This is a genomic window from Candidatus Margulisiibacteriota bacterium (genome assembly GCA_041650855.1).
In the GTDB taxonomy this organism is placed as follows: domain Bacteria; phylum Margulisbacteria; class WOR-1; order O2-12-FULL-45-9; family XYB2-FULL-48-7; genus JALOPZ01.
The window spans coordinates 444174-559516 of record JBAZKJ010000002.1 but is presented as its reverse complement, the minus strand read 5'-3'; the positions used below and the strand labels follow the sequence as shown (position 1 = coordinate 559516).

98 protein-coding genes (2 of these 98 cut by a window edge) are annotated in these 115343 nt (G+C 59.6%); 47 read left to right on the top strand and 51 right to left on the bottom strand.

Annotated elements, in window-relative coordinates; all coding sequences use genetic code 11:
- The 5 genes in view from WC529_07535 to WC529_07515 are tightly spaced (at most 4 nt apart) and all read left to right on the top strand, a layout consistent with a single transcriptional unit that may run on beyond the window.
- Nucleotides 1-179: the end of an S-layer homology domain-containing protein gene (locus WC529_07535; GenBank protein ID MFA5114128.1), read on the top strand. It extends 1666 nt beyond the left edge of the window; only the last 179 of its 1845 coding nucleotides appear in the window; its start codon lies beyond the left edge, outside the window; the stop codon is at nt 177-179.
- Nucleotides 173-970: an NAD(P)H-hydrate dehydratase gene (locus WC529_07530; protein ID MFA5114127.1), complete on the top strand. Its 798-nt coding sequence runs from the start codon at nt 173-175 to the stop codon at nt 968-970. The genes WC529_07535 and WC529_07530 overlap by 7 nt, the downstream gene beginning before the upstream one ends.
- The gene (locus tag WC529_07525; protein ID MFA5114126.1) at nt 948-1727 is read left to right on the top strand and encodes an ABC transporter permease; all 780 of its coding nucleotides are present in this window, start codon (nt 948-950) and stop codon (nt 1725-1727) included. The genes WC529_07530 and WC529_07525 overlap by 23 nt, the downstream gene beginning before the upstream one ends.
- Nucleotides 1724-2449, top strand: a complete 726-nt coding sequence (locus WC529_07520; protein MFA5114125.1) for an ABC transporter ATP-binding protein — start codon at nt 1724-1726, stop codon at nt 2447-2449. The genes WC529_07525 and WC529_07520 overlap by 4 nt, the downstream gene beginning before the upstream one ends.
- Before the next feature lie 4 nt (nt 2450-2453).
- Complete coding sequence (locus tag WC529_07515) at nt 2454-3575, top strand: MlaD family protein (GenBank protein ID MFA5114124.1); 1122 nt, start codon at nt 2454-2456, stop codon at nt 3573-3575.
- 3 nt (nt 3576-3578) lie between these two features.
- Here the strand turns inward: WC529_07515 and WC529_07510 are convergent, their stop codons facing one another.
- A complete protein-coding gene (locus WC529_07510) occupies nt 3579-4784 on the bottom strand; it encodes a hypothetical protein (GenBank protein ID MFA5114123.1) in 1206 nt (401 codons plus the stop codon).
- Between the two features lie 67 nt (nt 4785-4851).
- Here WC529_07510 and WC529_07505 point away from each other — a divergent pair, with 67 nt between their 5' ends.
- Genes WC529_07505 through WC529_07465 form a run of 9 tightly spaced genes read left to right on the top strand, consistent with a single transcriptional unit; the run spans nt 4852 to nt 19910 of the window.
- On the top strand, nt 4852-6192 hold the full coding sequence (locus WC529_07505) for a hypothetical protein (GenBank protein MFA5114122.1): 1341 nt from the start codon (nt 4852-4854) through the stop codon (nt 6190-6192).
- Between the two features lie 23 nt (nt 6193-6215).
- Complete coding sequence (locus WC529_07500) at nt 6216-8069, top strand: S-layer homology domain-containing protein (GenBank protein MFA5114121.1); 1854 nt, start codon at nt 6216-6218, stop codon at nt 8067-8069.
- 31 nt (nt 8070-8100) lie between these two features.
- Complete coding sequence (locus WC529_07495) at nt 8101-10401, top strand: hypothetical protein (GenBank protein ID MFA5114120.1); 2301 nt, start codon at nt 8101-8103, stop codon at nt 10399-10401.
- A 37-nt stretch (nt 10402-10438) separates the two neighbouring features.
- Entirely contained in the window at nt 10439-11572 is a 1134-nt protein-coding gene (locus WC529_07490; GenBank protein ID MFA5114119.1) for a hypothetical protein, read from the top strand.
- Between the two features lie 15 nt (nt 11573-11587).
- Entirely contained in the window at nt 11588-12658 is a 1071-nt protein-coding gene (locus WC529_07485) for a hypothetical protein (protein ID MFA5114118.1), read from the top strand.
- Between the two features lie 42 nt (nt 12659-12700).
- Nucleotides 12701-14005 (top strand): hypothetical protein, encoded by a 1305-nt coding sequence (locus WC529_07480; protein ID MFA5114117.1) that lies wholly within the window; start codon nt 12701-12703, stop codon nt 14003-14005.
- A 15-nt stretch (nt 14006-14020) separates the two neighbouring features.
- The gene (locus WC529_07475; GenBank protein ID MFA5114116.1) at nt 14021-15169 is read left to right on the top strand and encodes a hypothetical protein; all 1149 of its coding nucleotides are present in this window, start codon (nt 14021-14023) and stop codon (nt 15167-15169) included.
- A gap of 11 nt (nt 15170-15180) precedes the next feature.
- A complete protein-coding gene (locus tag WC529_07470; protein ID MFA5114115.1) occupies nt 15181-16353 on the top strand; it encodes a carboxypeptidase-like regulatory domain-containing protein in 1173 nt (390 codons plus the stop codon).
- Nucleotides 16354-16382: 29 nt separating this feature from the next.
- On the top strand, nt 16383-19910 hold the full coding sequence (locus WC529_07465; GenBank protein ID MFA5114114.1) for a hypothetical protein: 3528 nt from the start codon (nt 16383-16385) through the stop codon (nt 19908-19910).
- Here WC529_07465 and WC529_07460 read toward each other — a convergent pair.
- Complete coding sequence (locus WC529_07460) at nt 19881-21878, bottom strand: S-layer homology domain-containing protein (protein MFA5114113.1); 1998 nt, start codon at nt 21876-21878, stop codon at nt 19881-19883. The two genes, WC529_07465 and WC529_07460, sit on opposite strands and share 30 nt — an antisense overlap.
- A gap of 117 nt (nt 21879-21995) precedes the next feature.
- On the opposite strand from WC529_07460, the gene WC529_07455 reads away from it, so the two are divergent.
- From WC529_07455 to mltG, 10 genes are all read left to right on the top strand, one after another.
- A complete protein-coding gene (locus tag WC529_07455; GenBank protein ID MFA5114112.1) occupies nt 21996-22142 on the top strand; it encodes a DUF5679 domain-containing protein in 147 nt (48 codons plus the stop codon).
- Nucleotides 22143-22218: 76 nt separating this feature from the next.
- Complete coding sequence (locus tag WC529_07450; GenBank protein MFA5114111.1) at nt 22219-25695, top strand: DNA polymerase III subunit alpha; 3477 nt, start codon at nt 22219-22221, stop codon at nt 25693-25695.
- Nucleotides 25670-25990, top strand: a complete 321-nt coding sequence (gene hisI / locus WC529_07445) for a phosphoribosyl-AMP cyclohydrolase (GenBank protein ID MFA5114110.1) — start codon at nt 25670-25672, stop codon at nt 25988-25990. The genes WC529_07450 and hisI overlap by 26 nt, the downstream gene beginning before the upstream one ends.
- The gene (gene uvrA / locus WC529_07440; protein ID MFA5114109.1) at nt 25990-28806 is read left to right on the top strand and encodes an excinuclease ABC subunit UvrA; all 2817 of its coding nucleotides are present in this window, start codon (nt 25990-25992) and stop codon (nt 28804-28806) included. The genes hisI and uvrA overlap by 1 nt, the downstream gene beginning before the upstream one ends.
- A gap of 145 nt (nt 28807-28951) precedes the next feature.
- Entirely contained in the window at nt 28952-30289 is a 1338-nt protein-coding gene (gene dnaB / locus WC529_07435) for a replicative DNA helicase (GenBank protein ID MFA5114108.1), read from the top strand.
- Nucleotides 30273-31769 (top strand): hypothetical protein, encoded by a 1497-nt coding sequence (locus tag WC529_07430; protein ID MFA5114107.1) that lies wholly within the window; start codon nt 30273-30275, stop codon nt 31767-31769. The genes dnaB and WC529_07430 overlap by 17 nt, the downstream gene beginning before the upstream one ends.
- Nucleotides 31770-31775: 6 nt before the next feature.
- Nucleotides 31776-32390, top strand: a complete 615-nt coding sequence (tmk, locus tag WC529_07425; GenBank protein ID MFA5114106.1) for a dTMP kinase — start codon at nt 31776-31778, stop codon at nt 32388-32390.
- Nucleotides 32371-35046: an alanine--tRNA ligase gene (gene alaS / locus WC529_07420; protein MFA5114105.1), complete on the top strand. Its 2676-nt coding sequence runs from the start codon at nt 32371-32373 to the stop codon at nt 35044-35046. Before tmk ends, alaS begins: the two co-directional genes overlap by 20 nt.
- The gene (gene ruvX, locus WC529_07415) at nt 35043-35450 is read left to right on the top strand and encodes a Holliday junction resolvase RuvX (protein MFA5114104.1); all 408 of its coding nucleotides are present in this window, start codon (nt 35043-35045) and stop codon (nt 35448-35450) included. The genes alaS and ruvX overlap by 4 nt, the downstream gene beginning before the upstream one ends.
- Nucleotides 35447-36439 carry an endolytic transglycosylase MltG gene (gene mltG, locus WC529_07410; GenBank protein ID MFA5114103.1) on the top strand — a complete coding sequence of 331 codons (993 nt, stop codon included), beginning with the start codon at nt 35447-35449 and terminating at the stop codon, nt 36437-36439. Before ruvX ends, mltG begins: the two co-directional genes overlap by 4 nt.
- On the opposite strand, the gene WC529_07405 is transcribed toward mltG, so the two are convergent.
- From WC529_07405 to WC529_07390, 4 genes are read right to left on the bottom strand one after another with little or no spacing between them, the layout of a single operon-like run.
- Nucleotides 36436-37308: a hypothetical protein gene (locus WC529_07405; protein MFA5114102.1), complete on the bottom strand. Its 873-nt coding sequence runs from the start codon at nt 37306-37308 to the stop codon at nt 36436-36438. The genes mltG and WC529_07405 overlap by 4 nt on opposite strands.
- 54 nt (nt 37309-37362) lie before the next feature.
- Complete coding sequence (guaA, locus tag WC529_07400; protein MFA5114101.1) at nt 37363-38916, bottom strand: glutamine-hydrolyzing GMP synthase; 1554 nt, start codon at nt 38914-38916, stop codon at nt 37363-37365.
- Entirely contained in the window at nt 38916-40076 is a 1161-nt protein-coding gene (locus tag WC529_07395) for a GuaB3 family IMP dehydrogenase-related protein (protein MFA5114100.1), read from the bottom strand. Before WC529_07395 ends, guaA begins: the two co-directional genes overlap by 1 nt.
- Nucleotides 40077-40376: a YgiT-type zinc finger protein gene (locus tag WC529_07390; GenBank protein MFA5114099.1), complete on the bottom strand. Its 300-nt coding sequence runs from the start codon at nt 40374-40376 to the stop codon at nt 40077-40079. It lies immediately after the preceding gene.
- Between the two features lie 88 nt (nt 40377-40464).
- Between WC529_07390 and glyA the strand changes: the two genes are divergently transcribed.
- The 5 genes from glyA to WC529_07365 are packed head-to-tail and all read left to right on the top strand — an operon-like array spanning nt 40465 to nt 45957.
- Nucleotides 40465-41712 carry a serine hydroxymethyltransferase gene (gene glyA, locus WC529_07385; protein MFA5114098.1) on the top strand — a complete coding sequence of 416 codons (1248 nt, stop codon included), beginning with the start codon at nt 40465-40467 and terminating at the stop codon, nt 41710-41712.
- A gap of 16 nt (nt 41713-41728) precedes the next feature.
- Nucleotides 41729-42409 carry a cell division ATP-binding protein FtsE gene (ftsE, locus tag WC529_07380; GenBank protein ID MFA5114097.1) on the top strand — a complete coding sequence of 227 codons (681 nt, stop codon included), beginning with the start codon at nt 41729-41731 and terminating at the stop codon, nt 42407-42409.
- On the top strand, nt 42402-43289 hold the full coding sequence (gene ftsX, locus WC529_07375; protein ID MFA5114096.1) for a permease-like cell division protein FtsX: 888 nt from the start codon (nt 42402-42404) through the stop codon (nt 43287-43289). Before ftsE ends, ftsX begins: the two co-directional genes overlap by 8 nt.
- An 11-nt stretch (nt 43290-43300) precedes the next feature.
- Nucleotides 43301-44644, top strand: coding sequence for a peptidylprolyl isomerase (locus WC529_07370; protein ID MFA5114095.1), 1344 nt, complete (start codon nt 43301-43303; stop codon nt 44642-44644).
- Nucleotides 44645-44646: 2 nt separating this feature from the next.
- The gene (locus WC529_07365) at nt 44647-45957 is read left to right on the top strand and encodes a hypothetical protein (GenBank protein MFA5114094.1); all 1311 of its coding nucleotides are present in this window, start codon (nt 44647-44649) and stop codon (nt 45955-45957) included.
- Nucleotide 45958: 1 nt separating this feature from the next.
- Here the strand turns inward: WC529_07365 and WC529_07360 are convergent, their stop codons facing one another.
- Both WC529_07360 and WC529_07355 read right to left on the bottom strand, forming a co-directional pair.
- Complete coding sequence (locus tag WC529_07360; protein MFA5114093.1) at nt 45959-47347, bottom strand: phosphoglucomutase/phosphomannomutase family protein; 1389 nt, start codon at nt 47345-47347, stop codon at nt 45959-45961.
- Nucleotides 47344-49383 carry a penicillin-binding protein 1A gene (locus tag WC529_07355; protein MFA5114092.1) on the bottom strand — a complete coding sequence of 680 codons (2040 nt, stop codon included), beginning with the start codon at nt 49381-49383 and terminating at the stop codon, nt 47344-47346. Before WC529_07355 ends, WC529_07360 begins: the two co-directional genes overlap by 4 nt.
- A 68-nt stretch (nt 49384-49451) precedes the next feature.
- Here WC529_07355 and aroQ point away from each other — a divergent pair, with 68 nt between their 5' ends.
- From aroQ to folE, 7 genes are read left to right on the top strand one after another with little or no spacing between them, the layout of a single operon-like run.
- Nucleotides 49452-49892, top strand: coding sequence for a type II 3-dehydroquinate dehydratase (gene aroQ / locus WC529_07350; protein ID MFA5114091.1), 441 nt, complete (start codon nt 49452-49454; stop codon nt 49890-49892).
- Nucleotides 49889-50563: a M24 family metallopeptidase gene (locus WC529_07345; protein ID MFA5114090.1), complete on the top strand. Its 675-nt coding sequence runs from the start codon at nt 49889-49891 to the stop codon at nt 50561-50563. Before aroQ ends, WC529_07345 begins: the two co-directional genes overlap by 4 nt.
- A 4-nt stretch (nt 50564-50567) precedes the next feature.
- Nucleotides 50568-51239, top strand: coding sequence for a 2-C-methyl-D-erythritol 4-phosphate cytidylyltransferase (ispD, locus tag WC529_07340; GenBank protein ID MFA5114089.1), 672 nt, complete (start codon nt 50568-50570; stop codon nt 51237-51239).
- 1 nt (nt 51240) lies between these two features.
- Entirely contained in the window at nt 51241-51717 is a 477-nt protein-coding gene (locus WC529_07335; protein MFA5114088.1) for a divergent PAP2 family protein, read from the top strand.
- A complete protein-coding gene (dxs, locus tag WC529_07330; GenBank protein MFA5114087.1) occupies nt 51698-53575 on the top strand; it encodes a 1-deoxy-D-xylulose-5-phosphate synthase in 1878 nt (625 codons plus the stop codon). Before WC529_07335 ends, dxs begins: the two co-directional genes overlap by 20 nt.
- Nucleotides 53572-55125, top strand: coding sequence for a formate--tetrahydrofolate ligase (locus tag WC529_07325; protein MFA5114086.1), 1554 nt, complete (start codon nt 53572-53574; stop codon nt 55123-55125). The genes dxs and WC529_07325 overlap by 4 nt, the downstream gene beginning before the upstream one ends.
- Nucleotides 55125-55682 carry a GTP cyclohydrolase I FolE gene (gene folE / locus WC529_07320; protein ID MFA5114085.1) on the top strand — a complete coding sequence of 186 codons (558 nt, stop codon included), beginning with the start codon at nt 55125-55127 and terminating at the stop codon, nt 55680-55682. Before WC529_07325 ends, folE begins: the two co-directional genes overlap by 1 nt.
- Here the strand turns inward: folE and pgi are convergent.
- Both pgi and WC529_07310 read right to left on the bottom strand, forming a co-directional pair.
- The gene (gene pgi / locus WC529_07315) at nt 55675-57228 is read right to left on the bottom strand and encodes a glucose-6-phosphate isomerase (protein MFA5114084.1); all 1554 of its coding nucleotides are present in this window, start codon (nt 57226-57228) and stop codon (nt 55675-55677) included. The two genes, folE and pgi, sit on opposite strands and share 8 nt — an antisense overlap.
- Nucleotides 57229-57248: 20 nt before the next feature.
- Nucleotides 57249-58874 carry a phosphoglucomutase, alpha-D-glucose phosphate-specific gene (locus WC529_07310; GenBank protein ID MFA5114083.1) on the bottom strand — a complete coding sequence of 542 codons (1626 nt, stop codon included), beginning with the start codon at nt 58872-58874 and terminating at the stop codon, nt 57249-57251.
- Between the two features lie 26 nt (nt 58875-58900).
- On the opposite strand from WC529_07310, the gene WC529_07305 reads away from it, so the two are divergent.
- From WC529_07305 to WC529_07265, 9 genes are all read left to right on the top strand, one after another.
- The gene (locus tag WC529_07305; protein MFA5114082.1) at nt 58901-59632 is read left to right on the top strand and encodes a WecB/TagA/CpsF family glycosyltransferase; all 732 of its coding nucleotides are present in this window, start codon (nt 58901-58903) and stop codon (nt 59630-59632) included.
- Between the two features lie 114 nt (nt 59633-59746).
- On the top strand, nt 59747-61282 hold the full coding sequence (locus WC529_07300) for a hypothetical protein (protein ID MFA5114081.1): 1536 nt from the start codon (nt 59747-59749) through the stop codon (nt 61280-61282).
- A gap of 18 nt (nt 61283-61300) precedes the next feature.
- Nucleotides 61301-62191 carry a phosphoribosylaminoimidazolesuccinocarboxamide synthase gene (locus tag WC529_07295; GenBank protein ID MFA5114080.1) on the top strand — a complete coding sequence of 297 codons (891 nt, stop codon included), beginning with the start codon at nt 61301-61303 and terminating at the stop codon, nt 62189-62191.
- A gap of 12 nt (nt 62192-62203) precedes the next feature.
- Nucleotides 62204-62782, top strand: a complete 579-nt coding sequence (locus tag WC529_07290; protein MFA5114079.1) for a hypothetical protein — start codon at nt 62204-62206, stop codon at nt 62780-62782.
- Nucleotides 62763-63830: a flavodoxin-dependent (E)-4-hydroxy-3-methylbut-2-enyl-diphosphate synthase gene (gene ispG / locus WC529_07285; protein MFA5114078.1), complete on the top strand. Its 1068-nt coding sequence runs from the start codon at nt 62763-62765 to the stop codon at nt 63828-63830. Before WC529_07290 ends, ispG begins: the two co-directional genes overlap by 20 nt.
- 16 nt (nt 63831-63846) lie before the next feature.
- Nucleotides 63847-65139, top strand: a complete 1293-nt coding sequence (purB, locus tag WC529_07280; protein ID MFA5114077.1) for an adenylosuccinate lyase — start codon at nt 63847-63849, stop codon at nt 65137-65139.
- Entirely contained in the window at nt 65139-65363 is a 225-nt protein-coding gene (gene purS / locus WC529_07275) for a phosphoribosylformylglycinamidine synthase subunit PurS (GenBank protein ID MFA5114076.1), read from the top strand. The genes purB and purS overlap by 1 nt, the downstream gene beginning before the upstream one ends.
- A complete protein-coding gene (gene purQ / locus WC529_07270; GenBank protein MFA5114075.1) occupies nt 65364-66020 on the top strand; it encodes a phosphoribosylformylglycinamidine synthase subunit PurQ in 657 nt (218 codons plus the stop codon).
- 94 nt (nt 66021-66114) lie between these two features.
- Nucleotides 66115-67878, top strand: coding sequence for a LysM domain-containing protein (locus WC529_07265; protein MFA5114074.1), 1764 nt, complete (start codon nt 66115-66117; stop codon nt 67876-67878).
- On the opposite strand, the gene WC529_07260 is transcribed toward WC529_07265, so the two are convergent.
- Entirely contained in the window at nt 67861-68370 is a 510-nt protein-coding gene (locus WC529_07260; protein MFA5114073.1) for a hypothetical protein, read from the bottom strand. The two genes, WC529_07265 and WC529_07260, sit on opposite strands and share 18 nt — an antisense overlap.
- A gap of 289 nt (nt 68371-68659) precedes the next feature.
- On the opposite strand from WC529_07260, the gene WC529_07255 reads away from it, so the two are divergent.
- A complete protein-coding gene (locus WC529_07255) occupies nt 68660-69469 on the top strand; it encodes a hypothetical protein (protein MFA5114072.1) in 810 nt (269 codons plus the stop codon).
- Here WC529_07255 and WC529_07250 read toward each other — a convergent pair.
- The 25 genes from WC529_07250 to WC529_07130 are packed head-to-tail and all read right to left on the bottom strand — an operon-like array spanning nt 69466 to nt 95866.
- Complete coding sequence (locus tag WC529_07250) at nt 69466-70221, bottom strand: 7-carboxy-7-deazaguanine synthase QueE (protein MFA5114071.1); 756 nt, start codon at nt 70219-70221, stop codon at nt 69466-69468. The two genes, WC529_07255 and WC529_07250, sit on opposite strands and share 4 nt — an antisense overlap.
- Nucleotides 70200-72110 carry an FkbM family methyltransferase gene (locus tag WC529_07245; protein ID MFA5114070.1) on the bottom strand — a complete coding sequence of 637 codons (1911 nt, stop codon included), beginning with the start codon at nt 72108-72110 and terminating at the stop codon, nt 70200-70202. Before WC529_07245 ends, WC529_07250 begins: the two co-directional genes overlap by 22 nt.
- Nucleotides 72103-74259, bottom strand: a complete 2157-nt coding sequence (locus tag WC529_07240; protein ID MFA5114069.1) for a glycosyltransferase — start codon at nt 74257-74259, stop codon at nt 72103-72105. The genes WC529_07245 and WC529_07240 overlap by 8 nt, the downstream gene beginning before the upstream one ends.
- The gene (locus WC529_07235) at nt 74256-75356 is read right to left on the bottom strand and encodes a hypothetical protein (protein ID MFA5114068.1); all 1101 of its coding nucleotides are present in this window, start codon (nt 75354-75356) and stop codon (nt 74256-74258) included. Before WC529_07235 ends, WC529_07240 begins: the two co-directional genes overlap by 4 nt.
- A complete protein-coding gene (locus tag WC529_07230; protein ID MFA5114067.1) occupies nt 75353-76261 on the bottom strand; it encodes a glycosyltransferase in 909 nt (302 codons plus the stop codon). Before WC529_07230 ends, WC529_07235 begins: the two co-directional genes overlap by 4 nt.
- A 17-nt stretch (nt 76262-76278) precedes the next feature.
- Nucleotides 76279-77373, bottom strand: a complete 1095-nt coding sequence (locus tag WC529_07225; GenBank protein ID MFA5114066.1) for a glycosyltransferase family 4 protein — start codon at nt 77371-77373, stop codon at nt 76279-76281.
- A complete protein-coding gene (locus WC529_07220; GenBank protein MFA5114065.1) occupies nt 77334-78464 on the bottom strand; it encodes a DegT/DnrJ/EryC1/StrS family aminotransferase in 1131 nt (376 codons plus the stop codon). The genes WC529_07225 and WC529_07220 overlap by 40 nt, the downstream gene beginning before the upstream one ends.
- On the bottom strand, nt 78454-79749 hold the full coding sequence (locus tag WC529_07215; protein ID MFA5114064.1) for an ABC transporter ATP-binding protein: 1296 nt from the start codon (nt 79747-79749) through the stop codon (nt 78454-78456). The genes WC529_07220 and WC529_07215 overlap by 11 nt, the downstream gene beginning before the upstream one ends.
- Entirely contained in the window at nt 79750-80577 is an 828-nt protein-coding gene (locus WC529_07210) for an ABC transporter permease (GenBank protein MFA5114063.1), read from the bottom strand. It abuts the gene before it with no gap.
- The gene (locus tag WC529_07205; protein MFA5114062.1) at nt 80570-81310 is read right to left on the bottom strand and encodes a sulfotransferase domain-containing protein; all 741 of its coding nucleotides are present in this window, start codon (nt 81308-81310) and stop codon (nt 80570-80572) included. The genes WC529_07210 and WC529_07205 overlap by 8 nt, the downstream gene beginning before the upstream one ends.
- Entirely contained in the window at nt 81307-82404 is a 1098-nt protein-coding gene (locus tag WC529_07200; protein ID MFA5114061.1) for a hypothetical protein, read from the bottom strand. The genes WC529_07205 and WC529_07200 overlap by 4 nt, the downstream gene beginning before the upstream one ends.
- Nucleotides 82405-82413: 9 nt before the next feature.
- Complete coding sequence (locus WC529_07195) at nt 82414-83226, bottom strand: sulfotransferase family 2 domain-containing protein (GenBank protein ID MFA5114060.1); 813 nt, start codon at nt 83224-83226, stop codon at nt 82414-82416.
- Between the two features lie 6 nt (nt 83227-83232).
- Complete coding sequence (locus tag WC529_07190) at nt 83233-84291, bottom strand: MraY family glycosyltransferase (GenBank protein ID MFA5114059.1); 1059 nt, start codon at nt 84289-84291, stop codon at nt 83233-83235.
- 41 nt (nt 84292-84332) lie between these two features.
- A complete protein-coding gene (locus WC529_07185; protein ID MFA5114058.1) occupies nt 84333-85187 on the bottom strand; it encodes an FkbM family methyltransferase in 855 nt (284 codons plus the stop codon).
- Complete coding sequence (locus WC529_07180; GenBank protein MFA5114057.1) at nt 85187-85948, bottom strand: phosphate ABC transporter ATP-binding protein; 762 nt, start codon at nt 85946-85948, stop codon at nt 85187-85189. Before WC529_07180 ends, WC529_07185 begins: the two co-directional genes overlap by 1 nt.
- A gap of 9 nt (nt 85949-85957) precedes the next feature.
- Nucleotides 85958-86809, bottom strand: coding sequence for a phosphate ABC transporter permease PstA (gene pstA / locus WC529_07175; protein ID MFA5114056.1), 852 nt, complete (start codon nt 86807-86809; stop codon nt 85958-85960).
- Nucleotides 86809-87732, bottom strand: coding sequence for a phosphate ABC transporter permease subunit PstC (gene pstC / locus WC529_07170; protein MFA5114055.1), 924 nt, complete (start codon nt 87730-87732; stop codon nt 86809-86811). The genes pstA and pstC overlap by 1 nt, the downstream gene beginning before the upstream one ends.
- The gene (locus WC529_07165; GenBank protein ID MFA5114054.1) at nt 87714-88664 is read right to left on the bottom strand and encodes a substrate-binding domain-containing protein; all 951 of its coding nucleotides are present in this window, start codon (nt 88662-88664) and stop codon (nt 87714-87716) included. Before WC529_07165 ends, pstC begins: the two co-directional genes overlap by 19 nt.
- A 13-nt stretch (nt 88665-88677) precedes the next feature.
- Entirely contained in the window at nt 88678-89856 is a 1179-nt protein-coding gene (locus WC529_07160; protein MFA5114053.1) for a porin, read from the bottom strand.
- Between the two features lie 19 nt (nt 89857-89875).
- Nucleotides 89876-90277: an Rrf2 family transcriptional regulator gene (locus WC529_07155; GenBank protein ID MFA5114052.1), complete on the bottom strand. Its 402-nt coding sequence runs from the start codon at nt 90275-90277 to the stop codon at nt 89876-89878.
- Between the two features lie 57 nt (nt 90278-90334).
- Nucleotides 90335-92386 carry a glycoside hydrolase family 99-like domain-containing protein gene (locus WC529_07150; protein ID MFA5114051.1) on the bottom strand — a complete coding sequence of 684 codons (2052 nt, stop codon included), beginning with the start codon at nt 92384-92386 and terminating at the stop codon, nt 90335-90337.
- Entirely contained in the window at nt 92383-93342 is a 960-nt protein-coding gene (locus WC529_07145; protein MFA5114050.1) for a class I SAM-dependent methyltransferase, read from the bottom strand. Before WC529_07145 ends, WC529_07150 begins: the two co-directional genes overlap by 4 nt.
- 12 nt (nt 93343-93354) lie before the next feature.
- Complete coding sequence (locus tag WC529_07140; protein MFA5114049.1) at nt 93355-94362, bottom strand: radical SAM protein; 1008 nt, start codon at nt 94360-94362, stop codon at nt 93355-93357.
- A 1-nt stretch (nt 94363) separates the two neighbouring features.
- Nucleotides 94364-95011 carry a CmcI family methyltransferase gene (locus WC529_07135; GenBank protein MFA5114048.1) on the bottom strand — a complete coding sequence of 216 codons (648 nt, stop codon included), beginning with the start codon at nt 95009-95011 and terminating at the stop codon, nt 94364-94366.
- On the bottom strand, nt 95012-95866 hold the full coding sequence (locus WC529_07130) for a TylF/MycF/NovP-related O-methyltransferase (GenBank protein MFA5114047.1): 855 nt from the start codon (nt 95864-95866) through the stop codon (nt 95012-95014).
- A gap of 56 nt (nt 95867-95922) precedes the next feature.
- Here WC529_07130 and WC529_07125 point away from each other — a divergent pair, with 56 nt between their 5' ends.
- On the top strand, nt 95923-96768 hold the full coding sequence (locus WC529_07125; protein MFA5114046.1) for a sulfotransferase family 2 domain-containing protein: 846 nt from the start codon (nt 95923-95925) through the stop codon (nt 96766-96768).
- Here WC529_07125 and WC529_07120 read toward each other — a convergent pair.
- From WC529_07120 to WC529_07050, 15 genes are all read right to left on the bottom strand, one after another.
- Nucleotides 96734-101695 carry a glycoside hydrolase family 99-like domain-containing protein gene (locus tag WC529_07120; GenBank protein ID MFA5114045.1) on the bottom strand — a complete coding sequence of 1654 codons (4962 nt, stop codon included), beginning with the start codon at nt 101693-101695 and terminating at the stop codon, nt 96734-96736. The two genes, WC529_07125 and WC529_07120, sit on opposite strands and share 35 nt — an antisense overlap.
- The gene (locus tag WC529_07115; GenBank protein ID MFA5114044.1) at nt 101692-102444 is read right to left on the bottom strand and encodes a hypothetical protein; all 753 of its coding nucleotides are present in this window, start codon (nt 102442-102444) and stop codon (nt 101692-101694) included. The genes WC529_07120 and WC529_07115 overlap by 4 nt, the downstream gene beginning before the upstream one ends.
- Entirely contained in the window at nt 102441-103448 is a 1008-nt protein-coding gene (locus tag WC529_07110; GenBank protein ID MFA5114043.1) for a glycosyltransferase family 1 protein, read from the bottom strand. Before WC529_07110 ends, WC529_07115 begins: the two co-directional genes overlap by 4 nt.
- Entirely contained in the window at nt 103441-104358 is a 918-nt protein-coding gene (locus WC529_07105; GenBank protein MFA5114042.1) for a GSCFA domain-containing protein, read from the bottom strand. The genes WC529_07110 and WC529_07105 overlap by 8 nt, the downstream gene beginning before the upstream one ends.
- 67 nt (nt 104359-104425) lie before the next feature.
- Nucleotides 104426-105196, bottom strand: a complete 771-nt coding sequence (locus WC529_07100; GenBank protein ID MFA5114041.1) for a sulfotransferase — start codon at nt 105194-105196, stop codon at nt 104426-104428.
- Entirely contained in the window at nt 105193-105780 is a 588-nt protein-coding gene (cysC, locus tag WC529_07095; protein ID MFA5114040.1) for an adenylyl-sulfate kinase, read from the bottom strand. The genes WC529_07100 and cysC overlap by 4 nt, the downstream gene beginning before the upstream one ends.
- Complete coding sequence (locus WC529_07090) at nt 105777-107552, bottom strand: GTP-binding protein (GenBank protein MFA5114039.1); 1776 nt, start codon at nt 107550-107552, stop codon at nt 105777-105779. The genes cysC and WC529_07090 overlap by 4 nt, the downstream gene beginning before the upstream one ends.
- 26 nt (nt 107553-107578) lie before the next feature.
- Nucleotides 107579-108460: a sulfate adenylyltransferase subunit CysD gene (cysD, locus tag WC529_07085; GenBank protein ID MFA5114038.1), complete on the bottom strand. Its 882-nt coding sequence runs from the start codon at nt 108458-108460 to the stop codon at nt 107579-107581.
- A gap of 50 nt (nt 108461-108510) precedes the next feature.
- Nucleotides 108511-109974: a glycosyltransferase family 39 protein gene (locus WC529_07080; protein ID MFA5114037.1), complete on the bottom strand. Its 1464-nt coding sequence runs from the start codon at nt 109972-109974 to the stop codon at nt 108511-108513.
- Complete coding sequence (gene rffA, locus WC529_07075; GenBank protein MFA5114036.1) at nt 109974-111116, bottom strand: dTDP-4-amino-4,6-dideoxygalactose transaminase; 1143 nt, start codon at nt 111114-111116, stop codon at nt 109974-109976. Before rffA ends, WC529_07080 begins: the two co-directional genes overlap by 1 nt.
- Nucleotides 111113-111844, bottom strand: coding sequence for a class I SAM-dependent methyltransferase (locus WC529_07070; GenBank protein ID MFA5114035.1), 732 nt, complete (start codon nt 111842-111844; stop codon nt 111113-111115). Before WC529_07070 ends, rffA begins: the two co-directional genes overlap by 4 nt.
- On the bottom strand, nt 111841-112632 hold the full coding sequence (locus WC529_07065) for a hypothetical protein (GenBank protein ID MFA5114034.1): 792 nt from the start codon (nt 112630-112632) through the stop codon (nt 111841-111843). The genes WC529_07070 and WC529_07065 overlap by 4 nt, the downstream gene beginning before the upstream one ends.
- The gene (locus WC529_07060) at nt 112629-113321 is read right to left on the bottom strand and encodes a WbqC family protein (protein MFA5114033.1); all 693 of its coding nucleotides are present in this window, start codon (nt 113319-113321) and stop codon (nt 112629-112631) included. The genes WC529_07065 and WC529_07060 overlap by 4 nt, the downstream gene beginning before the upstream one ends.
- Nucleotides 113321-114253, bottom strand: coding sequence for a glycosyltransferase family 2 protein (locus tag WC529_07055; GenBank protein ID MFA5114032.1), 933 nt, complete (start codon nt 114251-114253; stop codon nt 113321-113323). Before WC529_07055 ends, WC529_07060 begins: the two co-directional genes overlap by 1 nt.
- A 17-nt stretch (nt 114254-114270) precedes the next feature.
- A protein-coding gene (locus WC529_07050) for a hypothetical protein (GenBank protein ID MFA5114031.1) crosses the window boundary here: on the bottom strand, nt 114271-115343 show its 3' portion. The gene runs 223 nt beyond the window's last position; the window shows 1073 of its 1296 coding nt (coding positions 224-1296); its start codon lies off the right edge, out of view; its stop codon occupies nt 114271-114273.

Sequence of the window (115343 nt, the reverse complement as noted above, 5' to 3'; positions counted from 1 at the left end):
TTAACGGCCGCTCCTGGGCTTATAACGAGATCGCCGCGGCCAAAGAGGCGGGCTGGCTGACCTTCCTCAGCGGTAAGAATTTTGAACCGAACCGCGCGATGACCCGCGCCGAGGTGGCCGAGGTCCTGGCCAGGACCTCGCAAATGGCCGCCCAGATCCGCACCCTTAACACATGGTAAAGCGTCTCCCCAAACGAAAACCGGATAGCCATAAAGGCGATTACGGCAAGGTCCTGGTCGTTGCCGGTTCGCGCGGGATGCTCGGCGCCGGCGTTCTAGCGGCGCGCGCCGCTTTGCGGACCGGTTCCGGGCTTGTTTACTGGGCCGTACCCGACGACCTTGTCAACTTTGCCAACACCATTACGCCCGAAGTCATTGTTGTTTCCCTTAATGAGTTGGCTAAGGTCCAGCCGGATTCGGTCGCGATTGGCCCCGGCATCGATCCACAGCAAGATATTAATAAATTAATTCATCAATTATTGACTTTAAATTCTAAATTAATAATTGACGCGACCGCTTTGCCAGCGTTAACCAAGAGCCCGGATTTGCTCAAGCCGTTCGCCAGCCAGGCTGTTATTACGCCGCATCCGGGCGAGATGGCCAAATTGCTTGGTCTGACGGTCGAGGCCGTTCAAGCGAACCGCCAAGGCATCGCCCTGCAGGCGGCGGTGAAGTTCGGCGCGGTCGTTGTCCTCAAGGGTAATCGGACCGTTATCGCCGAGCCGGCCGGGAAGTTCGCGATCAATAAAAACGGTAATCCGGGGATGGCGACCGCCGGCGCCGGCGATGTCCTGACCGGGATGATCGCCAGTCTGGCCGGGCAGGGCTTTTCCGCCTGGGACGCAGCCGTGACCGGCGTTTATTGGCACGGTTTAGCCGGCGACCAGGCCGCCAGGCTCTGCGGGGAGCAATCGCTTACCGCTTCTGATATCATAGCTAACATCCACCATGGTCTACAAAAGAGTCGCTGAAAACGTCGGGGATAAAACGATCCTCCTTTTTGAGGGGCTGGGCCGGGTCGTGATGCTTGCCCAAGAGACGATCCGGGGGATCCTGGCCGGGAAAACCCGACTTAAGCTGACGCTGGAGCAAATGGTCAAGATCGGCTACGAGTCGGTCCCGCTGGCGCTGGTCGCTTCCGGTTTTGTCGGCATGGTCTTTGCCATGCAGATCGCCACCGAGTTCGTCCGCTTCGGCGCCGGCAAGTTCGTCGGCGGGGTCATGGCGATCGCCATGGCGCGCGAGCTGGGACCGGCGCTGGTCGGCATCGTCATTGCGGCGCGGGTTTCCGCGGCCATTGCCGCCGAGCTCGGCACCATGCAAGTGACCGAGCAGATCGACGCGCTCAAGGCGCTCGGCAGCAACCCGGTCCGCTACCTCGTCATCCCGCGCTTTATCGCCAGCGCCCTGATGCTGCCTCTCCTGACGGTCGGCGCGATCGTCACCGGTTTTGTCGGCGGTTATTTTGTCGCTGTTCTGGTCGGCCACATCAATCCGGTGGAGTACCTGGAAACTGCCCGTTCGCTCCTCACGCTTTGGGATATTTTTGGCGGGCTGACCAAGACCTTTTTCTTCGGCATGGTGATCGCCGTCGTCGCCTGTTACAAGGGGTTGAACGCCGCCGGCGGCGCCAAGGGAGTGGGGGAAGCGACCACTTCGTCGGTCGTCACTTCGCTGATCAGCCTGTTCGTGCTCAACTATTTCCTTTCCATGGCGTTCTTTAAATGATCAAGCTAAACAAATTAAGTAAAAGTTTTTGCGACCATAAGGTGCTCGACGGGGTCGACCTGGAGATCCCCGACGGCCAGGCGCTGGCGGTGATCGGCCCGTCCGGCTGCGGCAAGAGCACCCTGCTCAAACTGCTGATCAGGCTGGAAGAACCGACCGGCGGCAGCGTTACCGTCAACGGCCGGGATATCGCCAAGCTCGACGAGGAGGGACTGATCGGCCTGCGGCAAAAGGTCGGCATGATCTTCCAGTACGGGGCGCTCTTCGATTCGCTCTCGGTCTACGAGAACGTGGCGTTCGCCCTGCGCGAACACGCCAAATTGCCCGAGCGGGAGATCGCCAGGGTCGTCAAGGAAAAACTGCGGCTGGTCGAAATGGAGGGGACGGAAAAGCTGATGCCGGAAGAGCTGTCCGGCGGGATGCAAAAAAGGGTCGGCATCGCCCGGGCGCTCGCTTTTAACCCGACGATCATCCTCTACGACGAGCCGACCACCGGGTTGGACCCCATCACCTCTGTTACGATCGAGAATTTGATGGTAAAATTGGCCCGTGAGCTGAAGGTTACCTCGGTGCTGGTCACGCACGTGATGCAAACGGTGCAGCGGGTCGCCAACCGGGTCGTCATGATGAACGAAGGTAAATTCATCGAGCTTGGTTCGCCCGCCGAGGCGGCCAGGTCGAACGAGCCGATCGTCAAACGTTTTATTACTGGAGGGGTCTAATAATATGGGTTTATCCACCGCGGCCAAGGTCGGGCTTGTCACCATCCTCGGTCTCAGTCTGCTGGCCGCCGTTGTCGCCTGGAAGACCGAGATCTTCATGATCGGCCAGGGGTACGAAGTGATCGCTTCGTTCGAGAACATCGAAGGGTTGACCATCGGCTCCGAGGTCCGCTTCCGCGGCTCCAAGATCGGCAAGGTGATGAAGATCGATCCGGGCCCGTACGACATTAAGATCTTCTCGGTCGTGGATAAAAGCATCAAGATCCCGGCCGATTCGGTCCTGCGGGTCTCTTACGACGGGATCGTCGGCGTGAAATATCTGGAGATCAAGCCGGGGACCTCCGAGGTGATGTACGTTAAAGGGGAGATTTTGCCCGGGACCCGCACTTCGGCGATCGTCGATTTCGTCGATATCGGTTCCAAGAACCTGGAAGAGACCAGGGCTATTCTGCAAGCCGTCCGCAAGATCATCGAGAACCCGGCGCTGCAGCATTCGTTCGTCAACGCGGTGGTAGTGGCCGACCGGACCGCGATCCAGCTGGAAGAGCTGACCAAGGAACTGCGGGCGACCAACAAGGGGATCCAGGATATCGTCGCCGATCCCAAGTTCCAGGCGAACGTCAAGGGGACGATCCACGAGACCGAGCGGACCCTCTCTTCCGCCAACGCCTTTTTCGCCAACATCGGCCGGGTCAACATGCGTGCTTCGGGCGGCGTTGATGTCGGCTCCACCGCGAACGCGGTCCGCGGCGACGTTGATATTATCCAGAGCGACCAGACCTATTACCGGCTCGGTTTCGGCGAAGGTCCGAGCCGGACGCCGGCGCTGCTCGACTTTTTGCTGACCAATAAATCGAACGATCGTTTTGGTTTCCGGCTCGGCGTGATCAACAGCCAGCTGGGCGGCGGGTTGGTCCTGTATCCGAACGCCAAGGGTAACATTCTGGCCGATATATACGATATCAACAACCCGCGGCCGAACAATCCGAAAGTCAGGCTGGGGTACGAACACGAAATGCAGGATTACATGGACCTGCTGCTGCAGGGGGACGACCTGCTTAACGCCGGGAGCCGCAACTATATGTTCGGCGTCCGCGTCAAGCCGCAGGGGCAGAGGCTGTTCTAGTCCTTATTTGTGTTTCAGGACCCAGCCGTTGCTGCCGCAGACGATCGAGCCGGTAAATGACGGCGCCCCCGGGATAAATACCCCTTCAAACGTCGCCGGAAAGCCGGTTAAACTGCGGGCCCAATTCACGCCGTTATCCGTGCTTTTGTAAATAACGCCTTGACTGGAGACCAGCAAGGCGGCATTTGTATCAAATAGCGCTTTATGAAAGTTTTCCGAGCCGCCCGGGCCCAAGTTGATCCAGCTCGAGCCGTCGTAATATTTGACATAACCGTTGTTCCCGGCCGCAACCATCGTATAAGGGTCCTGCAACTGAATGCCGTGGACAAAGCTGCCGGCTTCCGTGGAATCAAGGTAAGTTGCGCCTTGGTCCCCGCTCCAGAGGATCTTGCCGCCGGCGGTTACGACTTCCCAAGTTAAGTTGCTGGCCGCGTTAAAATCGACCAAGGCTTCGGTGGTATTGATGACCCGGAAATAATAAGCCCAGGCGGTAACCGTCGGATCGGTGCTTTGGAAGATTGAACCATCTTGATTGATTATGCCCAGGGTATTTCCCGGCATGCTAAAGCAGGCGATCAACGGTTCGGAGGTCGGATTATTGGTAAAGGCAGTTACCCAATTCGTGCCGCCATCGGTTGATTGTAAAATGACCGAGCTGTTCTTTCCGACAATAAACATGCCGGCATCGATGGAAGTCGCGGCGGTCAGGTGAGCGGTGCCGACTTTTTGCGCCGTCCAGTCGGTCGGTTCACCCGAGCTATTTTTCGTCAAATTGCCGGTCAGAACGAAAGAAACAGAGGCTGGATCGAATGTCCAGCCGGCCTGCCAGAATGTCATGCTCCAGAACCCGGCCGGGACCGAGCCGAAGGAGAAGTTCCCGGCTGGATCGGTCGTCGTGGTGCCAACGCCTTCGATCGTGACCAGCACGCCGGCGATCCCGTACCCCATGATATTGGCCGTTCCGTTGACCGTGTACGTCGCGACCGGGCCGGTAGTGGTCGTTGTTGTGGAAGTGGTAGGCGTGCCGGTAGTCGTTGGTCCGGTGCCGGTCGTCGTGGTCGTACCGGCGGCCGTGGTGGTCGTTGCGGCCGTTGTTGAGGTGGTAGCGGGCGTGGTGGTCGTGGTCGCGCGCTCGAGCGGGGCGCTCGAAGTGCAGCCGCTTAAGCCGACCAGCAAGACGAGGATAGCTAACGGAACAAAATATTTCATTTTTTCCCTCCGACGGCAATTGTAACATTGACTATTATAGTGTGCAATGATATTATTGCCTGCGAATATGAAGAAAACCGGCTTATTTCTAATGCTGGTTTCCGCGGTTGTCTTACTGACCACTGCCTCTTTTGCTGCGGTTAAACCGTTTCAGATCATCGATTCGGTCTCCCCATCGTCCATTATGACCGGTGAGAGCCATGAGCGGATCACGATCACCGGCCGCGATCTGCAACATGTCACGACCGTGGAGTTCACCCCGGCCGCGGGCCTGACGATCGACCCGGGGACGCTGACCGTCGTCTCCGACAGCCAGATAACTTTTGACCTGACCTGCGACGTTACGGCCGAGGCCGTCGCCCGCAACATCCGCGTTATCAAGAATGACGGCTCCAGCTACGAAGTGTTCGCCGGCCTGATGGTCGTCAACCTGGCGGTCACGCCGCCGGCGATCAGCGGCATGTCGCCGTCCGGCGCGAACGCCGGGGAAACAGTTTTTGCCACGATCGAAGGGGCCTTGTTCGATCCGGCGGCGGTAGTTTCCAACCTCAGCTCCAGCATCACCATTACTTCTTATGAAGTGGTCACTTCCGGCCGGATCACGGTCGGTTTTTCCGTCAGCTCGGCTGCTTCCGGCGGGGTGGCGCCTTTTGTCGTGACCAATCCCGATTCCGGTTATGCGACCTATAATTTCGCGGTCACCAACACCGATCCCGCTTTCGCGGTCGTCGGCGTTTTTCCGCCGATGCCCAGTTTCCCGCGGGACGCGAATAACGATATCACGGTCAGCAATTTCGCCCTCTACGTCACCGGCGTCAGCCAGGACGCCACCGTCAGCTTTTCCGACCCGAACGTCAAGTCCTCCCAAACCGTCGTTTCGCCGGAGGCGCTGATCCCGGGCACGACCCAGCGGGGGGTCATCTTCCTCGGCACGCTGACCATCGGCAAGGCGGCCACCGGCAGTTCGGTCCAGATCACGGTCAACAATCCGGACGGTACGACCGCCAGCACGAGTATTAACTTGATCGATAAGAACAGCTTTGCCGATTATATCGGCCTGATCCTGGCCGGGCCCAGCTTTTATACGCCGGAAGACGAGATCAAGGTCAACGCGATCATGAATAAATTGCCTTCCAGCCTCCAGTTCGTCATGGTCGGGCCGAGCTTCTCCCAAAAGACCGATTTTACCGTCCCGACCGGGGGAGGAACGGTCTTTGCCGCCGGCTCAGGCCCGGGCAAGGTCCGCTCGCTGACCGTTCACCCCCTGGCCGGCGAACAAGCGCGAATAACCATTAAGGTGCCGGCCCGCGATGACCTGGGTAAAGAACAGCTCGGCATGCTGATCGGCGCGATCAGGATTCCGGAAAACAACGAAATGAAAAAGCTGAGGATCGTTATCGCCAGATGAGAAAGGCCTTATTAGCCATAATAATGGTAGGCGCGCTGGTCGCGGGGATGGCGGCGGCCCAATTCCAGGCCGTCGACCCGTCGGATCGCTGCCTCAACGCCCGGGTGATCGGCCTCGGCCGGACTTTCGTCGGCCTGGCGGATGACGCTTCGGCGCTCTACATTAATCCGGCCGGGTTAGCCCGGACCAGGGATTGGCAGCTCGACACTTTATCCGGCAAGTTCCTGGAGGATTACAGCTACCTGTCGCTGGCCGGAGTTTATCCGACCCAGTACGGTAATTTTGCCCTGGGGCTCGGCGGCTATTCGATCGGCGGCGCTTATGCCACCAAGATGGTCGAAGGTTCCGACCCGAACGATCCGATCTACGAGATCGACATGTCCCAGCCGCAGATCAGCAACAGCAATTACGTTTATTCGCTCGCTTACGCGACCGGCCTGGAGCGCCTTTACAACAAGTTAGCCTGGGCGGACAAGGTCTCGCTCGGCGCCAATCTTAAGCTTTTTAACGTCGGACTGTCGGGCGACTCGATCAGCAACGGCAACGCGACCGGCACTCAGCTGGACCTGGGTTTGCTGGTAACGCCGCATAAAGCTTTGACGCTCGGCGCCGCCTTCCAGAACGTTCTGCCCGGGTCTCTGGGCGGTACGCTGAACTATGCCAGCGGCCACAAGGAAGGATTCCCTCATAACGTGAAGGTCGGCGGGGCGCTAAAATTGCTCGGCCAGCAAAATGCGCTTTATAAAACGGGCCAGGAAGTGATGCTGCTGGCCGACATGGATTACCAGATCCAGGTAGCCAAGACCTTGCCGCTCTACCACTTGGGCGTGGAATGGTCGCCGATCACGATGATCGCCATCCGTGCCGGGATCGACCAGGCGATCGAAGGGGACGGGACCGGCGCCAATATCCAAACGGTCAACAACCTGGCGGGCGGCGTCGGGGTCAAATACGGCGGTTTCCGCTTCGATTACGGTTACCACTCTTTTGTCACGCTGCCCGGCGTCTCCAATTCGTTCTTCTCGCTCAGCTATTCGCCGGTCAAATTGGTGGAGGAAACCGGCGAACGGCTTACCGTCCAGTCCGACAAGCTGATGACCTACGACGAGAAGTTGGCGGTCACCGGCGCGATCAAGGACCCGCGCATCCGGAGCCTGCTGGTCAGCGGCCGGCTCGCGAAGTTCGACCTGAAAGGGAACTTTAACCAGCCGATCGACCTGACCATCGGCAAAAATGCCCTCGTAGTGGAAGGGAAAGACGCGGCCGGCAAGCTGATCGACCAGAAAAAGGTCCGTGTCCTCCGGCTCCAGCCGTTCCCCGACGTCCCTGAAGGCTACTGGACGAGAGAAAAGATCTCCTTGTTGGCCATGCAGGGGGTACTGACCGGTTATCCCAACGGCACCTTCAAGCCCGAAGGGAATATTACCCGGGCGGAAATGGCTACATTATTAATGAAGTCGCGGGGCGCGAGCCTTGAATCGGCGGCCAATGCCGGCTTTAAGGACGTTCCCGTCAAGCATTGGGCGGCCAGATTCATCGCTCAGGCGGCGGAGCAGGGGATCGTCAAGGGTTACCCGGGCAACCTCTTTAAGCCGAACGGGAATATTACCCGGGCGGAAGGACTGGCGATGATCGCGCGGTTCGCCGGGATCTCGGAAGAGACCTACTCCAACATTTTCCCCGATCTGCCGGCGACCCACTGGTCGGCCGGCCTGGTGGAAGGCGCTTTCCGGGTCAACATCCTCGATTATCTCCAAGGGAAGAACTTGGAACCGAACAAGCTCCTCTCCCGCGCCGAAACGGTCGAGATGCTCTATCAAACGGATTACATGCAGTGGGTCTTGAAGAAGGATCTGCTGAATTGGGACTCCTACTAAGCTTCGTTATTCAATAAAGGGGGAAGATTCAATGAAAAAGATATTAGGGTTAATTATGGTTTTGGGTATTCTGGTGGCGGCGAGCGGTGTTGGGTGGGGGGTGGTGCCGAACAAGATCAGTTTTACCGGTAAGTTAACCGGGCTATCAGGCCCGCGGCAATTGACCTTCACTTTTTACGACGCGTTGACCGGCGGAAATCTCGTTGACACGGCCGATCATCCGGTTACGGTCACTCCTGATCCCACCAGCGGCATATTTTCCACTGAAATCGACACGGCTGGCACCGCCCTGGTATTTGACCGGCCTTACTGGGTGGAAATTAAGGTCGGCGAGACCGTCCTCTCCCCGCGCCAGGCGCTTAACACCGTGCCTTACGCCTTTCGGGCGGCGTTGGCGGACAGCGTTGTGGGCGGGAGCGGAGGTGGACAATGGTCTTCCTCCGGCAGCAACATATATTATTCCGGCGGTAATGTCGGAATAGGCTCAAACACTAATCCAACAGCCAGATTGCAAGTAGTTGGACCGACCAGCGGCGGTGGTTATGGGGTAACCGGGGCGGCCATGGGGAATATCGGGATCCTGGGCGAAGGAGTGGAGGTTGGCGCCGGCGTTGCCGGGGTAGGCGATAACGGCTACGGTGTTTACGGGCGCAGCACCAATAAGATCGGGGTATTCGGCGGCGGCGGCGCCGCCGGCGGTTCGTTCGAAAGCGTCAGCGGCTTCGGAGTATTTGCCAAAGGCCCCAAGAATTTCTTTTCCGGCAAGATCGGGATCGGGACCTTAAACCCCGAAGTTCCGCTTGACGTGATCGGCGGCGGTTACCTGAACGAGTACAGCAGCGCTTCTTACCCGTATCTGTCGTTCCGCCGCTATCGCGGTTACCCGACCAGCCCGAGCGCCGTGCAATACGGCGATGTCCTGGGCGGCATCTTCTTTTGGGGGTATGGCAACGGCTTAAGCCGTTCCGGCGCCAGCATCAGGGCGATCTCGACGGGAGCCCCTGTGTCTTATGCTCCCAGCTTGTTGTCTTTTTCTACTTCCAACGGGTCCGTGTTTGAAGAGCGGATGGTCATCAATGATGTCGGCAATATTGGTATCGGGACTGGAACCACCAATCCAACCAGCAAGTTACAGATTAAAGGAACGACCAATACGTCATATGTTTATCTGGGCGCCAACGAGGATATCTATCTGCGGCCGGGGAAAGACACCGGCAGCCTGATAATCGATCGGGGAAAAGTCGCGGTCGGGACGACGAGTCCAACCTCGCCGCTGCATGTTGTCGGCCCGACCAGCCTGAAATATGCCGCCAGGTTTGAAGGGGGGAGCGACGGCGCCTTATACGTCAACGGCAATTCCCATTTGTTCGGCAATGTCGGGATCGGCACGCCAGGTCCCTCCTCACCGCTGCATGTTGTCGGCTCAACGAGCTTGAAATACGCCGCCAGGCTGGAGGGGGGAAGCGATGGCTCCCTCTACGCGGATCGGATCGATGCCTATGCTACTTCCAGCTTGGGTATCGCTTTGAGAGCGAAAAGCTCGAAATGGCATGCCCTTTATTCTTATGCTGATGTTGTTGACGGCTTGGGTGGGGATGGGCTCAACGCGACCGCGCTCAAAGGCGCCGGGGTATATGGACAGACGCTTGGCTCTTACATAACAAAATCCGCTCATCGGCCTTCTACCGCGCACGACGGCAAAGCTGTCTATGCCCACGCTTCCGGCAATAGCGGCAACAAGATCCTGTATTACGGCAACCTGGATACGACGACGACCGGCTATAAGTACCTTGCCTGGCTGGAAACGAACGCCTCGGAAAAATTTACCGTTGACTCCAACGGGGGAGTCTGGAAAGCGGGCTCGGTCGCCGGCGGCGATTATCACGGCAAGTACGCCGACATCGCCGAATGGATCAAGGCCAGCGACAAGGCCCTGGAGCCGGGCGACGTCGTCGTGCTCGATCAAGCCAACGCCAAGAACATCAAGAAAAGCGCGCGGCCGGCCGACAAGCTGGTTGCCGGCATTATTTCGGAAAAACCGAGTTTTCTCGGCGGCTATCTTGACGAATTAATGGACAAGAACACTCCCGACGCGGAACAGCAAATGGCCGCCAAGGGGTACGTTAAGCTGGCGCTGGCCGGACAGGTCAAAACCAAGGTCTCGGCCGAGAACGGTCCGATCGAGATCGGCGACCTGCTGATTACTTCCGCTACGCCGGGCTGCGCCATGAAAGCGCCGGAAAATCCCCGGCTGGGAACGGTGTTGGGAAAGGCGCTCGAGCCGTTAAGCGCCGGGACCGGCAAGATTATCGTGCTGGTGACTTTGCAGTAATCGGGTTGCTCGAAAAGCCGAAAATGTAAATGGAATAATGAAAAAACTGTCCCTTATCTTTATTTTGCTCTGGCTGGCGACTTCCGCCGGCGGCGTTGATTTGAAGGCGGTCGTCCCCGGCGGGTCCGGGCAGCCGCAATCGGCCGACGGCCAGATCAAACTGATCGACTTTCAAGGCGAAGCGCCGGCTGGGAAAGCGACGGAGGGTAGTACGACGCTGATCATCGGCGGCGCGGCGCTGCTTGGCGCGGCCGGCCCGGCGCCGGAAGTCGAAGGCTGGGTGCCGCTCGCCATTAAACGGCAGGGGAAAGATCTGGAGATCAGCTGGAATAACGACCTATATCCCGCTCCGCGGCTCTTTGCCCTGGACAGCGCCACCGCCGGCGACTACCAGAACAATTACGACGACAGCAAGTGGTCCCTGGTCGCGGCTAACGGCGCCCTGGTCGCCGGAGTTACCGGTTATTCTTATTCACCCGGCAAATTGGTCCACCAAAACCAGGTCGGGACCGGTACGGCGGCCATGTATTACAAAGGGATCCAAGCCGGAGCAAGCCCGGCGGCCTATTTCTCGCAGGCGGGAGCGGTCGGCAAGATCAACGTTACGGTCGGGCTGGACTGGAACATGGTTTCGCCGACCGTTTTTGCCAATTCCTTGAACAAAACGCTCGGGACCGACTTCATCGCCGGCGACGAGCTTTACAACTGGGACAATTCGAGCCAGCAGGCCTTGTCCAAGGTCGCCGTTTTCGACGGGACCGCCTGGCAACTGGTCAATTCCGCCAGCTGGAACAATCTGGCCAACGGCGTCGGCTACGGCTTGAATATCCTCAACCTGCCTTCCGGCCAGACGACCCGGACCATCACCTTAGTTGGGAATGTCCGGCCGGACAATTTTGCCGCCGTGATCAATAAGGACTGGAACAAGATCGGCGCTCCTTTCCCGCACTATACGACACTGAACGGCAACTCGGGTTTTACCGCCGGCGTCAGCCAAAGCGGCGACGAGTTTTGGATGTGGGACCTGGCCAGTAAAGGGCTGACCAGGGTCAGCAAGTTCAACGGCAGCGTCTGGACGCCGGAATTCGTCCTGCGGCCGGGCGTCGGCTACGGTTACAACTATATGGGCAAGGAGACCGAGCCGCTGCCCTGGCAGATCAATAAGCAATAAGGAGGAAATGTTGACATGAACAAATTAAAACAAAAGGGGGTCTGGCTGCTGCTGGGTTGGTTGGCTGTCGCCGCTCTTTCGCCCGCCTGGGGCGCGCTGTACGCCGGCAACGTTTTTCTCAGCGCTACCGTCTTGAACGGCACGCAGATCGTCGGGGTTTTCACCGCCAAACCGCACCAGAACACGCTCGCGGCGGACGGGATTGCCACCGCGGTCGTTGCCGACAACCAGACCTATGCCGGCACCACCTACGCCAAAATGATCAGCATTGAAAAATGCCCGGCCGAAACCGCTTATATTCTGTTGAAGGGGGGAGGGATATACGCGGTCACCAGCGTTAAGCTGAAAGACTCATCGGCGCCCAACATTGTCCTGCCCAAGCCGGATTTTTACACGACCGGCGATCCGCAACCACCGGTCATCGGCGAGATCAAAAAGGGATTTGAAACGGCCAAAGTGCTTTCCCTGACCTATGATCCGGCTTACGACTATTCCGGCACCGGGATCGAGATCATCGGCAGCGGCAGCGGCGTGCTGAAACAGGGCAAGGTGGCGGAGTACTCGATGGGGGAGATGGTGAACGGCGTAACGCTGGAAAGCAGCAAGACCTACACCTTTAAGATCTGGGGGATCGTCAGCGGAGTGACGGAGAACCAGGCCAAGTCGAACGCCAAGGACTTCACCATGAACAGCGGCGGCGCGCAAAACGCCTCGACCGAGACCTATAAACTTTCCGCCGCCGGTTTTGGCTTGAACACCCTGGCGATCTCGTTCGACCGCGCTAAAGGGGAGGTCAAAGGGATCGGCGGGATGAGGGTCGCTACCCAGGGGACCGTCCTGACGGTAGAACGGGTGATCAAGGAGATCAACCGCCAGGCGGGCGGAAAACTGATCGTTAAGTCTGTCGGCTTTTACGATAACGCCCGCAAGGTCCAGGTCGGATTGTCCCGGGTCGATGCGGTGCTTACCGATTCGATCGCGGTCAACGACACGGCGCAGAACATCCTTGACCGCGACGTGACCGGACAGCCGCTGCAGATCGCGGTTACCGATGACCTGTGGTTCGAACTAACGGGGTATAAATAAGAACAAGTGCGACGTTTCCTGCTTATAATTTTAATAGCGTTGTTGGCCGGCGGAGCCGCCCTGGCGGACCAGCAGGCCCCCTTGTATCCCAACGCCTATTGGGTGACCGGTCTTCTCCGCCAGAGCTTGGCGCCCGCCGGGACCTACCGCGTGGTCGCTTGCCGCGACAAAGCGGCTGCCGCGGCGGCTTACGGTTATTGCGACGTCAGGGTAGGTTCGGAGAACACTTACGCCGTCAACCTGCTCGAAGATAACCGTTTTATGCCCGCCGTCGGGGAAAGCTATTATGTCGGCGTGGTCGGCAAGCCGGACGTTAACGGCGATATTTACGGCGTCAACTGGAAGGAATTTACCGTCGGACCGGCGAACAAGGGGTACGTGCCGTTCGACCTGACCTTGGTCAAAGGGCAGGGCATCGACGATCCGACCAAACCGCCGATCGGCCCGGACTCCGGCCTGATCAATCACGCGCAGATCGAGCGGGTTGCCGACAGCCCGGGCTCCGGGATCAGGTTGCAGTGGCTGTATTCCGACGCTCTAGCGGTCAAGCGGGCGGATATCTGGCGCCTGGCCGGGGCCGGAGAGACCTATTCCGCCAATAAGACCTGGCTCCTGGCCGCTGCCGATCTAAGCGCGACCGAGTGGATCGATAATTTTAAGGACGCGGCCAATAACGAGATCAAGGTCGGCAACAACATTAACGCGTACTATAGGATCATTCCCGCCGGGACAGTGCCCGGGCCCAGCTCGGCCGACCCGAAGATCTTCGATCCGCTTAATAACGAAAAGACCGTAGGCAAAGTTGATATCGTTTTAAAAGAGCAATACAACGCGATCACGGCCCCGTTCAAGCTGGACAATTATGCCTTGTCAGCCCTGATCGGCGAGCAATTGGCGGAAGGTGACCAGATCCATTACTGGAACGATCGCGACCAGACCTACAACATCATGACCAAAACGGCCAATTGGCCGTCTTACACTTTTAAGGAAGTCGAGGGCTTCTTTGTTTACCTGTCCGATCCGCAGAACAAAGGGCGCCGCGAATACCTGACCCTGGTCGGTTTCGTCGGCGGCTTCCCGGCCGGTTTCACCTGGCCGCTGGGCAAAGAGTACAATCTGCTCGGTTATCCGTATCCCGGCAGCGACCTGGCCAACACCCTCGGGTTCCGGCCGAACGAAGGCGACCAGTTCCACCAATGGAACTGGATCAGCCAGGGATTCACTTTAACTACCTATGTCGGCGGCCAGTGGAAGGATGAGGCGGTTACCGTCCTTGCTTTAGGCGAAGGGAAATTCTATTACGTTCCCCTGACCAGTCCGACTGATAAGTGGGAATTGAAATTCTAAGGAGGATGAGCGTTTATGCGTAAAATATGGCTGAAAAGGTCGGTGATCATGCTGCTCTTGCTGCCGCTCCTGGCGACGCAAACGTTGGCAGCCGGCATCGTGCTGAAGATCGCGGAGAACGGCTTGCAAGGCTGGACCGGCACGCTCAACCCCGATTACACCGGCGGGAACGCCGACGCTGCCAATATCGAATTCTTCAAGGGCTCTATCCCCGGACCGCTGGAAACCGGCGGCCGCTTCGCTCCCGCTTACACCTGGCTGCCGGGCGCCAAAACCCATCAATACGACGACACCGGCGTTAACGGCGGCAGCGTTTATATCCGCAGCTGGGACGGCCCGGCCCGGACCCAGGGAAGCTATTACGGTAAATCGGCGCCTTATGCCGCCGCGTCCGGCGCGCAGCCGGCTTTACAGTACCCCGTTGCCCCATTTAAGACCGACTTCCTGGCTGACAAGCCGAAGAACGCCCCGATCATCAATGCCGTTGCCGAAGCGAACAAGCGGATCGGGGAGACGCCGAACGTGGTGTTGAACCTGGCGGTCGACTACAGTTACAGTTTGGGCATGCCGAAGATCGAAGTGACCGGCTACGATCTTAAGTATTGGATAGCGCCTGAGACCGAGCCGGCCGACAATGACGCTAATCGGGTAGTTTCGCTCGGCGGCACGACCTTTAACCTGCCGGCCAATGACCCGGTGACCAATGCTCCGTTCAACAGCGGCACCTACTATTTTAAGGTCCGGGCCAAGAACTGGTTCGGTGCCGGTCCCTGGAGCGTTACCAAGGAATGGAAAACGCTGAGCGGCGCCGCAGGCGGCCCGAGCACCAAGACTTATGATTTTAACGTCGTCAGCGCCCTGGGCGTCAACACTTTTGCCGTTCCCTTTACCACTATTGCCACACCGGACGTCACGACCGTCAGGAAATTCGTCAGGCAACTGAACAACACGGCCGGCGGCAACGTGGTCGCGCTTTGCGGATACTGGGACAATACCGCCAAGGCCTTGAAAGGCGGGCCGGTCACTTACAAGAGCGCGACACTGAACGCCTTTGACGCTGAAACCGCCACTATGTTGGGCGGCCTCGGCAATATCGTCGCTGACCGTGCCTACCAGATATCGGTCACCCGGGACGTCAGTTTGTCCATTACCGGAACGAGGTAAAGAACCAGCTAATGCTAAAAAGGGTCATCTATCTTAGTTTGTTCGTCATGGCCACGGCGCTGGCAGCGGCTGCGCTGCCGCCGTACCCGGTCGATTACCCGCTGACCGGTAAAGTGACCGGTCCGACCGGCGTCGGTCTCGGCGGCCGGACGATCAGGCTGTATCGCGACCAAACCAAGGGAATAGCAACTACGCTTACCAATCCGGACGGCACTTTCCGGCTTAACGTGTTTGACGTCTGGCCCGACGGCATCAAGGTCGGCGACGATTATACCGTTGATTCGCCCGTCAAGGACGGGGCGGAGGGCAAGCCGCTGACCGGCAAATACGTTACCGGCTACGGCTACGATGCCTTGCCCGGCCCGCTGGTCTTAACGGTAACGGGGTCAGCGGCCCCACCGGCCGGTCCGGCGACGCCGGAAACGGGCGTTGTTCCGCTGCTGGAGCCGGCTCCGACCGTGAAACTCTATTTCGGCAACCGGGTCTACCAGCCCAACCTTTACTGGGTCAAGGAGAAAGGGGACAGGCCATTCATCGTTTCGCCCGATACCAACCTGAAAGTCGAGGCGGCGATCGAGCTCCCTTACACTTTGGCCAAGGATATCGAATCTTACAAGATCGTGGTCGACGAAGGGACCTCCGCGTCCCGCACGGTCACGCTTAATGCCGCTAACGTCGAGAAAAAGACCTATGCCTCTGGCACGACGGCGGATGAAGGCTACATTACTTCTATGAACCTAAAATATAAATTCGACGAGCCGCTGCTCGAGGGGAAACACGAGATCAGCGTGACCGTCCGGTCCAGCGGCCTGCGCGGTACCGCTGCCGTCAGCGCTCAGTCCGCGACCATTGAGGTCATGGGCGGGCCGCTCCGCGTTATCGGCATCCCGATCACTTTCCCGAGCCCGTACAGCATCATCAAGGACGGGACCGTCAGCATCCAGTACGAACTCTCCGCCAACGGCAACGTTACGGTTTACCTGACGTCGCCGACCGGCGAGATCGTCAAAAAATGGAACTGCGCCGCGGGAGCCGAAGGCGGCAGCGCCGGCGTTAATAAACTTACCTGGGACGGCCGGAGCGACCAGGGTTACCAGGCCGGCAACGCCATTTACCTCGGTTCGATCCTCTCGCGCGATGAGAATCGCTTGCTGGCCAAGTATAAACTGACGGTCGTGAACTAACGAAAGGTGAAGGGATGAAAAAAATATTATTGTGCCTGTTACTGATCGCCGCCGCGACGGCTGTGCTGGCCGCGACCGAAGAGGCCGGCCTGATCTGGTCGCTGCCCGGGACCAAACTCGCCCTGCCGGCGCTCTTTACCGACGGCGAGGGCGGTATCGTGCTTTTTTCCCACGATGTCGGCGCTTATGACTCGGTCAACAAGACGATCAGCAAGATCAGGGCCCAGGCCCGGCGGATAACGCCCACTGGTTCCCTGCAGTGGACGACGGTCCTTGGCACCAACGAAGCCAGCAGCTCGGTCGGCTGGGGGAGCGGTTTTTCCGCGCAGAAAAACGGCGCCCGCGCCGCCGATTATAATTACGTTTTTGGCGTCAACCAGATCAAGCCGATGTACACCGGCCGGGCCGGCGCCGTCACTTTTCGGAACACCAGCGCCGCGCCGGCCCGCGTGGCGCTCGACGACGGAGCGGGAGGCTTTTTCGCCACGATCGGCGGCACGGGGGTCCTATACGGCTTGAAGATCGACCAGACGGGAACGCTGACCACCACGATTAACCTGGTAGCAAAACCCGGAGTGGATATGACCGATGTCAGGGAAATGTCGCAGACCCCGACGCTGATCAAAACTTCCGACGGGGAATACGCCACGGTTTGGATAGAGGCGGCAACGTCAGAAGGCGGGATCGATCTCGACACTTCCTCGATCGTCTATATACAAAAAGTCGACAGCAGCGGGAACATGCGGTGGGGCGGCGGGACAACGAATACCGCTTTGCGGCTTACTCCCGCCGCGCTCCTGGTGACCGACCCCTTGGCAACCGGCGAAGCGAACGGAGAGATCCCGGTGATCGCCAGCGACGGGGCCGGCGGAGCCGTCGCTTTTTGGGTCCAGGACATGAGGAACTGGCAGACCCAGCGCAAGATCTGGGGGGCCCACATTCTCGCCAATGGCACTTTTGCGCCCGGCTGGGCGTCGATGGATATGCATGTTCCGAGCGGGACGATCGCCAATCTTTCCGCCATGTCGACGCGTGAATCGGACGGAAACAATTACTACTATATCGCTTTTAATACTTCGCCGACCACTTTGGAAGAATATTTTGTCATGCAAAAGTTCCAGGCGAACGGCTCGGCGGCCGCCGGTTGGCCTCCCGGCGGGATCCTGATGGATAATGAAGGACGCAGTACCGGTTATTTGGCTCCCGATGGCCGGGATGGCGCGTTGTTCTCGTATACCGCCCATCCGGACAGTTTGCCGGCGGGACTCAATTACGGCCGGGTGGCGCGCGTTACCAGCGGCGGCGGCCTGGCCTGGAAAGCTAACCTCACTACGGGCTTTGACTACCCCGCGCCGTTGACCTCGAAAGCGACCGCGGCCGAGATCATATACGTGTCCAGTACGCTTGAGGGCGCGCAATTTAGGGTGGTAGTTACTAAATTAAATCCGTTGGACGGCTCGTTCAACTGGCAAACAAAGATCGGTGCGCCGGGGATCGATTATTTCGGCTTGCCGGTAAGGGACGGAGCGGGCGGCGCCATCGTTACCTGGTGGAACAGGGATGCTCTTCCCGTTGGTGAAGCGGACATGCTGCCCAGAAGGATATATGCCCAGCGGATCAGCGGTTCGGGCGAGGTGTTGTGGCAAAACCAGGCGATGATCACCGTCGAATCCGGCGCCGCTGATAATGACTATTTTACGGCCGGCGTTAGCTGTCTTGGCACGGGGGAAGCGAATGTCCTGACCATGCCGCTGGTCGGGGTCACCGGATTGCTCGCCCGGGTCGGCGACCAGTCGGTTGACCAGCTGCTCTACAACGCGCAAAAGCTTGATGCTGCTTCCGGACGCAAGCTGTGGGGTTATGACGGAACGACTTTCCATGTCTTACCTACTTATGACACTGATAATATCGGTTCTCTGGCGGTGGGAGCCGATGACCGGGGCGGAGCGATCTTTACCTGGACCTATTCCAAAGAGGTATACGCCAGCTGGGTCGACGCCAACGGTTCGCCGGAAGCGGCCTTTTTGTCCGGCCCGGCCGTGGTGGCGGTCAAGACCGCCGCCACCAATAATACCTTCCCGCAGGTCCATTACACCGGCAGCGATACCGCCGTTATCCTGTGGGACCATAATAATAGCGGGCTAAAAACCTTCCGCGCGCGCACGCTGAGCCGGAGCGGGGCGCTGGGCGCCACCAACGTGCTGGCCAGCGGCCGCTCGGGGATGAACGTGACCAGGAATTCCTACCAGCTGGCCGACGGCCGGATCCTGGCGGTCGCCGACGATTTCCAGGTCAACAAGGGGAGGGGCCTCTTGATCAGCACCGCCGGCACGCTGCTTGGCAGTATAGAAGCCCCCGCCGGCCATGTGCTCTCCTCGGTCGCCCCGGCCGACGACAATACCGTGCTCTTCTCTTATTGCGCTTCCAGCGAAGCTTATAAATACGTCGGCGGACAGATCTACATCAATAAAGTCCCGGTCAGCAGCTGCGAAGGGGCGGCTTATCTTGTCGATCCGGCCACGGCCTGGCAAGTGCTGGGCCCGTCCGTGCCCCAAAGCGCTAACTTCGGCTATTCGCTTAACTACGACGGCAGCGGCGGCGCGATCGTGATCTTCATGGACCTGCGCGGCTTGTCGGCCGCCCAGGCCCAGCGTTTCAACGACCTTTACCTGGCCGACGGCTTGGACGGCATTTTATCGGCCGAAACGATGGCCATGCCGATCGCCGTTTACGGCCAGCGGCTGGACCGGAACGGCAACCGTCTTTGGGGGGAGAGCGGCGTCAAACTTTCCGACGGTTCCAAGGCGCAATTCTGGCCGGATAGCATCGCCAGTACCCCGAACGGAACGGCGATACTGGCTTATCTGAACATGGATACTTCTTATGACAAGGGACAGATCGGCGTTTTCGTCGAACCGCTGATCCCGGTCCGGAAGGTCGGCGCGATCGGCAGGAGCAACTTTTCCGTCGCGGCCGACGGCCTGGCGATCTCCTCCGCCGAACGGCGCGATTCATCGGCCAGCCCGGAAGTGATCGTGTCGCTGGCGAATCCGGGCGATATCGCCAGCCTCAAGGTCTACGTCAACAATGAGCTGAAGCTCAACAAGACGACCGGCCTGTCCGCCACCAATACCTTTACCCTCGACCTGTCGGTCAAAGGGACCTACGATATCAAGGTCCTGGTCACCGACCGGAACGGCAATGAATCGGTCATCAGTTTCACGCTGGAGTCGCCGGGCGCCGGCGTCATGGCGGTCGTCGGCACTCTGACCATCGCGCCCCTCCCTTATACGCCGACCGCCGGTGCGGCGACGATCAGCTATGTCCTGGCCAACGACGCCAGCGTCCGGCTGCTGGGGATGTCGCCGGTCGGCGGCGAACCGATCATCAACCGGACATTCCCGGCCGGGACCCAGGGAGGAATGGCTTCTTATAACGCGGTCAGCTGGGACGGCAAGGACCAAAGCGGTAATTATGTCGGCAACGGCATCTACCCGGTCAAGCTGTTGACCGCCGACGGCAAGGAATTAGGGAAGGCTTATATCGTTGTTAAGTAAGGTTTGCTTGACCGGCTTGGTCCGGTAAAGCATTTCCGCCACTTCGGCGCGGGTTAAGTTCCGGTTCGGCTCAAAATTCTGGCCGCTCAGGTAATTGAGTATCCCGCCTTCTTTGGCCGCCATCACGTCCAGCACCGACCAGTGCCGGCCCGGCAGGTCGGGGTAGGGCGCCTCGATCAGTTTGCCGCCGGCGATCGACAGGTCGGCAAAGCGGGCGATGATCGTCACCCCTTCGGCCCGCGAGATCTTCCCGTTCGGCTTAAATAAGTTGCCAGGATATCCTTTAGCCAGCCCAGCATTAACTGCCAAAGCGATGTATTTTGCCGCCCAGTGTTTCGAGTTTAGGTCTTTGAATTTCGGATTTGTTTCGGATTTAGTGTTTAGGATTTCGGGTTTTGCCTTGACCAGCAAAGAACATAACTCAGCCCTGGTAATATCCCCCTCGGGCTTGAATAGCCCGCCCGGATAGCCCGAAATAATGTTAAGCGTCGCCAGCGCCTCGATCGGCAGTTTCGCCCAATAGCCGGCTCCCACGTCGCTAAAACTGACCAGCCGGACGGCCCGCCAGCCGATCGTTTTCAGGTTATTCCCGGCCGCGTCCAACGCTTCCACGGAGAGACTGTTAGCGCCGAGCTTCAGGCTCAGTTCGGCGTCAAAATAATTATCCTCGTTGATCGGGATCCCCGCTTCCACGGTGCCGGCGATCCGGTCGATCACTTTCAGCAGGCGGCCGTTCTTCTCGTAGACCTTGACCGAGATCGGGTTGGTCCCGAGCATCAAGTTGACTTCCGGCGCCCCCTGATACGTGACAAATTGCCGCTTGGGCGCTGCCAGGCCGGGAATGACGATCCGGGCAACCGCCCGGTCCGTTACCAGTCCGCGCAGGTCGATCTTTTCGCCGTAAAGGATCGAGCCGCTTTCCGGGGTAATGATCTTGAGATAAGTCTTAACGACCGGCGGCTTGGGCTTGCCCACCCCGTAAGAGAGCGAGAAATAATTGGTGGCCGCCGAAGCGAGCCCGTAATAAGCGTGGTAAGCGTAATCAAAGCGGAACTCGTCAAAACTGAGGCCGACGCCGTAGGTCAGGTCGCCGCTCTCCGAACCGAGCCGGACGGCCAGTATTTCTTGCGGCGACCATTCCAGCCCGAGCCGGGTAGCGGCCGGATTGCTGCCGTGGGTCGGATAGAACTCGTAATCGAGGCCGAGCGCCAGCTCCTGGCCGCGCCAGCTGATCTGACCATTCTCACCCAGTAGTCCGTATTTTAGCCCCAGCCTGGCCAAGGCCGGGAGCGATTCCTGCACTCCGCTGCTCCATTTAACGCCGCCGCCGAGCGCGGTGGGGACGATATTCTGCAAGACCAGCGCGGTCGTTAGCTGCCTGGTCGGCTGATATAGCGCGCCGATGTCCAGGTCAAAACCGGAGGCGGTCAGCGGATTGATGCCGGAACCGGCCAGGTTCTGGGAATAAAGCTTGAGCGACGTTCCCAGCTTCAGGTCGCTGATGTTCCACTGGGGGAACTGGCATTGCTTGCCGTAAGAAAAAAGCAGCGCGGCATTGTTCCACTGGTAGCTGACCGTGCCGGAGGGCGAGGGGAAATACTTTTCTTCGCCGCCGATCACGATCACTTCGGGCGAGGGAGCGGTAAAAGAAAGCCCGCCGCCGGTATAGGCGACGCCGAAATTGCCGAAGCGGCTCGGGATAACGGTCGATAGCTGGGCGTAATCCATCTCGTTGGCGAATTTCCCCGACATTGAAGAGAGCTCCCACTTTTCCACCAGGGATAAGCCGGCCGGGTTGAGGAAAATGGCCGAGGGATCGTCGGCAAAGGCGGTAAAAACCTTCCCCATGCCGAGCGGCCGGGCGCCGACGCCGAGCCGGGTAGGATCGTTGGCGATCCGGACTTGGGCAAGAGCCAGGTTAGCCAGCAAGCAGAGGGCCAGACCAGCGCACAGTTGTTTTGCCTTCATCTTATGGGCAATCATAACATACGACGGTCACATTTCAACCGGCAAGTTAAGCTTGACAGCTCTAGGACGAGGGTGTACGATTTCATTCATCAATTCGTTTTGAGGGGAGGTGCAGGAATGGCGGAAGTCAAAGGTTATTGCGTTAAATGCAAAAAGAAGACCGAAATGAAGGACGCGAAAGCGGTCACTTTAAAGAATGGCCGCAAGGCGACAAAAGGTGAGTGCCCGAAGTGCGGGACCAAGATGTTCAGGATCGGTGGCTAATTAACTAGTTTTTTCAATACGTATTGAAAAGGGCCGCGTTGAGAGACGCGGCCTTTTTTGTTATAATTGACCCCTGATGCCGCACCGCAACAAGTTCGTTCACCTGCACTGCCACACCGAGTATAGCCTGCTGGACGGGGCTTGCCGCATCCTGGACCTGGTCAACCGGGCCAAGGAGCTCGGCATGCCGGCGCTGGCCGTGACCGACCACGGCAACATGTACGCCGCGGTCGAGTTCTACCTGGCGGCCAAACAGGCCGGGATCAAGCCGATCATCGGCTGCGAGATGTACCTGGCCCCGCGCTCCCGCCACGATAAGGAGACGAAAGAAGACCGCTCGCCCAACCACCTGACGCTCCTGGCCAAGAACGTGACCGGCTACAAGAACCTGATCAAGCTCGCCTCGCTCGCCTCGATCGAAGGCTTTTACTCCCGGCCGCGGATCGACCGGGAGCTGCTGGAGCAATACCACGAGGGGCTGGTCGCCATGTCCGGCTGCGCCGAGGGGGAGATCGGCCGCGCCCTGCGCCAGGGGGACGAGGCAAAAGCCAGGAAAGCGCTCCAGTTTTACCAGCGCCTGTGGGGCGACGATTTTTACCTGGAAGTGATGGAGCTGGGCCTCGACGAGTTCCGGGAACTGAAACCGCAGCTGATCGCCTTTGCCCGGGCCAACAAGGTCGAGATGGTCGCCACCAACGACGTCCACTGCGTCAAAAAAGAGGATATCTACCTGCAGGACGTCCTGGTCTGCATCCAGACCAACTCGTTCTTAGACGACGACAAACGGCTGAAGTTCAACACGCAGGACATCTACCTGAAGTCGTACGAAGAAATGGCGGCCAAGTTCGGCGACATCCCGGAGGCGCTGGCCAATACGCTGGTCGTCGCCGCTAAGTGCAATTTCGAGCTGGAGACCGGTGTGCTCCACCTGCCGAACTTCGCGGTCCCGGCCGGCGACACGCCCGATTCTTTCCTGGAAAAGCTTGTCTGGGACGGGGTCAAAAAGAAATACGGCACGCTGCTGCCGCCCGAAGTGATCGACCGGGTCAAATACGAGCTCTACACGATAGAGAAGATGGAGTACGCCTCCTATTTCCTGATCGTGCAGGACTTCATCAACTGGGCCAAATCGCAGGGGATCCAGGTCGGCCCGGGCCGCGGTTCCGCCGCCGGCAGCATCGTCTCCTACGCGCTCAGCATCACCAACATCGAACCGCTGAAATACGGCCTGATCTTTGAGCGCTTCCTCAACCTGGAGCGGATCTCGATGCCCGACATCGACGTCGACTTTTGTTTCGAGCGCCGGGGCGAAGTGATCGAGTACGTGACGAAAAAGTACGGCAAGGACCACGTCGCCCAGATCATCACGTTCGGGACGATGGCCGCCCGGGGGGCCATTCGCGACGTCGGCCGGGTCCAGCGCATGCCGCTGCCCGAAGTGGACCGGATCGCCAAGCTGGTCCCGTTCGGTCCCGATATCGACCTCGACAAGGCGCTGAGCAGCGTCAAGGAGCTGAAAGAGCTCTACGCCCGGGACGAAAAGGTCCGGCAGCTGATCGATACCGCCCGGGGAGTCGAGGGGATGGTCCGCCACGCTTCGGTCCACGCCGCCGGCGTCGTTATCTCCCAAGCTCCGCTGATGGAATACGCGCCGCTCCAGAAACTGGACGAGAACTCGGTCGTCACCCAGTACACGATGAACGACCTGGAAAAGATCGGCCTGCTCAAGATGGACTTCCTCGGCCTGCGCAACCTGACCATGATCGCCCACGCGGTCGAACTGCTGAAAAAAGGGCGGGGGATCGAGATCGACATCAACGCCCTGCCGATGGACGACTTAAATACCTACCGGCTCCTCTCCGCCGGCGAAACGATCGGCGTCTTCCAGCTGGAAAGCCGGGGGATGCGCGCCCTGATCAAGGACCTGAAGCCGTTCACCTTTGAGGAGATCATCGCCCTTTTGGCGCTCTACCGGCCGGGACCGCTGGAAAGCGGCATGGTCGAGGATTTCGTCAAACGGAAGCACAAAAAGGTGCCGATCAAGTACGAACTGCCGGAGCTGCAGCCGATCCTGCGCGAAACCTACGGCACGATCTTGTATCAAGAGCAGGTCATGGAGATCGCCTCCAAGGTCGCCGGTTATTCGCTGGGGCAGGCGGACGTGCTCCGTTCCGCCATGGGGAAGAAAAAGGTCAAGGAGATGGCCCAGCAGAAAGAGTTCTTTATCGAGGGGGCGGTTAAGCGCGGCGTCTCCAAGCACAAGGCGGCCGAGCTTTTTAACCTGTGCGAAAAATTCGCCGGTTACGGCTTCAATAAATCGCATTCGACCAGCTACGCCCTGATCTCGTACCAGACGGCGTTCCTCAAGGCGAACTACCCGGGCGAGTTCATGGCCGCCCTGTTGACCTCGGTCATGGGGAACACCGACAAGGTCCGCATGTACCTGGCGGAAGCGCAGCGGCTGAATTTAAAAATATTGCCGCCCGACGTCAACGAAAGCGAGCGGACGTTCACGGTGACCAAGGAGGGGATCCGCTTCGGCCTGACGGCGATCAAGAACGTCGGGACCGCGGCGATCGATTCGATCATCGCCTGCAAGACAAAAGACGGCCCGTTCCAGTCGTTCGAGGATTTTTACCGGCGGATCGACACCCACGCGGTCAACAAGAAGGTCGTCGAGAGTTTGATCAAGGCCGGGGCGTTCGATTCCTTCGCCCGGGGGCGGGCGTTCCTGCTGTCGAACTACGAGAAAATGATCGGCCAGGTAACTAAGGAGCTGAAAGAGCGGGCGAACGGCCAGGAAGCGCTGTTCACCATGGCGCCCCAGTCCCCGGTCCCTGGTTCCCAGTCCCTGGGTGAGACCAGCACGGAAATCCCCGAGTTCAGCCCGGACCAGCTCCTGCGCATGGAAAAAGAGCTGCTCGGCCTCTACATCTCTTCTCATCCGCTGGAGCGGCTGCGCGAATCGCTCGACGCCCAGACCAGCCAGGACGTCGCCGATATCGCCGAGATGAACGAGGGAGAACCGGTCAAGGTCGGCGGCCTGCTGGCCGACTGCAAACGGATCGTCACCAAGCGGGGCGACGCCATGCTGCTGGGGAACCTGGAAGACCTGACCGGGACGATCCCGCTGGTCGTTTTCCCCAAGGCCTACGAGAAATGCGCCCCGTTCCTCAACGACGACGAAGCGGTGATCGTCAAAGGAAAACTGAACCGCGATTTCCGGACCGAGGAACTGAACATCCAGGCGGAGACCGTCGAGCCGCTGGTCGAGCTGGAAAAGGTCCGCTCGCTCAAGGTCGAGCTGGTGGACTTGGCCGATAAAAAAGTGTTAGAGTTAATGAAGGATGCCCTGATCCTGCACCACGGCGGCGATCCGGTCTTTATCCGGATGGACGGCAAGAGCGTGGAGCTGAACCGGGCCCTCTGGGTCGACATCAATACCGACCTGATCCAGCAGCTGGAAAAACTGCTCGGCGCGGGGGCGGTCAACGTCGAATTCTCGGTGCAAAGAAAAGGAGCTTTAAATGGACCTGGCGAAGATAAAATTTGATGCCAACGGCCTCGTTCCGGTGATCGCGCAGGACTACAAGGACGGCGCGGTCCTGATGCTCGCCTACATGAACAAGGAATCGCTGCAAAAGACGCTCGACACCAAAGAAATGGTCTACTGGAGCCGCTCCCGCAAAGTCCTCTGGCACAAAGGGGACACTTCGGGCCACATCCAGAAAGTAAAAGAGCTCTACTACGACTGCGACGCCGACGCGCTGCTGGCCAAGATCGAGCAGGTCGGCGACATCGCCTGCCACACCGGCAACCGGAGCTGCTTTTTCAACAAAATGATCTGATGGAAGCCGACCGGATCGTTATCAAAGGGGCGCGCGAGCATAATCTCAAGGACGTAAGCCTGGAGCTGCCGCGCAACAAGTTCATCGTCTTCACCGGCTTGTCTGGCTCCGGCAAGTCGTCGCTCGCTTTTGACACCATCTACGCCGAGGGGCAGCGCCGCTACGTCGAGTCGCTTTCGGCCTACGCCCGGCAGTTCCTGGAGCAGATGCAGAAGCCGGACGTCGACAATATCGACGGTCTATCGCCGGCGATCTCGATCGACCAGAAAGCGCCCGCCCGCAACCCCCGGTCGACGGTCGGCACCGTCACCGAGATCTACGATTATCTCCGCCTCCTGTTCGCCAACATCGGCATCCCGTATTGTCCCAAGTGCGGCCGTAAGATCGAACGGCAAACCGTTCCCCAGATCGTCGACCTGATCGTCGGCTCGCTGGCGGGCAAGGCTATCCAGATCCTGGCGCCGGTCGTCCGCGGCCGGAAAGGGGAGTACAAACAGCTTTTCGAGGATATCACCAAGGACGGTTTTGTCCGGGTCCGCGTCGACAAGAAGCTTTACGAGATCGGCGAGGTCCCGGCGCTGAACAAGAAGGTCAAGCACGACATCGAGATCGTGGTCGATCGGCTTACCGCCTCGGCTACCAATCAGAAACGGCTGGCGGAATCGGTCGAGACCGCGCTGAAATACGGGAACGACCTGGTGATCGTCGCGCACGGCGAAGGGAAAAAAGCCAAAGACGAGCTCTATTCCCAGAAATTCGCTTGTCCCTATTGCGGCACCTCGCTGGACGAGATCACGCCGCGGATCTTTTCCTTCAACAGCCCGTACGGCGCCTGTCCCAAATGCTCCGGCCTGGGGAACAAGCTGGAGTTCGACCCCGACCTGATCATCCCCGACAAGAACCTGACCATTGCCGGCGGCGCGATCGCCCCGTGGGGGGAAGCCGCTTCCTATTACGTCCAGAAGCTGGCGGCCGTCGGCCAGGCGTACAAGTTCGACCTCGACACGCCGATCAATAAATTGAGCAAGGAACAGCTCAACGTCATCCTTTACGGGAGCAAAAAGCCGATCAAGTTCACTTACGAGATGGAGCGGGGGTACTGGGAACACGAGGGGGAATTCGAGGGGGTGGTCAATAACCTCCGCCGCCGCTATCTGGAGACCCGCTCGGAGAACGTCCGTTACCACCTTTACCGCTACATGAGCGCGATCCCCTGCCGCGATTGCGGCGGCCAGCGGCTGCGCCCGGAGAGTTTGGCGATCAAGATCGGCAACCGCTCGATCGCCGACGTCTCGGCTTACGCGATCAAGGCGGTCATGCGCTGGCTCGACGAGCTGGCATTGTCGGAGCGGGAGCAGACGATCGCCAAACAGATCGTCAAGGAGATCAGAGCTCGCCTCAAGTTCCTGATCGACGTCGGGCTCGATTACATCACCCTGAGCCGCGAATCGGCCACCCTGTCGGGCGGCGAAGCCCAGCGGACCCGGCTGGCGACCCAGGTCGGTTCCGGCCTGGTCGGCGTCCTGTACATCCTGGACGAGCCGTCGATCGGCCTCCACCAGCGCGACAACGGCCGCCTGATCGAGACGCTGGAGCGTCTCCGCGATCTGGGCAATACGATCATCGTCGTCGAGCATGACGAAGAGACGATGCGGCGCGCCGATTTCCTGGTCGACATCGGGCCGGGGGCGGGGCGCCACGGCGGCGAGATCGTGGCGACCGGGACGGTCGCCGATATCATCAAGGCTCCGCGCTCGATCACCGGCCACTACCTGTCCGGCCAGCAAAAGATCGCCGTTCCCCGGGAACGGAAAAAAGGGAACGGCCAGTGGCTGACGATCAAAGGGGCCAGGCACCATAATTTAAAAAATATCGATGTCCGGTTCCCGCTCGGCGTTTTTACGGCGGTGACCGGGGTCTCCGGCTCGGGCAAGAGCTCGCTGATCAACGACATCCTTTATAACGCCCTGGCCAAAAAGTTCTACCGGTCGCTGGAAAAAGCGGGAGAACACGACGCCATCACCGGCCTGGAAAATATCGACAAGGTCATTATTATCGACCAGACGCCGATCGGCCGGACGCCGCGCTCCAACCCGGCGACCTACACCGGGGTATTCGACCACATCCGCAACCTGTTCACCATGACGCAGGAAGCCCGGATGCGCGGTTACAAGACCGGGCGGTTCTCCTTTAACGTGAAAGGGGGGCGCTGCGAAGCGTGCGGCGGCGACGGCCTGGTCAAGATCGAGATGCATTTTCTCCCCGACGTCTACGTGCCGTGCGACGTCTGCAAAGGGAAACGGTATAACCGGGAAACGCTCGAGGTCCACTACAAGGGGAAGAGCATCTACGACGTGCTCGACATGACGGTGGAAGAGGCGCTCCAGCTCTTCGAGAACATCCCGCAGATCGAGCGCAAGCTAAGGTCGCTCTCCGACGTCGGCCTCAGCTACGTTAAGCTCGGCCAGTCGGCCACCACGCTCTCCGGCGGCGAAGCGCAGCGGATCAAGCTGGCCACGGAACTGGCTACCCGGTCGACCGGCCGGACCCTCTACCTGCTCGACGAGCCGACGACCGGCCTCCATTTTGACGATATCCGGAAGCTGCTGACCGTTTTGCACCGCCTGACGGCATCCGGCAACAGCGTCATCGTCATTGAGCATAACCTCGAGGTCATCAAGACCGCCGACCAGGTCATCGACCTGGGCCCCGAAGGCGGGGACGAGGGGGGGCGGATCGTCGCCGAGGGGACGCCGGAAGAGGTCGCCAAGGTGCCGCAAAGCTATACGGGCCGCTACCTGAAAAAGGTCTTATGACCACGTCTCAGGCTTTTCTGGTCCTAATCATTTGCATCATTGTCGTAGTCTTTATCTTGATCTATAAAGGCCAGTACAAGCCGCCTTCCTATCCCGGTTTCGGGCGTTGAAATCGTCACCCGAATAGAGTAAAATTAACATTCCAATGGCAGACGAGAAGATACCCCCACAAAATTTAGCCGCCGAGCAGTCCGTGATCGGCGCCATGCTTCTGGACAAGAACGCCGTCGTCCGCGTCCTGGAGCTGCTGGCTCCCGCCAGCTTCTACCGCGACGCCCACCGCTATATCTACGAAGCGATCATCGAGCTGTTCGACCGGGGCGAACCGGTCGACCTGGTCACCGTCACGGAAGGGCTCCGCAAGGCCGGCAAGCTGGACGCCGCCGGCGGCTCGGTCTACGTCACCGACCTGCTCAATTCGGTGCCGACCGCGGCCAACGCCGAGTACTACGCCAAGATCGTCGAAGAAAAAGCGCTGCTGCGCCGGCTGATCGAGTCGGGCACCGCCATGGTCGGCGAGGCCTTCAGTAATCCCGACGACGTCGACCAGGTCCTCGACCGGGCGGAAAAATCGATCTTCGACATCGCCCTGAAGCGCTCCCGGGAAGGGTTCCAGAAGATCGACTCGGTCATCAAGAAGGTGCTCGATAAGATCGACGCGCTCTACGGCAAGAAAGAGTCGATCACCGGCACGACGACCGGTTTCCCCGATCTCGACCAGCTGACCGCCGGTTTCCAGGCGTCCGACCTGATCATTATCGCCGCCCGTCCGTCGGTCGGTAAGACGGCGTTCGCTCTCAACATCGCCCAGGAGGTCGCGATCAAACACAAGATCCCGGTCGCGATCTTTTCCCTGGAAATGAGCAAGGAACAGTTGGCCCAGCGGATGCTCTGTTCCGAAGCCGAGGTCAACGCCCAGCAGCTCAAGACCGGCAGCCTCTCCGACACCGGCTGGAAAAAGCTCACCCGGGCGCTCGGCCGCCTCTCCGAGGCGCCGCTCTTTATCGACGACACCTCTTCGATGACCGCGACCGAGATCCGGGCCAAGGCCCGGCGGCTCAAGATCGAAAAGGGGCTCGGCCTGGTGATCGTCGACTACCTCCAGCTGATGCGCGGGCGCGAGCGGTCGGAGAATAGGGTCCAGGAGATCTCGGACATCGCGCGCTCGCTCAAGACGCTGGCCCGGGAGCTCGAGGTCCCGGTCGTCGCCCTGTCGCAGCTTTCCCGGGCGGTCGAACAGCGGCCGGACCGGATCCCGCGGCTGTCGGACCTGCGCGAATCGGGCGAGATCGAGCAGACCGCCGACCTGGTCATGATGATCCACCGCGAGGATTATTATAATCCGCAATCGGAGCGGGGGAATATCGCCGAGATCATCATCGCCAAGCAGCGCAACGGCCCGGTCGGGACCGTGGAGCTGGTCTTCCGCAAGGATATCGCCAAGTTCAGCAGCAAAGAAACCAGGTATGAAGAGGTCGCTTAGCGGGTTTTTCCTGCTGGTCCTGCTTGCCCCGGCTTTCGCCACCCTGCAGGAGCTGACCATCAATGCCGACACGGTCAACGTGGAAAAGGCCCGGCATCTGATCGAAGCGGCCGGGTCGGTCGAAGCGGTCTACAAAGATATCGTCCTGAACGCCGCCCACGTCGTTTACAACACCAGCGCCGAATCTTTTTACGCCGACCAGGGCTTCCGGCTTTATTACAACGGCATCACCTTCGAGGGGCAAACGCTCGACTACCGGCTGGTTTCCCGCGAGGGGACCGCGACCGACACCTTTTTCCATTACCAGAAGGTCGAGCTGGGCGGGCGCCGGCTCAAGCTGGACGCCGATCAGATCGAGATCAACGGGGCGAATTTTACCACCTGCGACCTGGAAGAGCCGCATTACCGGGTCACCGCTTCGGACATCCTGCTTTACCCGCGCTACGGCTGGCTGGTCGCCTACTGGGGTTATTTCTGGCTGGGGCGGGTGCCGGTCGTCCCGATGCCGACCTATATTTACGATTTTAACGCGGCCGACCGGGCGCAGAAAAACCTGCCGCCGTTCCCGGCGGTCGGCAGCGATCCGGACGACGGCACTTACATCAGCGAGACCTTGGCCTGGCACCTGCGCCGGGAGCTGTCCGGCACTTACACGCTCAGTTACGCCGCGAACAAAGGCTTGGGCGGCGGCGCCCAGGCCAATTACATCGTCAACGACCACAACACCGGTAACGTCCGGCTTTACGGCAACGTCAAGGACCGGTTGTTCGGCGGTTTGACCCATTATTACGTCTTCGGCGGCGAGGTCGGCGGCCAGAAAGCGGGACTGATCGACCTGTTCCCGCTGCCGCATTACCGGCAGTTCGAGCTGGAAACCGACCTTTCGTTCCGGGAAAGATTGAATTACCAGCGCGTCAGCTTCACCCCCGGCTTCGCGCTCCGTTCCCGGCGCGGCGAGGTCTGGCAAAAAGAGGCCAAATACGACCTGGAGCTGAAGAGCGCGCTGGTGGCGGAAGAGGGGAACACCCGTTTGACCGCCGGTGGCTATAATCTCCGGTTCTACGGCGATTTCCAGGAATTTCCGGTCGGCTATGTCACGCCGTCGCTCGTCTTGGACTCCACTTATTACGGCAACGGGACCCGCTGGGTCAAACCGCAGCTGGCGCTCGATATCGCCAAACGGTTCTCCCGCGACTTCTCCCTCTCCGGCACTTACAGCCATTATTTGACGGTCGACGGCACCAGCCCGTTCCTTTACGAGCTGTACCGCTTCCGGGGGGTCGACCGGCTCCAGTCGACCGTTACCTTCAAGAGCGGCGAGACCGGCGGCAAGCTCCACGCTTCCTACTTTCTTGACAACTGGTCGCCGGAAGATATAGACTATTCTTTCCTTTTCCGTCTGCATTGTTACGATCTGGAAGCGACCTATCGCTCAATGAGAGGAGAATTCCTGCTGTCGTTCAGTCTGGCGGCGCAGTAAAAAACCATGTTCATTACATTCGAAGGCCCGGAAGGTTGCGGCAAGTCGACCCATTCCACCAGGTTAAAAAGTTACCTGGAGGGGAAAGGGCGGCGCGTTTTGCTGACCAGGGAGCCGGGCGGCACCCAGGTCGGTAAAGCGATCCGCGCGCTGCTGCTCGATCCCGCCAGCATTTTGGACGACACGACCGAGATCTACCTGTTCGCCGCCGACCGCTCCGAACACGTCAGCAAGATCATCCTGCCGGCGCTGGCCGAGGGAAAAACCGTCATCTCCGACCGCTACGTCGATTCGACCGTCGCCTACCAGATCGGGGGGCGCCGCCTGCCGGAAGACCTGGTCCGCTACCTGAACATGGTCTCGTCCAAGGGGCTGATGCCGGCGCTGACGATCCTGCTCGACGTTTCGCCCGAGATCGGGATCAAGCGGGCCACCCAGAACCGCCAGGCGGACCGGTTCGAACAGGAGATCATCGATTTTCACGCGCGGGTGCGCGCCCAGTACCTGGCGCTCGCCGCCGCCGATCCGGACCGGATCAAGGTGATCAAGACCGACGACAAGGATATCGACCAGGTCCAGGCGCTGGTCCGGGAGTTAGTGGATGCAAAGCTCCGAGATTAGGGAAAAATACCTTAAATTTTTCGAAGCCAAGGGGCATAAAGTCCTGCCCGGCTCGTCGCTGGTCCCGGCCGATCCCACGGTCCTGCTGACGCTGGCCGGGATGCTGCAGTTCAAGCCGATCTTTCTGGGCCAGGAAAAGGCCCCGCAAAAACGAGTGACCACCGTGCAGAAGTGCATCCGGATGATCGACGTCGAACGGGTGGGGCAAACCCCGCGCCACCACACTTTTTTCGAGATGCTCGGGAACTTCTCCTTCGGCGATTACTTCAAGAAAGAGGCCATCCAGTTCGCCTGGGAGCTGCTGACCAAGGAATTCAAGGTGCCGGTCCTGAAGCTGAAGATCGCCGTCTTCGAAAAGGACGACGAAGCGTTCGAGATCTGGCGCAACGATATCGGCTTGCCCAAGGAGATCATCTTCCGGCTGGACGAGGAGAACAATTTCTGGTCGGCCGGGCCGACCGGCCCGTGCGGCCCCTGCTCGGAGATCTATTACGACACCGGCGAGGAGCACGGCTGCGGCAAGCCGACCTGCGCCCCCGGCTGCGATTGCGACCGCTTCTTGGAGATCTGGAACCTGGTCTTTATCCAGTATAACCGGAACGAAAAAGGGGAACTGCTCCCGCTCAAGCAGAAAGGGATCGACACCGGCATGGGGCTGGAGCGGATCGCCTCGGTCCTGCAGGGAGTGCCGGATAATTTTGAGACCGATCTCTTCGTCCCGCTGATCAAGCAGGTCGAGTCCCTGGCAACCGGCAGCAACCGGACCTCGGTCCGGATCATCGCCGACCACAGCCGGGCGATCACCCACCTGATCAGCGACGGCGTTTTCCCGGCGAACGGCGGACGCGGTTACGTGCTCCGCCGGTTGATCCGGCGGGCGGTTTCCCACGGCAAAAAGATCGGGATCGACCAACCGTTCCTGACCGACCTGGCCCGGACGGTGATCAGCGATATGAGCCAGGCGTATCCCCAGCTCAAGGAGAAAGAGGCCGTGATCTTTGCCACGATCAGGGAAGAAGAAGAAGGTTTCCGGGCGACCCTGGAAGCGGGGATGAAATGGTTCGCCGAACTGGCTGCCGCCAAAGAGATCAGCGGCGGCGCCGCGTTCAAGCTGCACGACACCTACGGTTTCCCGATCGAGCTGACGACCGAGCTGGCCAAAGAGCAGGGGATCAGCGTCGACCTGCCCGGGTTCGACCGGGAGATGGAAGCCCAGCGGGGCCGGGCCCGGCAAACCGGGCTGACCGAGCGGAAGATCGACCTGGCGGCGCTCGACCTGGCCCATCTTAACCAGACGAACTTCACCGGCTACGAAAAGCTGGCCGACGAAGGGAAGGTCCAGGCGGTCTTCCCGGCCAAGAACTTGGTCGTGCTCGACAAGAGCCCCTTCTACGGCGAGAGCGGCGGGCAGGTCGGCGATACCGGGCTGTTCGCCTGGAACGGGCGGGAAGCCCGGGTCACGAACACGCTGGTCTCGCCCAAAGGCGTACTCTTGCACCAGCTGGACGACGTCAGCGGCCTGAAAAAGGAACAAAAGGTCAAAACGACGCTCGACTGTTCCCGGCGCCTGGCCACCCAGGCCCACCACACGGCCACCCACCTCCTGCATAAAGCGCTCCGGGAAACGCTCGGCGAGCACGTCAAACAGGCCGGTTCCTACGTCGGCCCGGATAAGCTCCGTTTCGACTTCAACCACTTCCACGCGCTGACGCTCGAAGAGCTGCAGCGGGTCGAACTGCTGGTCAACCAGCGGATCGCGGACAAGCTGAAGGTGGAAGTGCTGAAAAAGTCGTACCCGGACGCGGTCAAGATGGGGGCGATGGCGCTGTTCGGCGAAAAGTACGGCGACAGCGTCCGGGTGCTGAAGATCGGCGACTACAGCCTGGAGCTCTGCGGCGGCACCCACGTCAAGAACACCGGCGAGATCACCTTTTTCAAGATCATGTCGGAAGGGGCGCTCGGCTCGGGCGTCCGCCGGATCGAAGCGATCGCCGGCCAGGCGGCCAAGGTTTACATTATTTTCCAGGCCAAGTCGCTCCGCGACCAGGTCGAAACGCTGATCAGGAAATACCGCGACCTGCAGCACGCAAAAGAAAAACTGGGCGGCAAAAAGAGCCTGGAGACCAACATCTTTGAGATCGAGGTCACCGAGCTCGAACGGCTCGGCAAGTGCGTGGACAACCACGATTCGGTCAACGTCGACAAGTTCCTCGAGCACTTGCGCGGCCGGGTCGACTGGCTGCAGGAGCGGGTCGCCAAAGCGGAGCGGGAGATCGCCGGGCTGAAGACCAGCCGGGCAACGGCCGCGGTGACCGAGTCGGCGGCCGACCTGCACGAGTTCGCCGGCCAAAAAGTCTACCTCGGCGCCCTGTCCGATGCGACCATGGACCAGCTCCGGGCGGTCGCCGACAAGGTGAAGGGATGGGAGAACATCGGTGCGGTGGTCGTCGCCGCCGGCGCTCCCAAGCCGGCCTATCATGTCTTTGTCGCCCAAGCGCTGATCGACAAAGGGATCACCGCCAAACAGATCGCCGCGACCCTGAACGCCGTGACCGGCGGCAAAGGGGGCGGCAAAGAGGACAAAGCCGAAGGCGGCGGCGGCGACCCGGCCAAGATCGCGGCCGGCCTTGAGGCGGTCAAAAAGTCGCTCGCATGAGGATCGTCGCCCTGGATTACGGCAGTAAACGGATCGGGGTGGCGGTTTCCGACCCGCTCGGTCTGATCGCCCAACCTATAGCCACGCTCGACCACGATCAAGCCATCCCCCAGCTGATAGAACTTCTCAAGCAGTTCGACCAGGTCGAGGAGATCGTGGTCGGCCTGCCGAAAAAACTCTCCGGCGAACTCGGCCCGGCGGCGGCCAACGTCCTTACCTTCGTCGAGGAGCTGAGGCGCGCTTTGCCGATCAAGATCGCTACCTATGATGAGCGGATGACCACGGCGGCGGCCGAAAAGACGCTGATCGCCGCCGGCCTGTCCCGAACCAAGCGGAAGCAGGTCATCGACCGGTCGGCCGCGGCCAATATCCTGCAAGATTACCTCGAACGGAGAAAGAAATGAAGAACTATTTCATCTGGGCGGTCATTATCATTTTCGTGTTGCTGATCTGGCCGGCGAACCCTTTTGATCTGTCGACCCGCCGGGCCACGGTCCCGGCCGGCGCTTCGGTCCGCGCGGTCGAAAAGCTTTTGCAGTCCAACGGGACCCTCCCCAGGCTGACCGCTTTCCGGGTGCTGATAAAATTGCTCGGCCTGTCGGGCCAGATCAAGGCCGGGGAATACTCTTTTTCGCCGTCCGATCCGCTCCCCCGGATCGTCACCCGGCTGGTCATCAACGAAACGGTGCCGGCCCCGATCCAGACGGTGACGTTTCCCGAAGGGACGTCGATCTACAAGATGGGGATACTGCTGCAAAAGGGCGGTTTCGCCGGTTGGGCGTCGTTCCAGGGGCTGGTCAACGAGGGGATCACCGCGCCGCTCCGGGAAAAATACTGGCATATCTTCAAATACGTTCCCTCCGAATCGCTGGAGGGCTATCTTTTTCCCGACACTTACCAGTTCTACCAGAGCGCTTCCGCCGAGGTCATGGCGGCGGTCATGGTCAAGCGGTTCGACGAGGTGGTGATGCCGTTCTGGGCTGGGGCGCGCAAAGACACCCCGCTGACGCTGCACGAAGCGCTGACGCTCGCCTCGATCATCGAAAAAGAGGCGCAACGGGCGAACGAACGGCCGGTCATCTCTGCGGTCTTCCATAACCGGTTGAAAGCGGGCATGCCGCTGGCCGCCGATCCGACCGTCAAATACGCGCTGGAACGGCCGAGCAAGCGGGTCTTTTACGAGCAGCTCGACGTCCGGTCGCCGTATAACACTTATAAGCGGAAGGGGTTACCGCCCGGGCCGATCTGTAATCCGGGGTTAGATTCACTAAAAGCGGCGGTCTATCCGGCTAAAACCAATTACTTTTTCTTTGTGGCTAAACCGGACGGCAGTCACCAGTTTTCCGTGGATTGGCAGGGGCATCAAAAAGCGCGGTTCAGGAGCAAACCTTAGCCGAACAGTTTATCCAGGAAGTCCTTGGCCTTGTCCGCGACTTTTTCCGCCTCGTAGAACGCCTCTTCCAGCTTATGCACCGCGGCTAAAGTGTCTTTAAAGGTCCCGCTGATCTTATCCTGCGGCAGGTAACGCTTGAGCGCGGCCAGCTGGAAACTGTAGGTCGGATTGCTCTTGGGGGCCATGGCCATGTAATAGCGGTGGCCGCCCGGCACGATATTGTCGTCCCAGAACTTGAGGAAATCCGCCTTGCTGCAGGTCTGGGTCGAACCGGTAGCCGGGTTATTGACGTATAAATGGGTCACTTCGCCGCGTTCGTCGGTCTTGTAGCCGGAGACGGTCATCCAGTGAGCGCGCTGCGCGTTGGCGATAAAGTTGCCCGGGGTAAAGATCTCGCTCCCTTTCTTGCCGCCGTTGATCCCCAGCACGACCGGCGGGATCCCCATGTCGAGCAGGGCGGTCAGGTCGGCGAGCGAACCGTTGTTCTCCTGCCGGACAGTCATCCCTTTTTTGTCGGCCGCTTCAATAAGCCGGTTCGGGCTGGAACCGACGGTGCAGGAGTCGAACTTGACCCCGCTGACCCCGTAATAACCGAGAGCCATGTTCAGGGAGGTCGGACCGCACGCGTTATGGCCTTGCAGCAGGCGGGGAACGGACAATTTGACCTCTTTTTTCAGCGAATAATCGATCAGCGTGCCGGCCGTTTTCAGCGGCTTGACCGCCGTTAACTCTTCCGTCGCTTTCCCCTGGATAACGCTCTTGAACGATTCGATAAAAGAGGACGAAACGCTGATCCCTTTTTGGGGCGTTACCGGTGAGAGCGTGCTCAGCGGTTCGGGACTGATCCGGCGGTAAGCGTTATTGATCATGCCGCTTATTTATCGGCCTGATCACGCGAAAACTTGCGTCTGTCTAGCGGCCGGTTATTCCCATTCGATGGTCGAGGGGGGCTTGCTGGAGATATCGTAGACTACCCGATTGACCTCGGGTGTTTCATTAACTATCCGGTTGGAGATCTTTTCCAGCAATTCGTAAGGCAAACGGGCCCAGTCGGCCGTCATCGCGTCGAGCGAGGTGACCGCCCGGATCGCGACCGTATTAAGGTAAGTCCGCTTGTCGCCCATCACGCCGACGGTGCGGATCGGCAGGAGGACGGCGAACGACTGCCAGATCTGCCGATAAAGACCGGCTTCTTTTATCTCCGAAACAACGATATCGTCGACCACCTGTAATATTTTGACCCGTTCCTCGGTCACTTCGCCGATGATCCTGATCGCCAGGCCGGGACCGGGGAACGGCTGGCGGGAAACGATATCTTCCGGCACGCCAAGCTCCTTGCCGAGGACGCGGACCTCGTCCTTAAAGAGGAGCCGGAGCGGCTCGATCAGTTTAAAACCCATCTTTTCCGGCAGTCCGCCGACGTTGTGGTGGGTCTTGATCTTCTTGGCGACCTTGCCGGTCGTCGTACCGGGAACGGCGCTCTCGATCACATCGGGATAGAGGGTCCCTTGAGCTAACCAGGGGATCTGGCCGAGCTTCTTGGCTTCTTCTTCGAACGTCCGGATAAAGTTCTCGCCGATGATCCTCCGTTTCTGTTCCGGATCAATGATCCCCTTGAGCTGGCCAAAGAACCTCTGGCCGGCGTTAATGTTGAGGAAATTCACCTTAAAGCGTTTGAGGAAGAGCTCATCGATCTTTTTCGCTTCGTTTTTCCGCATAAAACCCTGATCGATGAACATGCAGATCAGCTGGTCGCCGATCGCTTTGGAGATCAGGGCGGCAACGGTCGTCGAATCGACGCCGCCGGAAAGAGCCAGCAGGACCTTGTCCTTGCCGACCTTCTCGCGGATCTCCTTGACCTGCTCTTCGATGAAATTGGCCGTGGTCCAGGTCGGCTGGCAGCCGCAGATGATGTAAGCGAAGTTCTTGATGATCTCGATCCCTTTCGGGGTGTGGACGACTTCGGGATGGAACTGGACGCCGTAGATCTTTTTCTCCGGATCGCCGGCGGCGGCGTATTTGGTGTTATCGGTGTGAGCTAACTGTTTGAAGCCGGCCGGCAGGCCGACAACGGTATCGCCGTGGCTCATCCAGCACTGCAGCTGGCTGTCAAGACCGGCAAAGATGTTTGACTGGTCGTCGATCAAGAGATCGGCCTTGCCGTATTCCCGTTTCTGCCCCGGCTTAACTTCGCCGCCGAGCTCTTTCGCCATCAGCTGCATGCCGTAACAGATGCCGAGGACCGGAATGCCGGAGGTCCAGAGCTTTGGGTCGGCCTTAGGCGCGTCCTTTTCGTAAACGGAGGCGGGGCCGCCGGAAACGATGACCCCTTTGACGTTCCGCTTTTTCAGTTCTTCGACGGAGATATCGTGCGGGTAGACTTCGCAGTAGACGTTGCACTCCCTGACCCGGCGGGCGATCAACATCGAATATTGCGCGCCGAAATCGAGGACGACGATCAGGTCGTGCTGCGCCATTACTTGTACATTCCCAGCGACTGGGCTTTCTGGTAAACCTTCCCCTCGGTCATGATCGACGGGGCGATCACGACTTCCACCTGCTGCATCTCTTTTAACGTTGCCGCACCGAGCGTCCCCATCGAGGTCCGGAGGGCGCCGACAAAGTTCATCGAGCCGTCGTCGAACCGGGCCGGGCCGTGAATGATCTCTTTGAGCGGGCCGATCGTGCCGACCTTGATCCGGGAGCCGCGCGGCAGGGTCGGGGACGGGGTCGCCATCCCCCAGTGGAAACCACGGCCGGGCGCTTCGGTCGACTTGGCGATCGGCGAACCGATCATCACCGCGTCGGCGCCGCAGGCGATCGCCTTACAGATGTCGCCGCCCACCACCATGCCGCCGTCGGCAATGATGGGGACGTAAACGTTGTTCTCCTTGAAGTAAGAATCGCGGGCGGCCGCGCAATCGGAGATCGCCGTGGCCATCGGAATGCCGACGCCGAGCACGCCGCGCGAAGTGCAGGCGGCGCCCGGGCCGATGCCGACCAGGACGGCCGCGACGCCGGTCCCCATCAGCGTTAGGGCGACTTCGTAGGTGACGCAGTTGCCGACGATGACCGGGATCTTCATTTCCGTGCAGAACTTCTTGAGGTCGAGGACCTGGGAAGTTTTGGACTTATGCTTGGTCGAGAGAACGGTCGACTGGACGACGAAGATATCCGCTCCGGCGTCGCGGGCGATCGGGCCGAGCTCCAGCGCTTCCTGGGGGATCGACGAGACGGCGGCGAGGCCGCCGGCGGCCTTGATCTCCTTGATCCGCTTGACCACCAGCTCTTTTTTCGTCGGCTCCAGGTAAAGCTTTTGCATCAGCGGCACGTATTCTTCTTTCGGGACCGCGGCGATCTTCTCCAGCATCTTGTCCGCGTCCTCGTATTTCGCCCAAACGCCCTGTAAATTGAGGACCCCCAGACCGCCGAGCTTGCTCATGGCCACCGCGATCTTGGGGCTGACGACGCCGTCCATCGCCGAGGCGATGATCGGGATCTCGAACTTGCGCCCGCCGATCGTCACCGAAACGTCGGTATCCTCCGGGTTGATGGTGATGATCGAGGGACAGAGCGCGATCTCGTCGAAACCGTAAGCCCGCCGGGTCTTTTTGGCCTTGCCTAATTCGATATCCATTTACTTTTTCCTCGCTTTCTTGATCTTATTCTTGTCCTTGTTCTTGTCCTTGGCGGTCGCGATCATTTTTTCGAACTCGGCCATCAGCGGTTCCGGCACCCAGACCTCGCCGCACTCCTGGCAAACGTAGGCGGGGACCGATTCCATCATGTAGAGTTTGCCCCCCTGGTAATCTTCGAGGTTGACTTTTTCCAGCTCCAGCGGACCGCCGCACGCCTCACAAGCCTCCGGCTCTTCGCCCAAAAGCGACCGGTACTTTTCCAGGTCGTCGTCCTTTTTTTTCTGGTCGTTTTGCGTCATGACGGATTTGCGATTATACTATAATCCGCCCGGCTTGGCAAGAAAGCGCCGCGTGTGTTATACTTACGGCGGAAAGCGAGGAATAACCATGCATTTCAACATCGACAACGTCCGCCGCACCGACCCGGAGATCGCCGCCCTGCTGGATAAGGAGCTCGACCGCCAGCAGAACAACCTGGAAATGATCGCCTCCGAGAATTTTACCTCCCGCGCGGTGATGGAAGCGTGCGGCTCGGTCCTGACCAACAAATACGCCGAAGGTTATCCCGGCAAGCGCTATTACGGCGGCTGCGAGTTCGTCGACGTGTCCGAATCGATCGCCATCGACCGGGCCAAAAAGCTTTTTGGCGCCGACCACGCCAACGTCCAGCCGCATTCCGGCTCCCAGGCGAACTTCGCCGCCTACGTCTCCTGCGTCAAACCGGGCGACACGATCATGGGCCTCAACCTGTCGCACGGCGGGCATTTAACGCACGGGTCGCCGGTCAACGTCTCCGGCCTCTACTTTAATTTCGTCTCCTACGGCGTCCGCCAGGACACCGAAACGATGGATTTCGACCAGATCCGGTCGCTGGCCAGGGAAAATAAGCCCAAAATGATCGTCACCGGGGCGACCGCTTATCCCCGGACGATCGACTTCGCTAAGTTCCGCGAGATCTGCGACGAGGTCGGGGCGGTCCTGATGGTCGACATCGCCCACATCGCCGGGCTGGTCGCGGCCGGCATCCATCCGTCGCCGGTCCCGGTCGCGGAGATCGTCACTTCCACCACTCACAAGACCCTGCGCGGCCCGCGCGCCGGGTTGATCCTGTGCCAGGAAGCGTACGCCAAGCAGGTCGACAAAGCGGTGTTCCCCGGCATCCAGGGGGGACCGCTGGAGCACATCATCGCCGCCAAGGCGGTCTGCTTCAAGGAAGCGATGACACCAGAGTTCCGGCAATACCAGGTCCAGACGGTCAAGAACGCGCAGGCGCTGGCGGCGGGCCTGATCAAGAACGGCTTGCGGCTCGTTTCGGGCGGGACCGACAACCACCTGGTCCTGGTCGACTTGCGGCCGTTCAAGGTCACCGGCAAAGAAGCCCAGCCGGCGCTGGAAGCGGTCGGCATCACGGTGAACAAGAACACGATCCCGTTCGATCCGGAAAAACCGAGCGTGACCTCCGGCGTCCGGATCGGCACGCCGGCCCTGACGACGCGGGGGATGAAAGAGAGCGAAATGGCGCTGATCGCCGACCTGATCGCCCGGATCCTGCGCCACCCGGGCGACGAAAAGATCAAACTAGAGGTAAAGGAGCGGGTGCTGACGTTATGCCGGCAATTCCCCCTTTACCGGTAGAAAGACGAACTGATCAATGATCGAATTGACGAACGTTTTTAAAACTTACCACAGCGGGATCGAATCGCTGTACGACATCAATCTCCATATCGGCAAGGAAGAGTTCGTCTTCCTGGTCGGCTCGTCGGGGGCGGGGAAAACCACCCTGCTGAAGCTGGTCTACCGCGAGGAAAGGCCCACGGCCGGCAAGGTGGTCGTCGACCGGGTCAACGTCGCCGAGCTGGACGGCAACCAGGTCCCGTTCCTCCGCCGCAACATCGGCGTGGTCTTCCAGGACTTTAAGCTCCTCCCCAGGCGAACGGTCTTCGAGAACGTCGCCTTTGCCCTGCGCGTTACCGGCGCGCCGCGCTCAACCATCCGCCGCAAGGCGATGCAGGCGCTGGAGCTGGTCGGCATGCTCCGCCGGGTCAACTCTTTCCCCGACGAGCTCTCCGGCGGCGAAAAGCAGCGGGTCTGCATCGCCCGGGCGATCGTGAACAACCCGCCGATCCTTTTGGCCGACGAACCGACCGGCAACCTCGACCCGGCCACTTCCTGGGACATTTTGCAGCTCCTCGACAAGATCAACAAGCGGAACACGACCGTGGTGGTCGCCACGCACAACAAGAGCATCGTCGACGAGATGAAAAAGCGGGTCGTCGTGCTGGAGAACGGGCGGCTGATCCGCGACCAGCAGCTGGGGATGTACCATGTTTAGCAGCCTGGAGTTCTTTATCGTCGAAGCGTTCCGCTCGATCCGGCGGGGCGGCCTGATGACCTCCGTCGCGGTCGTCACGATCACCGTCTCCCTGACCATTTTCGGCACTTTCCTTCTCCTGATCCTCAACATGGGGAACATCGTCGGCGTCGTCTCTTCCCGGCTCGACCTGGTCGCTTATTCCCAAAAGGACCTCTCGCTCGACGAGGCGGCGGCCATTCAGGTCAAACTCTCCAAGCTGCCGGGCGTGGAGAAGGTCGATTTCACCTCCAAGACCGAGGCCTGGAACCGGTTCAAGGGCGATTTCGGCGGCAAGTTCGCCCTGGACGAAGTGATCCGCGAGAACCCGCTGCCGCACACCTTTGCCGTCCGCGTCCGCACCCCCGACCAGCTCCCCGACGTCGCCCGCACGGTCTCGAACCTGCCGGAGATCGACGAGGTCCGCTACAGCGGCCAGCTGATCAAGCAGATGCAATCGCTGGTCGGCGCGGTCCGCTTCGGCGGCCTCTCGCTGGTCATTCTCCTCTCGCTGGCCACTCTGCTGATCGTGGTCAACACGATCCGGTTGACCGTGCTGGCCCGCGAGACCGACATCTACATTATGAAACTGGTCGGCGCGACGAACAGTTTCGTCAAGTGGCCGTTCATGATCGAAGGGGTCATAATCGGCATCCTGGGCGGGCTGGCCGCTTTCCTGCTGCTGAAATTCTCCTACGATTCCACGGTCCTGCGCCTGTCGCAGGCGCTGCCGTTCCTGCCGCTCGTGACCGACCAGTTCCTGCTCGGGCTTATTTACACCGCCACGGTGATCGGCGGCATGTGCCTGGGGATCATCGGCGGCTACATTTCCGTCTCACGCGCGCTGAAGAACGAAGCATAGGAGGAAGTTAAATGTTAACCTGGTTAAGAAAGCACACAAAAACGATCATGATCGCCGTCGCGGTGGTGTTCGCCGGCTCGATGTTCTACGGCCTCGGTTTTTCCGGCCAGCAAGGCGGCTCGGGCGGGGGCGGCTCCAAAGGGATCGCCAAAGTTAACGGCCGGGAGATCGACCAGGTCCGCTACCAGGAACTGCTCAACCGGGTCGCCCAGAGCTTTGGCGGCGACATTTCCCCCTCCGACATGGCGATGATCGAGAACCTGACGCTGGGCCAGGCCATCGACTTCACTTTAATGGTGGAAGAAGCGCGGAAGAAGGTCAAGGTTTCCGGCTCCGAGATCGACGGCACGCTCGACCAGATCATGAAGCAGCAGCAGATCCCCTCGAAGCGGGAGCTGGAAGTCGCCCTGAAACGGCTCGGCCTGACGGTCGGCAAGTTCCGCGACCTGCTCCGCGACGACATCCTGCTCCAGAAATTCCAGCGGAAAATGCAGGAAGAGATCAAAGTGACGCCCGACGACCTGCGCGAGATCCGGGCCAGCCACATTTTGCTCAGCAACGAAGCGACCGCCAAGCTGGTCCTGGCCCAGCTCAAAGCGGGCGGCGATTTTGCCGCGCTGGCCAAAGCGTATTCGCGCGATCCCGGCTCGGCCGCCCAGGGGGGCGATCTCGGTTACTTCAAGACCGGCAGCATGCTCCCCGAGTTCGAGCGGGCCGTCCTGGCGCTTAAGCCGGGCGAGCTGAGCGGCATCGTGAAGACGCCGTTCGGCTACCACCTGATCAAGGTCGCCGATTCGCGGCTGCGGAAATTCTCCGTCCCCGACGCCCAGGTGGAGCAGCTCGTCCTGCGCGAAAAGCAGGAGAGCACGATGCGCCAGTGGTTCGGCAGCGTCAAGGCCAAGGCGAAGATCGAGGTCCTGAACCCGGCCCTGCGGGCGCACGATTACCGGTTCAAGGGGATGGCGCCGCTGGCCATAGCCGAATATAAAAAAGCGATCGCCCAGGACCCGGCCAATCCGTTCCTGCCGATCTACCTGGGGGACACTTACATGATGCTGGGGCGCAAGGACCTGGCGCTGGTCGAATACGAGAACGCGGTCAAAGTGCAGGGTGGTAATCCGGCACTATACCTGGTCTTAGGCAAGGCCTACGAAGCGGCCGGCGAGCGCAACCTGGCGGCAGAGCAGTACAAGAAAGCTTCGCTGGTCGCCGGCGACAGCCGCGACGTCCACGAGAAGCTGCTCAAGCTGTTCCAGCAGATGAAGCGCCCGGCGGAAGTCGCCCGGGAAAAAGCGGAGCTGCAGCGGATCGGCAAGAAAGAAGCGTTCGAGAAAGAACTGACCGGAGGTAAATAACCATGAACAAGCTGAGCGTTTTTGCGCTTTTGCTTATAATTATGGCCGTTATCTCCGCCGGCTGCGGCGGCGGAGGCGGAACACCGACCACCACAACCACCACTGCGGCCGTGACTACGACGACCACCGTCGCGACCACGACAACTACCGGCACTCCGGCCACTACGACCACTACTGCTGCCGGAACGACGACCACAACGGCGCCGGCCCCAACTACTACCACCACCACGGTCACGACCACTACCACGGCGGCGCCGACCACCACAACGACCGTGACCACCACCAGCACCACCGTAACGACGGCGGCTTTCACGATCATCGAGATCGATTCGATCAACGATGTCGGCAAATACACCAGTCTGGCGATCGACGGGAGCGGTTACGGGCATATCAGCTACTACGATGTGACGAACAGCGCTTTAAAATATGCGACAGACCTCGCCCTTTATCCCGGTTGGGGGGTAGAAACGGTCGCCAATTGGGGAACGATGGGGACCTATACCTCGATCGCCATCGATAACGACCAGAAGAACCGAATCAGCTGTTATCATGATACCGGCGTCAGAAATCGAACGGTTTGGGCAAGCGGTGAGGCGGGCAATTGGAGCGTGGCCACGGTTGAGGGGAGTAATAACACCGGCACGTATTCGAACATGGCAATCGATAGCGCCAATCGGCCGCACTGCGTTTATAAAGCCAACTTGGATGTCGGCCATCTTTGGGCTATCCCCGGCTGGATGTACGACACACCAACCGACGGAACGCCTGACAGCGGCAATGTCCTGGGCGGAATATCTTACCGGATAAAACTTGGGGCTCCCGATCGGCAGCATCTTTGTTACGTCAATTCTTCGAACCAACTGAAGTACACTTACGGCGATATCGACGACTCTTGGCTTGTCACTCCGATCCTGCTCAACGGCGGCGGGGCAGTCTACAGTGAAGACACCTCCCTGGCGGTTGACAACAACGGTAACGTCTACATTTCTTACGCGACCGCGACCGGGAAAATGATGGCAACGACCAACCTCTTCGGCGATTTTATCATTTCGACCGTCGAAGCGGGGAGCACTTTCACTTACAATTCGATCGCCGTAGCCAGTTCGAATGAAGTCTGCATCGCTTATTACGATTCGGTAGCCAAAGACCTGAAGTTCGCTCGCCGAAACTTTGACAGTTGGGACATAACTACGGTCGATTCAACGGGCGACGTCGGGCAATTCTGTTCGCTGGCGCTTAACGGCAGCAAAAAGGCCTGCATCAGCTATTACGACGCGACGAACGGGGACCTAAAGTACGCGGTCGAGCAGTAGTTTAACTGGCTAAAGCGAGCTGTTCGCCGGCGCCGAGGATCTGCTTCAGTTTGTCGGGGGTCCGGCCTTCGCAGTAGATCCGGAGCAGGGGTTCGGTGCCGGAAGCGCGGAAGAGGATCCAGCTCCCGTCCTCAAAATTGAACTTCAAGCCGTCCAGGTCCTCGATCTTCGTCACCTTTAAACCGCCGATCGCCTGGGGCGGCCGTTTCTTCAGCGCGACCACGGCCGTCTGCGCCTTGTCGGTGTGCAGGTCGATCCGGTCGTAATAGTAAAAGCCGTGCTCGGCCATCATCTCGTCCAGGATCTGCCCCAGGGTCTTCTTTTCGATCGCCATCAGCTCCAGCAGGGCCAACCCGGCCACCGTGCCGTCCCGCTCGGGGATAAAACCTTTCAGCGCCATGCCGCCGCTCTCTTCGCCGCCGAGCAGGATATCTTTTTCCAGGATCAATTTGGCGATGTACTTAAAACCGATCGGCGTCACCGTCAGCGGCAGGCAGTACGACTGGCACAGCTTGTCGATCAGGTTGGTCAGATTAAAGGTCTTCACCACTTCGCCGCTCCACTTCCGGTGCTTGACCAGGTGCCGCAGCAGGAGGCAAAAGATGTTGTGCGTGTTGATGAAGCGGCCGGTGGCGTCGATCGCCGCCAGGCGGTCCGCGTCGCCGTCGAGCACGATGCACACGGTCAGCTGGTCCGGATGCTGCAGCGCCGATTCCCGGACCAGGGAGAAAGATTCTTCCAGGTTGACGGGGAGCGGCTCGGGGTTGACCCCGCCGAACAGCGGATCGCGCCAGCCGCGGATCTCGGTAACCTTGATGCCGAGCTTTTGGAAGTTGCCGATCCCGCTGCCGTACATCGGATCGATCAGGATATTCAGGTTCGCCGCTTCGATCGCGGGCAAGTCCGCCAGCGTACTGACCTTTTTCAGGTAAGCGGGGTCGGGATCGAACAGGGTGATGTTCTTATCGGCAATGGTAAAGTATTGCGAGCTTTTCAGGTTCTGCTCCACCGCCCTGGTCGTTTCCGGAAAAGCGGAGCCGCCGAAACCTTCCTTGATCTTAAAGCCGTTCCATTCGGGCGGGTTGTGCGAAGCGGTGATCATGATGCCGGCGCCGAGGCCGAGGTTGTTGACCGTGAAAGAGAGCGTGGGCGAGGGGAGCGCATGCGCCATCAGCAAGGTCTTGAGGCCGGCGCCGGAACAGACCTCCGCCGCCGCCCGGGCAAAATCTTCCGACTGGAAACGATTGTCGTAGCCGACCGCGACCCCCTTGTCCGCCAACCCTTTCTCCTTGAGCAGGTCGACCAGCGCCTGGGTCACCAGCCGGAGGTTCTCGAAGGTGAACTCGTCGGCGATCCTGGCCCGCCAGCCGTCCGTGCCGAATTTGATCATTCGGTCGGCTCCTCGGCCGGTTCCTCGTCTTCGGTCGCTTCACCGGTCACCGGCTCGAGCTGGTCGCCCGGCTGGTGCAGGTCGCAGCTGCCGCCCGGCGCGTCTTTCTGCCAGAGCGTGGCGGCGCGGACCCGGTTAGGCGGGCAATTCGGCCCGGCCAGCTTGCCGCTGTCGAGGCAGAGCCGCACGGTAACTAACCCTTCCGGCTGCGGGAAATCGAGCACCGGCTGCCCGGCCAGGACGATCCGGTTATACGCCTGCCAGATCCGCGGGCAGATGGCGACCTCGGCGATCCCTTTCATCGGCGTATTGTTGTCGTTGCCGACCCAGACCCCGGTCACCAGCTGGGGGACGAACCCTTCGAACCAGGCGTCCTTGAAGTCCTGCGAAGTGCCGGTCTTGGCCGCCGCCGGCCGCTCGATCCGGCCGCGGACGCCGGTCCCCCGCGTCAGGACGCCTTTCATCATGTCGACCATGATCGCCGCCACGTTCTCGTCCAGCACGCGGCGCTCGATGTTCTTGTGGTTAAAAAGGGTCACGCCGTCGCGGTTCTCGATCTTGACGATGGCGGTCGGCTCGACCCGGATCCCGCCGTTGGCAAAAACGCCGAACGCCGAGGTCAGCTCCAGGATCGTCACTTCGGAAGCGCCGAGCGCCAGGGAGAGGCCCGGCTCCAACCGGCTTTTGATCCCCATTTTCTGGGCGACGTCGATCGCGCTCTGGATGCCGACCCGCTCCAGCAGCTTGATCGACGGGATATTGAGCGAACGCTCCAGCGCCTGCCGCATCGTGACCGCGCCGTGGAACTTCATATCAAAGTTGTTGGGCGACCAGGTGCCGCCCGGGTTCCAGCGGTTCGGCCAGACCTGGAAAGTGGTCTGGGTATCCTGCAAGATCTCGCCGGGCGAGATCCCTTGCTCGATCGCCGCGGTATAGACGAACGGCTTGAAAGAGGAACCGGGCGGGCGCTTGGCCTGCGTCACCCGGTTGAACTTGCTTTCGAAGAAATCGGCCCCGCCGACCAGCGCCTTAATGTAGCCGGTCCGCGGGTCGATGGAGACGAGCGCGGCCTGGGAAAAATTATACATCTTCCCTTCGGCGGAGATCGTCCGGGTGATGATCTCCTCGGCGGCCGCCTGCATCCGGCTGTCCAGCGAGGTGTAGACCTTGAGGCCGCCGTGGTAAACCAGCTCCTCGCCGTATTTATCCGTCAGCTCCTGCAGGACGTAGCTGATAAAGTAGGGGGCGATCTCCCCCAGGCTTTTCAGGTTTTTCGGCGAGAATTCGAGGCTGGCGATCGCCGCCAGCTTCCCTTCGCGCTCGTTGATCAGGCCGTGGTCGAGCATTTTATTGATCACGAAGATCTGGCGGAGCTTGGAACCCTTGAAATTGCGGTAAGGCGAGTAGAGCTCCGGCCCGCGGATCAGCCCGGCGATCATGGCCGATTCGGCCAGGTCGAGGTCCGCCGCGGTCTTGCCGAAATAAAGGTTGGCGGCCGATTCGATCCCGTACGCGTTGTGTCCCAGGTAAACCTGGTTCAGGTAGAGCTCCAGGATCTCTTCCTTGGTGTAGCGCCGCTCGATCTGCATGGCAATGAGCGCTTCCGCCAGCTTGCGGGTCAGCGTCTTCCTTTTATGTAAGAAGAGGTTCTTGGCCAGCTGCTGGGTGATGGTACTGCCCCCCTCCACGATCCGGCCGTAAGCGAAGTTCTTGATCCCGGCCCGGATGATCCCGTAAAAATCGAGCCCGTGGTGGCCGTAAAAGTTGGGGTCCTCGGTCGCGATCACCGCTTTCTGGAAGAACGGGGAGATCTTGGAGAGCGGCACCACCTGCCGGTTCTCTTCCTGGTGAAAGCGGGCCAGGACCTTGCCGTCGGCCGAAAAGAGGATGGTGCTTTCGCTCGGCAGGTAAGAATTAAGGACCTCGGTGTCCGGGAGCTGGACGATGATCTGCAGCGCCAGGCCGGCTAAAGCGGCCAGGACGATCAGAAAGATCAGCAGGAAGAATTTTTCCCGGCGGACCCGCTTTTTCGCCATGATTGAAAAATTATAGCATTTATGGTACATTTTGTCAGGCCTGCCTGTCGGTGGGCGGGGAGGCAAGTATGGCAACGAAAATCCTGATCATTCACGGGCCCAACCTGGCTCACTTGGGAGAGCGGGAAGTGGCCGTGTACGGCAATTTTACCCTGGCCGAGATCGACGAAAAACTCCGGGAACTGGCGAAAAACGAGGGTGTCGAACTGGACATCCGCCAGCTGGACGGGGAAGGGGAGATCGTCGAAGCGATCGGTAAGGCGCGCAAGGAGTGCCGGGCGCTGGTCATCAATCCGGGCGCTTACACCCATTACAGCGTGGCGATCCGCGACGCGATCGCCGGGGCCGGCCTGCCGACCGTCGAGGTCCACCTCTCCAACATCTACGCCCGCGAGGAATTCCGCCATAAATCGGTCATCGCGCCGGTCGCCGTCGGCCAGATCTCCGGTTTCGGCGTCAACAGCTACCTGCTCGGGTTAAAGGCCGCGCTCGCCTCCCTCAAGCAATGAAGCCCGCTCAGCGGCAGGCGATCAAGATAGCGTGCGCAGTCATGCGCGCGCTCCGGGTCAAGCCGGGGCAAACGGAGCGGCAGATCGCCGCCTGGATCACGCAGGAGCTGGCCGCCCGGGACGCCAAACCGTCGTTCCCGCTCATCGTCGCCGCCGGCCCGCGCTCTCTGGACCCCCACGCCCGGCCGACCAACCGGCGCCTGCGGGCCGGGGAGCAGGTGGTCGTCGACCTGGGAGCCAAATACCGGGGTTACTGCTCCGATCTCACCCGGACCTTCTTTATCGGCAAACCGACCGCCAAGTACGCGGCACTTTATGCTATGATAAAGGAGGCGCAGCGCCGGGCGATCAAGGCGGTCAAGGCCGGCGCTTATTGCCGGGAAGTCGATATCAGCGCCCGGGAGCATATTAAGCGCCTCTGTTTCCGTTCCTGCCGGATCAGCGAAAAGCTTTGCCCGGGCGATTGTTTCATCCACACGACCGGCCACGGGGTCGGCGTGAAGATCCACCAGCATCCGCGGATCTCGCTGAAGAGCCGGACCCGGCTCAAGGCGGGCATGGTCATCACGGTCGAACCGGGTATCTACCTGCCGGGCTGGGGCGGGATCAGGCTCGAGGACATGGTCCTGGTCACCAGGACCGGCTGTCAGCTTTTAACGAAAGGTTGTTAATAACATGAAAAACGTCGCGATCATCGTTGCCGGGGGGAAAGGGAAGCGGATGGGGGAGCCGAAACAGTTCCTGAAGCTGGGCGGTAAGCCGATGCTGGCCTGGACGGTCGACGTTTTCCAACGGACCAAGGCGATCAACGGCATTATCCTGGTCGTGGCCGAGGACCAGCTGCCGCTGGCTAAAAGGATCAAGGCCGACAAGATCATCGCCATCGTGCCGGGCGGCCGGGAAAGGCAGGATTCGGTCCGCAACGGACTGGCCGCCGTCCCCCAGGCAACCCAGATCGTGGTGATCCACGACGGAGCCAGGCCGGCCGTCACGCCCGACCTGATCAACAATACGCTCAAGGAGGTCCGGGATTGCGGCGCCGTGATCGTCGGCGTGCCGCTGAAGGACACCATTAAAAAGGTCCAGTACCACGGCCCCAAGATCATCGAGAGCGGCACGGTCGACCGGAGCGGCCTCTGGGCGGCGCAAACGCCGCAGACCTTCACGCTGCCGATCATCAAAAAGGCCTACGGCCAGCTCCGGGACAACGTGACCGACGACGCCATGGCGGTGGAGAAGCTCGGCATCAAGGTAAAAATGGTGATGGGGAGCTACGAGAACCTGAAGGTCACGACCCCGGAAGACCTCAGGATAATGGCCGTAATCTTGAAAGGAAGGAGCAAATAGCTTGTTTGACTTACTGGTCGCTTTTATACTCGCGCTGCTCGGCAATTTCACTTTCGTCGCCGTCACTATTTCCTGGTTCCTGGCCCAGTCGATCAAGGTCGTGATCTACTACTTTACCGAAGGGCACTGGAACTTCTGGCACTTTTTCGAGGCCGGCGGCATGCCTTCCGCCCATTCGGCCTCGGTCACTTCCCTGACGCTCGGGATCGGCCTGACGCAGGGGTGGAGCTCGCCGCTCTTTACCATTTCGCTGGTGTTCGCCCTGATCGTGATGTACGACGCGACCGGCGTCCGCCGGGCGGCCGGCAAGCAGGCCGAGATGCTGAACAAGATCATCGACGACATCTACGCCAACGGCAAGGTCCGGCTGGAAAAGCTCAAGGAGGTACTGGGCCACGATCCGATCGAGGTCTTCTGCGGCGCCGTCCTGGCCGTCGTCATTACCCTGATCACGCACTATGTCTACTTTACTCGATAAGATCAAACTGCCGGAAACGCTGCGCGAGCTCTCCACCAAACAGCTGGAGCAGGTCGCCGGGGAGATCCGCCAAAAGATCGTCGAGGTCACGTCCCGGACCGGCGGCCACGTCGCCTCCAGCCTGGGAGCGGTGGAGCTGACCGTCGCCCTGCACGCTTCTTTTGAAAGCCCGCGCGACAAATTCGTCTGGGACGTCGGCCACCAGGCCTACGCCCACAAGATCCTGACCGGCCGGCTCGCTTCCTTCGAGACCCTCCGCCAGGCCGGGGGGGTCTCCGGCTTCCCCAACCGGGCGGAAAGCCCCCACGACATCTTTACCGTCGGCCACGCGTCGACCTCCATCGCGCAGGCGCTCGGCCTGGTCAAGGCGCGCGACCTGGCGGGGGAAAAGCACGCGGTCGTCGCGGTGATCGGCGACGGCTCGCTGTCGGGCGGCCTGGCGTACGAAGCGATCAACAACGTCAACAACCTGGGGAGCAACATGATCGTGATCCTGAACGACAACGAAATGTCGATCAGCAAGAACGTCGGGGCGATCTCCAACTACCTGACGCAGGTCTCCACCAGCGGCGCCTATATCGAGCTGCGCAACCGGATCGAGAAACTGGTCAAAAAGATCCCGCGGGTCGGCATTTCGATGTTCGAAGCGGCCCGCAAGCTCAAGGACCGGACCAAGCATATCGTCGTCAGCTTTAAGGTCGACGTGATCTTCGAAGAGCTCGGTTTCAAGTATTTCGGCCCGATCGACGGGCATAATATCCCGTTGATCATGAGCACGCTCCACCACGCCCGCGAGGTACCCGGCCCGGTCATGGTCCACGTCCTGACCAAGAAGGGGAAGGGGTACCCGCCGGCCGAGAAAGACCCGACCCGGTTCCACGGCACCGGCCCGTTCGAGATCGGCTCCGGCAAGCCGCTGAGCGGCAACGGCAAGGTGACGTATACCCAGGCGTTCGGCAAGGCGCTCTACGACCTGGCCAAACAGGACAACAAGATCGTCGGCGTGACCGCCGCGATGCTCGACGGCACCGGCCTGGAGGAATTCGCCAACGCTTTTCCCAAACGCTTTTTTGACGTCGGGATCGCGGAAGAATACGCGGTCACTTTCGCCGGCGCGCTGGCCCGCGGCGGGTTCAAGCCGGTCGTCGCCATTTATTCCACCTTCCTGCAGCGCGCTTACGACGAGATCGTGCACGACGTCTGCCTGCAGAACCTGCCGGTCACTTTCGCCGTCGACCGGGGCGGGATCGTCGGCGAGGACGGCGCGACGCACAACGGGATCCTCGACCTGGCCTATCTCCGTTCGATCCCGAACATGACGGTCATGGCGCCGGGTGACGATGCGGAACTGGCGCCAATGCTCGGGTTTGCCGTTAACCATTCCGGCCCGATCTCCCTCCGCTACCCGCGGGGCTCGGCCCAGCTGATCGAGCGTAAATCGTCACCCGAGATCGCGCTCGGCAAGGGGGAGATCGTTTACCGGGCGCCGCTCCCCAGCTCCCAATCGCCGATCACCATCATTGCCGTCGGCTCCATGGTCGCGCCGGCGATCGAAGCGGCCAAACGTTTCGGCAACGGCCGGGTGATCAACGCCCGGTTCGTCAAACCGCTCGACCGGGAGCTGATCGTAAATAGTGCCAAAGATTCCGGCCTGCTCGTCACGGTCGAAGAGGGCGGCCTGGATGGCGGCTTCGGTTCGGCGGTCCTGGAACTGCTGGAACAGGAGCAGGTCAGCGTCAAAACGTTGCGGCTCGGCCTGCCGAGCGCTTTTATCGAGCACGGCCGGCGGGAAGACGTCCTGGCCAAATACGGGTTAACGGGCGAAGGGATCTACCAGCGGATCAAGGAAAAACTATGAAGACCGATATCGAGATCGCCCAGCAGGCGAAACTGAAGCTGATCGTCGACGTCGCCAAGCAAGCCGGGCTTAACCTGGCCGACGTCGAGCTGCACGGCTGCTACAAGGCCAAGATCAACCTCCAGGCCTTTAAGCACCTGGCCAAAGCCAAAGAGGGGAAGTTGGTCCTGGTCACCGCCATGACCCCGACGCCGCAAGGCGAGGGGAAGACGACCACCACGATCGGCCTGGCCCAGGCCCTGCCGAACTCCGTCGTCTGCATCCGCGAGCCTTCGCTCGGGCCGGTCATGGGGATGAAAGGGGGCGCGGCCGGCGGCGGCTACTCCCAGGTCCTGCCGATGGAGGATATCAATCTCCATCTGACTAGCGACATGCACATGGTCACCTCCGCCCATAATTTATTGACCGCCATGCTCTACAACCATATCCACCAGGGGAACGAGCTCGGCATTGATGAGAACCGGATCGTCTGGCGCCGGGTGATGGACATGAACGACCGCGCCCTGCGCGGCACGTTCGACATCACCGCCTCGTCCGAGGTCATGGCGATCCTCTGTTTAGCCAAAGACCTGGAAGACATGAAGGCCCGGCTCGGCCGGATCATCGTCGCCTACAACCGCCAGGGGAAACCGGTCACCGCCGCCGACTTGAAGGCGCAGGGGGCGATGGCGCTGCTGATGTTCGACGCGCTTAAACCGAACCTGGTCCAGACGATCGAAGGGGGCCCGGCCTTTATCCACGGCGGCCCGTTCGCCAATATCGCCCACGGCTGCAACACCCTGATCGCCACCCGGCTGGCGCTGAAGCTGGCCGATTACGTCATTACCGAGGCCGGGTTCGCCACCGACCTGGGAGCGGAAAAGTTCTTTGACATTAAATGCCGGGCGGCCGGCCTCCAGCCGTCGGCCGCCGTCCTGGTCGTCACCAAACAGGCGATCGAGCGGCACGGCTACGCCAACGTCGCCAAGCACGTCGGGAATTTACAGCTGTTCGGCGTCCCGGTCGTCATCGCGGTCAACCGCAAGGCGAACGACACCGACCAGGAGATCGCCGCGATCCTGGCGGAATGCGCGGGGCTCGGCGTGCCGGCCGAAGAATCCGACGTTTGGGCCAAGGGGGGCAAGGGGGGGAAAGCGCTGGCCAAAGCGGTCGCCCAGGCGGCTGCCGGCCCGTCCAGCTTCAAACCGCTTTACGACCTCGGTTTACCGCTCAAAGACAAGATCGAGCTGATCGCGACCAGGATCTACGGGGCGGACGGGGTCGACTACACGGCCAAAGCGCAGGCCGATCTCGCCTTGCTGGCCGAGAACGGCTTGAGCAACGTGCCGGTCTGCATCGCCAAAACGCAATATTCGCTCAGCGACAACCCGAAAGTCTACGGCCGGCCCCAGGGCTTTAGAATAACCATCCGCGAACTGAAACCGTCGGCCGGGGCGGGGTTCGTCGTCGCGCTCGCCGGCGACATCATGACGATGCCGGGCTTGCCCAAGCACCCCGCGGCCGAGAACATGGACGTCACGGCCGACGGCAAGATCACGGGGCTATTCTAATGATCAACCAAAAGAAAATAGAAAAAGCTGTCCGGGAAATCTTACAGGCTATAGGAGAAGATCCCGACAGAGAAGGCCTTAAGGAAACCCCTAAACGCGTGGCCGCCTTATATGCCGACCTCTTCTCCGGTCTGGCGGTCGATCCCGGCCGGGAACTGACGCTCTTCCAGCAGGGCGAGCACGAAGAGATGGTGATGTTAAAAGACATCCCGTTCTACTCGATCTGCGAACACCACCTCGTCCCGTTCGTCGGCCGGGCGCACGTCGTCTATATCCCGACCAAGGGGCGGATCACCGGCCTCTCCAAGCTGATCCGGGTCGTCGAAGGTTACGCCAAGCGGCCGCAGGTCCAGGAACGATTGACCAGCGAAGTGGCCGATTGTTTAATGGCTAAGCTGAAGCCGCAAGGCGTCCTGGTCGTGATCGAAGCGGAGCATCTCTGCATGTCGATGCGCGGGGTTAAAAAGCCGGGAACGAAAGCGGTCACCTCCGCCGTGCGCGGTATTTTTCAGCGGGATGCCAAGGCTCGCTCCGAGGCCCTGGCCCTGATCAAGTAGGCAGTTTCCCCTTTATAAAAGCCATCAGCAATTCAGCCGTCGACTGGTTCAAGCCCTGGACGTTGAGCCGGCCGGTCTGGCGCGCTTCCAGGATCCGGTTCCGGTGCTCAACCCCGAGCTTCTTCCCGAGTTCGACCCCGAACTGGTCGAAACTGTTGATCCCCCAGATAAAACCTTTGGCCGCCGCCCGGTGTTCGGTCCAGGCCAGCAGTAATCCGGCGGTGAACGGGGTCAATTCTGATAATAATAATGAACTGGACGGGCGGTTCCCCGGAAAGTTCTTCGGCAGGTAATCGTCTTTTTTCCCGAACGCCAAAGCGTCGGGTTGGGCAAAGAAGTTGGTCATCAGCTCTTCGTGATGGGTCACTGAGGTCGGTGACGCTTCGCCGAGGGGGTATTGCGGCTTGATAAAACCGATAAAGTCGCACGGGATGATCTGGGTCCCCTGGTGCAGCAGCTGGTAGAACGAGTGCTGGCCGTTCGTTCCCGGTTCGCCAAAGACTACCTCGCCGGTATCGTATCTGACCGGCTTCCCTTCGCTATCGACCAGCTTGCCGTTGCTCTCCATTTCGACCTGCTGGGTGTGGGCCGGCAGTCTGCCCAGGGACTGGAAGTAGGGGAGCAAGGCCCTCGTCTTGTAGCCCATAAAGTTGATGTTCCAGATATCGAGCACGGCGGAGAGGACCGGGATGTTCTCTTCGAACGCGGCGTGCAGGAAATGGGTATCCAGCCACCGGGCCCCGTCGAGTATTTTGGCAAAGTTATCGTAACCGAGATAAAGCGCGAGCGGCACGGCGCCGACCGCCGACGTGGCGCTGTAGCGCCCGCCGACCCAGTCCCAAAAACCGAACATGTTCGCCGGGTCGATCCCGAACGCCTTGACCTTGTCGGCCGCCGTGGAAACGGCGATAAAATGTTGCTTGATGACCTCGGGTGAAGCGCCGAGCGCTTTCCGCATCCAGGCCTTGGCCGTCTCCGCGTTCTTCATCGTCTCGGCGGTGGTGAAAGTCTTGGAAATGATGATCACCAGCGTATCTTTCGGGTCCAGTCCCGCCGTTTTCCGGGCGAAGTCGGTCCCATCGACGTTCGCCACAAAGCGCAGTTTCTTGCCGGGCAGGGCGTAAGGGGCGCACGCTTCGGCCAGGTATTCCGGGCCGAGATAAGAGCCGCCGATCCCGATCGCGACGAGATTGTTCAGCTTGTTCTGCGCGGCGAACGCCTTGACCTGCGCCAGGACCTCTTTGACCTCGGGGTAGCGGTCCGGATCGCGCAGGGCGACGTGGAGGACGGCGCGCCCTTCGGTGACGTTGATCTTCTCGCCCTTGAACATCGCCTTGATCTTGGACCGGAGGCCGGTCGCTTCGGCCAGGCGGAGCAGGAGAGTGACGGCGGTCTCATCCACCAGTTGGCGGGAATAATCGTAATAGAGGTGCGGGGTCTTGACGCAGCGGCGGGCGAACAGCCCTTTCAGGTCGGCCGCTAACCCTCTCCGGTGGCGGCAAAGCGCTTGATATTCGTCGGTCTGGTCGAAATTTGCTCCTGACATCAAGGAGCATTATAACAGACTTACGCTTTTTCCCCAAATATCAGCGCCGGCGCTTCCGCCTGGAGCCGGGCCAGCAGCGCTTCGCCGCTCCAGCTTTCCAGGTAGAGCTTCATTTTCGGCTCGGTGCCGGAGGGACGGATGGCGAACCAGGAACCGTCTTCCAGGATGACCTTAACGCCGCCCATCGGCGCGCCGTTGCCCGGCGCCTTGGTCAGGACGCTGACGATCTTCAGGCCGGCAACCTGGCCGGTGATCTTAGCGGGATCGAGCGCTTTGAGCGCCGCTTTCTGCTCGTCGGTGATCGGGCCGTCGACCCGTTTGTAGAGCGGGTTGCCGTATTGCTTGACCAGCACGTCGCGGTAGATCTGCGACGGGGTCTGGCCCGTCTTCGCCAGGATCTCGGCCGAGAGGAGGGCAAGAGCAAAACCGTCCTTATCGGTCGTCCAGGTCTGGCCGTCCAACTGCAGGAAAGATGCTCCGGCGCTCTCTTCGCCGCCGAACGCCAACCAGCCTTCGCTCAAACCGGGGACGAACCATTTGAAACCGACCGGCACTTCGTAGAGCTCTTTGCCGAGGCCGGCGACGACCCGATCGATCATGCTGCTGCTGACCAGCGTCTTGCCGACTTTCAGGTTGGCGGGCCAGTTCGGCCGGTTCTGCATCAGGTACCAGATGGCGACCGAGAGATAGTGGTTCGGGTTCATCAGGCCGTCGGGGGTGACGATCCCGTGCCGGTCGAAATCGGGATCGTTGCCGAAGGCGATAGCGAACTTGTCTTTCAGGCCGATCAGGCCGGCCATCGCGGCGGGGGAAGAACAATCCATCCGGATCGTCCCGTCGGAGTCGACCGTCATGAAGCCGAAGGTCGGGTCAACCTCTTTGTTGACGACGGTGATGTCCAGGCCGTACATTTTCGCGATCGGCTCCCAGTAGTGGACGCCGGAGCCGCCGAGCGGGTCGGCGCCGATCCGGACCTGGCCGGCCTTGATCGCCGCCATGTCAACGACCCGGCCCAGGTCGCCCGAGAACGCGCCGACAAAATCGCGCCGCTGCACCCGGCTGCTCGCTTCCGCGAACGACGTCATTTTGACCCGTTCGTTCTGGAAGGTGAGGTATTCGTTCGCTTTCCCCTCGATCACTTTGGTGACGTCGGTGTCGGCCGGGCCGCCGTGCGGCGGATTGTACTTGAAGCCGCCGTCGGTCGGGCCGTTGTGAGACGGCGTAATGACGATCCCGTCCGCCAGCTCGGCGCTGCCGGCCGCTTGGCGCCGGTTATGGTTGATGATCTGCCGGGAAATGACCGGGGTCGGCGAGAACTCGTCGTTAACGTTGCTGACCACTTTAACGTCATTGGCGACCAGGACCTCGAGCGCGGTCTTAAAGGCCGGGTAGGAGAGCGCGTGGGTGTCAAAACCGATGAAGAGCGGCCCGGTGATCTTCTGCGCTTTGCGGTAATCGCAGATCGCCTGGGTGATCGCCTGGATATGCTGCTCGTTGAACGAGCCGTTCAGCGACGTTCCCCGGTGGCCGGAGGTGCCGAACTCGACCCTTTTCCGCCACTTAACCGAGTAGTAAGCGGCAACAAGCTCTTTTATATCTACCAGAGTTTCTTTCGGCGCCTGTTTGCCGGGAATTCTTTCTGCCATAAAAATATTGTATACTATTTACCGTAATGGTTAAAGGGACAATGGCCATAGTTGATCTCGCCGGTATAAAAGTCGACAACGTCACGCTGGAGGAAGCGGCCGCCAGGGTAGAAATGCTGATCGCCACGAACAAGCCTCAGCTGATCGCTACGCCGAACCCGGAAATGATCGTCGCCTCCCAGACGGACGCGGAGCTCAAGGCGATCCTGAACGGTGCCGCCCTCCGCGTGCCGGACGGGATCAGCATGGTCGTCGTCGCCCGGATCCTCGGAACGCCTTTGCAAGAGCGGGTCAGCGGGATCGACCTGATGCTGAAGTTGGCCGAGATTAGCGCCGAAAAAGGGTACAAAGTCTTCCTAGCCGGCAGCGCTGCCGGTGTGGCCGACGAAGCAGCCCGGCAACTGAAAAAACGTTTTCCCAGCCTGCAGGTGGTCGGCACCTATCACGGTTATTTCGGCGGTGACGATTCGGAACTGCTCAAGCTGATCCTTGACGCGGGCCCCGATCTCCTCTTTGTCGGGCTGGGGGCGGGGCGGCAGGAAAAGTGGCTGGATCGTCACCTGGCGGAACTGAAGTGCGTCGGCATGGGGATTGGCGGCAGTCTCGACGTCATCTCCGGCCGGAAGAAAAGGGCCCCCCGCTGGACGCAAGTTTTGTACATTGAATGGTTATACCGTTTAGTGACCGAGCCGCAGCGCTGGAAAAGGCAGCTGGCCTTGCCGCAATTCCTCTATCTGACATTGCTGAAAAAATTGTAAAGGGCTAAGACTTAAGTGCAACGATATTTATGGAATAATCGCTTTAAGATTTTGGCCGGCGTTGTTTTCTCCGTAATTTGCCTGCGCTTTGTATTTCAGAGCAAGAGTTACTTTATGTTAAGCATGTCCGACGAGAGTTCTTACCTCTTCCTGGGGGTAAAGCTCCTCAGCCTGGGATTTCCGGCAGCCAGCTGGGGACCGCTCTATGCGCTCTGGTATTATCTCCTCTCTCTGTTCCAGCCGGCCCCGCTCGAACTGTATTTTTTGAGCGCCGCCCTGATCGCCGCCGGCCTGCCGATCGCGCTTTTCCTTTTGGCGCTTTCCCTGGACATCCCGCTGAGCGTGGCGCTGCTCATTGCGCTTGGGTTTCTGACCTCGATGTTCAATTTCCCGGTTTATCCAAAAGTCACCAACTTCGCCTTTATTTTTATTTGCCTGACACTGGTCGCGGCCAAACGCCTGCCGTCCGCGCTCGCGGCTTTTGCCGTGCTCGCTCTCGGCGCGCTGATCGCCGCGTATATCCGGCCCGAATACAGCCTGGCGCTGGTTATCTTTTTGGCGATCGTCCTGTTTCTGGTCATCGGTCGCTTAGCCAAACGGCAAAGGCTCGGCCGGATCGAAGCGCTGGCCCTGGCGCTGCTGTTTGTCTCGGGAGTTTTGTTTATTTTCCGGTTCGGGATCCCGATCGGCGACCGGAGTTTTGTCGCTTTTGGCCAGCACTTTCAGATAAATCACGCAAACTGGAAAAAAACCGGGCCGATCCCTTTCGGTGACTGGCAGAGCACCACCCGTCACTATTTCGGAAAGGCCGATTCGATCTGGACCGCCTGGCTTAACGCTCCCGGGGCAGTCGCCAAACATATTCAAACGAATGTCGTTAACACCCCGGTCAGGGCGATCCGCCCCTTTATTTACAACAGCTTACAGGCGCCGGCCCGGTACAATAAGCTGGTCCGCCGCCTCAACGCCTTGCTCTTGCTGGGGGTAACGATCTATGCCGTTTTAGGCCGCAGGCGATGGATGGCCAAGGCCGGGGTGAACTGGCGCGATAACCGAACGATCATCATCGGCCTGGCTGTATTCTCCCTACCGCCGCTGCTCTCCTGCCTGATAATTTATCCTAGGTTTCACTATCTTGTCCTTTTAAACTTACCTTTGGTCCTGATCATCGCCTTGTTTTTGACCGGAAAAACGGTCAATGAACAATGGGATACGGCTATCTGCGCTATCCTGTTGTGCCTGCTCCTCATCATTAATCCGGTGATAAGTAAACAGAGCGAATACGGGAGGAGGGCGCTGCGCAATAACAATATGTTGACCACGATGATCGCCGAAATGACTTCATTGGCCGGCGGCAGGGAGGCTAACTTCCTCGCGACAGGGCAATTTGACAGTTTTTTGGGGGCCAATCTGAAATATGTTGACGTCGACTCAAAGGAAGCGGTCTCTTTCCCTCTTTTTATCCGGGCAAGGAACATCAGGCTAATAGTGGTCAATTACAACCTGAAAAACAGTCAGGCTTATAAAAGCGATCCCAGCTTCAGCCGTTTCCTCGATCATCCCGAGCTTTTCGGTTTTAAAAGGCTAACGATCGAGAACAGTCGGGACTACATTTTGTACGATCAAGCCTTTCTCAAATCACGCAAATAATGATATAATCCCCAGTGAATGAGCGAAGTTTTACTGGAGATCGATCTGCCCGGGATCAAGCCCTTTAAAAAAGGGAAAGTCCGCAACGTCTTTGACCTGGGCGATTCCTTGCTTTTGGTCGCTTCCGACCGTATTTCCGCCTTCGACTCCGTCATGCCGAACGGGATACCGGACAAAGGGGCCATTCTGACCCAGATCTCGCTCTTTTGGTTCGACTTCACCCGGAACATCATCAAGAACCATATTATCGAGTCCGACGTCGATAAATACCCCCAGCAGCTCCTCCCGTTCAAGGATAAGCTGGCCAAGCGGTCGGTGATCGGCAAAAAGGCCGAACTGATCCCGGTCGAATGCGTCGTCCGCGGCTATCTCTCCGGCTCCGGCTGGAAAGACTACCAAAAGACGCAATCGATCTGCGGGATCAAGCTGCCGGCCGGGCTGAAAGAGTCGTCCCAGCTCCCCGAACCGATCTTTACCCCGACGACCAAGGCGGAGCAGGGGCACGACCTGAACATCACCTTCGAACAGGTCGTCGATCAGGTCGGTAAAGAGACCGCCAACACCATCAAAGAAAAAACGATCAAAGCTTATCAATCCTGCGCCGAATATGCCGACAAGAAGGGGATCATTATCGCCGACACCAAGTTCGAATTTGGCTTCCATGGCGGCGAGATCATCATTATCGACGAAATGCTGACCCCCGATTCGTCCCGCTTCTGGCCTAAGGACCTTTATAAAGTCGGCCGGTCGCAACCGAGCTACGACAAGCAGTTCCTGCGCGATTACCTGGAATCTATCGGCTGGGACAAGGAACCCCCGGCCCCGAAACTACCCGAGGAGGTGGTGCAAAAGACCAGGGAAAAGTATCTAGAGGCTTACAAGAAATTAACCGGGAAAGCGTCTCTCTAAAGGAGGACTCTCATGGATATCGGCAAATCATTCGTTGATTCGTGGAACATTTACATCAAGAATTTTATCGTCATCCTGCTGGCCAGCATCGTCTCCGCGATCCTCGGCTTTTTGATCGCGCCGACGGTCGGTTTGCAGTACATGTTCGTCAAGGCGAAAAGGGGAAGCGCCGTCGCGTTCAACGACGTCTTTGCTCCGTTCAGCCGTTTCTTCAGCGTTTTCTTCGGCGGCATCCTGATCGGCGTCATTTTCATGCTCTGTTTCGTCCCGGCCGCCGTCTGCTTCAATTACAACTGGGGCGCCCTGGGCGGGTTGCTGCTGGCGGCCGCGATCATCGGCGTTATTTATCTGGGCGTCTGCTGGCTTTTCTCCCTGCTGCTGATCTTTGATAAGGGGCTGTCGATCATGGACGGCTTAAAAACGAGCCGCGCCCTGGTCACCCAGAACGGCTGGTGGAAGCACTTCCTGCTGGTCATCCTGGTCGGGATCGTCGCCGGGATCGGCAACATGTTCTGGGGGATCGGCGCGATCTTGACCATCCCGCTGGGGACTGGAGCGATCGCGAACGCTTATGCTGACGAAGCGAAATAACACCAAAAAGATCAAGATCGGCAGGATTGAGATCGGCGGTGGCAACCCCATCGCCGTCCAATCTATGACCAAGACCAAGACGTCGGACATCGACGCCACGGTCAAGCAGATCAACGAGCTGGAAAAGGCCGGCTGCCAGATCGTACGGAGCGCCGTACCCGATCGGGAGTCGGCCCTGGCTCTCAAGGAGATCAAGCGGCAGATCAACCTGCCGCTGGTCGCCGACATCCATTTTAACCACGAGCACGCGATCATCGCGGCGGAATCGGGCGTCGATAAGCTCCGGATCAACCCGGGGAACATCGGCGACCCGGCCAAGGTCCGGGCGGTCGTCAAAGCGGCCAAGGACCACGGGATCCCGATCCGGGTCGGCGTCAACTCCGGTTCCCTGGAAAAGAATCTGAAAAAAAAATACCAGGGGCACGTGACCGCCGAAGCGCTGGTCAAAAGCGCGCTGAGCAATATCAAGATCCTGGAAGAGAACGATTTTCACGATATCGTCATTTCGCTCAAGGCGACCTCGGTCCCCATGACGATCCAGGCTTATCTGGAGATATCCAAAAAGACCTCTTATCCGCTCCACGTCGGCATTACCGAGGCCGGCATCCCGCGCACCGGCATGGTCCGTTCCGCCGCCGGGATCGGGGCGATCCTCTCCCAGGGGATCGGCGACACGATCCGCGTCTCGCTGACCGGCGACCCGCTGGAGGAGGTCCGCGTCGGCTACGAGATCCTCAAATCGATGGAATTGACCTACCACGGGGTAACGATCATCTCCTGTCCGACCTGCGGGCGGGCCGATATCGACGTGGTCAGCATCGCCAATGAGATCGAGGAGCGGACCCGGCAGATCAAGCAGCCGCTCAGCGTCGCCATTATGGGGTGCGAGGTCAACGGCCCGGGCGAGGCGGCCGACGCCGACGTCGGCCTGGCGGCCGGCATGGGGGTAGGGCTCATTTTCCGCGAGGGGCAGATCGTCCGTAAGGTGCCCGAAGCGGAGATGATCGAAGCGCTGATGGACGAGATCGAGTCGATGACCATTAGATAGGAAGGAAAAAAAACCGATGATCGAAAGGTATACGCTCCCCAAAATGCGGGAGATCTGGTCGGAAGAGAACAAGTTCCGGAAATGGCTGGAGGTGGAGATCGCGGCCTGCGAGGCATGGAGCTCGCTCGGCAAGATCCCGCGCGAGGCGCTCGCCAAGATCAAGCGCCGGGCCGCTTTTGACGTCAACCGGATCAACGAGATCGAGAAAGAGACCCAGCACGACCTGATCGCCTTTTTGACCTCGGTCGCCGAAAAGGTCGGGCGCGATTCGCGCTACATCCACCTGGGGCTGACGTCCTACGACATCGAAGACACCGCCCGCTCGATCCAGCTGCGCGAGGCCGCCGACTTGATCATCAAGGACGTCGACGAAGTGCTCAAGATCCTGAAGCGGCGGGCCAAGGAAGAGAAGAACACCGTCATGATGGGCCGGACGCACGGCGTCCACGCCGAGCCGATCACCTTCGGCCTCAAGCTCCTCGTCTGGGTAGCGGAGATGGAGCGGAACCGGGAACGGCTCCTGCACGCCCGCGACGTCATCGCGGTCGGCAAGCTCTCCGGCGCCGTCGGCACCTACGCCGCGGTCGACCCCCGCGTCGAAGAGTTCGTCTGCAAAAAACTGAAGCTGAAAGCGTCGCCGGCCTCGACCCAGGTGCTGCAGCGCGACCGCCACGCCGAATTCCTGACCACGCTGGCCGTGGTCGCCGCCACGCTGGAACAGTTCGCCACCGAGATCCGCGCTTTGCAGAAGACCGAGTTCTGGGAAGTGGAAGAGCCGTTCGGCAAGGGGCAAAAGGGCTCGTCCGCCATGCCGCACAAGAAGAACCCGATCACCTGCGAACGGATCGCCGGCCTGGCCCGGGTCGTCCGGGGGAACGCCCTGGCGGCGCTGGAGAACGTCGCCCTCTGGCACGAGCGCGACATCACCCATTCGTCGGTGGAACGGATCATTTTTCCCGACACCTGCCAGCTGGTCGACTATATGCTGCAGAAGTTCGCCTGGGTCATGGACGGGCTGGTCGTTTTTCCGCAGAACATGCGGCAGAACATCGACCGGAGCCGCGGGATCATCTTCTCGCAAAAGCTGATGCTAGCCCTGACGGAAAAAGGGCTGACCCGGGAAGAAGCTTACAAGGTGGTGCAAACGGTCGCCATGAAGTCGCGCAACACCGGCAAGCAGATGCGCGAGCTGATGCTGGAGGACCGGGACACGCTGAAAAAGCTTTCGCCGGAAGAGATCAACAAGATCTTCGACCTGCGCAACCATCTCAAGAACGTCGAGGTCATTTTCCGGAGGTTTGGGCTGTAATGGCAAAAATCAAGGTCTACGTCACGCCGAAACAGGGGGTCCTTGATCCGCAGGGGAAGACAGTCGAGTCCGCCCTCCACACGATGGGTTATAAGAACGTTAGCAACGTTCACATCGGTAAATACATCGAACTGGAAGCACCGGAAAAACAGATCGACGAAATGTGCAAAAAGTTGCTGGCAAACCCGATAATTGAAGATTACCGGTATGAGGTCGTCGATTAGATGAGATTCGGCGTCATTGTTTTCCCCGGGTCGAACTGCGACCACGACTGTTATAACGCCGTCAAGGACGTGCTGCAACAGCCGGTCGAGTATGTCTGGCACCAGGAGAAGAAGCTTGACCACCTGGATTGCGTCATCGTTCCCGGCGGGTTTTCCTACGGCGATTACCTCCGCTGCGGCGCTATCGCCCGTTTTTCCCCGGTCATGGAAGCGGTCAAAAAGCACGCGGAGAGGGGCGGTTTAGTGATCGGGATCTGCAACGGCTTCCAGATCCTGACCGAGGCCGGACTGCTGCCGGGCGCCCTGATCCGCAACCGGGACGTCCATTTCATCTGCCGGCACATCAATTTGCGGGTTGAGAATGATAAAACCCCTTTTACCCGGAAACTGAAAAAGGGGCAGATCCTGAATATCCCGATCGCCCACGGCGAAGGGAACTACCAGTGCGATAAAGCAACCCTGGCGGAGCTGAAGAAGAACAAGCAGATCGCTTTCACCTATTACGGCGAGAACCCGAACGGCTCGACCGCCAATATTGCCGGTATTACCAACAAAAAACACAATGTTTTGGGGATGATGCCGCACCCGGAACGGGCGGCGGAAGCGCTCCTCGGCTCAGCGGACGGCCTCGGCATTCTGCAGTCCATCCTTAAATAGCTTTTTTTCACAAGTTTTACCCCTTTTAATACGATAATATCTGTAAGGAGACCATCCAAGAATGGCAGGAGTCACAGTAACCAATAATACGTCCGTGGTCAACCAGGGAGCCCAGCTCCAGGGGACCAACGGTTTTGAACTGAACCGGGAAACCGGCACCATGACCTATACGGTCCGGGCCGGCGATACGCTCGGCAAGATCAGGGCGAGAGCGGTCGGGTTTGCCCGGGCTAACGGGCTGTCGCTCGCCGGCGGCCAGAGCGTCGGCCAGATCGCCCGGCAGAGCGGGATCGACAATGCCGACCGGATCCAGGTCGGCCAAACCATCACCATCAACACCGGCAGCGTCCAGTCGGAAACCGCGCCGGCGCCGGTTTGCGACAGCGCCCCGGCCGCCGCGGACCCGGCCGACACGGCCGTAGTGACCACCCAGAATACCGGACCGATCTACGATGACCCGTCCGCGTCATATAACCCGATCGTGGAAGCGACCGAACGGTACACCGGCCCGCTCGACGAAGCCAAACGCGCTTTTGCTGAACGGATATTCAATACCCTGCAGGCCAAAGGGGTCATTAGTCCTGACGCTAAGTTTTCAACCTGGTGGGGGATGGGCGGGGTAGGCAACGACATCACGGCGCTGATCTCGGACGGCGACCACGACGGGTTCCTGGAGGTCAATTCCGACAACCTGTTCCAAACGCTGCAGGGCGAGGGGCTGCTGCGGCAGGACAAGGCCAATTTCACCAACGCGCTTGCGACTATTGCCAACCGCTTTTTCGAAGACGCCGTCAGCGGCCAACAGGCGGTAGCGGGCACCAGTTCACCCGGTGATCCATCCACCATGAGCGCCCAGGAATTCGACACCTACGTTCAGAACACCTACCGGGGAAAATTGTGCGGCAACCCGGAACTGCAGGCGGCGTTTATCGCCGACCTGGAAGCGTTCATGGCGCACCACTTCGTCGGCTCGCATATCAACGTCAACGACCGCTACGTCTGGACCCCGCAGAATGACGGCCAGTTGTCCCGGGATGCGTCGGGTAAGGCCCGGGCAGACTGCGGCGTTTACGCCAACTCTTATTCCTATTACTTTCACGCGGCAGGACTGCAGACGGAATATTTCGGCACCAATCTCTACACGCCCGGCGGCGTTTCCGGCGGCCATCTCCAGGCGGTTGGCTATCTCCCGGGCGGCGGTTTCATGCTGATGAATAACAACGACCAGGCGGTGCTGTCTAACCAGAACTTTTCCAGCCGCAACGCCAAATCGCTGGTCCGGGGCGTTTTAACAAGTGACCCGGACAACGGCGGCTTTGGCCGGCAAACCCAGATCTACGGCATTTACCAGGGCCGGACGTCGCAGGCGGTCACGGTAATGCAGCAGCAGGCAAGCGTGCGTAATACCTCCCTGGGCAGTTTGCAGGACGCGGTTAATTCGTATAGCCGCTACGAAGGCGGTTTGCACTTCATTACCGACGCCTCTTTGGACCAGTTGGTCGCCAAAGCGGGGCAGGCCCGGATAACGAACGCCGCTCTCGGGAACGTTATGGCCTGGGGGGCGACCAATGAAGATGTGGCGCTCAATTTACTGGAGCGGGTTTATCTGCCGCAATTGAACAAAATGGAAAGAGCGTTGAATACCCTGCAGGACCTGTTGGCGGACCCGACCGATCAGAACCAGCCGCATTTATCAGCCAGAGATTTCCCGATCACGATCAATGTCGATGACGGGGAATCCAGCTCAAGCCTGACCTTTAATAACAAAGAGGAATTGGAAACCTACGTACTTGACCAGCTGATCTTTGTTGACCAGGCCCGGGAAAGCATTAACGACCACTTAGCGGCGCTCAAGTAACTGCTGATATTCCGCCCGGATCTGCCGGATCGCTTCTATCCGCTGTTTTGCCTGAACGTTCTGCGGCGCGAGCTTGAGGACAATATCATAACAATCGAGCGCGTTATCGTATTCGGTCAGGTATTCGTGGATCCGGCCCAGCCGCAGCGGCGGCTCGATCTCACCCGGTTTTAAGCGCATCGCCTGGACATAGACCGTGATCGCCTCGGTTATATTGCCTACCTTATTATGTAAGGCCCCCAGCGTTAAAAGCGCTTTATAGCGAATTTCCGGGTTATTAACCCGGCTAATGACCGCCTTAAGCTGGCCAATAAGCTGGTTTTCGGTCGCTTTATCGATCTCCGCGGCCGCCTTGACCAGATTATCGATCGCTTTAAAGGCCTTACCATATTGCTTGGTATTAATGAGCACGGCTGTCTGGTCAGCCGGTGAAACGCCAGCCAAGGCAGGCTTAGCCTGAATATATGCAGGGGACAGATAATCTTCAGCCATATCTTTATTATTATCGAACTAATCCGGGAATAATTTCAGCACTTTATTTTGCTGTTCACTAAGGTTGTGGATAAAGGGGAGGTGACGATATTTTTCGCCCTCCGGAGCCAAATACTAGCCATTCGTCACCCTTGCGTAACTCCACATAAGATATATTATGCGACACTGTAACATAGCCAGAATTACCTGTCAACTAGGCCTTAATTAGGCCCCTTCTTATGGCGGCGTGGTCATAGGGCTAAGGCCCAGATGCAAGTTTTGCCTTAATTAACACGATAAATATAGTAGAATGGCACAATTCATTGCGCCCGTTATCGTTAATCCCGGGCTGCAGGCAGAGGCAACTGCCGGCAACCAGAGCGCGACTTTCACCGCGACCGACCGGAAGCTGATCGAGGAACGCGGCGGCGCACTCGATAAAACGGCCGATTTTAAAACGCTGTTCATGCGGCGCGACTTTACCAGCAAGGTCGAGAACGAGCAATCGACCGTTAAGCAGGAAGAAGATATTACCGAGCTGGAAGCCCGCAAACGCGAGCACGCCAAGATGCTTAAGCATTCCAACCGGATCAACCCGCACGAACGGGCGACGATCTCCCAGCCGGCAGCGCCGGAGGCCGCGATCATCCCCGCTCCGATCATCCGGCGCGGCAGCAGCGAACCGGTCCTGGCCAACCTGGAGAGCGTGGAGGTAAACGAAGAACCGGCAGAGAAAAAGCTGAGCAAAGAAGCGGCCAAGATCGCCAAGGAGCTGAACCTGGACCCGATCGAGCTGTTCGAGAAATTCGCCCTGGAACAGAACGAGCTGCACAGCCTGATCTACAAGATCAAGGAGCTCCACTTAAAACGGCTCCTCTCCAACACCAGCGAAGAGTTCGTCGCGCTGACCGAAGAGATCAATAAAGAGACCCTGGCCTCCGGCCGGGAAGAAGCCAGGCAATGGTTAGCCGGCCAGCTGGATGACCTGACCAAGGGCGCGGCCGAATACAAGATCAAACTGCTTAAATCGCTCGATTCGATCGGCCTCGATCCCCACCAGGAAAAAGCGGTCAAATGGCTGCAAGGGGTCGTCGCCCGGTTATCCGCCTCGCGGAATTAAGCCAGCCCCAGCAGTTTATGCGCCTGCGGTATCACGCGAACATCCTGTAAATAGCGCCGCGCGCTGGCGTGGAAAGCGAACAGCTGCTCGGCGGTAGGCCGGTGCTTGACCTGGCCGTGCGGCGTAACCGGCTGGATAACGGCCACGATCTGCTCATCGACCCCGGCGATCAACTTGGCCGCTTCAATGATCTCCGGCACTTTGGTCTCGGGCACGACCACGATCTTGGCAAAAACCTCTTTCAAGTAAGCTGTCTCCAGGAACCGCTTGTGCTCTTTCCAGTAAGCCGACTCGCCGGTCGCGGACGGCAATTTGAGATCCATCGCTACGATATCGATCTGGTCGATCACCTCATTAAGATGGTCGGGCAGCGTCCCATTCGTTTCCAAGTAAACCGGCAATTTGAGCGCCGTTTTCGCCGCCGGCAGGAACTCCTTGAGGAAATCAACTTGTAAAAGCGGCTCGCCGCCGGTCAGGCTGAGTGAATGGTCCAAACCGGGCTTTTGCAGCCCTGCCAGCAGTTCGACCAGTGACCCTACCCCGACCGGATTCCCCCTACTCTCCCACTTATGGGAGCCGGGAACGGCCTCAAGGCGGTAATTGGGCGTTATTTCGAGCGCCTGAGGGCTGTCACAATACTGGCACGAAAGATTGCAACCGGTAAAACGGACAAAGAGCTGGCGCTGGCCGAGATAAAGGCCTTCACCCTGAAAAGAAGAGAAGATCTCCGTTAACTGGGCTTCTTTGGCCATAATTCCTCCATTTCCGGAGCAGTCCAACGCGTCGAATTCCTCAGGGGAGAATCCTTTTTGATAAAGATCACGTCAACCTGGCCGAGCGCGTTATCATACGGGCGGTAACTGAGACCGACCAGGTCAAAGACGACGAAACCGAGCTCCACCATCCGCGCGATCACTTCGCTGATCAAAGCATTGCCCGGATAGAACTGGTAAAGCGAGGTTTCAATGACCGCGACCTCGCAGCGGTCCAATATGCCGGTCGCCCCGGCCAGGACTTCCATTTCAAACCCCTGCACATCGATCTTGAGCAGGATCGGCTCTCTCCAACCCGGCTGCGGCTTAAGACTGTCCAGCCGGATAACATCAATAGTTTTCAAGCTCTGCGGGTCCGCTTTTTTGCTGAACAACAGCGAAGAGCCGACCAGGTCCGCCGATACCCTGATCTCCTGGGAACCGGCACTGCGCCCGGCCGCCGCGTTCAGGTATTCACCCCGATACCGGCTCAGGAGTTTTTCCCGCCCGACGGCGTATTCCGCCAGCGGCTCCAGCCAGATATAGTACGATTCCGGGAACGTGCGGATGATCGGCGGCGTGCCGCTCCCCGCGCCGACATCAATGACCGTGGCCGGGTAAAAACCGCGCTCCTTGAACCAGAGCAAACCGGCTTCCATCGTTTCTCGGGCCAGCGGCGTTTTTTCGCGTTTGACGAGCAGGGCAAGATAGCGCTCCAGCGACAGCTGCTTGGCGCAGCGCTTGACGCTGTAAGCCCTGGCCTTTTCCCCCAATAACGCCTTGTTGGCCGGATCGTTGTAGAGGGCCATTATCTTATCGGCCAAATCGTCCTTTTTCTGCGGGTCAAGCACGTAACCGCAAGCCGCTTCGCTGACGACCAGCGCCGTTTCGGTCCGTTTATCGGCCAGCGCGAGCACCGGCCGGCCGGCGGCCAGCAGGGCGTACAGCTTGCTTGGCACGCTCAACCCGGTCGCCCGTTCATCCAGGACGACCAGACCGACGTCGGCGGCGGCATAAACCTCGTTCAATTGCTCCTTAGGAACGAAAGGGCGAAAAAGGACGTTGAGCAAGCCATGCGCGGCCGCCAGCTTCATTAATTTTTCTTTTTTCCGGCCTTCGCCGCAGAAGAGGAAGACGATGTCCGGGTTATCCCTAAGCCGCGCCGCGGCTTCGATCACCCGCTCCAGGGGATGCGCCATTCCCATGTTGCCGGAATAGAGGACGACGAATTTACCCTGGAGATTGTAGCCCTTCGTCAGCGCGCTTTTCTCCTTGGGAAGCGGCTTAAGCTGTTTCTCGTCGCACCAGTTCGGCACCAGGAAAACGTTCCCCTCCCCCGGCCGGAGCTTGGCCCTGATGACCCGCGCCATGCAGCGGCCGATCACGACCGTGACGTCGGCCGTCTTAATGAACTGCCGGTGCAGGATATCCCAGCCGACCGCCAGGATGCCGCGCGAATTCAGGTAACCGAGCTTAACGGCAATGTCGGGATAAACGTCGTAAATGACGTAAAGCAGCCTGACCCGTTTAAGCTTTTTCAGCAGCCAACCCAGGAGCGGCATGAACGGCGGGTCCGATAAAAGGACCACGATATCGTTCCGCCTGATCAAGCCGAGACGGAAAAAGCAGCGGAGGAAATAGGTCAGCGAATTGAGCATCCGCATCAGGACGTTCCGCTGGAAGAACGAGGAATTCTTGATCCGGACCAGGTTAATGCCGGGCGCGTACTCTTCCCATTTGGGTTGTTCCCGCGAGGAGCGCTGGGCAATGACCAGGACAGGATAGCCGTTGCGGGCGAAATGATCCGCCAGATCGGCCATGTACTGGCCGGTCGCGTTGACCTCCGGCGCGAAATGCTGGGTTAAAATAACGACTTTGCGCTCAAGCATGTTTGTCCCCTGCTTCTTTTTGCATCATTGCGATCTGCGCCAACGCCCGGGCAAAGATCGCCGGCCAATTATAGCACTCTTCGACCAGGCGCCGGCCTGCTGCGGCTAAAGCTTGCCGCCGGGCGCGGTTCGCCAACAGATCGACGATCTGCCGCGCCATCTCCGGCGCGTCCGCGGCGATAACGATGTTCTCGCCATTCTTAACTTCCAGCCCGTGCGCCCCCAGGACCGACGCGACTACCGGGACGCCGAGCGCCAGCGCTTCCAGCACTTTCAGTTTGGTCCCCGCCCCCAGCTGATGCGGCACGACCGCGATCCTCGCTTCCCGGTAATACGGCCGGACATCGTCGACCGTGCCGGTGACCGTGATCCCCTTGATCTGCGCCAGGGCGCGGATCTCCGGCCCCGGATCGCGCCCAACCAGCGTCAGGGCCGCGTCCGGCACCGCTTGCCGGACGAGCGGCAGGACCGTTTTGGCAAAATAGACGGCGGCGTCGGCGTTCATCGTAATGTCGAGCGAACCGCAAAGAATAATATTATTCCCCGCGGCCTCCTCTTGGACCGGCTGGTAGTAAGCGGTGTCGACCCCGTTGGGGACGACCAGTACCCGGCAATGGCGCGGCAAACGGGGCGCGATCTTTTGCCTGTCCTGTTCGGAAACGACCGCCACGGCGTCGACCCGGCGAAAAGCCAGTCTTTCCAGCCAACGGGTCTTGATCAGGTTTTGCCAGGCGTAAAATTTATAAGACCAGCTCGGGTGCCGCAAAAAGCTCCCCCAGTAGTCCTGCTCCAGGTTATGCAGGTCAAGGACCGTGTAACACCCTTTGTCCCTTTGCGCCGGCAAAAAGGCGGCGCTAGCCAGGTCGTGCGCCCAGACCAGGCATTGATCGAGATGATCGAGCAGGTCGACTATCTCATACCGGGTATCCGGAGTTAACAGCTTGAAGGCCTTATACGGCAACAGGGAAAAGAGCGAGCGCCGGACAAGATCATCAGTTTTTTCGCGCGGCATGATATTCAGCAGCAACTGGCAGCGCTTTCTGAGACTTTCCAGCTCCCGGCGATCGGTCCCGGCCGCAAAAGCGGCCAGCGAAACGGGATATTTGGCGGCGAACGCCTGCAGCGAATGGTAGATCCTGATCTTGCTGCCGGAGGTCAAAGGGAGCGGCGATTCCGGCGCGATGATCGCGACTTGCTGGATGACGAACGTTCCCGGACGCGGACGCTCTTTGACGATCGGCCGGGTAAAGAAAAGCGGCAGCTGTTGGTAAGTCCGCTTGGCGAAGTTGCGGGCCCGGCGCGCCGCCCAGCGTAATCGGCCGGCCCGGCCGGACAGTTGGCCGATCGTCCGGTACCAAGAATCCCGGCGCCGCCTGGTAGCGCCGCGCTGCGCGTAGAGTTCCAGGAATCTGCGGCCGTAGTTGCGGCGACTGCTATTTTCGTATTCTTGCTGCCGGGCATTCGCTCCCAGCGCGGTATAGCGGGTCCGGACCTGCGCCAGCTCCTGAAAAACGGCGGTCCGCTCGTGAAAACGCTTGGCCTGCGCGTGGTCCCTTTCCACGGCCAGGAATTCCTCGATCTTTTGGAACTCTTCCCGCCCGACCATTTTCATCCAGTAGTCGCAATCGGCCACGTACTTCAGCGTTTCGTCAAAGCCGCCGTGCCGCTCGTAAACGGACCGGCGGAAAAAGACCGCCGCCTGGGCGAGAAACCCGCCGCTCAAAAAATGATCCTGCTCGATCGGCGGGATGAAAAACGTCAGGAGTTTGCCGGAACGAGTCAACTTGATCATGTCGCCGTAAATAAAACCGGCCGCCGGGAAACGGGCGAAGGCTTCGGCCACCGTCTCCAGGGTCCACGGCAGATAGAGGTCGTCGGAATTGAGGTAACAAAGGATATCCCCCTGCGCCAGGCGCAAACCTTTATTGATCGCGGCGTACATCCCCGGGTCGCGTTCCGACCACCAGCGCATATTATAGGAACCGGCGTTCTTCTTGAGGATATCCAGCGTCCCATCGTTGGAGACCCCGTCAATAACAATATGCTCAAAGTTTTTATAAGACTGGCGCTTCAGCGAATCGATCGTCTCCTGGATGAACTCACCCTGGTTCAAAGTCGCCGTTATGATCGAGACCAAAGGTTTGTTCATAAATATTTGGCGATCGCCGCCCGCAGCGGCCCCGGATCGGGCGGTTGCGGCGGTGCGCTCTCCTCCCCCTGTTCCGGCAATCCGGCGAGGAGCTTGGGCAAGTCGGCCAGCGTGTCGAATTCGTGCACCCCGTCCAGCCGGTGGTAAGAACGGGCCGCGTGCCGGTTCGCGACGACGGGAACGCCGGCGATCAGCATTTCGCAGATCCGGGTCAGGGCGCCGGAGCCGCTCAGCTGGTAACACAGTACCGCCTTGACCCTGGCCAGCAGTTCATCGTGCTGTTGGTTGGTCAGCTCGCCGAGCAACCGGACATTGTCCGGAAAGGTCTTGTTCTCAAAATAGCGACCGGTATTGTAACCGGCGACCAGCAACCGTTCCCGGCACGCTCCACCCCAAAAGGCAAGCGCTTCGCTGATGCCCAACCGCGTTGGCAAATTATTGGCGGTGCCCATCAGCAAAACGTCATTTTTAGCACCGCCGCTGCGCGCCTGGCGGACCGCCATTAAACGGTCGACCAGCGGTTGGACGGGATAGTAAGGGAACAGGATCGGCTTTTGTCCCAGGTTGCGGAGCAGCCAGTCTTCTTCCTGCGCCAGCAGGACGACTTCGTCGCAGCCGGCCAGCGTCTCCAGCTCTTGCTGCAGCAGGGCGCGGGCCGATTTCACGTTAGGGTGAACGAACGAGAGCGACTCGATATTCTGGCAAAAAGCGATGACCGGCAGTCCGAGCTTCTTGACCCTATCGTACAGCGGCAGAAAGTAGATCGGGTCGTCAATGATCACCAGCGCCGGCGCTTTGGCGGCGGTCAGCTTATCCGCCCATTGGCCGGCGATCGACCGGAACCGGATAGCCATTTTATTCAGGTCCGGGCCCCAATCAACGGCCGGCGATAATCGCGCCAGCGCGCTTTGCACGTTGACCGCGACCTCCCGGGCGTTATGCCGGAGCTTATTCTCCGGCAGCCAGTCGCCGCGCGGCGCGGAAACCAGTTCAACTTCAAAGCCGGACAAAGCGGTCAGCATCTGCATCATCCGGTGGCAGCCGCCGCCCCGGTCAATGGTCGGCAAAAAGCGGGAAAAGTAGATGAGCTTTTTCATTTTTTCTTTCCCAACCGGCGCTGGAAGCGTTTCCAGCCGCGATAAAAACCGCTGTTCCGGAACCGGGAACGGGCGGGATAATAATAGAACTTGCGGAACATCCCAAAGGTCCGGCCGCAAAACCTGCCCCAGACCCGCAGGAGGTTGAGCGGCAGGTACGGCAGCGGGCAGGATAAAATAACGAAGCTGGTCATGATCACCGGGTTGACCGGGGTCTTGAGCGAGAAACTTTTGCGCAGGTAATCGCCGAAAGAGACGACTTCCTTGGCCAGCAGGTAATGCCCGCCTTGCGACGGATCGTATAAAAGATTGAGTTCCGGCCGGACGATCAGCCGGTAGCCGCGCCGGCGCGCCCGGATCGTGAATTCATAGTCCGAGAGATAATGCGGGAGGAAAAATGGGCGGAAGCCGCCGAGCTTGATGAGGTCGCCGACCCGCAGGAACAAGCCGCGGGACGAGAGGCAATCGATTTCGCTCTCCGGCACGTTCTTGGGAAATCTTAAGATCCGCCAATCGGCTTTCGCGCCCGCGTCGTAAAGTTCGCCGGTCCGGCGGTCATAATTGGCGGCAAAAAGCAGGCAGTTCCGCTCTGCGGCCATGATCCGGTCGGCGGTTGCCAGGAATTCGGGGCCGAACTCGGTATCGTTATTAATGATCAGGACCAGGTCGTCGGCCGGCAGGGCTGTTCGCTTGATATGCAGATAACCCTGCTGCATCCCCCCGCCCCACCACCATTTCCCTTCCCCCTTGATCACCGTCAGCCGTTCGATCCGCCGCCGGACCTGATCGGCGGTGCCATCGGTCGAACCGTCGTCGACCAGGATTAACTGGTAATCTTGGTGGGTCTGCCGCCGCAGGCAATCGACGAACTTTTCGGTATATTCCCAGCCGTTATGGACCGGCAAAATTATATGGATAGTGCTCATTGCTGTTCCACCCGCAGATAAAGTTTCTCGTGCAGGCGCGCCATCGCCGGCCAGGCATAGGTCAGGGCTTTTTGCCGCGCTCTTTGGCCCAGCGAGCGGCGCAGCCTGCCGTTTTTCCGCAAATGGTCGAGCGCCTCGGCATAAGCGGCGACGTCGCCGCGTTTGACCAGCGTCGTCCCCGTTCCGGCCACGATCTCCCGGACCGCAGGGAGCTCGGTGGTGATCACCGGCAGGCCGCACGCCATTGCTTCCAAAAGCGCCCCGTTAGCCGAAGCGTTTTGCAGTGGGAGCATAAAAATATCCGCCCGCCGGTAAAGCGCGAGCAGCTGCTCGTCGCTGAGCCTGGCATGGTGGCGAACATTGCGCGGCAGGCGCGCCGGCCGTTTGCCGGTCAGCAGATGGAACTCCAGCGACCGGTCGTCCCGGAACTTTTCCGCCACTTGCAGGAATGAATCGTGATCGCGCAGAAAATTGCCGACGGCCAGACAAACGGTCTTGCCGCCCGGTTTTTTCTCGGCCGGCGCAAAGAAATCGGTATCGATCCCGAGGGGGATGGCCGTGATCCGGTCGGCCGGCAGGAACCGGCGAAAATAATCGGCCAGACTGGGCCCAAAGACGATGGCGTGATCGACCAGCTTGATCACCCCGTCGTTGATGTAGTCTCCCTGGACCTCCGGCGCGTGGTGAAAAGTGGCGATCAACTTCGGCTTTTTCCCCCGGCCACGGATGATCTTCAGGAACCGGGGCGAATACTGCATGTTCCGCTCCGCGTCCAGGTAATGGATAATGTCGGCCCGCTCCCTCACCTGATCCGCCAGCAGCCGCCACTCGGTCACCAGGTTGTTCAGGCAATAGACCGGCCGGTGGTTGCGCCTGACCCGTTTCAGGGCGAATCTTTTCAGGCGCCAATAGCCGATCGGGAAAAGATTGTTGCCGTGCGGCGTCGTGTAGATGGTCTGGCGGAATTTGTCGTTGTTGAGGTAATAAAGCAAAGGGCTGTAACCGGAATGCCGCCCCCAGTTGGGAAGAAGTGAATGAAGAAGGGACAGCTTCATCGTCCGGCGGCCCCCGCCCGCCCGATCGCGTCGCAAACCCGCGCGATCTGTTCCTCGGTCAGGTCGTAACCGGAAGGGAGATAAAGACCGGTCTCCCACAGCCGGCCGGCGACCGGACAATCGACCTGGCGGCGACCGGGTAAATTCCGTAAACAGGGCTGCTGGTCCAGCGGGCAGAAAAAGGTCCTGGTCTCAATGCCGTCGGCCGCCAGACGGGCGGCCAGCTGGTCGCGGCTGCAGCCGAACTCCGGTCCAACGACCAGCGCGTACATCCAGTAAACGCTCCGCGCCCACTCTTTTTCTACCGGCAGGCGCAGTCCCTTTATCCCCCGCAGATAACGCTCATATGTCCGGGCGATCGTCCTTTTTGTCTCGATGATCCGGTCGATCCTCTTCAATTGCGACAAGCCCAGGGCGGCTTGATAAGAGGTCAGGCGGAAATTATAAGCGAGGACCTCGTGGCGGAACCGGGGGGTCGTAAAACCGAGATTGCGGAGCAGGCGAAGCCGTTCGGCCAGTTTGGCGTCATTGGTCACGACCATCCCCCCTTCGCCGGTCGTGATCACTTTATTGGCGTAAAAACTGAAACAACCCATGGCGCCAAAGCCGCCGACTTTCCGGCCGCGGCAGGTCGCGCCGTGCGCTTCCGCGCAATCCTCGATCACCGTCAGCCGGTGCTTCCCCGCGATCGCCATTAGCCGGTCCATGTCGACCGGGTGGCCGTAAAGGTGAACGGGAATGATCGCTTTAGTCTTTGCGGTGATCAACGGCTCGACCAGGTCCAGGTCAAGGTTCCCGGTCTCGTTTTCCGAGTCGATCGGGACCGGGACCGCCCCGTTATGAACGGCCGCCAGCGCGGTCGCGATGTTCGTAGCAGCGCTGACCAGCACTTCGTCGCCGGGACCGATACCGGCCGCGGCTACCGCGAGCTGCAGAGCGGTCGTTCCGCTGGAAACCGCCACGCCGTGGGAACAGCCGCAAAAGGCGGCGAACCGTTCTTCAAACTCCCGAAGACTGTCGCCGAACGAACCGGAGATCTCGCCCCGGCGCAGCGCGCTCTCCACCGCGCGGATATCCTCTTCACTGATCTGCGGCTGGAAAACTTCGATCTTTTTTTCAGGCGGCATCGGGTCCCTCCGGCCGGTAATGAGTTTCCCAGTCGATTTCGGGGCGGATCACCCCTTGCCGTTTCTTAACCTCCATTTTGCCTTCGGCGCTAAAGTCGTTCATGTCAAAGGAGATCACGTTGTCGAGCGTCAGGAGCTGCTCGCCGTTCCCTTTGATCCGGACCGAAACGGAAAAACTTTTAGTGTTCAGGATGTTCGCCGGCACCCGGCAGCGGCAAAGATATTGGCCGGGCAAGCGGACCGGCCGGACGATCCCTTCGGCGTCGCTGTCGTAAGCGGTAAAGACCGTGTCCCCCTGCATCGTCGAGACCGTCAGTTCGATCAGGCAGCGTTCCAGCAATTCTTTGACCGTGTAATCGAGCTCGATGGTAAACGGCTTTTTCCGTTCCAGCCGGCTGGAGATCTCGCCGGCGGCGTCGCGCAGCCGGACCGCGTTCACGACCAGCGGGATAGTTTCCTCGTCTTCGACGGCGCTCTCTTCCGGCAGCCACTCGCCGACGTCGTCGGAACAATTGGTCAGGTATTCGGCGATCACGTCGTCCGCCGGGCCGAGCCGGTGGGCGCGCCCGCCGTCCAGCCAGAGGACTTGCTGGCAGAGAGTGGCGACCGATTGGACGTTGTGGCTGACAAAGATCACCGTCCGCCCTTCGCGGGCGACCTTGAGGATCTTCGCCATGCTCTTGCGGCGGAAATCGGCGTCACCGACCGCCAGCACCTCGTCAATGATCAGGACGTCCGGCTCCATGTGCGCGGCAATGGAGAACCCGAGGCGGACGATCATGCCGGAGGAATAGCGCTTGACCGGCGTATCGAGGAACTTCTCCACGCCGGAGAACTCGACGATCTCGCCGAACTTGCGGTCGATCTCGCTCTTTTTCATCCCGCGGATCACGCCGCTCAGGTAAATATTCTCCCGGCCGGTCAATTCCTGGTGAAAGGCGGCGCCAACCTCCAGCAAAGCCGAAACCCGGCCCCGGATCTCGACGGAGCCCTCGGTCGGGTCGGTGATCCGCGAGAGTATCTTGAGCATGGTGCTCTTGCCCGCCCCGTTGTGCCCGATGACGCCGAGCGCTTCGCCCTGCTTGACCTCGCAGGAGATGTCCTTCAGCGCCCAGATCATCTCGTCCAGGTCCCCGACCCGCCCGCGCAGCAGCTGCCCGCCCTTCTTGAACGGAGCCATCAGCACATTACTGACGGCGTCACGCAGCGTGTAGTATTTGGCGCGCGGCCCGGCAATGCGGTACATTTTGCCGAGGCCGCTGATCGTGATCGCCGCTTTGCTCATTTAAGCCACATCCGCGAAAAACTTCTCCATCCGCCGGAAAAAGAACACGCCGGTCACCAGAATGACCAGCGAGATCAAGACCGAGATCCAGATCAGCGGCCCCGGCACGTATTTTATCCCCAGCAGCGACCAGCGGAAACCTTCCACCACCCCGGCCATCGGGTTAAAGCCCAGCAGCCAGCGGAGCGACCGCGGCAGCAAACTGCTGGGATAGATCACCGGCGTGGCGAACATCCCCAGCTGCAGCAGGAACGGCACTATGTAACGGACGTCGCGGAACATGATGTTGAGCGCCGTCAGCCAGAGACCGATGCCGACCGAGGTCACTACCGCCAGCAACAGGAAAAACGGCAGCCAGACGATGTCACCGGTCAGGGGTATCCGGTAAACGACCATCATACCGAGCAAAACCGTAAAGGCCAGCAAGAAATCGATCACGCCGGAAATGATCGCCGCGACCGGGATCAAGAGCCGGGGAAAATAGACCTTGTTGATCAGATTGGCGCTGGAAACCAGGCTGGACGTCGCCTGGTTGACGCCGTTGGAAAAGAAGGTCCAGGGGAGCAGCCCGGCATAACTGAAGACCGGGTACGGGATCCCGTGCGACGACATCCGGACAATCCGGCCGAGGAAGATGCTGAAGATCAGCATCATCAGGAGCGGCTGGAGGATCGCCCAGGCAAAGCCGAGGACCGTCTGTTTGTAGCGGACCTTGATGTCGCGCCAGACGAAATAGTAGAGAGTTTCGCGGAACCGCCAGAGCTCCCGCGGGTCCACCATGAGCCAGCCGTGCTGCGGCTTGATGATCGTCAGTTCCTTCTTAGGCATCGAGCGTATACCCCATTTTCCGCAACCAGCCGGCGTAACGTTCGTTCAACATGGCGATCTGCCCGGCGGTCAACGCCTGTTTATAACGGCCGATCACGCCCCGGTTGAAATGCAGATCGTCTTTCTTCTCGTCGCTTAATTTCTCCGGCCGATAGCGGTCAACGATCTGCTCGATTATCCGCTCAGCCAACGTCAGCCTTAAATGGCGGGCGAGCCGCCGGAGCTCTCCCGGGGTATCCGCCAGCAGGTCCTCGTAACGGACCCGCAAGACGCCGCCGATCCGGTCCCATTCGGACCAGACCCGTTGGTAGTTATCGATCAAAGGAAGCAGGTCAGCACAGGTCGAGTAAGCGCCGAAATTGGTCGTTATCCCTTGCGCCCGCAATTTCCGGCCGTGGTCAAGGGCGGAGACGACCACATCCCGCGGGTCGCGAAAAATATAGGTTGCCTTGATCGTGTTGAGCCAGAGCAGCGGCGCCAGGTAGAGCGGCAGCGGCGCGTGGGTCTTGACCGCAAACGTGTGGCCAGCCTGCCTCACCCGATAAAGGCGCAAGATGCTGCCGGGGGACAATTTGCGCACGTAACATTCATTGCCGACCATGATCTCTCCCAGGGAAAACCTTTCCCTGATCTGCCGCGCGTCCGCATAGCCGGCGGCCACCAGCAGTCTATTGGCCATTTCGACGTACCAGGCGGAACCGGATTTGATCATGCCGCCGCAAATCACGATCATCGGAACAGCTCCTTAACGCGGTTCGGGACCAGCCGGAGCGACGCTTTAAGCACCAGCCATCTCAACTGCCACACTTTCTGCGGCAAACGCCGGAGCCGGGACAGCTGCCTGAAAACCAGCCGCTTCAACCGCCGCGCTTTCTGCGGCAAACGCTGGAGCCGGGACAACTGCCTAAAAACCAGCCGCTTCAACCGCTGCGCTTTCTGCGGCAAACGCTGGAGCCGCCGCACCAGACGGTTACGCCGCTGGCGCAGCTGCCAGATCAGCGGCTTGATCATTGGTGCGATCCTGACAATGGTCTCTTTCCATTTGACGAACCGGTTCCCGGCGTGCAATTTCCTAAGTTCAGCCTGAAAACCGTCGTCCAGCCGCTCGATCCGCTCGGTAAAGAGTTGTTGCGCGTAAGCGTATAGTTCGACGTCCAGGGCGTGGTACCGGCGGATCAGGCCGATAACTTCCTCGGGAACGCTGGCCAAGCCGGGTCGGGAACAAGAAACGTTCCGCTTCGCGTAATACGGCATGCTCCAATTGAACTTGCGCCGGAACATAAGGATCGACTCGTCAAAACGTTCGGTCAGCCCGAACCCGGCGAATTTCTCTTTCAGCATTCTCTTGGCTAGTTCCAGATCGGCACGGGTAACCGGTTCTTCTTCCTTCCTGCCGACCAGGAACCGGACCTGGTAATTATCGACATGATCGAATTCCTGCTGGCCGACATACTGGCCGAGGGTTAGATTTTTAGCGATAAAAGCGTTATGCCGTGGATGATCGACGTTATTCTTGAGGTAATAATAGAGCGAAACGATCAGGTCGACCGGATCGCGCAGCAAGGTGGCATACTGGCATGGCCGGGTAAAATAGCGGTGGAGCCCGTAGGGGAAATGACCGATCACGCAATCCAGCTTATCCCTTTCCGCCTGCGGCAGTGCGGCCAGGTCCGCTTCGGTCGTCCCCACTTCGTAGACCCGGAACAGCCGGTCGCGGGCGTATTGGCCCTGCAGGATCGAACCGAGCGTGGTGCCGGCGGTCTTCGGGATATGCACAAATAACAGGATCTTTTCGTGTTTACGCTTATTCATCGTCTTGCTGTTCACGACCATTAATTATAACATTTTGCCCCGGATCGCGCGTAACCGATCCTTGAGCCATTTGACCGGTTTTAAACGGGCGGCGTAAAAGAAATTGACCCTTTTAAGCCTGACAAGATCATGGAAGTAGCGCCGTTCCTGTTCGCGCACCCGGCGGTCGAACAGTTCCCGCGCGTCACGGTACAACTCGACGTCCGCGGCATGTTGCCGCTTAACTTTGGCAAGCAGGCGCTCCGGCAGGTCGGCCAGCCGCGGACGCCCTTTGGTGACGTTCCGGCTGGTATAATACGGCGTTTGCCAGCCAAACGCTCGCTGGAACATGACCATTGATTCGTCGAACCGTTCCGCCAGGCCGAACGCGGCATAACGATCGGCAAGATATATCCGGGCCAGCGCCGGATCGCTCCCGGATTCGCCGGTGACGAAGCGGACCTGCGGATTGGCTTGCCGTCCGCACTCGTCCTCCTCAATATACCGTTCCAGGGAAATCCGTTCGGAAACAAGTTTGCGATGGAGTGGAACATTGGGGTTCCGCTTGATGTAGTAGTACAGCGAAACCGCCCGGTCCACCGGCTCCCGCAGCATCGTCGCGTATTCGGACGGCCGGCCGAGATAACGGTGGATGCCGTAAGAGAAATGGCCGATCACGCAATCATACCGGTCCCGCTCTTCTTGAGACATCGCCCTGAACTCCTCTAGAGGCAGGCCGTTGATATTATAGATCTTGAGGGTTTTGTCCCGGCCGTACACCCGTTCGATCGCCGTGCGGACCGTCGAGCCGGCAGTCTTGTGAATGTGGACATAGATCAGCGTTTTGTCCCTGTTCATGAAAGATTAGCTATCCAGGGACTCTGGGGTTGAATAGACTTTGACCTGGGAAAGAAAAACCGTGAAACCGAAAAAGAAGACGGCGACGATCGCCAGCAGGGCGAAGAATTGCTGGAGATTGGACTGGATCATCGCCAGGGCGACCGAACCGAGGACGATCTCGATGGAGTACAGGGTCAGCACGGTCGCTTTTTGCGACAAGCCCATCAGGTGGATCCGGTGGTGGGAATGGTCTTTCCCCGCCTGGCTGAACTTGATCCGGTGCAGGAACCGGTTGGCAAAAACGAAGTAGGTGTCGAAGATCGGGATGCCGAGCACGATCAGCGGAATAATGAACGAGATCAGCTGGAGCCGCTCGATGTTCAGGGAAACGGCGATGTCCCAGAGGCCGAAGACGTTGAGCCGGATCGCCATGACCGCCAGAATAAAGCCGAGAAAGGTCGAACCGGCCTCCCCCAGGAAGATCGAGGCCGGGTTGAAATTATAACGGAGAAAGCCGAGCGTCGCCCCCATCAGCGCGGCAGCCAGGAGCAGGACGTCCGCCTGCCGGCTGTTGACCGCCAGGACGGCAAAAAAAAGTCCGGCCAAACAGGAAACCCCGGCATCCAACCCGTCCATGCCGTCGAGCATGTTCATCGAATTGGTCATGAAGGTCATGAAGCCGACCGTCAACAGGACGTTGATCAGGTCGTTGTGAAAAAAGGAAAAATGGACCCCGGTGAACCAGACGAAAAAGGCCGAGAATAAAAGGTGGTTCCAGATCTTGTAGCGGGCGCGCATCTTGAGCCCGGCGTCATCGAGCAAGCCGAAGAGGATAAAGGCGAGGCCGGCAATAACCAGCCCGACGTTGAACCGGTTCGGACCGCCGAAACAGAGGAGCGCGGCGGCCAGCGCGATAAAGACCGCCTCCCCGCCCGTCAGCGGGATCGGCCGGTCGTGGATCTTGCGGTGCCCCGGCTTGTCCAGGACGCCGAACCGGTTACCCAGCCACTTGGCCAGCGGGGTTAAAATCAGCGCCAGAACAAGGGAAAATAGAAAGGCCAAAGGATAAGACCACATCGTCATTATTATAGAATAATCGACGCCCTGAAACAAGGGAGGCCGGCCTAAACAACGCGGATGCGCCCGAGCCGGCGCAAAAAGGAAAACAGCAGTTTTTCCAACCAGCCGTATCTTTCCGGATATTTGCGCAGGAATCCGGGGAGCGGCTGGAAACGCCGCTCGTCGAGGAGGACGCCGTGCCAGGGAAGTTTCCGCGCGCCGCGGATAAAGACCGTGCCGTCGTAACCGAAGAAGATGTGGGTAGCCCCTTTCGGCGAGCTCCGCAGCGTGGCCGGTCGGTTGTCCGCGATCAGAAAAAGCGGAAAGTCTTCGGCGCGCACAAAAAAGGCGTTAAATTCCAGGACGGCGACCAGCTCGTACCCCTTTTTCTTGCCCAGTTCGACCAGGGACAATAAGCTCGCGCCTTGGTTGACCCGGCGATCGGCCGGTTGGACGAACTTAACTTCGTTGGGGATCGTCGGATTGAACTCGATCACCACGACTTTCGGCCGGTAGCGCTTGATCGCCTGCCAGACATGATAATCGTTGCCGTCGATATCGATCGATAATAGATCGAAATCAACCGGCACGGGACCGCCCGCCAGGATCGCGTCGAGCGAATCATCCCGGCCAAAACCGACATAACGGTTCAGCACCGTCACCTGCCGTTCGCTGCGGCATCTCTCTTGCAGCGCCGCCGCTCTCTTTTTGTCGCCTTCGATCAGGACGGCTGAATAACTTTCTTGTTCGATCAGCCGGCGGGTATTGCTAAGGTGCTCGCCGTCCCAGGCGCCGAATTCCACGCACCAGCGGTCCCGCGCCGTCAAGGTTTCCAGGACTTTGGCGATAACGCCGTCCTCTCCCGCCTGGGAGTGGACATTGGCCGCGTGATCGGCCAGCCAGGCCGGCGCCCGTTCCATCAGCTGATGATCCCGCGCAGGTATTCCTTGGTCAATTCCTGCTGGGGGGCGCTAAAGAAGGCGTCGGCCGGCCCGTGCTCGATCAGTTCGCCCAGGTACATGAAAATAACGTAATCGGCCAGTCTTTTCGCCTGGCGCAGGATGTGCGTCACGACAATGATGGTGTAATCTTTTTTCAGCGCCAGGAACCGCTGTTCGATATGCTGGCTCGACTTGGGATCGAGCGCCGAGGTCGGTTCATCGGCCAGGATGATCTCCGGCTGGACGGCCAAGCCCCGGGCCAGGCAGAGCCGCTGCTGCTGGCCGACCGACAGCCGCGAAGCCGGCCCGTGCAGCCGGCCTTTGACCTCGTCCCAGAGGCTCGCTTCTTTCAGGTAGTGTTCGACCAGCTTGTCCAGCTCGCGCTTATCCCGCTGGCCGTGGATCCGCGGGCCGAAAGCGATATTGTCGTAGATCGACATCGGCAGCGGGAACGGTTTCTGGGAGAGCAGCCCCATTTTTTTCCGGATCTGCGTCACCTCGGCCTGGGGGTGGAAAATGTCGTCGCCGTCGACCAGCACCTGGCCGCTGACCCGGACGCCGTCGGCCGAGTCGATCAGCCGGTTGAACGACTTGAGGAGCGTCGTCTTGCCGCAGCCGGACGGGCCGATGATGACCGTCAGCTTCTTGTCCGGAATGTCGACGGAAACGTTCTTTAAGATCGGCGCGTCCCCGTAACTGACGTTAAGGCCGCGGACGCTGATGTGGGTCTTGCTTGCCATGGTCACTCCCTATTTTATAATATTCCGCGAATAACGGCCAGCCGCCAGCCGCGCGGTGATACTGACGCCGAGGACGATCAGCATCAAAACCAGCGCCGCCGCGTAGCCGCGCGCCTGGACCTGCGGGAACGGCGTGCCGAGCTGGAAAAAGATCGCCAGCGGCAGGGTCGCGACCGGCTTGAAGAGCGAATACGGCAGGGAATCGGTAAAACTGGCGGTGAACAGGACGGCCGCCGCGTCGCCGATCCCGCGGCCGAAGGCGATCAGGACCGCGGTCAGCAGACCGGGGAGCGACTGCCGGACGACGACCCGGAGCGCCGCTTCGGTCCGGTTCGCGCCGAGCGAATAAGCGGCCTCCGCCAGCTCCTCCGGGACCATTTTCAAGACCTCGTCCATGGCGCGGGCCATGATCGGCATGATCACCAGCGCCAGCGTGATCGTTCCGGCCAACAGCGACGCCGGGAAACGGAAAAAGAGCATCAGGGTAAAACCGAACGCGCCGTAGACGATCGACGGGATCCCCCAGAGCAGGTCGAGGAAGAACCGGACCAGCAGGGAGAACTTCGACTGGCGGCGGCGGAAAACGTTGAGATACAGGACGATCGGCAGGCTGATCAGGGCCGCCAGGACGGTCGCCCCCAGGCTGACGACCAGCGAGCCGACGATCGCGTTCAGGATCCCGCCCCCCTCGCCCAGGTAATAGCCGCCGGACGGGGTGCTGATCAGCATCTCCAGGCTCAAGGCCGGCAAACCTTTGAAGAGGATCGAGAGAATGATCAAAAGCAAGCTGCCGACCACGATCATGGTCGACCCGATCATCAGGGTGATGAATAGCCGCTCCTCGAATTTGCGCCTATCCATCAGGCGTCACTCCGCGCGCTCCGGAGCAGGATCCCCCAGCCGACCATGTTGAAACCGATCGTCACCAGGAGGAGGATCAAGGCGGCAAAGAGGACGGCCGCGTCGTAGAGCGGGACCGACATCATCTCGCCGTAAGTATTGGCGATCAGGGCCGGCAGCGGATAAGCCGGGTCGAAGAACGACTGCGGAAAACTTTGCAGGCTGCAGCCGGCGACCATCAAGACCGCCATCGTTTCCCCGAAAGCGCGCGACAGGCCGAGGATGACCGCCGCGATGATCCCGGGGCGCGCCCGCCGGAGGACCGCGAGCTTGACCGCTTCCCAGCGGGTGGCGCCGAGCGACAGGGCTGCCTCCCTGATCTCGGCCGGCACCGTCCGGAGCACTTCTTCAACGACCGAAATAATGATCGGAAAGACCATGATCGCCAGGACGATGCCGCCGGCCAAAGCGGAAAAACCGGTGTAGTTGTCCGAACGGAACGGGAAGAACGGAAGCCACTGTTGGCAGAAAGGCATCAGCCAGTCGCGGACCAGCGGCACGATGACCAGCAAACCAAAGACGCCGAAGATCACCGGCGAGATGCCGGCCAGGAGGTCGATGACCGGACGGATCAGCGCGGCGACCTTTTTCGGCGCGAACTCGGCGAGGTAGACCGCGGTCAGGATGCTGAGCGGCACGGCCAAGATGATGGCGATCGCCGTCACCCAAAAGGTGCCGATGATAAAGGCCGCCAGGCCGAATTCCCCGTTGGTCGGATGCCAGGCCGCGGAGAACAGGAGCTTGGCCGGCGAGGCGCCGGCTATGACCGGCCAGGCCCGCAAGAGCAAGCCGAGCGCGATCAGGAAAGCCAGGCTCAGCGCGAACCAGCAGAGCCCTACCATCCCCCGACGCGACAGGTTATCTATCAGTCGGCGGAAAGCCATTTCAAGAGTTTTTGCCGCTCGCTTCTGACGACCGGCAAACTGGTCTGGACCCGGTTAACGACCGCGGTCCCTGGTTCCGACAGGGCGAATTTAATGAACTCCGCGACCAAACCTTGCGGTTTGCCTTTAGTAAAGAGATAATTCTTCCTGGTCGCCGGATAGCGGCCGGCTTCGATCGCCCGGACGGCCGACGGCCGGTCGTTGAACAGTTCATCCGCGTCGACCTTGCCGTTCTCGTTGGCGTCGATCGGCAGCAATTTCGCCCCCGCGACGACTTTCCCCCGGGCGTCAAAGACGTAACTGAAGTTGTTATAGCCGATACCGATCGGGTCGCGCCGGGCCGCTTCCAGCAAGCCGGGGTCACCGTAAACGCCGACCCCCCGCAGATCTTCCTGTTTCTTGTTACCGAGGAACTTGGCCCAGCTGGCCGCCGCGCCGCAGGAATCGGAGCGGGTGTAAACGTGGACCGGCTTGTCAACGTCGCTGTCGGCCAGTTCGCTCCAGTTGGAGAGCTTGCCGGTCATGTAGAGACCGATCAGCTCTTTTTTCGTCACCCCTTTTCTCAGGAGATCGCCAAGCGCCGGATTCTTATCGCTGACGACCGGGAAGACCGCGTCGTGGAGGATGTAGGTGGCAACCGCCCCTTTAGCCAATTCCGCCGGGTCGGGATCGCGGGAAACCATGCCGATATCCGCCATCCCGCCGATCGCGTCGGCCGCTCCTTTCCCGGCCCCGCCGGCGGAAACGTCGATCCTGACCCCGGGGTGCAGTTTATGAAAGGCGTCGCCCCAGGCGACGACCGTCGGATAGATCGCCCAGGCGCCGGAGACGGTAATGGTCCCCTGGAGCTCGGCCGCACCGGCTCCAAATCCTAAAATCGAAATACTAAATACTAAACAAACCAGAAATCTTAAATTCCAATATTTAAACATTGTTTTCCTCCCTTTAGAAAGTGACCGTCGCCTGGACGGAGAGCGCGTTGTTCTTGACCTGGACGGTCTCTTCCGCCTTGATCTCGTAGTTCGCCTGGACCTTCGCCATTTTGTTGAGATACCAGTTCAGGCCGCAGGTCGCGATATTGCTCCGGTCGCCGGCCAGCGCCGTGTTCGAATCGTAACTGTCCAGCCGGTAGACCAGCTCCAGGTCAGGCCGCACCTTGACGCCGGCCAGCGCGTACCAGCCAAGCTTGTCGGTCGAGCCGTCCTTGCCGGTAATGTATTCCCCCTTAAAGAACGTTTTACCGAGCGCCAGAGTTGCTTCCAACCCGGCCCGGAGCTTGGTGGCCTCTGTGGTCCCGGTCCAGCCCTCATAACGGGCCAGGCCGAGCGACGCCCCGGGGAAAGGATAATAAACCAGCCGGCCGCACAGGTCTTTTCTTTCGTTATCTTCGTCATAGATCAAGCCGCTCCCGTTGAACGCGCCGACCGCGTATTCAAAGACTTTCTCGTCGCCGCCAAGATCGAGGGCGCCGCCGAGCTGCGCTCCCAGGTCCCGCCCCTGCGAACCGTTGTCCCGGTCGGGAACGAGCCGTTCCGTCACCTGCGAACGGTTGATCGTGTCGAGCTTGGCGTCCGATTCCAGGTTCTCGCGGCCGAACGGCACCTTGATCTGTCCCGCCTTGAGATCGAGGCCCTCGAGCAGGTAATAAACGACATAGGCGTCCAGGATGATCGGCCGGTTAATGACCCGGGTCGTCTTGCTGGTCACCGCGCCGGTGCCGGTCTGGGTGACGGTTTCGACCACGGTCCGGTACGGCTGGACCGCGTCGATCTGCAGTTCGTAACCGACCTGCCGGGAAACGTCACCCTTGAAATCGAGCCGCGCCCGCCTGACCTTGAGGTTGTCGGCAACATTGGCAGTTTCATCGGCGCCGTACAGGACCTGCATCGTGCCGCTGACATTGATCTTGCTCTTGCCGTTGACCGGGAACGCGGTCACCAGCGCCTTTTCGTCGTAGGTCTTGAGCGCGGCGTCGGCCCGGAGCGCCGCCGCCGTCTCCGCGCTGACCACCCCTTGCGCCACTAATTGATCGAGCAACAGCTCATCAACGTTGACGGCGCGGGCGGGAACGGCGGCGAACAGGACCAGGGACAGGGCCAAGAGACCAATAACACGGTTTTTCATCTTCTTACCTCTCCTTTACCTATATTAATTCGGCCAGGGTCAATTTTTCCATCCGCCGGGCGACATAATCGCGGATCTCGCGGAAGACGGCAATGATCTTGCGCTCCTTTTCGAGCGGCGAACGGGCGTAAAAATACTTGCTGACCGATTCGACCGGCGCCAGCGCGCCGTCCATCAGGCGGATCACCGCGGCGATCTTGATCTGCCCGGCGGGCCGGGCCAGGCGATAGCCCCCCTCTTTCCCTCTCTTGCTCTTAATAAAATGGTTGTTCTTGAGCACCACGAACAGCTGTTCCAGGTATTTGTGCGGCAGGGAGTATTTGGCGCAGACTTCTTCGGTGGTGGTGAACCCCTTTTTAGCCCGGCGCGCCAGGTGGATCAGGGCGAGGATCGAGTATTCGCTTTTGGTGGTAAGTTTCATATCCCTACTTATCCTGTAGGGATTATATGGTTAAGCGGTTATTTTGTCAAGCCAGTTTCAGGACAGCGCCTTCTTCAGTTTCAGCCGGAACCAGCTCTTCTGCAAGATGGAAGCGATGTACGAATCCGGCACCAGGCGGCCGCGCTGGATCTCCCGGCGTTTGCGGAGGATCACGCCGAGGCGGGAGAGAAAAACGGTCTTGGCCCGCAGGTAGCTGAAGAGCCGCCGCTGCCGGATAGCGTAGACCAGCGCCCCCAGGTTAAAGATAAAATGCAGCGCCGCGTACTTGGCCAGCAGGCGGGTCGGCATATTCTTGAAATAGACGTATTCGACGTTCCGCTGGCTCAAATAGACGTAATTGGCGCTCAATTGGCCGATCGTGGCGGAAACTTTGTGGTAGACGATCGCTTCCGGCACGTAAAGGCACTTATACCCCGCCAGCTGGGCGCGAAAGCTGAGATCGACGTCTTCATGGCTGAAAAACAGGTCTTCATCGAGCAAACCGACCCGCTCGAACAACTCCCGCCGGTAGATCGAGGAAGAAGCCGACGCGCCGAAAACGTAGCGCCGCTGCGCGTAAGCACCCGGCGTCCTGACCCCGTGCCCGATCTTATGCGGCGTGCCGGCGATGGTGTAACTGTCGCCGGCGGTGTCGATCTTGACGCGGTCATCGGCAAAATAGACCCGCGACGCGCAAAAACCGGCTTCCGGGTCGTTATCAAGCGCCGTCTTCAACGCAGCCAACCAATGCCGATCGACCTCGGTGTCGTTGTTCAGCAAAGCGATATAGCGCCCCCGCGCGACCTTGATCCCTTCGTTGCAGGCGCGGGCGAACAGGTGGTTCTTGTCCAGGACGATATACCTGACCGCCGGATATTTGCCCCGGACCAGCGCCGCGCTCCCGTCGGTCGAAGCGTTATCGACGACGATGATCTCAAAATCAAAATCGGCCGCCTGCGCGCAAAGCGTCTCCAGGCAGCGGTCGAGCAACGAGGCCTTGTTGTAATGCGGGATCACGACCGACACGGCGATCGTCTTTTCTGCCGTGCCGGTTAAAGCGTCCCGGGTCGCCTCCAGATAGGCCCGGCCGAATTTCCGGTCCGGCTCGAGATAGCAGCCCTCGCCCCATTCGTTCCAGGCGTTGACAAAAAGGAGCCGTTCCTCACCAGAAAACGTCCGGCAGGTATTTTGCAACATCTTTTCCAGGAACTCGCGGTATTTGGCGGGGGTGCTGCCATGGTAAATATGCGCCGGTATATTGCGCCGCCGCGCGCTGTTATCCCAGCCGGGAAAAACGCCCCGGAACCGTTTGTAACCGACGTCCGGCTTATTCAGCATGTTCCGGACAACGGTATCGTAATAAAAGACCCGGTTATCCGCGTAACCTTTCCTGGTAAGGTCCTGACCGAACAGCGGCTGCCCAACCGAACGCGCGTCGGGCGCGAACTCGATCGTCGCGTCAAACCCCTTGACCAGCCCGTAACCGTTGCCGCCGAAATTATTCTCCACGTTGACCAGGTAAAGGCCAGGCAATCCCGCCCCGGCCGCCGCCCCACGCCAAACGGCAGCCGTCCGCTCCGGGTCGGGCAAACACTGGGCCAAATGCACCGCAAACAGCGGCTTGCCGTCCACCCGGATATAACGCCGGTCCGCGAAGATCGGTAATAAATAATTAATATGGTTGAGATCGTCGGCCGGGGAGTATTCCTGCTTGAGCAGCATTTCCTCCTCCAGGCCGTCCCAGCGGCGGGTCCAGTTATGGTTCCCCCAGCAAAGGCAAAAAGGGAAGTCCGGTTTCCCGGAAGCGAGCATTTCCCGGAGCGGCAATGCCAGCATCATCTTCCCCATCGTCCAGTAATGGTAATAGCAAAAACCGTATATCCCGTACTCCCTTGCCAGTTGGGCTTGGTTCTCCCGCACCTGCGCCGAGCGGAGGTCGTAGTAACCGAGCTCCGCCGGCACCCGCGGCTGATAGTGCCCCGGGTAGCGGGACTCGGCTTTCTTGACATTGGTCCATTCGGTAAAGCCCTCGCCCCACCAGGCGTCGTTCTCCGGGACCGGGTAGAATTGCGGCAGGTAAAAAGCGATCAGCCGGGCGAGTTCGGTCATCGGCCGGCCAATTTCCCGGCCAGATATTTCTTGAGCTTTTCCCGCGCCGTTCCCGGCGGGGCGATCAGCCGGCTCAGTTTCGACAGCTTGACCGCCAGGCGCCAGTTGGGCGACTCGACGATCTGCCGGAGTTGCTCTTCCCGGCGTCCGAGCAATTTTCGCTGCTCTTCAACGGTCCGGCCAATCTGTTTTCGTTCCGCTTCAAGCTGCGTTAACGCTTCGTTTATTTGCGTTAGTACCCGCTCTTTTTCCCACAAGGTCGGGACCAGCGTGGCCGCTCTTCCGGCCGCGGCAAAAAGCAAAGCAAAGAAACCGTTCTGCCGGGCGGCGGAGAGAAATCCCCGAAACTCCGCGCTCACTTCCGGCCCCACCGCCAGTACGCCGAGGCCGCAACCGTGCTCGAATTCCAGCGACGGATAGCGCGGCGCTATTTCCCCCCAAAGTTTATAGACGCCAAAATCCATCCGCCGGATCTGGGTATCGTGGAAGAGCATTACCCCTTGCTTGCTCATCTTGGGGAACCACGATTCATAGTCGTGTTTGACCGCCTCATACGTGTGATACCCGTCGATATGGAGGAGGTCGATCGAGCCGTCGGGGAACCGGGCCAGCGCTTCGTCGAACGGCATTTTCAGCAAGGTCGAGAAGCCGGCGTAATTTTTCCGCTGGTAGTCAGTCAGCTTGTTATAAACCGAAAGATCATAAGCGCCGTTATGGAGATCTCCTTCCCACGTGTCTATCCCGTAGCATTTCGTTCCGGTCTTTTGTTCTTTGACCGCCTGGCAAAAAACATTGTAGGAACCGCCCCTAAACACGCCAAGCTCGACATAGTTGGCGGGCCGCAGCAGTTCGACCAGGAAAAAGGCGAACGGCAGGTGTTCGTTCCAGGTCGAATCGGCCTGGATCGTCTCCGGCTGCCGGAAAAGCCCGGCGTATCGTTCAATACTGAACGTCATTCGAGGGATCCTTTAACCGACATTTTTCCTCCTGATCAGGCAATCGCTGGACGAACAAACGCAATCGGGCGTTTTCTTTTCGCCATAATTATACAGGTATTCCCGGCAGCGGCGATAGCCCGGGCCGTTCCAGATCGTGACCAGATCATCCGTCAATAAATTGCCGACCTTGCCTTCCGGTCCGTTGACGTCGCAGCAGGGATAAACGTCGCCGTTCCATTGCACGAACATCGCCCGGAAAACGTATCCGCAAAAGCGGTTGTAAAGAGCGGGCTGAAGCAGAACGTCCTCTACGGCGATCGGCAGCGACCGATCCGCCCGGGCGAACGCCGCCGGGTCGGTCCTTTGGACGCAGTCCGAAACGATCCCCGCCCGATGAAGCGACGACCGCCACTCCGGATCGTAGAGAAGCATCGGTTGAAAATCGATCTGCACCCCCAATTCTCCGGCCATCGCCCTGGCCGCTTCCTGCTCATACTCGTTGTAGCAATTGACCAAATAGTTCCAGACCACCAGCGGCGTTTTTAAGCCGAGACGGGACTTAGCCGCCTGGATCCCGGCTATATTTCGCAGGACGAGATCAAAATCGCCGCCGCGGCGATAACGGCCGTAAGTTTCCCGGCTGGCGCCGTCAAGCGCTACCCGCATGACCGACAAGCCCGAGCGGGCCAGCGCTTCAAAGTCGAGATCGGGCAGCGACAGGTTGGTGCTCAAATAGCTGGTTATCCCCTTAGCCGCGGTCAGCTCGATCATCGGGATTATCTCCCGGTTGAGCAGCGGCTCCCCCTGATTGAACATATTGATAAAGGTAGCGACCGGAGCGATCTTATCCAGGATCAGGCGATAATCGGCCAATTTCATGAAACCTTTCGGCCGCTCGTTTTGGCCGCTGCCGGTCGCGCAAAAAGGGCAATGCAAATTGCAGGCATTGGTCGGTTCAATAAAGTACATCGCCGGCAGGTCGCAAGTATAATCGGCGTAAAGCTGCGGCCGGGCCGGCGCGGGCAAAAGGCGTGCCATCTTAGCGCCTCACCAAAAAGCCTTCCGGCGCGAAAGTGAAACCGAACTTTTTTTCCGCCGCGGAGTCGTGCTCATAGTCGCCCGGATATTTGCCGAAGTATACCCTGATCGCTTCCAGCGGCCCGGGACCGAAGTCCGGCAAGACCGGATGTCCGTTAATATTGCCGTCCTCCACAACGAGATAATCCCCCGCCCGCGTCACCGGCCGGAGCGACTCCATTTCCGCCAGCACGTGCGTTTGCGAGTGGTCGCTGTCCAGGATAAAAAAGGCCGGCCCCGGGAACTTCCGGCGCAGGGCAAGGATCTCTTTGGCCACCCGCGGGTCGGTCGACGAGCAGGTCATGGTCTGGATATGTTTGTGCCGGCGGAGCCGCTTTCCGGTCGCCTCATCAATGGTGATATCCACCGTCAGCACCCTGGATCGCTCGTTGATCGCCCGCAGGATCGTGGAAAAATAGAGCGCTGAGCCGCCGTGATGCGTGCCGAACTCGACGAGGAGCGACGGCTTCAGCCGGAAAAGTATCTCCTGGTAGTTCCACATGTCGCTGACCGATTTGAGGCAGTCGACGCCCAGAAAGTTGGTCGCTTGCCAGACCTTGTTATCGTAATACCACTCATGGTAAGCGCGGGTTATTTGTTCGTTGTCCATTTATTCTTTCCTCCAATAGCAGCCGGTCCAATCGATCTTGATCAGTTCCGCTGTTATCCCTCGCGCCGACCGATAATCGTCCACGGCCCGGCGGCACGGTTCGAGTGCCCCATAGTCGTCAATAATACAGAAGCCGCCGCGCGAAAGTTTGGGATACAGGGCATCGAGCGCTTCGATCGTCGAGCCGTACATGTCGCCGTCAAGCCGGATCAAGGCCAGTTTTTTCAGCCGGGGATCGTTCAGGGTGTCCTTGAACCACCCTGCAATGAACGCGACCTGGTCGTCCAGCAAGCCGTAACGGCGGAAGTTGTTCATTACCGCGGCTTTAGATACTTTCAGATATTCAACTGAATGAAGATTGTCCTCTTTATCCAAAGGATGCTCGGCACTGTCCGGTTCAGGCAATCCCTGGAATGAATCAGCGACAAAGACGGTCCGGTCGGTCACGCCGTAGGCCGCCAATATTCCCCGCATAAAGATGCACGCCCCGCCCCGCCAAACGCCGGTCTCGATCAAGTCGCCTTCGATCTTTTCTTTGATGACCGTTTCCACGCAAGCTTGCAAGTTATCCAGCCGTTTAAGCCCGATCATCGTATCGGCATAGGCCGGCCAGAAACGCCCCTCCGCCCGCGCTTCCGGGGCCACTTTGATGTCTCTGACCACCCGGATATCCCGGTCAAGCGCCGACAGGAGCCGATAGAGCCAGGCAACGATTTTCTGCTTCAGCGGCAGCCGAAATTGGATGTATTCATCCACCGGATGCGGCGGCTCCGGCCAGAGAGTATAGGCCAAGGCTTTCTTTAAAAGATCAAGGTAAAGTCTTATCGGCTGATCATCCATGGTAAGTATCGGCAACCTTCCTTTATGAGGGTTTGAGCTTTATTCATTATTATAATACAATAATACCATAAATGTTCGCTCGCACACCTGAGGCCAACGCAGGTCATCTTGGCAACAGCAAACCGCTGATCTTTGTCCATATCCATAAAACCGGTGGCGTCACGCTGCGCGAAGTTTTATGCCGGCATTTTCCGTCGCGCTCGATTTACACGATTGATCCCCACAATCATACTGTCGATGACTTTTACGCGCTACAGCAAGCAGAGGTCGATGCTATTATGTTCCTGAACGGCCATTTTAACTACGGCCTGCACCAGCGCTTTTCCCGCCCCTGCACTTACTACACCATGCTAAGAGAGCCGGTCAATCGCGTTTTATCGCTGTATTATTATTTACGGAAAAGGAACCCCCTTTTTGGCGACATCAATCTTGAAACGTTCTGCCAGCAAAAATATCATTTCAATCAACAGATCAAGCATATTGCCGGCATCGACCCGAAAAAAATAATCGGCAAAGAAGACTTGGAACTGGCAAAAGACCGTCTGCTGAACGATTACCTGTGTTACGGTCTGACCGAGGAATTCGACCTTTCCCTGCTGTTACTGCAGAAGAGACTAAAGCTGGAACACGTTAATTATGTCAAATTGAATGCCACGAACGCCCGGCCCAAGCTAAACGAAATATCGGACGAAATAATCAAGACCATTCGCCGGAACAATTCTTACGATATCGAGCTCTACGAGTACGCCAAGGAACGTTTTTACGACCAGGCGGATTGTCGGGAGATATTACGCGGCAACCATTTAAACCTGTTTCGGTTTAGGAACTGCTTCACCACCCTGTCCCATAAGGCCAGAAGGGCCGCCACCTGGCCGTTCAAGATCATTGCCAATCGTATCTTCCCCCCAAGAAATTGAATAACGCTTCGTTATAAGGCCGGTAAAATTCCGCCAGCATTTTGGCCGTTGCCGGGTCGATCTTGGCCTGCCGGTACTTCCCCTGTTGGCGGTCGGTCAGCAGCTTTTCATTCCATTTACATTTCGGCAAGCCCAGGAATTCAACTATCTCGTCCAGGACCCGGGTCCGTTCCCGCCGCAGCCGCCCGCTTTCCAGGATCAACAGCTGCTGCCGGGGAAAATATTTCAGATAGTTCTCGATCTGTTCCAGATACAAACCCATCGGCAGGTAAACCCGGTCCGGCCGTGAGCGGGGGATAGGCGCACCCTGCCCGATCGCGTCCAGTTCGTCGCGAACAACCCGGTCGAAATCGCGCTGTTCAGCCAGTTCAGCGTGTTCTCCATGCCCGATAAAGTTGTGGTACATATTCCATTGGGAAAAAACCCGCTCGACCGGATCGCGCAAAACCATGATCAACTTCATCTCGGGATTATATTGCCGGATCCTTTCGGCGGCTTTGGGGTTGCAAAGGTAGCCGACCGACGCCTCAAAGGTCAAAGCGTCCCGATTGGCGGAAGTGACCAGCGGAAAGTGCTCATGATACCAGGAATCCCCCTTCGCCAAATTATTACCGTCGCAGAAATAACAGACCTCTTTTTTCAGCGCCGGCACGATCAGCGGATGCTGCGGCAGATAGTGGAAAAGCGCGTGCGTCCCCCCTTTTTGCGTCCCGATTATCAGGAAGGTCGGCTTTAGATGCGTAGCCGGCAGAATAGGCTTTGACCCGGCCTCTCCCGTATTGGCCCGCCGCGTCTCTTCCAGGTAAGCGTGGCCGTAGCGCCGGTCCGGCTCCAGATAGTTCCCCTCCGCCCATTCGTTCCAGGCGTTGATGAAAACGATCCGCTTGTCCGGTGTCCGGTCCGCCAGACCGGCGATCGTCGCTTTCAACCAGCTGCCGTACTGTGCCGGTGACGAGTGCTCTACGACCAGGCCGTCGCGCCCTTTGCGCGGCGTATTGTCCCAGCGCGGAAAGACACCGGGATAGTACGGATACGATCGCTCCTGGCGACGCAGCATGTAAGGCCAGATCCGCCGGTAATCCCAAACCTGGACGCCGAATAAAAACCGCTTAAATTTAGCGGACAGTCTCTCCAGCCAGGAGCGCCGTTCGTTAAGCACCGCGCCGCATTTCCGCCAGTTTGGCTGGAACTCGACCGCCGCGTCAAACCCCCAGCGGCGGGGATCGACGCCGTAAGTACCGGTCGTTTCGATCGAGATCAGGTAAAGCCCGGGCAAACCGCTCTCCCTGGCCAGTTCCCGCCATAAGGCGATCAGCCGCTTGATCTCCGGTATCTGGTCCGCCCGGTAGATCAAAAAGACCGGCTTCCCGTCGATCTTGATCGCGCGCGGATCGCGCAGCGCCGGGAGCAGCCAGGCAAAATGGCGCCGGCCGTCATCGTCGCCGCCGTACGCCTGCTCCTGCAGGACGTCGAGATTTTCGCCGGTCCAGCGCCGCGACCACGGCTCGTTCGCCCAGGCCAGGCAGAACGGCAGGTCCGGTTTGCCCGACGAGATCATTTCCAGTACCGGCCGCTCCAGCAAGAGTTTGCCGTTGAACCAGTAGTGCCAGTAGCAAAACCCTTCCAGTCCGTATTGTTTCGCCAGCGCGGCTTGCTTTTCTCGGACTTCCGGCACGCGCAGATCGTAAAAACCGAGGTCGGTCGGCGTCTTGGGCTGGGCGTGCCGCGGAAAGAGCGGCCGGGCATTCATCACGTTGCGCCACTCCGTAAATCCCTCACCCCACCATTTGTCGTTCTCCGGGATCGGGTGGAACTGCGGCAGGAAAAAAGCGATCAGCCTGGCGGCTGTTCCGGCGCCGGACGCGCCTTCTCCTTCGGCCGCTCCGGCGTTAACATTCCGCAGCACGGCGGCCACTGCTTGGCGCGCCGCTTCCGGGGAAAAATGCCGCCGGACATTCTCCAGACCGCCTTGCGACAACCTGTGCCAAAGCAGTTCGTCGTTGTACAAACGGGTGACCGCGGCGGCAAACTCGGCCGGCCTTTCCGCGGTCAGCACGTCCTCGCCCGGCGTCAGGTTCATCCCTTCGGCGGCAAGCGGCGTAGCGACCACCGGCACGCCGTAAGCCATGCTCAGGTTGATCTTCCCCTTGACCCCCGCCCCGAAACGGAGCGGCGCGACCGACAACCGGCAGCGCTCGAGATACGGAGCGATATCGGGCACCTGGCCGGCGATGATCACCCGCTCCGCAGCTAGGGCGAGCAGCTCCGGCGGGGGATTACCGCCGATAACGAACAGTTTGACGCCGGGCAGCTTCCCGCTGACCAGCGGCCAGACCTCTTTAAGAAAATAGAGCATGGCGTCCAGGTTTGGCGCGTGGCGAAATCCGCCGACGAAAAAGAGGTCGCGGCGCTCGCCGAAAGGCGCGCCCCGGCCGACGACTTCCTGGATCGTCGGAACGACCTCAACTCGGATCCCCAGCCCCTCCCGCTCGATCAGCTCTTGCTCATGGCGGCTGACGACCAGGGTCACATCGGCCCTGAGCGCGACCCCCAGCTCCCGCTGTTTGAGCGATCCCGCCAGGCGCCGGCGTTCCGGATCGCCGCTCAGCTCCGCCCCCCGCGTTTCGCGCAGGTAATGGAGATCGACCGTGTCAAAGATGATCCGCGCCCGGCTGCAATATTCCCGGACCAGATCGATGTAGTGCTCCGCTACGCTGACCCGGCTGAGCAGCACGACGTCAAAGGCCGGTCCGTACTGCCGCAAATAGCCGGCTAACCGGCCGTTGTACCTTTCCGCCAGCACTTCTACCCCCAGATCATTCAGCGCCCTGACATAATCGGCCGGATAATAGCGGTTATGCGGGAAAAAAGATATCTTGTATCCCAGCTCCCCGGCTAGCTTCAGGAGGTGCCACATCCGGAGCGAGCCGGCATCCTGGTCCGGCAGACAGACCGTCTCGTCGATCACTAACAGCCGCTGCGCGACCGCGCGATCCCTTTCCCGCTCAAGCGGGGAACCGGGTTCGCCATGGCGCGCCAGAGCGGCCCGCCATTTCACGACGAATTTTTCCCGGTTCAGGAGCTGATAACGTTTGACGCCGGCGGCCGTGTCCGTGCCGCAGGAAACCCCTTCGAAATGGACGATCTCCGCGTTCGGCTGGTAATAGACCTTCTTGCCGGCGCTCCGGACCTTGAACGCAAGATCGACATCTTCGTAATAAGCCGGACTGTAATTAACGTCGTACTTGCCGACCGCGAGAAAAAGAGCGCGCGGCAGCATGACGCAAGCCCCGGAGCAGTAATCAACTTCCCGAGCGTAATTGTATTCCGGCCGTCCGGGATCGTCCCCCCGGCCGTAGTTCGCGGCCGAGCCGTCGCGCCAGACGATCCCCCCCGCCTCCAGCAAACGGCCGTCGGGAGAGAGGAACTTGGCGCCGACCAGACCGGCAGCCGGATAAGTAGCAAAGGTTTTCAGCAGCCGGTCCAACCATCCCGGCAAGACCAAGGTGTCGTTGTTCAAAAAGAGCAGATATTCGCCGGCCGCGTGCTCCGCCGCCAGGTTGCAGGAATACAAATATCCCCGGTTGCTTTGGTTGCGCAGCACGCGCAGGCCCTTGACCGTGGCCAGCACCGCCGCGGTCTGGTCGGTGGAAGCATCGTCCACCATGATGATCTCGTAACCGAGCCGCTCGTCGGTCCGCTCCTTGATGGCCCGCAAACAGTTAAAAGTGTATTCCAGCTTATTATGGACCGGGATAATGATCGAGACCCGCGGTTTATCCGCGGCGGCGAACTCCAGCGGCTGACGGCCGATCTCCGCCAAAGACACCCTGGCGGCCAGCGCCTGCTGCACTGCCGAGCCTAACGCCAGGCCCGGTTTCGGCTCCATAACCCGGCGCGCGGCACCGATCCCCCAGCGGACCAAACGGAGGGCTAAACGCGCTAAGCGAGACAACCCCTGTTTAGCGGAACGAGCCGGGCCCGTCAGCCGCCACGAGAGAGAATGCGTCAACAGCTCCATCTCCCCGACCTTGTTTCTCTGGGCAATGACCTCTTTTCTCAAGTCGCTGACCGCTTCCGCCAGTTCCGGAAAATAGAATTCGGCGCGGGCGGCGGCATATTCAGCCCTGATCCCATCCAGCACGGCCTCTGTTCCGCCGGTGCTGTCCGGCCGCGCCATGGCCAGCAGCGCCCGGTAAGACGCGGTAACATAAGGGAGATCGCCGGCGTCGGTACTTTGCGAACGTTCGTCATGGTGCTTCAGGCTCGGTTCCAGGAACCGCCTGACCCCGCCCAGCGCGCCCGTCAGTTCGTTGGGGAATTCCAGCCCAAATTGCGCGGCCAACGCGCTGATCGTGCCGGACGGGTCTGCCAGCAGGTCGTTGAACGAGACCATGACCCGGCGGCAGCCGCGGCTGCGCAGTTCCGCTTCCAGCATGTAGTTCAGCCAGAGCGCGGCGGACTTGGCCGGCGAAAAACCGTTCCTTTTTTGCAGCGAGCCGAAGACCTCCAGCGGATGGCGAAGCGGGATAATGAACAGCGGCTCAATCGCCAGTTCAGCCAGCGCTTCCAGCCAGAGCGGCAGGAGCAGGCAAATGCGGGGGTCCTTGATCACGAACAACCCGGCGCCGCTGAATTCGCTCTGGATCACTGCCCGGAGCGCTTGCCGGCAGTCGGCCAGCGTCTCGCTTTCCCACCATCTGTCCGGCAGGGGGAACGGGCTATCCCAGGCGGAACCGAGCTTTTTCAGGATCCGTTCGTTCACCTGGTAAACGCTCTCGTTCTCGTAAAAACCCCGCTCGTTCTCCGCCAGCGGGGTCATGATGTTCTTCCCCAGGTCGCAGCCCAAAAGCGACAGGGTACCGGCAAAAGCGGATGTTCCGCTCCGGTGCATCCCTAAAACGATTATCGCCTGTTGCTTGCTCATGTCAGCGGTTGGTCATACTCCGGAAATAGCTTAAAGAGAAGACTCTCTTTCTGTCTGACCTGCTCGTACAGCTTTCGGTCGTAATACTGCCGCCAGCCGGCCTTCCCCTGCCGCGCCGGCGTCGCGTTGCTCCGTTCTTCGGCCAGAATAAAACGAATATCCTCGTCATTATAATCCATTTTTTGCAGGTATTCGTAGAGCTGGCGATTAAGGTCTTCCGTGCGCAGAAAAGTGACCGCGGCCAGGCCAAGATCGGCCTCGCCCAGCTCGCGGATGGCCCGCCGCGGATCGCGGGCAAAGAACTGGATAAAGGCGTAGCTGATCATCCCGATGTCCGCCGTTAAAAGCTCATGGTCGGTCCGGCTCCTGATATCGTAAATATTGATGAACTCGACGTATTCCGCAAAAGTGAGGTCGGGAAAACGCGGAAAGCGCTCCTTGATCTCGGGCAGGAACCGCGCCGGCTGCTGCACCCAGTTACGGAACTCGTAGGTGGAAACGTAGCGATCAAAGGGATTGCGAATACAGCTGACGATCGGCTTGGGCCGGTCCTCGGCCGGGATCTGTTCGCAGGTGCCGTGGACGTTATTGACGCCCGCGCCGTCGATCCGCTTCAGGTTCGGCAGGAGCAGTTCGCGGCAAGTGCAGCGCCCCCCGCTCCGCTCGCTTAATTTCTTCAGCGCGCCGGCCACGAACAGGCCGCCGGTCTTGGGAAAATGGAGAAAGACGAACTTGTCGGTGATGATCATCGCCCGGCCCTCAAGCGAAAAAGGGCCGCGTGTTCCCCGGCGCTTTTCTGCCAAGCGAACTGCGCCGCGCGTTCCAGCCCTTTTGCCCTCAGGGCAAGACGCAGCGGCCGATCAGCCGCGATATTTTTCATCGCTCCGGCGATCTCGTTGATCGAGCGCGGGTCGATGAGGAGCGCGGCGGCGCCGGCGACTTCGGCGCAAGCGGTATTGTTGGCCGTGATCACCGGACAGCCGCAGGCCATTGCTTCGACGATCGGCAAGCCGAACGTTTCGTGCAGCGAGGGGAAAACCAGCGCCAGCGCGTTCTGATAAAGCCCGGCTACCTCGCTCCGCCCCAGCGGCTGGCTGACGATCTCGACCCCGGCCGGCACTTGCCCCGGCCGATAACCGAGCGCCACGATCTTAAGCGGCGGCCGCTCACCGGCCGGCAGCCGTTCATAAGCGGCGATCAACCGTTCAAGGTTCTTTTTCGGCTGGTAAGCGGAAACGTGAAGAAGACAGCGTCCGCGCCCGGCCGTATTATCGACGGGACGAAAGAGCTGGTGATCGACGCCATGATAAATGGCGGTAATTAACTTCTCCGGCAGGCCGAGATACCGTTCGGCCTCTTTTTTAGCGTATTCCGAAACGGCGATCACTGCCGAGATCAGCCCTGCTCCCCGGCGCCAGCCTAACCTGGTTTCCCGGCGGGCAAAATAGCCCTTAAGCTGTTGGCGCCAACCCGGGCCGTAACAGTCGCGCAGCGGCAGCGCCAGGTTCGCCGCTCCGTGGAAAGTAACGACCAGCGGCGCCGCGGCGTTCTTAAATATTTCGCTTGGCCCGTTCCGCCCGGCGCTCGGCTGCCAGTAGAGGTCAACGCCAGCCGGCAGCACCGGGCCGGCAAAAGGGACCAGCGCGCAACCGGCTTTGGTCAGTTCCGGCGCCAGCGCGTCGATATAGATCCGGCTGCTGTCCGGCAGCCCGGCGGGATAAAACAGGCCTATCCGCAGGGCTGTTTCAGGCAAAGTACTTCTCCGCCAGGTAGCCGACTATTTTATTAACTGTTTCATCGGTAACATTACGCAGGTTCTTTTCATAGGCTTGCCGATCACCGGCCAGCACGACACACTCGTAGGCCGGGAAATAATCCACAAAAGGGTTATTGCTCACTATTTCCCCGCAAACTGCTCGCAAGACCGACTTGGAATAAGTGTTCGCTACAATCACATCATCGTCCGTAAAGGTCTTCTTGAGCGGGACCGGCGAGGTGGTGACCAGGAACTTGCACTGCGGGCTGTATTTTCTGATCAGTGAGATAGTATTCTGCAGATAATCCCGGCACTGATCGTAACTTAAGCGGACAAAAACAAATCGTTCCTGTTCCCCCGCTATTTTATCGTGCGGATACCTCTGGATGAACAAGCCGGTCTTTTTATCAAACCAGACCTCAACCAATCCTAGCGTGATGACCGCAACTTGTGCAGAAAAAGCCTGGGCCACAACATCGTAGATCTCCTGCCGGCGCGCCAGCGCCCGCTCTTTCGTGACCGGCACATACCCGCCAAGGTGCAGATCGATCGCTCGACCATCGGCCAGAGCATATAATAGGGGTTCCAGTAAAGCGGGCTGGACCCTGCCCCCCGACAACATCACTTGCTCGCACCATTTCAGCTCCTGAAAGATAGTATCCGGAGAAAATTTATTCAGGATACCGTTCGGCCGTATCGTCGGCCCCATTTCTTCGCGTGGTGCGCGGAACAGCAACATCGGGACATTAAAGCCGTAACGCTTTAGGTGTTCCTCGATGTTACGCGCGAAACAGCTGCCAACCGTATAGATCTTATCGCTCTTATTAATACTGAAGGAAGGGACGATCTCGGGTCGGACATCCGGGATCAACCTGGTCCGGGCCTGTTTCCATTCGGAACGGTCCACCTTCCCCTCATTTTCATTGCGCGGACAGCCCAATATGGATCGACGAAAAAAACCTAAAATATTCATTTTAATGTTCCAATCCGCGCTTGAATTTATCTTGAACAAAAGCAAACTGCTCTGCATAATACGCCGCTAATTCAGCGGCGATCCCGGCCGGCATCTCTCCGCTTGGCGCGCTGTTGATCTTTGTCTTCATCAGTTCGACCGGCAAACTAATATTGGCTGCTCCCAAATATGAATAGACCTGACTGATCACCTCGGCTGGCTTTTGCACAATATCATCATAGAAAAGGTAAAGGATCCGATCCGGTTGGAAGTGGCTCTCGTAAATAGTGATATTCCGACGATACTCTCCATGTCTTAGTTGTTGCGGATGCATGATCGTATCGCACATGGCCTGCCCATCAAGCTCGCTGGGCGATCCTATCCCTTCCTTCAAACAAAGATAACGGAAATTTGACCAGGCCCTTTTTATCGGATTTCTAATAATATAAATAAGCTTAAGCGCTGACAGCTTATCAGCCATACAAGCAACTCTTTGATCAGATAAAGTAGCATAAAATGGGGTTATTTCTCCTCGTATTTTGTGGTCCCAGCCGGCTTTAAATTGTTCTTGATACCACAACCAATCCGCGCGATCGTTCATATCGTAATAAGGCCGTTTTCCCATCCATTTCTTCCCCAATCCCTGATAATCGCTAAAATCCGGTTTTTCGTCGAAATAGTGCAGTTCTTTTTGCGCCGGCAGGTAGATACCCGGGTGACTCAAAAGCATCCGGTGAAGCCAGGTTGTCCCCGCCCGCTGCGCGCCGATGCAAATAAAGTTCGGTAAGATCATATTGAGGCGGTCAGGCGTTTGTTTATCGCGTCTATGACCAGGGCCGCCACCTCCGCCACGCTCAACTTTTCGGTATCAAGGACCAGGTCCGGCCTTTCCGGCTCTTCGTACGGGGCGGAAACCCCAGTAAAATCAGAGACTTCGCCGTTCTGAGCTTTCCGATATAGGCGTTTCGGGTCCCGTTGCGCACAAACCTCTACGCTCGCCTTGACATAAACCATGATCATATTTTCTGCGCCGACCTTCTCTTTGACCAACCGGCGCAGTTTTTCATAAGGGGTGATGAAAGAGACGAGCGTGATCAGCCCAGCTTCCCGAAAAAGCGCCGCCACTTCCGCGACCCGGCGGATATTTTCCGCCCGGTCGGCGGCGGAAAAACCGAGATCGGAATTCAAGCCGTGCCGGACATTGTCGCCGTCGAGCCGAAACGCCGGCTTCCCGGCGTCGTGCAGCATTTTCTCGACCTCTACGGCGATCGTCGATTTGCCGGAACCGGATAGCCCGGTAAACCAGACGACAAGACCGCGCCCGCGTTCGGCGGCGTTGACTTTACCGTGATGCCAGGTCAGGTTTCGGCCGTTCATGGGCGAAAGATCGCTCCTTGTTCCTGCAACAGTTCTTTGATCTGGCTGGCGGCTTGTTCGACCGGCTCGTCCGGCGGCAGGTGAAGATCGATCGCCAGGTCATCCGGCAACCCCGCTCCGACCCAAACGATGCTGCTCCGGTCGGTGCTGATGACCGTTTTAATGATCTCCAGGTCGCTCGGCGTCAAGTCGAGCGCGGTGACGATCAGGATCACGCCAGCGTCGAGCATCAGGTGCGAGACCTCCGCCAGGCGGCGCAGATGCTCGAACCGCTCGTTCGGATGTTTCCCCTTGATGTCGGCGTCGACCCCGTAGAGGACGTTGCCGATGCCGAGGAAATAAACCAGCTTCCCCTCGTCGAACAACCGTTTCTCCAGCTCCCGGGCGACCGCTTTCTTGCCGGAATCTTTCCGGCCGGTGATCAGGATCAGGGCGGAACGCTGGCTGTATTTCTCCGCCCGGGACTCGGCGGCGATCTCGCTCTTTTCCCACTTGTAGTTGCGCAGCATGACCTTTTCCCGCAGGTCCTGCTGCTCGTCCGGCAGGGTATCCTCGATCAGCCCGCCGCCGGCGATCTCATAGTCGTCGATCAGGACGAAGCGCCCCGTCTCCACCAGGTCCGCCGCCTTGTCGAGCGCGACCGCCTGGTCAAGCTTCAAGACGCATTCGGCGATCTCGTGCCGTTCGACCCTCTCCCGCTGAATGACCGCCAGCGTCGACGCGTCCATCACCTTATTGACCTGCTCCAGTTGCGCGCCGACCTTGGCGTTACCGGTCTTGAGCAGATATTGCTTGCCGCTAACGAGCGGCTCCCGGCCGAGCCAGAAAAGCCGGGTCTTCAGGCGAGTGGCGGTCTGCGGTTTGGTTTCGCCGGCCAGAACGGCCAGCTCGCCGCGCCGCACGTAGATCTGCTCCGTCAGCGTCAGGCCGACCGCCTGGCCGACCCGGGCGCTCCGGCGCTCCGGTTCGTTGAACGCTTCCAGCGCAGCGACGACGCTCTTCTTGCCCGACGGGAAAAAGACGATCTCCGCGCCGGGGCGGACCGTCCCGGCGACGATCGTGCCGGCGATGATCCGCCGGTTATCACCGTCGCGCGTGAACTTATAAACGGCCTGGACCGGCAGGCGGAACGGCTTGTCTTCCGGTAATTTGGCGGCCTGCAGGTCGTCGAGCGTCGCCAGCACGGTCTTCCCCCGGAACCAGCCGGTCGAGGTCGAAGCGCCGGCGATGTTGTCGCCGGCCATGCCGCTGACCGGGAGAAAAGCGACCGGCTCCAACCCGATCTTCGCCAGGTAGTCGCGGTATTCGCGGACGATCCGGTCAAATACTTTTTGGCTGTATTCGACCAGGTCCATTTTATTGATCAAAACGGCGACCTGCTTGATCCCGAGCAGGGAAAGCATGTAACCGTGCCGCTTGGAATTCTCCTTGACCCCTTCCGCCGCGTCGATCACCAGGAGAGCGGCGTCGGCCTTGGCCGCGCCGGTCACCATGTTGCGCAGGAACTCAATGTGCCCCGGCGCGTCGATGATCTGGTATTTGCGGCGGGCGGTCTGGAAAAAGCAGCGGGCCGCGTCGATGGTGATCCCCTGCGCCTGCTCTTCTTTCAGCGCGTCGAGCAGGAAAGCGTACTCGAACGGGCGGGCATTGCGCCGGCACTTTTCCTTGACCTGCGCCAGCTTCCCTTCCGGCAGCGAATTGGTATCGGCCAGCAGGCGGCCGATGATCGTGCTCTTGCCGTGATCGACGTGGCCGACGATCACAATGCTCATTTTTTCTTTTTCTTTGGCGGGCGCGCTCACATGTACCCGCCTTTGCGCAGCTCTTCCAGCCCGCCGCCATCTTCCAGGTCCTGGGCGCGGCCCGCGCGTTCGGCGATGTTCGCCAGTTTGCCCGTCTTAAGCTCGGCGATCACTTCCGCGACGTTCCGGGCGGTCGACTTGATCGGCTTGGTGCAGGGGGCGCAGCCGAGCGAGCGGTAACGGGTGCCGTCGCCCCGGTCGTAATAGAGGTCGACTGTCGGGATCTTTTCCTTGGCGATGTATTCCCAAACGTCGAGCTCGGTCCAGTCGAGCAGCGGGTGGATCCGGACGTGCGTACCGGGGGCAAAGTCGGTCTTGTACTGGTTCCAGAACTCCGGCGGCTGCTCCGCGATCTCCCAGACGTTGCGCTGGTCGCGGGCGGAAAAATAACGCTCTTTGGAGCGGCTCCCCTCTTCGTCCGCCCGGACGCCGACGATCACGCCGGTGAACGGTTCCGGTTCCCGGTCCAGCTCGTACCGGCCGGTATCGTGGTTGAGGCGGTAACGCGGCGCCGTCCCGTTGATGGTGTTGGTCAGCGCGTCGGTTTTAAGGACCTTGCAGCATTCCAGGCGGCTGGCCTTGCCGGCCGGAAAGGTCTTCCCCTCTTCCAGCGCCGGCCGGTTCTGGCCGAAGATCATGTCCAGTTTCCACTCCCGCGCCAATTTATCCCGGTAAACGATCATCTCCGGGATCTTATGGGCGGTATCGATGTGGACCAGGGGGATCGGCACGTGGCCGAAAAACGCCTTGCGGGCCAACCAGAGCAGGACGGTGCTGTCCTTGCCGATCGACCAGAGCATGCACAGTTGCTTGAATTCGCTGTAGGCTTCGCGCAGCAGGTAAACGGACCGGTTCTCTAGTTCGTCGAGGTGCTTCACCTATATATTATAGCATAACAGCAAGGAATAATTAATCGCCCTGCCGCCCGTCAATCAACGGCGTAGAAGCGGAGTTTGCCGTAAAAAGCGTTGTTGAGCTGTCCGATCAGCCGGCCGTTCTTATCCAGGTAGTCTTTTATCTCGGCCTGCAATGCTCGCCGCCTGCTCAACCCATGGTATTCCCGCCCCTCGGAGAATTCCCGGGCGCCAATGATGTAGACTTGCGGCCGGAACCGGCTGCGGGCCTTGGTAAAAGGGACTTTTTCGCTGCCGTAATACACATGGTCGTAAAGCGCCAGCCAGTAAGTGGTCGGGCCGTAGATCGCGGCAGCCGGCGGCACGATCCGCCTGATCCGCGCCGCCAGCTGCCGATAGCCGGAACCGGCGTACAGCCGGAAGAAAAGCAAGTTCCCGGCCAGCTGGCTGGCGACCAGCAGCCCGATCAGACCGAACGCTCCCCAGCGGACAAGCTCCCGCCCTTTTTCGGCCGCTCTGATCAAGACCGCCGCCACCAGGATCCAGAGATAAGGGGCAAAGGCGGTGGTGTAGCGGGCGGTTTTGTTGACAATGATCAGCCAGAGGAGAACCAGCCAGGTCACGACCATGATCAGTAAAAATCGGTCGGCTTTTTTCCTGTTGGCTAGGGTATAGGCCAACGCCGCGATCGCGGTCATAAAAACATGAAAGCGATAAGGGAAAGCGATCAGATCGGCATAGCGGTCAAATAATTCGCCGCGCAGGCTGTGCCATAACCAGCCGGGGCCAAAGACCGGCCCCATCCGGCTGCCGACCAGATATTGCCCGGTAATAAAATAAAACTTGTCGGGATACGTCAGGACCAGAACAAAAATGGCATACGGGAGGATCGCGATAACGGCCCCGGCCAGGCATAGCCAGCTCGAACGCCTGGTGAACACCGCCCGGCCATTTTCAGCCAGCATGATGAAAAAAAGCGCGGCCAGGCCGATAATGGCGTTCGGATGAGCAAGGAACGCCAAGCCGGCAAATACGCCGGAAAGCAGGAAACGGAGGCTGCCGCCGCGGCGAAAACCGGAAAGCAGAAAATAGACGGAGAAGAGCAGAAAAGCGGTCAGGAAGATCTCGCCCCGGATCGTCCGCGCGGCCAGAAAAAAGAAGTTGTCGGCGGCGATCAGCGCGGCCGCCGCCAATGCTACCCGGTCATCGTACAACTGGCGTGCCAGGAGAAAAGTGCCCAGAATGGCCAGGAGGCCGAACAACAGCGATAACGCTCTCCCCTGCTCCAAACCAAAGCCAAACACCTTAAAGGTCGCAGCCAGGAGCGGTCCCTGCAGCGGAGAACCCAGGTCGAGCCGGTCGCTGCCGTCATCCGCGCCCCGGAAGATCGTCATTTTGGGAACCCCGCTGCTGAGCAGAGAATAGGCCGGGACACAGAGCCAGGACTCGTCCGTTACGACCCGCAGGTCAAGGCGAAAAGAGGCAACGGCCGCAAAGATCAAGCAGATCAGGATCAGCAGCGACAGGGTTTTATTCATTAACATTCCTCCCTGACCACCTGCCGCAGGTTATCTATGACATATGCCTGGTCAGCCGCGCTCAAGGTATTATAAAATGGGAGACGAAGCAGGCGCGCGGCGGCGCTTTCGGTCACCGGCAGATCGCCCTTTTGGTAAGCGAACTTGCGCCCCATGGGCGACAGGTGGAGCGGGACGTAATGGAAGATCGCGTCGATCCCCCGTTTCTTGAGGCGGGACATGACCCGGTCCCTGAGCTTCCGCGACGGCAACATAATATAGAACATATGGTAATTCTGCTGGCAGTGGGCCGGCACGAACGGCAACCGGACCTTCCCGGCCTCGGCCAGGTCCGCCAGCCCGGCCCGATAGCGGTCGTAGATCTTCTTTCTGCGCCGCTGGATATCCGCCTGCTTTTCCAATTGGGCGTAAAGAAAAGCGGCCAGGATATCGGAAGGGAGATACGACGAACCGATATCGACCCAGCTGTATTTGTCGACTTCTCCCCTGTAGAACTGGTTCCGGTTGGTTCCTTTTTCCCGGATGATCTCCGCCCGTAAAATGTGGCGGCGGTCGTTGATCAACAATGCGCCGCCCTCGCCGCAGATAATGTTCTTCGTTTCATGGAAACTGAGCGCGGCCAGCTGACCGAACGTCCCCAGCGGGCGGCCGCGGTATTTGGACCCGATCGCCTGGGCGGCGTCCTCGATCAGCGCCAGTTTACCGGCGGCTGCCTGCCGGACGATCGGCGCCATTTCACAAGCGACACCGGCATAATGGACCACGCAGAGCGCCCGGCTTTTGCGGCTTATCCGCTGGCCGATCAACCGTTCGTCGATGTTCAGGGTGTCTTCCCGGATATCAACAAAGACCGGCTTTGCCCCGCGCAAAACAAAAGCGTTGGCGGTGGAGACGAAAGTGTAAGAAGGCAGCAGCACCTCGTCGCCCGGCTTGATCCCGCAAAGCAGCGCCGCCATTTCCAGCGCGGTGGTCGCCGAAGTGGTCAGCATGGCGCGGCGGCAGCCGATGTTCCGCTCCAGCCGGCGCTGGCAGAGCTTGGTGAACTTGCCGTCGCCGGACACCCAGCCCAAACGGTAAGCTTGCTTAACGTTGTCAAGTTCGCCGCCGGTCAGATAGGGTTTATTGAACGGGATCTTTTTCATGCCGCCTCCGCGACCGCGATCAAGGAACTGCCGAATGGGAACCGCACTGCCCGGCCGATGACCGCTTCCAACCGGCAGACCAGTCCCAGCAAGGCATTGGCCCAGCCGGGGACCGAGGCCTCATCGCCGCTGGCAAAACGCCGCAGGACAAAAATAATGAGCGCCGGCACGAACAGAAAATAGGCGATCTCCTTCACTTGATAACCGCCCGCCGTCAGTTCCCGTTTTAATTCCTCCGGCGTGTACCGTTTCTTATGGCCGCTCTCCTCGTCGTAGCGGCTCCAGAGCCTCTTTAAAGCCGGCACGGTTACGATTATAAAGCCTCCGGGCCGCAAGAATCCAGCGGCTTTATTCAGCGCCGGCACCGGTTCGGACAAATGTTCGATCACGTCCCCCATGATCACCAGGTCATACTGCCGGCGCAGTTCGCCGGGGACCGGGTCGCTGATCAGGTCGAAAAGAAAAGAACGCTCGGCCGCTTGTTGCAAGAAAGGGAGCGACTCGCGGTAACAATCGGACGCATCGACTCGCCAGCCGGACTGCCGCAGATAACGGGCGATGTTGCCGGAACCGGCACCCAGCTCCAGGATCTTTTTCGCCTGTTTGGCGCCGCCCGCGTAACCGGCGATCTTTGCGCCGATCAACCGGTTCCTGGCCGTGAACCAGAATAAACGGCGGTGGCGCGACAATAAAGAGATCTCTTCGGGACGGTAATCGGCCGTTCTCATGCTTGGTACCATTTCCTTAAGGTAACTTCCGGCCTGATCAGCTTGAACCGCAATCTGGAATAGAGCGAGAGCACCGGCAGATTGCTCAAGGCGATCGTCGTTACCACCTTTTTCAGTCCTCTGGCTTTCATGGTCTGCAACACGGTCAGGCAGAAACCGTATCCCAACCCCCCGGTGTGGTTTTCCTCGGCAAATCCCCCCAGCACGAACTCCACGGTATCTTTAGCGCGCCGGCAGATCATAAATGCCCTGATCCCGCCCTGATCATCATCCAGAACAAAAATGTCGTTCGTCCCCTCGTTGATCAGGTTGCGGGCCCATTCCCGGTAGCGGTCCGAGGCAAGGCCGGCGCCCAGATTCGGATCATGATGGAAATGCCCGTGGCTGATCGAGCGCAGGGCGATCTGTTCGATCGCTGCCTGGTCGCCCGGTCCGGCCGGGCGCAACGGCAGGAGCGCGTTTTCGTCGATCTCGTAACCGTCGAGCTTAACGGTCGGGCTGATTTTCGTTTCGTAATAGTGAAACCCGGCCGCTTCCAGCAGATGAATCGCCCTCAGGTCGCCGATCGCGACCGTGACTGTCACGCATTTCAGCGCTTTGGCCGCCGCCCAGTCATCGATCGCCCCGAGCAAGCGACGGCCGCCATCCTCCGACGCGATCGCCAGGTCGGCGATCATCCCGGTATTGAACCCGAAGACTTTAGCGTCCCAGGGCGTGGTCTGTGCGGTTGCCGTATTCTCCCGGTCGGCCGACAATCTTATGCTTTCTTGGGTCGCCAAGCCGTTCATTTGCTTCTCCAGCCCCAAATATATTGCGGCGCTGCCGGCCCGGTATTAAAAAGCAGATCGATGATCGAGACCTGCTGTTCGAACGGCCGGTACAGCTGCGGATACTCCGGGTAACCGTTGTAGTCTTTCCAGATCAGCTCGATCCCCCGCTCCCGGAACATTTGCTCGTTCAGGTAATTAGCGGCCGACGGCCCGGTCACGTAAGAGGTCGCGCCAACTTGCTGCAGCAAGCTTAACAGCCTGGGCGCCCCCCGCCCGGTCAATTCGTATTGGCGGGAATCGGCGTATTGCCTGGTCACGCCGAGCAGCTCGCCCATTATCCGCCGGACCAGGGTCTGGTTCAGTTCCGACAGGCTTTGCCAGGTTTTTTCCCGGTAGATCTGGCGCCAGAACGGCTCGTACCGCGCAAAATACGGTGATTGTTTATAGGCCTCGGCTATCTGGTTAAAATGCTTCTCCTGCCACTTGGACGAATCGAGCCGAACCTCGTGGATCAACCGGGAAATATCCGGGCCGCAAGGGACGGTAAGCCACTTTAGCCCGTTCGGCGTCTTGATGCGGTTCCGGTTCCGCCAGTCGTTCCGGGTGAACTGCACGTCGTCATAAAAGACAAAGAGGTCGACGTCGTTGATGATGTCAAAATAACCTTTCCAGGGGAGGTAATTGGATTGGATGACCGCGACTCTCATCAAGTTCTTTTCGTCATTTGCCTGACCTGGTAGCGCTGAGGCGCGTTCAGATAACCGATCATCCGCATCAGGTACTCGCCGATCAGGCCGATCGAGCAAAGAATGACGCCGGCAAAGAAACTGATCATGATCGTCGTCGTGGCAAAACCGGGGACGGTAATAGCGCCGGTCAGCTTTTGGTAAACGGTCAAAAGCAGCAGGCAGAACGCCAGCCCCGCCGTCGCCATTCCCAGGTAGACCATCAGCCGCAAAGGAATGGTGGTAAAATTAAAAATGAAGGTCAGGGTCAGGCCGATCAGCTTGAGCAGGGAATAATTGGATCGGCCAACCCGCCGCGGCTCGTGCCGGACCACGACATTCCCGACCCGGTCGCTGATCAGGCAGATCAGCGCCGCGATCGTGGTATCTCGGCCGGCAAAAGCCACGACCGCGCTTCTCAGCGCCCCGGTCATGATGATGAAGCTGGAAAAGCCCATCGTCCGCGGCTTGTTAAGGACAAAAGTAACGACCCGGTTCGCCAGCCCGCTCCCCAGGTTCCGCCAGACCGCCTGCTTTTTATCGGCTGGCACGGCCATGACCGCATCGAGCGCCGGTTCGGCCGCCAGGGCGGCGATCAGCTTGGGGATCTCTTCCGGCGGATGCTGCAGGTCGTCGTCCAGGGTAATGACAAAGTCGCCCGCCGCTTGCTGCAAACCGCACATCAGCGCGGCGTGCTGGCCGGAATTCCTCATCAGCTGCAGCGCCCGCGCCCGGCCGTCGACCCGGCAGATCTCAGCCAGCGCCGGCCAGGAACCGTCGCGGGAGGAATCGTCGACATAGATGATCTCGAACGAACCCTGGGCCGCCGCCGACATGACCTGCGTCAAACGGCGATGCAGTTCGTCCAGCGTCGCCTGCGAATTATAGACCGGCACGACGATAGAATAGTTCATTGTTCGCCCTTCATTGCTCACCGGAATATAGTATAGCGTTTATGTTTTAGTCCTGCCAAGACGCTCTCCAGTTTTTTGGCCGGCAGATTGCCGAAATAATTGCGCGGAGCCGAGCGCAGGACCGCGCGGTCGCCGGTCCGCATCCACCGGCCGATCACCCGGTATTTCTCTCCCCACTTCGCGCCGATCGCCAATCCGACCAACCAGTTAAAAAGGAGTAATCCGGCCAAAGCGGCCGTCAGGCCAAGCTTGACCAGTTTAGCCCGCCCGCTCAGCCAGGCCGGGGAACGGCCGCCGGCGATCAGGTAGACCGCACCGAGCGCGAACAGCATGCCAAAGATCTTGTAGCGCGAGGTCAGTGCCGAGCTAAGCCCCATTTCGCTCCGGCCAAGATAGATCAATAGCCCGGTCAAGAGGGAAAAAGCGATCAGCGCCAGGGCGAACAAACGGCCCTGGTCGATCCCTTCTTTTAAACGGCGGGCAATATCACCGGCATTGTAAAACAGACCGGCCAGAAGCCCGCAACCGACGAACAAAGAACCGGCTTCCGCCGCCAGCGTCAAAACTTGCCCGCCGCCGACCCGGGCGGTCGTGAAGATCCCGCCCGCGTAGATGAGCAGGTAGATCGGCAGCTTGAGGATGCCGGTCAGGCCAAAACCGACCGCTCCCGGCTCGGGTTGAAGGCCGATAAAATAAATGACCGTGATCGCCAGCGCCGCCGTTACCAGAACACCAAAGTAAAAAGACGCCAACCGCCGACGGTGCCAATGATATCCGGCCAGGAGGCAGACGACCAGCACCGCCGCCAGACCGGGCATTTGCGAATAGGCCGCCAGGACCAGCAAGGCGGCTAACGCGGCCAGGGCCAAAGACTTATTAGCGAAGCGGTCGGGCAATCCGGCGGCCAGAGAGAGCGCGCCGACGGAAAAAAGGGCGGCCAGGTTATAATCGAGCTGAAAGCCCCAGATCAGGTTCTGGTAATTGAGCGGCGAAAAATAAACCGCCAGCAGGCCGGTAATTACCAGGTCGCGCCGCTTAAGCGCCTGGTTCAGGAAAAAGACGTAAGCGGTGAAGACCGCCCAGTTCGCCA

Excerpts from the sequence above, each read along its gene's own strand:
- WC529_07530 (MFA5114127.1), top strand. The coding sequence starts at position 173 with ATGGTAAAGCGTCTCCCCAAACGAAAACCGGATAGCCATAAAGGCGAT.
- WC529_07525 (MFA5114126.1), top strand. The coding sequence starts at position 948 with ATGGTCTACAAAAGAGTCGCTGAAAACGTCGGGGATAAAACGATCCTC.
- WC529_07520 (MFA5114125.1), top strand. The coding sequence starts at position 1,724 with ATGATCAAGCTAAACAAATTAAGTAAAAGTTTTTGCGACCATAAGGTG.
- WC529_07515 (MFA5114124.1), top strand. The coding sequence starts at position 2,454 with ATGGGTTTATCCACCGCGGCCAAGGTCGGGCTTGTCACCATCCTCGGT.
- WC529_07510 (MFA5114123.1), bottom strand. The coding sequence starts at position 4,784 with ATGAAATATTTTGTTCCGTTAGCTATCCTCGTCTTGCTGGTCGGCTTA.
- WC529_07505 (MFA5114122.1), top strand. The coding sequence starts at position 4,852 with ATGAAGAAAACCGGCTTATTTCTAATGCTGGTTTCCGCGGTTGTCTTA.
- WC529_07500 (MFA5114121.1), top strand. The coding sequence starts at position 6,216 with ATGGTAGGCGCGCTGGTCGCGGGGATGGCGGCGGCCCAATTCCAGGCC.
- WC529_07495 (MFA5114120.1), top strand. The coding sequence starts at position 8,101 with ATGAAAAAGATATTAGGGTTAATTATGGTTTTGGGTATTCTGGTGGCG.
- WC529_07490 (MFA5114119.1), top strand. The coding sequence starts at position 10,439 with ATGAAAAAACTGTCCCTTATCTTTATTTTGCTCTGGCTGGCGACTTCC.
- WC529_07485 (MFA5114118.1), top strand. The coding sequence starts at position 11,588 with ATGAACAAATTAAAACAAAAGGGGGTCTGGCTGCTGCTGGGTTGGTTG.
- WC529_07475 (MFA5114116.1), top strand. The coding sequence starts at position 14,021 with ATGCGTAAAATATGGCTGAAAAGGTCGGTGATCATGCTGCTCTTGCTG.
- WC529_07470 (MFA5114115.1), top strand. The coding sequence starts at position 15,181 with ATGCTAAAAAGGGTCATCTATCTTAGTTTGTTCGTCATGGCCACGGCG.
- WC529_07460 (MFA5114113.1), bottom strand. The coding sequence starts at position 21,878 with ATGAAGGCAAAACAACTGTGCGCTGGTCTGGCCCTCTGCTTGCTGGCT.
- WC529_07455 (MFA5114112.1), top strand. The coding sequence starts at position 21,996 with ATGGCGGAAGTCAAAGGTTATTGCGTTAAATGCAAAAAGAAGACCGAA.
- WC529_07450 (MFA5114111.1), top strand. The coding sequence starts at position 22,219 with ATGCCGCACCGCAACAAGTTCGTTCACCTGCACTGCCACACCGAGTAT.
- hisI (MFA5114110.1), top strand. The coding sequence starts at position 25,670 with ATGGACCTGGCGAAGATAAAATTTGATGCCAACGGCCTCGTTCCGGTG.
- uvrA (MFA5114109.1), top strand. The coding sequence starts at position 25,990 with ATGGAAGCCGACCGGATCGTTATCAAAGGGGCGCGCGAGCATAATCTC.
- dnaB (MFA5114108.1), top strand. The coding sequence starts at position 28,952 with ATGGCAGACGAGAAGATACCCCCACAAAATTTAGCCGCCGAGCAGTCC.
- WC529_07430 (MFA5114107.1), top strand. The coding sequence starts at position 30,273 with ATGAAGAGGTCGCTTAGCGGGTTTTTCCTGCTGGTCCTGCTTGCCCCG.
- tmk (MFA5114106.1), top strand. The coding sequence starts at position 31,776 with ATGTTCATTACATTCGAAGGCCCGGAAGGTTGCGGCAAGTCGACCCAT.
- alaS (MFA5114105.1), top strand. The coding sequence starts at position 32,371 with ATGCAAAGCTCCGAGATTAGGGAAAAATACCTTAAATTTTTCGAAGCC.
- ruvX (MFA5114104.1), top strand. The coding sequence starts at position 35,043 with ATGAGGATCGTCGCCCTGGATTACGGCAGTAAACGGATCGGGGTGGCG.
- mltG (MFA5114103.1), top strand. The coding sequence starts at position 35,447 with ATGAAGAACTATTTCATCTGGGCGGTCATTATCATTTTCGTGTTGCTG.
- WC529_07405 (MFA5114102.1), bottom strand. The coding sequence starts at position 37,308 with ATGATCAATAACGCTTACCGCCGGATCAGTCCCGAACCGCTGAGCACG.
- guaA (MFA5114101.1), bottom strand. The coding sequence starts at position 38,916 with ATGGCGCAGCACGACCTGATCGTCGTCCTCGATTTCGGCGCGCAATAT.
- WC529_07395 (MFA5114100.1), bottom strand. The coding sequence starts at position 40,076 with ATGGATATCGAATTAGGCAAGGCCAAAAAGACCCGGCGGGCTTACGGT.
- WC529_07390 (MFA5114099.1), bottom strand. The coding sequence starts at position 40,376 with ATGACGCAAAACGACCAGAAAAAAAAGGACGACGACCTGGAAAAGTAC.
- glyA (MFA5114098.1), top strand. The coding sequence starts at position 40,465 with ATGCATTTCAACATCGACAACGTCCGCCGCACCGACCCGGAGATCGCC.
- ftsE (MFA5114097.1), top strand. The coding sequence starts at position 41,729 with ATGATCGAATTGACGAACGTTTTTAAAACTTACCACAGCGGGATCGAA.
- ftsX (MFA5114096.1), top strand. The coding sequence starts at position 42,402 with ATGTTTAGCAGCCTGGAGTTCTTTATCGTCGAAGCGTTCCGCTCGATC.
- WC529_07370 (MFA5114095.1), top strand. The coding sequence starts at position 43,301 with ATGTTAACCTGGTTAAGAAAGCACACAAAAACGATCATGATCGCCGTC.
- WC529_07365 (MFA5114094.1), top strand. The coding sequence starts at position 44,647 with ATGAACAAGCTGAGCGTTTTTGCGCTTTTGCTTATAATTATGGCCGTT.
- WC529_07360 (MFA5114093.1), bottom strand. The coding sequence starts at position 47,347 with ATGATCAAATTCGGCACGGACGGCTGGCGGGCCAGGATCGCCGACGAG.
- WC529_07355 (MFA5114092.1), bottom strand. The coding sequence starts at position 49,383 with ATGGCGAAAAAGCGGGTCCGCCGGGAAAAATTCTTCCTGCTGATCTTT.
- aroQ (MFA5114091.1), top strand. The coding sequence starts at position 49,452 with ATGGCAACGAAAATCCTGATCATTCACGGGCCCAACCTGGCTCACTTG.
- WC529_07345 (MFA5114090.1), top strand. The coding sequence starts at position 49,889 with ATGAAGCCCGCTCAGCGGCAGGCGATCAAGATAGCGTGCGCAGTCATG.
- ispD (MFA5114089.1), top strand. The coding sequence starts at position 50,568 with ATGAAAAACGTCGCGATCATCGTTGCCGGGGGGAAAGGGAAGCGGATG.
- dxs (MFA5114087.1), top strand. The coding sequence starts at position 51,698 with ATGTCTACTTTACTCGATAAGATCAAACTGCCGGAAACGCTGCGCGAG.
- WC529_07325 (MFA5114086.1), top strand. The coding sequence starts at position 53,572 with ATGAAGACCGATATCGAGATCGCCCAGCAGGCGAAACTGAAGCTGATC.
- folE (MFA5114085.1), top strand. The coding sequence starts at position 55,125 with ATGATCAACCAAAAGAAAATAGAAAAAGCTGTCCGGGAAATCTTACAG.
- pgi (MFA5114084.1), bottom strand. The coding sequence starts at position 57,228 with ATGTCAGGAGCAAATTTCGACCAGACCGACGAATATCAAGCGCTTTGC.
- WC529_07310 (MFA5114083.1), bottom strand. The coding sequence starts at position 58,874 with ATGGCAGAAAGAATTCCCGGCAAACAGGCGCCGAAAGAAACTCTGGTA.
- WC529_07305 (MFA5114082.1), top strand. The coding sequence starts at position 58,901 with ATGGTTAAAGGGACAATGGCCATAGTTGATCTCGCCGGTATAAAAGTC.
- WC529_07300 (MFA5114081.1), top strand. The coding sequence starts at position 59,747 with ATGTTAAGCATGTCCGACGAGAGTTCTTACCTCTTCCTGGGGGTAAAG.
- WC529_07295 (MFA5114080.1), top strand. The coding sequence starts at position 61,301 with ATGAGCGAAGTTTTACTGGAGATCGATCTGCCCGGGATCAAGCCCTTT.
- WC529_07290 (MFA5114079.1), top strand. The coding sequence starts at position 62,204 with ATGGATATCGGCAAATCATTCGTTGATTCGTGGAACATTTACATCAAG.
- ispG (MFA5114078.1), top strand. The coding sequence starts at position 62,763 with ATGCTGACGAAGCGAAATAACACCAAAAAGATCAAGATCGGCAGGATT.
- purB (MFA5114077.1), top strand. The coding sequence starts at position 63,847 with ATGATCGAAAGGTATACGCTCCCCAAAATGCGGGAGATCTGGTCGGAA.
- purS (MFA5114076.1), top strand. The coding sequence starts at position 65,139 with ATGGCAAAAATCAAGGTCTACGTCACGCCGAAACAGGGGGTCCTTGAT.
- purQ (MFA5114075.1), top strand. The coding sequence starts at position 65,364 with ATGAGATTCGGCGTCATTGTTTTCCCCGGGTCGAACTGCGACCACGAC.
- WC529_07260 (MFA5114073.1), bottom strand. The coding sequence starts at position 68,370 with ATGGCTGAAGATTATCTGTCCCCTGCATATATTCAGGCTAAGCCTGCC.
- WC529_07255 (MFA5114072.1), top strand. The coding sequence starts at position 68,660 with ATGGCACAATTCATTGCGCCCGTTATCGTTAATCCCGGGCTGCAGGCA.
- WC529_07250 (MFA5114071.1), bottom strand. The coding sequence starts at position 70,221 with ATGGCCAAAGAAGCCCAGTTAACGGAGATCTTCTCTTCTTTTCAGGGT.
- WC529_07245 (MFA5114070.1), bottom strand. The coding sequence starts at position 72,110 with ATGCTTGAGCGCAAAGTCGTTATTTTAACCCAGCATTTCGCGCCGGAG.
- WC529_07240 (MFA5114069.1), bottom strand. The coding sequence starts at position 74,259 with ATGAACAAACCTTTGGTCTCGATCATAACGGCGACTTTGAACCAGGGT.
- WC529_07235 (MFA5114068.1), bottom strand. The coding sequence starts at position 75,356 with ATGAAAAAGCTCATCTACTTTTCCCGCTTTTTGCCGACCATTGACCGG.
- WC529_07220 (MFA5114065.1), bottom strand. The coding sequence starts at position 78,464 with ATGCCGCCTGAAAAAAAGATCGAAGTTTTCCAGCCGCAGATCAGTGAA.
- WC529_07215 (MFA5114064.1), bottom strand. The coding sequence starts at position 79,749 with ATGAGCAAAGCGGCGATCACGATCAGCGGCCTCGGCAAAATGTACCGC.
- WC529_07210 (MFA5114063.1), bottom strand. The coding sequence starts at position 80,577 with ATGCCTAAGAAGGAACTGACGATCATCAAGCCGCAGCACGGCTGGCTC.
- WC529_07205 (MFA5114062.1), bottom strand. The coding sequence starts at position 81,310 with ATGATCGTGATTTGCGGCGGCATGATCAAATCCGGTTCCGCCTGGTAC.
- WC529_07195 (MFA5114060.1), bottom strand. The coding sequence starts at position 83,226 with ATGAACAGGGACAAAACGCTGATCTATGTCCACATTCACAAGACTGCC.
- WC529_07190 (MFA5114059.1), bottom strand. The coding sequence starts at position 84,291 with ATGACGATGTGGTCTTATCCTTTGGCCTTTCTATTTTCCCTTGTTCTG.
- WC529_07185 (MFA5114058.1), bottom strand. The coding sequence starts at position 85,187 with ATGGAACGGGCGCCGGCCTGGCTGGCCGATCACGCGGCCAATGTCCAC.
- WC529_07180 (MFA5114057.1), bottom strand. The coding sequence starts at position 85,948 with ATGGCAAGCAAGACCCACATCAGCGTCCGCGGCCTTAACGTCAGTTAC.
- pstA (MFA5114056.1), bottom strand. The coding sequence starts at position 86,809 with ATGGATAGGCGCAAATTCGAGGAGCGGCTATTCATCACCCTGATGATC.
- pstC (MFA5114055.1), bottom strand. The coding sequence starts at position 87,732 with ATGGCTTTCCGCCGACTGATAGATAACCTGTCGCGTCGGGGGATGGTA.
- WC529_07165 (MFA5114054.1), bottom strand. The coding sequence starts at position 88,664 with ATGTTTAAATATTGGAATTTAAGATTTCTGGTTTGTTTAGTATTTAGT.
- WC529_07160 (MFA5114053.1), bottom strand. The coding sequence starts at position 89,856 with ATGAAAAACCGTGTTATTGGTCTCTTGGCCCTGTCCCTGGTCCTGTTC.
- WC529_07155 (MFA5114052.1), bottom strand. The coding sequence starts at position 90,277 with ATGAAACTTACCACCAAAAGCGAATACTCGATCCTCGCCCTGATCCAC.
- WC529_07150 (MFA5114051.1), bottom strand. The coding sequence starts at position 92,386 with ATGACCGAACTCGCCCGGCTGATCGCTTTTTACCTGCCGCAATTCTAC.
- WC529_07145 (MFA5114050.1), bottom strand. The coding sequence starts at position 93,342 with ATGACGTTCAGTATTGAACGATACGCCGGGCTTTTCCGGCAGCCGGAG.
- WC529_07140 (MFA5114049.1), bottom strand. The coding sequence starts at position 94,362 with ATGGCACGCCTTTTGCCCGCGCCGGCCCGGCCGCAGCTTTACGCCGAT.
- WC529_07135 (MFA5114048.1), bottom strand. The coding sequence starts at position 95,011 with ATGGACAACGAACAAATAACCCGCGCTTACCATGAGTGGTATTACGAT.
- WC529_07125 (MFA5114046.1), top strand. The coding sequence starts at position 95,923 with ATGTTCGCTCGCACACCTGAGGCCAACGCAGGTCATCTTGGCAACAGC.
- WC529_07120 (MFA5114045.1), bottom strand. The coding sequence starts at position 101,695 with ATGAGCAAGCAACAGGCGATAATCGTTTTAGGGATGCACCGGAGCGGA.
- WC529_07115 (MFA5114044.1), bottom strand. The coding sequence starts at position 102,444 with ATGATCATCACCGACAAGTTCGTCTTTCTCCATTTTCCCAAGACCGGC.
- WC529_07100 (MFA5114041.1), bottom strand. The coding sequence starts at position 105,196 with ATGATCTTACCGAACTTTATTTGCATCGGCGCGCAGCGGGCGGGGACA.
- cysC (MFA5114040.1), bottom strand. The coding sequence starts at position 105,780 with ATGAACGGCCGAAACCTGACCTGGCATCACGGTAAAGTCAACGCCGCC.
- WC529_07090 (MFA5114039.1), bottom strand. The coding sequence starts at position 107,552 with ATGAGCATTGTGATCGTCGGCCACGTCGATCACGGCAAGAGCACGATC.
- WC529_07080 (MFA5114037.1), bottom strand. The coding sequence starts at position 109,974 with ATGAATAAAACCCTGTCGCTGCTGATCCTGATCTGCTTGATCTTTGCG.
- rffA (MFA5114036.1), bottom strand. The coding sequence starts at position 111,116 with ATGAAAAAGATCCCGTTCAATAAACCCTATCTGACCGGCGGCGAACTT.
- WC529_07070 (MFA5114035.1), bottom strand. The coding sequence starts at position 111,844 with ATGAGAACGGCCGATTACCGTCCCGAAGAGATCTCTTTATTGTCGCGC.
- WC529_07065 (MFA5114034.1), bottom strand. The coding sequence starts at position 112,632 with ATGAACGGCTTGGCGACCCAAGAAAGCATAAGATTGTCGGCCGACCGG.
- WC529_07060 (MFA5114033.1), bottom strand. The coding sequence starts at position 113,321 with ATGAGAGTCGCGGTCATCCAATCCAATTACCTCCCCTGGAAAGGTTAT.
- WC529_07055 (MFA5114032.1), bottom strand. The coding sequence starts at position 114,253 with ATGAACTATTCTATCGTCGTGCCGGTCTATAATTCGCAGGCGACGCTG.